Below are 111,198 nucleotides of genomic sequence, written 5' to 3'. Positions count from 1 at the left end.
TCGAAGACGCTGCCCAGGCCCATGGAGCGAGTCTCCTCGGACAACGCGCCGGGACCTGGGGTTTGGCTGCCGCGTTCAGCCTGTTTCCCGGAAAGCCCCTGGGCGCCCTGGGCGACGGCGGCGTCGTTACTACCGATGACGAGGCCCTGGCCGAGTGCATCCGCTCTCTGGGTAGTTACGGTTCGCGTATCAAGTACCAACACGAGCGGCTGGGCGGTAACTCGCGGCTGGATGAGCTGCAGGCGGCCTTCCTGCGCATCAAGCTCGAGCAACTCGCCCAGGACAACAAGGCGCGGGACGCCATTGCCCGCCGCTATTGCACTGAGATCGACAATCCCCTGGTGATCCTGCCGCAGCAACCTCAGGTGGGAGAGATCCATGCGTGGCATCTGTTCGTCGTCCGCTGCCAGCAACGCCAGGCGCTGCAGGACCAGCTGCGCAGGCAGGGCATCGAAACCCATGTCCATTATCCGCGCCCCATTCACCGGCAGAGCGCCTACGCTGAACTTGCCGAGCTGTCGCTGCCGCGGACCGAGGCCCTCAGCGACGAAGTGCTGAGCCTACCGAACTACCCCGGGCTGTCGAGTGCAGCCGTGGATTCGATCATCGCCGCCTGCAATGCCTTCCGGGGCTGAGCGACTACCCAACGCAACCAGGAGTGACGCCATGTCCCTACAGCATTGCCGCATCATCGACCTGCCCAAGATCGAGGATCGCCGGGGTAATCTCACCTTCGTCGAGAGCGGTCAGCATGTCCCTTTCGATTTCAAGCGGATCTACTATCTCTACGACGTTCCTGGCGGCTCCTATCGAGGCGGTCATGCGCACAAGGATCTGCATCAGCTGCTGATCGCCATGTCGGGTAGCTTCGATATCCAGCTCAATGACGGCAAGACGCAATTCAAATACCACCTGAATCGTTCCTACTATGGGCTCTATATCCCGCCCATGATCTGGCGGGAAATAGACAACTTCTCCAGCGGTTCCATCTGCATGGTGCTCGCCTCCGAGCACTTCAGCGAAGAGGACTACTACCGCGACTTCAATGAGTTCGTGTTGGGCGCCCAGAGTCGCGGCTTGATCTGACCCTCCTGCAGCTCGTGCCGCCGTGTCGCGGTGGCATCCGCATTATCCCGAGGCCCTGGTCGGGGTCTCCCCTGTGAGCAACGTCGAATGGCCCTATCCAAGAACAGTCCCCAGGTGTCGGTGCAGCGGGATGCAGGCGATCTGCCGCTGGTCAGCGTTTGTATCAACGCCTACAACCACGAGCGCTATGTCGGCGAAGCCATAGAGTCGGTTTTCGCCCAGACCTATCCGAACATCGAGCTCATCATCGCGGACGATGCCTCGACCGATGGCACCGCTGCCATCATCGAATCCTATGCCCAGCGCTATCCAGAGCGGATGACCACCATTCTCCTGACGGAGAACGAAGGGCCCTGCCGGGCGGGAAATCGTACCTATGCCCGTGCCCGTGGCGAGTTCGTCGCCTACCTGGGATCGGACGACCGCATGTTGCCGGATCGAATCAGCCGGCAGGTCGCCTTTCTACAGGCGCACCCCGACCACGTCGTGGTGTTTTCCCAGGTCGCTATCATCGATGGCAACAGTGACCGAGCGCAGACACCCAACGGATTCGACCAACTGTTCAATCAGCCCATCGTCAATCTGCGCCGGCAACTGCTCACCGGCAACTTCTTCAATGCGCCCTCGGCCCTGTTGCGCCGTGCCGATTTGATCGCCGTGGGTGGCAGCTCACCGCTCCTACGCTATGTGCAGGACTACGACCTTTGGGTCCGGTTGCTGGCGCGCGGTGAAATTGCCAGGCTCGACGAGGTGCTGACCGAGTACCGCGTCCATGGCAGCAATCTGAGCATCGCCGGTGCCAACGGACCCAGTTATGCAGCGCGCTGCGAAACCATGGCGGTCATCGTCAGTCTGGTCGAGCAATGGCCCTTGCAGAGCTTTTTCGACCAACCCCTCCGTTCGCCCGAGGAGCATGTCGCCGCAACCCTGGCCCTGGTCGATATCCTCAAGGGACTCGATCGACAGTTCTTCGGCAAGGCGTCGCTGGGCTCTGCCCTGGCCTATCGCCTGATCTTGGAGGCCAGCCGCCAGGATGCCATTGCTTGCCAGCTGGCCAAGAACGCGCTTGAAACCTTCATGGAGGGCGGCCAGCAGGTCGCGGCCAACGATCTTCAGGTACGCCACCTCCTACCCGAGGGGGGCGTACCACCCGTGGGGGTGGTGATCCATGCCTTCTATCCCGATGTGCTCGAAGAGCTGTTGTCCAGGCTGGATGCCATCGACCATCCGCTCTATCTCTATGTGACCTGCCCGCCCGAGCGGCTGCGCGAAGTCGCGGCCCTGCTGGCCGGTTCAGGTCTGCCTCACCTGCTGTTGACGGTCGAGAACCGCGGTCGCGACGTGCTGCCTTTCCTGCGAATCCTGCCGGCCGTGCAAAGGGACGGCATCCAGGTGGTGCTCAAGCTGCACACCAAGAAGACCTTGCACCTTGAGAGAGGCGGTGACTGGGCGCAGGAAATGTTCAATATGTTGCTCGACCCAGCATTCTTTCAGGCGACGCTGGCGCGTTTTGCTGAGGATCCGAGCCTTACGCTGGTTGGTCCCGAGCGCTATCGTCTACCGATTGCTCAGTATCTGCGCGGTAACAATCGGCAGCACCTGCAGATGCTGGCGCAGCGTGCCGGTATCGCCGAAAACGAGGTCATGGCCAGTGAGTTCTATGCCGGCACCATGTTCTTCGTCCGGGCCGCCGGGCTGATCCCGATCCAGAGCCTGGAACTGAGCGCTGCCGACTTCGAACCCGAGCAGGGTCAGCTAGACGGTACCCTGGCGCATGCCATGGAGCGCTTCTTCCTGCCCCTGGCCCAGGGGCATCGCCCCCCGGACCGAGCGATGCTCTATCGGCAATGGCTCAATAGTCGCCAGCTCGATCATAGCGAGCGCGAGCGGCTGGCGGAGCGCCTGGCCAGTTGGCCGGACCAGCCGAGCATCCTGCTGGTGGTTGACGACGTGGCAGCCGATGCAGCGCTGGTCGGGCGTACCCTGGAGAGTCTGGGTCGACAACTCTATGTGCCGGGTGCCGTAGTGGTGTTTTCCCACCAGGCACCGGAGGGTATCGAGGCCGCGGACAATCTGCTTTGGCTGCCGCGCCGAGCAGGTGCCCTGACGCAGCTCAACGAGCTGTTGGCGCAAATCGAGGTGGATTGGTGCTACCTGTTGCGCAGCGGTGATGTCCTGGATCCACACGCCTTGCTGCTGCTGGCCGAGCGCGTGGCCCAGCAGCCGCAGCTTCTTTGCTGCTACAGCGACGAAGACCTTTGGAGCGAAGCCGGCGGTACCGAGCCGGTCTTCAAGCCGGCGTTCAACCTGGACCTCCTGCGTAGCTATCCCTATGTTGGGCGTGCCCTGGCATTCCAGCGGCGAGCCTTGCTGGACATCGGTGGGTTGCGCGACGAGTTTGCCAGCCTGGCACCCCACGACCTGCTGTTGCGTCTGCTCGAACAGTCAGGCCTGGCTTGCATAGGGCACCTGGCCGAGGTTCTGGTGCATCAGCACGAACATCTCGGCCAGTGGCTGGCGGAGGAGGGGGTTGCGGATCGGGTCGCGCCCCTGATCGCCCAGCATCTGTCGCGCCTGGGCGTCGCTCACCGCCTCGCGGCAGGGTCGTTGCCGATGATCAACCGGGTGACCTACCTGCATGACAGCGAACCTCTGGTGTCCATCATCGTGCCCACCAAGGACGAGTTGCCCATGCTGCTGCGCTGTGTGGAAAGCGTGGTGGAGAAGACGCGCTACCAGAACTACGAGATTTTGATCGTTGACAACGCCAGCGAGACGCCCGAGGCGCGGCAGTGGCTGGGCGGCATGGAGGCGTTAGGCGACGCCAAGGTGCGTATCCTGAGGTATCCGCATCCCTTCAATTATTCGGCGATCAACAATTTCGCCAGCGCTGAGGCTCGCGGCGACTACCTGGTACTGCTCAACAACGATACCGCCATCTTTGATGGCGACTGGCTGACGGCTCTGCTGCATCACGCCCAGCGACCCGAAGTGGGCGCCGTGGGCGCCAAACTCTATTACCCCGATGGACGTATCCAGCACGGTGGCGTGGTCCTGGGCCTGCGTGGCGTGGCGGACCACCCCTTCATCGGCGAGCCCGGTCAGGCACCTGGCTACATGCACCGTCTGCACGTCGACCAGAACTACAGCGTGGTGACGGCCGCCTGCTTGATGGTGCGCAAGGCTACCTATCTCGAGGTAGGGGGGATGGACGACCAAGACCTGAAGGTCTCGTTCAACGACGTGGATTTCTGCCTGAAACTCACCACGGCCGGCTACCTCAACGTCTGGACGCCCTATGCCGCGGTGATGCACGAAGCGAACGTGAGCCAGAACCGGGTCGACACCACCGCCATGGAAGCCAAGGTCAAGCGTTTCCAGGGCGAGCAGGCGGTCATGTATCAGCGCTGGCTACCGCGGATTGCCCGCGATCCGGCCTACAACCTCAACCTGAGCCTGGATGGCAGTGGCTTTGCCCTGGACCACCGCAGCGAGACCGGGTGGCATCCTTTCTCCGTACGCCAACTACCCTACGCGCTGTGCCATCCTGCCGATCCCTATGGGTGCGGACACTATCGGATACGCAAGCCGTTCGAAGCCATGCAAAACGGCGGATTGCTGGAAGGTGGAGTGAGCGAACGGCTCCTGACTCCCGTGGAAAAGGAGCGGCTGGCACCGACCAGCATCGTCTTCCAGCGTCAGATCATGGGTTTGCAGATCGAATCGATCCGGGAGGCCAAGCGCTATTCCCAGGCCTTCAGGATTTACGAACTCGACGACTATATCGTCGATCTGCCGATCAAGAATCGCCACCGGGCCCATATGCCCAAGGATGTTGCCAAGCAGCTTCGGCGGGGCGTTGCCCTGTGCGACCGCTTCGTCGTCTCGACGGCTCCGCTGGCCGAGGCGTTCAAGGATTTGCACCCGGACATTCGCATCGCGGAAAACCTGCTGCCGCTGGATTGGTGGCAAGACGTCAAGGGACAGCGGCGCGATACCCGCAAGCCGCGCGTAGGCTGGGGTGGTGGCATCAGTCACGATGGTGATCTGGAGCTGATCAGGGATGTGGTGAAAGATCTCGCGGATGAGGTGGACTGGGTCTTCTTCGGCATGTGTCCCGACGAGCTCCGGCCCTATATCAAGGAGTTCCACGCTGGCGTCCCCATTGACCGCTACGCTGCCAAGCTGGCGAGCCTGGATCTGGATTTGGCGCTGGCACCGCTGGAAGAAAACCTGTTCAACGACTGCAAGAGCAATCTGCGACTACTCGAATATGGAGCCTGTGGCTTCGCCGTGGTCTGCTCGGACCTGGTCTGCTATCGCGGCGACTTGCCGGTGACGCGGGTGAAAAACCGCTATCGCGATTGGGTGGATGCCATTCGCATGCACCTCGCCGACCGGGATGCGACTCACCGGGCCGGTGAGGTGCTGCGCCAGACCGTGCTGCAAGACTGGATGTTGAGCGGCGCTCGCCTGGAGCGATGGCGGTCGGTCTGGCTACCTGACTGAACCAGCCCCCGTTACCGCAACGAACGGCCAGAGAAATCTGGCCGTTCGCGTTTGCGGAACCATCAAGTTTTTCGCCTCCTGCCCGATAACAAGAGGGAGTGAAGACACATGCCTTCGCTGTCTCGTCCAGAGTCAAGGTTTTTCCAAAAAAACCTAAAGAAATCTCCAGGCAAGACGATAACCATATCGAAGGTTCTCCAGGTCACATCGGGCGGTCCCCTTGGCCGGGAGCTAAAGCAGTATCCTAATCCACGAGGTTCTCCATCATGATGACCGTCAATACCAACATCGCTTCCTTGACTGTTCAGAAGAACCTGAACAACGCTTCGGGCAACCTGACCACCGCCATGACCCGCCTGTCCACCGGCCTGAAGATCAACAGCGCCAAGGACGATGCCGCCGGCCTGCAGATCTCCAACCGTCTGACCAGCCAGGTCAAGGGTCTGGACCAAGCCGTATCCAACGCCAACGATGCCAACGCCATCGCCCAGACCGCCGAAGGCGCCCTGCAGGAATCCACCAACATCCTGCAGCGTATGCGCGTCCTCGCCGTCCAGTCCTCCAGTGGCAGCAACAGCACCGAAGACCGTACCTCGCTGAACCAGGAATTCGAGTCGCTGACCTCGGAACTGACCCGTATCTCCAGCACCACCACCTACGGTGGCGGCAGCAGCGGTATCAACCTGCTCGACGGTACCGCCGGCACCAACGGCACCCTGACCTTCCAGGTCGGCGCCAACGCCAACCAGACTGTCAGCTTCACCCTGAGCAACATGAGCGCCAGCAGCCTGTCCGGCTCCTCTTCGGTAGCGACCGGCGGCCTGGACCTGGCCAGCCTGGGCGTCTCGGCTTCGGGTGGTACCACCAGCTCCAGCGGCACCCTGAGCATCGCCGGCCAGACCGTGACCTATGCGTCCGGCGCCAGCTTCAACGACATCGTCAGCGCCATCAACAACAACATCAGTGGTGTGTCGGCTACCGCCGCCACCTCGGGTAGCTCGACCATCAACCTCAGTTCCGCCAAGCAAATCGACATCGGCGCGGGTACCGGTGGCGCTACCGGTGTATCCAGCGGTTCCTACACCGTGCAAACCACCACTGGCAGCGTGCAGTCGCTGGACATCACCACGGCGGCCAATGCACAGAGCGCCATGCAGGTCATCGACGGTGCCCTGAAGCAGATCGATACCCAGCGTTCCACGCTCGGTGCCGTGCAGAACCGTCTGGACTCCACCATCTCCAACCTGCAGAACATCTCGGAAAACGCCACCGCAGCCCGCAGTACCATCCAGGACGCGGACTTCGCGGCGGAAACCGCCGAGATGACCAAGCAGCAGACCCTGCAGTCGGCAGCGACCTCGGTACTGGCCCAGGCCAACCAGCAGCCCGCCTCCGTACTGAAACTGCTCCAGTAATTCTGATCAGGGAAAGGGGAGGGCGCTGCGGCGCCCTTTCCGCGTTGTTAGGTTTTTTGGGAGGGTGGAAACATGAGCATCAACTTGAACTCGGTCGTCCCGGGAAGTGGGCTGACGACTCCGGTGGCAGGGACGCAATCGGGCACTGTCGCGGGCGCCCCTTCCGCTACGACCAACCCCAGCAATGCCGGAGCGGCGCCGACCGACCAGGCCAAGGCCGCGCCGGTATCGCCCAGTCGGGAAGAGCTCGACAAGGCCGTCAAGGATTTGAGTTCCAGCGCCCAGGACCTGCACCGTAACCTCGAGTTTTCGGTGGATCAGGATTCCGGCGTCACCGTGGTCAAGGTGGTGAATAGCGCCAATGGCGAACTGATCCGGCAGATCCCGTCGGAGGTCGTGGTCAAGCTGGCTGCGGACTTCAAGGAATCCCGTCACCTGCTCAGCGAGAAAGCCTAGTTGGTGCGTCTTTTGCTTCGGTGATGCAAAGCCGCTGGACCGTCAATGTTTTGAGGACAGATCATGACCACTATCTCGTCAACCTCTTCGACTAGTTCGACCACCGCGAGCACCTCGACTAGCTCGACGACGAGCAATTCTGCGTCCAGCGCCTCCGCCACCTCCGGGGCGATCAAATCCTCCACCGGTCTCGGTTCCGGTATCAACATCGGTTCGATCGTCGAGGTCCTGGTCAACGCGCAAACCGCTGGCAAGCAGCAGCAGATCACGACCCTGCAGAATTCAGCGCAGAACCGCCTGACTGCGGTGGGCACCCTGACCTCGGCATTGAACGACTTCCAGTTGGCCGTGGCCAATCTGAATACGACCACCTCCTTCGCCGGGCTGACCGCCACCTCCAGTACGGCAGCGACGGCGACGGCGACAGTGGATTCCACCGCGGTGGCAGGCACCTATGCCCTGGATGTGACTAAGCTGGCGACGGCGTCGAAGGTTGGCTCCCAGTACATTTCGTCTGGCACCACCTTCGGCTCCGGTAGCTTGACGCTGAGCCAGAATGGCAAGAGCTACAACATCAGCGTCAGTGATGGCGCCAGCCTGTCCAACATCCGCGACAGCATCAACAAGCAAAGCTCCACCTCTGGCATCTCGGCCAACGTCGTTACCGACTCCACGGGATCGCGTCTGGTTCTGAGTTCCACCACCACGGGGGCCAACTCGACGATCAGTGTTTCTTCCACTGGCAGCAGCTCCCTGTCGTCTTTAGCTATAGATGGCACGAAAGCCTATTCGACATCCGGCGGCGGCTATCTGGTGCAGGGTGCTGACGCCCAGTACACCCTGGACGGCCTCAGCATGACCAGCGCCAGCAATACCCTGGACACCGCGGTTACTGGCGTGACCTTCACACTAGCCGCGACGGGACAGACCAACGTCACCGTGGGCGCCAATACCACCGGGCTGCAGACCAACATCCAGACGTTCGTCGATGCCTACAATACCCTGGTCAATACGGTGGGCACCCTGACCAAGGTCAGCACCACAACCGGAGAAGATGGGTCGTCCAGCACCACCTCCGGTGCCTTGACCAGTGATGCCATGACTCGCACGCTGATGAGGAGCCTGCAGAGTACTGTGTTCGGCACGTCCACCGGCAGCGGCAACCTGAAGAACCTGACGCAGCTCGGTATTTCCATGACCAACTCTGGAACCCTGACGCTGAATACCTCGGCCTTGTCCACGGCCCTCGCGACCAATGCCGGCGATGTGCAGAACTTCTTCTCCGCCAAGTCCGGCCTGCTGAACAACATGAACAAGCTGGTCAATACCTATACCCAGAGTGGTACAGGCCTGATTGCCCAGGAAAAGTCGACGATCCAGACCAACCTGACGGATCTGAAGACTCAGCAGACGGCGCTCACCGCGCGCCAGGCCAAGCTCACCGATATCCTCACCGCCAAGTACAACGCCATGGACAGCCTGGTAGCCAAGCTGAACAGCACCAGCAGCAGTGTGCTGACCACCCTGAACGTACTGAACAAGAACTCGTCTTCAAGTTGATCCTGGCCGTTGATTACGGCTAAAGATTGCAGGGCGCGCGCCGATAGCTTGGATATCCAACACAGCATCACCTGTTGAATTCAAGGTAGCGAAATCATGTACGCACAATCTGCAGCGCTGCGCCAATATCAGAATATTGGTGTTCAATCCGGGGTCTTCGAAGCGTCGCCGCATCGCCTGATCCAGATGTTGCTGGAGGGTGGCTTGAGCCGCATCGCCCAGGCCAAGGGTGCGATGCAGAATCAGAAATACCTGTTGAAAGGCCAATTGATCGGCAAGGCCCTGGGTATCATCGCCGGACTGCGTGACGCCCTGAACTTCGAGGCGGGCGAACTGGCCTATCGACTCGATGCCCTGTACGGTTACATGGCTACCCGTTTGGCCGAGGCCAACCGGACCAACGATACGGGCATTCTCGACGAGGTCGCTCAGTTGCTGCGTAATATCAAAGAAGGTTGGGATGGCATAACGACTGCCTGACCTGGAGGACGAGAGCCATGGCTACCATCGTTGTTCGTATCAATCAGCTGCGCGGTCAGCTGGAGCAGGCCCTCGTCGAGCAGGACTGGGAGGCCATCGGCCGTCTCGATCTGGATTGCCGCCTGGCGGTCGATGCTGCCATGCAGGAAGCGCCGGGTGGCGAGACCGAGCTGACGTTTGCCTTGCAGAATCTGCTCAAGACCTACAAGACCTTGATCGCAGCCACCACGGCCGAGCGCTCTGCCATCGCGGTCGAGCTGACCCAGGCGCAACGCGCCGACAAGGCCGCCAAGGTCTACCAGCTGTTCGGTTGATCGTCGTCCGCCAGACGGTCGTTCAAAGTTTCTACAATCCACCGCCATAAAATTGACCCCGCGTCGCAATTTGTCTTAACTTGCGCAAGATGCCGACCAGTTGGCACTTGGATGCAGGCGACACCTGCGCGTAGCGAACCGACTAGCCGGATGGGGCAGGGACATGTGGCGTGAAACCAAGATCCTTCTGATCGACGATGAAACCGAGCGGTGCAAGGCCGTTTCCATCATCCTCGATTTTCTCGGCGAAGCTCATCTCGCCTGTAGCAGTACCACCTGGCAAACCTCCCTCGAAGCCCTCGACAGCAGCCGGCAGATCAGCTGCGTGCTGGTCGGGCGCGTCGATACCCGCGGCAACAGCGTCGAGCTGCTCAAGCAGATCGTGGCCTGGGACGAGATGGTGCCCTTGTTGCTGCTGGGCGAGACAGCCCAGCCGGAGTGGCCGGACGACGTGCGTCGTCGCGTGCTGGTCTCCCTCGAATACCCGCTGGCCTATAACAAGTTGCTGGATTCCCTGCATCGGGCCCAGGTCTATCGCGAGATGTACGACCAGGCCCGGGATCGGGGTCGCCAGCGCGAACCTGAGCTGTTCCGCAGCCTGGTAGGTACTAGTCGCGCAATTCAGGGTGTGCGCAAGATGATGCAGCAGGTGGCCGACACCGAGGCCACGGTGCTCATCCTCGGCGAGTCCGGGACCGGCAAGGAAGTGGTGGCGCGTAACCTGCACTTCCACTCCAAGCGGCGCGAGGCGCCCTTCGTACCGGTCAATTGCGGTGCCATCCCGGCGGAGCTGCTGGAAAGCGAGCTGTTCGGTCACGAGAAAGGGGCCTTCACCGGCGCCATCACCAGCCGCGCCGGACGCTTCGAACTGGCCAACACCGGCACCTTGTTCCTCGACGAGATCGGCGACATGCCGCTGCCCATGCAGGTGAAGCTGCTGCGGGTACTGCAGGAGCGGACCTACGAGCGGGTGGGCAGCAACAAGACCCAAAGCGTGGACGTGCGCATCATCGCGGCGACCCACAAGAACCTGGAGCAGATGATCGCCGCGGGCACCTTCCGCGAGGATCTCTACTACCGCCTCAACGTCTTCCCCATCGACATGGCGCCGCTGCGCGAGCGGGGCGAAGACATCCCGCTGCTGATTAACGAATTGATCGCGCGAATGGAGCACGAGAAACGTGGCTCCATCCGCTTCAACTCGGCGGCCATCATGTCGCTCTGTCGGCACGAATGGCCGGGCAACGTGCGGGAGTTGGCCAACCTGGTGGAACGCATGGCGATCATGCATCCCTATGGCGTCATCGGCGTGGCCGAGTTGCCGCTCAAGTTTCGCTACGTGGAGGACGAAGCCGATCCCATGGTGGAATCCCTGCGTGAAGAGCTGCAGGAGCGCGAAGCCATGGCCGGCATCGGTACCGTCGAGGTATCGTCTTCGGCGCTGTTGCCGAGCGAAGGGCTGGACCTCAAGGACTACTTGGCTAACCTGGAAAAGAGCTTCATCCAGCAGGCGCTGGATGATGCCGGTGGCGTCGTGGCGCGCGCCGCCGAGCGTCTGCGCATCCGCCGGACTACCCTGGTCGAGAAGATGCGCAAGTACGGCATGGGCCGCCGCGACGACGAGTTCGACGAAGAGCTCTAGCAGACTCCTTGTAGGTTGGGCCGAGCGCAGCGCAGCCCAACGGTGCCCAGCTCGGCCAGCCCTGTTGGGCTTCGACGATAACGCCGTCTCAACCCAACCTAGGCAGCGATACCAGGGCGCCCCTGATCAAGAGGTAGGGTGGATGACGGCGCAGCCTCATCCACCTTCTTCTTTGTAGCGTGGCACGTGGAAAAGACTGCGCCGTTTTCCACGCTACGGCACTTTGGCGCCAGGGCGGCATGGGTCTTGCTCCACCCCGGACAATGTCAATTGTCCGTCGCGAGCCGAAGCCGATGCCTGCGCAAGCCCTTTCTTCCGCCGCTGTTCCCGCTGAAGCCGTCGTGGAGGCCTCCGCCTCGGCGCAGGCCCGCGAGGCCTTGGGGCAGATGTCGCGCCAGCTGAGCGAATCCTTCCAGTTGCTCGAGGCGCGGATGAATTCCCTGCAAGGAGAGCTGGAATGGGTGTCGGCCCAGCGGCTGCAGGAGCTGGCCGAAAAGGAGCGCCTGGCCAGCCGGCTGCAGAATCTCTTGGACGTGATGCCGGCCGGTATCGTGGTGGTGGACGGCGGCGGTCGCGTGCGCGACGCCAATCCCGTCGCCGCCGCCCTGCTCGGGGAACCGCTGGCGGGTGAGTCGTGGCGCAGCGTGATCGCCCGGGCCTTCGCTCCCCGCCATGACGATGGCCACGAGGTATCCCTGCGCGATGGGCGCCGGGTCTCCATCGCCACCCGCTCGCTCGACGGCGAGCCAGGGCAACTGGTGTTGCTCAACGACCTGACCGAAACCCGGCACCTGCAAGGCGAGCTGGCTCGCCATGAGCGGCTGTCCGCGTTGGGGCGGACCATGGCCTCGCTGGCCCATCAGATCCGCACCCCGCTCACCGCCGCCTTGCTCTATGCCAGTCACCTGGAGGAGGGCGGCCTGGCGGAGGCCCAGCAGCAGCGTTTCGCTGGTCGCCTGAAGGAGCGGCTGTACGAACTGGAAAACCAGGTACGCGACATGCTGGTGTTCGCTCGAGGCGAACTGCCGCTGGCGGACCGGCTGTCGCCTGCGGCACTGTTCGCCGCCTTGCGCGAGGCGGCCGCGCCCCACCTGGGCAGTTGCCAGGTGCGCTGGCAGATCGATGCGAGCAATGGTCTGCTCGTGTGCAACCGCGACATGCTGCTGGGGGCCGCGCTGAACCTGATCCACAATGCCCTCCAGGCGCTGGCGGGTGCCGGCCGGCCCGGGCGGCTCAAGGTGCATCTCTACTGCCGTGGCGCTGAATTGCGCCTGGCTATCAGTGATCGCGGGCCGGGCATCCCACCGGCGGTGCAACAGCGCCTGGGCGAACCCTTCGTCAGCACCAAGACCACCGGCACCGGTCTCGGGCTCCCCGTCGCCCTGGCCATGGCCAAGGCCCACGGCGGCCAGCTGGCGGTGCGTTCGCGATTGGGCCGCGGGACCCTGGTGACCTTCATCCTGCCGTTGCTGGTGACTCCGGAGGCCTCGGCATGACCCTGCCCATCCTGCTGGTGGAAGACGACCGCGCCCTGCGCGAGGCCCTGGCCGATACCCTGGAACTCGGTGGCTATCGCTACCGCGCGGTCGCCAGCGGCGAGGCGGCCCTGCTGGCCTTGGCGGAAGAACCCTTCGGCCTGGTGGTGAGCGACGTCAACATGCCGGGCATCGACGGCCACCAGTTGTTGGCCAGTATCCGCCTGCGCGATCCGGCGCTGCCGGTGTTGCTGATGACCGCCTTCGGCAGCATCGAGCGCGCCGTCGAGGCCATGCGCAGCGGGGCGGCCGACTACCTGGTCAAACCCTTCGAGCCGCGGCTGTTGCTGGAGACGCTGGCACGCTGCTGTCCGCAAGGACGACGGACGACTGGGGAGCGCCAGCCGGTGGCGGTCGACCCCCAGAGCCGCCACCTGCTCGACCTCGCCCGCCGGGTGGCCCAGAGCGACGCCACGGTGCTGATCACCGGCGAGTCGGGCACCGGCAAGGAGGTGCTGGCGCGCTTCATCCATGACCAGTCGACCCGCGCGGAAGGACCCTTCGTGGCGGTCAATTGCGCGGCCATTCCCGATCATCTGCTCGAGGCCATCCTCTTCGGTCACGAGAAGGGCGCCTTTACTGGGGCCATCGCTGCCCAGCCCGGCAAGTTCGAGCTGGCCCAGGGCGGCACCCTGTTGCTCGACGAGATATCCGAACTGCCCCTGGGGCTGCAGGCCAAGCTGCTGCGGGTGTTGCAGGAGCGCGAGGTGGAACGGGTCGGGGCGCGCAAGCCGCTGGCGCTAGACATCCGGGTGGTGGCCACCAGTAACCGCAAGCTGGCGGAGGAGGTGGCCGCCGGCCGCTTCCGAGAGGACCTCTTCTATCGACTGTCGGTCTTCCCCCTGGCCTGGTTGCCCCTGCGCGAACGACCGGCCGACATCGTGCCCCTCGTCGAGCGCTTGCTGGCGGTGCAGGCCGCCCGGATGCAGCGTGCGGTGCCGGTGCTCACCGCGGCCGCGCGCCAGGCCCTGGCCGAGCACGGCTGGCCGGGCAACGTGCGCGAACTGGACAACGCCGTGCAACGCGCGCTGATCCTGCAACCGGGAATGCAGGTGCAGGCCGAGGATTTCGGCCTGCACTGGCTGGCGACCGGCATGCCTCAGGCCTCCGCCGCTGCGCCTGTGGCGGAGCCGGGCACCAGCGACGCCACGAGACCGCTGGATGCCGACCTGCGTGATCGCGAATTCCAGGTCATCCTCGACACGCTGAAGGCCGAACGGGGCCGGCGCAAGGAGACGGCCGAGCGCCTGGGCATCAGTGCCCGTACCCTCAGGTACAAGCTGGCCCAGATGCGCGACGCCGGGCTGGAGGTAGAGCTGTCCCTGGCTGCCGGTTGCTGAATGCGCAAGTCGATAGCCGGCTATCTACTTCTGCGGAACCAACCGTCTAAGGCGCTGTTCTAGAGAAAGATCGCGACTGCGGCGTGGGGTCGCAGAGGACGCTCGCCCCCGCCGTCCCGGACCTGGTCCGGACGCTTTGCTTTCTTCTCTTAGGCGCTGCCTTGGCTGAAAACGGTTTCACGGACGGTGCTTGCCGTTTTCGTCGTGGGTAGTGCCCTGCCAGCACGAGGACGCTTGCCATGGGTTCCACCGCACCTTCCAGCTCCAACGCCGACCAGCTGACCATAAATACCATCCGTACCCTGTCCATGGACGCGGTACAGAAGGCCAACTCGGGCCACCCCGGTACCCCGATGGCCCTGGCCCCGGTCGGGCATACGCTGTGGAGCCGCTTCCTCCGCTATCACCCCGAGCACCCGGACTGGCCCAACCGCGATCGCTTCGTCCTCTCCGTCGGCCATGCCTCCATGCTGCTCTATTCCTTGCTGCACCTGGCCGGGGTCAAGGAGATCGACGAGCATGGCACCGCCACCGGCAAGGAAGCGGTCAGCCTCGAAGACATCAAGCAATTCCGCCAGATGGATTCCAAGACCCCCGGGCACCCGGAATACCGCATGACCACTGGCGTGGAAACCACCACCGGCCCGCTGGGGCAGGGCTGCGGCAACAGCGTCGGCATGGCGCTGGCGCAGAAGTGGCTGGCCGCGCGCTTCAACCAGCCGGGCGCGACCCTCTTCGACTATGACGTCTATGTGCTCTGCGGCGACGGCGACATGATGGAAGGGGTCACCGGCGAGGCGGCTTCGGTAGCCGGTCACCTAGGGCTCGACAACCTCTGCTGGATCTACGACAACAACACCATCAGCATCGAGGGCCACACCGAGCTGGCCTTCAGCGAAGACGTCGCCGAGCGCTTCCGCGGCTATGGCTGGCATACGCTGCACGTCAAGGATGCCAATGACGCCGAGGCACTGGCCGCAGCCCTGCATCGCTTCAAGGGCAACACCGGCAAGCCGACCCTGATCGTGGTCGACAGCCTCATCGGCTATGGCGCGCCCAACAAGCAGAACACCGCTGCCGCCCACGGCGAACCCCTGGGCGCGGACGAGATCAAGCTGGCGAAAAAGGCCTACGGCTGGCCCGAGGATGCCGACTTCCTGGTGCCCGAGGAAGCGCGCCATCACCTGCGCGATGCCTTGCTGGAACGTGCCAGCGGTCTCTACGAAGACTGGAATCGCGCCTTCGACCGCCTGCGCCAGGACAACCCCACCCGCGCCGACGAATTGCAGCGCATGCGTGCCGGCGAGATGCCGGAGGGTTGGGATGCACAACTGCCCAGCTTCGAGCCCGATGCGAAAGGCGTGGCCTCCCGTGAATCCGGCGGCAAGGCGCTCAATGCCTTCGCCCAGCACATCCCCTGGCTGATTGGTGGTGCCGCCGACCTGGCGCCGTCGACCAAGACCAATCTCAAGTTCGACGGCGCCGGCAGCTTCTCGGCCCGGGAGCCATCCGGCCGCAACATGCACTTCGGTATCCGCGAGCACGCCATGGGCTCCATCGCCAACGGCATGGCGCTTTGCTACCTGCGCAGCTTCACCGCCACCTTCCTGGTGTTCAGCGACTACATGAAGCCGCCGATCCGCCTGGCCTCCATCATGGAGTTGCCGGTGGTCTTCGTCTTCACCCACGACTCCATCGGAGTTGGCGAAGATGGCCCCACCCACCAGCCCATCGAACACCTGGCGCAATTGCGCGCCACCCCGGGCCTGCTGACCCTGCGTCCCGGTGATGCCAACGAGGCCGTGCAGGCCTGGAAGATCGCCCTGCAGCAGACCAGCAGACCCTCCTGCATGGTGCTGTCGCGCCAGCCCCTGCCGACCCTGGATCGCGGGAAATACGCCAGCGCCGAGGGCGTTGCCCAGGGTGCCTACGTGGTAGCCGACGCCGAAGGCGGCAAGCCCCAGGTCATCCTCATGGCCACCGGCAGCGAGCTGGGCCTGGCGATGCAGGCCTATGAGCAACTCAAGGGCGAAGGGGTGAAGGCACGCGTCGTCTCCATGCCCTGCTGGGAGCTGTTCGAAGAGCAGGACGAGGCCTACAAGCAGTCCGTGCTGCCCGACGAGGTCCTGGGCCGCGTCGCCATCGAGCAGGCGGGGCCGCTGGGCTGGGAACGCTACATCGGGCGCAAGGGCGCCTCGGTGACCATGAGCACCTTCGGTGCTTCGGCGCCCATCGGCAAGCTGCAGGCCAAATACGGCTACACCGTGGAGAACGTGGTCAAGCTGGCCAAGGAACAGGCGCAACGTCAGGGGAGCGCCACATGAGCAATCCACTCAAACAGCTGACGGAGCAGGGGCAGGCCGTCTGGCTCGACTTCGTCAGCCGCGAGTTCCTCGCCAAGGGGGAGCTGCAGACGCTGATCGAGCGTGACGGCCTGACCGGCGTCACCTCCAATCCGTCGATCTTCGAGAAGGCCATGGGGCACGGCAGCGACTACGATGCCAGCCTCGAGGCTTTCCTGGAAAAGGCCGATGCCGAGCCGGTGGACGTTTATGAACACCTGGCCATCGAGGATATCCAACAGGCCGCCGATATCCTGCGCCCGGTCTATGACCGGCTCGAGGGTCGCGATGGCTATGTGAGCCTGGAAGTCTCGCCCTATCTGGCGCTGGATACCCGCGCCACCCTGGAAGAGGCCCGTCGCCTCTGGCAGGCGGTGGAGCGGCCCAACCTGATGGTCAAGGTGCCTGGCACACCGGAAGGAGCGGTGGCGATCCGCAAGCTGATCGAAGAGGGGATCAACGTCAACGTGACCCTGCTGTTCGATCGCAACGCCTACATGGCGGTGGCCGAGGCCTATATCTCCGGTCTGGAAGCGCGGCTGCACCAGGGCCAGGACATCTCCCGCCTGGCCAGCGTGGCGAGTTTCTTCATCAGTCGGGTAGATGGCGTGCTGGACAAGCGCATAGACGAGCGCAAGGACGGTGACGGCGAGCTGGCGGCGCTGCGTGGCAAGATTGCCATCGCCAATGCCAAGCTGGCCTACCAGGACTACCTGCGGCTGATCGAGTCGCCGCGCTGGAAGGTGCTGGAAGCCAAAGGCGCGCGACCGCAGCGCCTGCTGTGGGCCTCCACCGGCTCCAAGGATCCGGCCTATCCGGATACCCTCTACGTGGATCAACTGATCGGGCCGGACACCGTCAACACCATGCCGCCCAAGACCATGGACGCCTTCCGCGACCATGGCACCGTGGCGCCCATGCTGGGCACCGACATCGAGGCGGCGCAGCAGGTGATAGCGGCGACGGCGCGCTTCGGACTGGATTTGGACGGCGTGGCCAAGCAACTGGTCAAGGACGGCGCCCGCCAGTTCGAGGACGCCGCCGATGCCCTGCTGGGCGCGGTGGGGCAGAAGCGCCTCGATGTGCTTGGCGAGCGCCTCAATGCGGCCAGCTATCGGCTTCCCGATGCCTTGAACGAAGCCGTCGAGGCCCGCCTCGACGAAGCCCGGCGCGAAGGCTGGTCCCGGCGCCTCTGGCAGGGCGATGCCTCGCTGTGGACCGGTCGCGACGAAGACCAATGGGTCGGTTGGCTGGCTGCGGCCCAGGGCCGCCAGGCCGATCCCGCGGCGCTCAAGGCACTGGCCGAGGCCGTGCGCAGCGAGGGCCTGGATACCGTGGTGCTGCTGGGCATGGGCGGTTCCAGCCTGGGCCCCGAGGTGCTGGCCAAGACACTGGGTACCGCCAGCGGCGGCCTCACCCTCAAGGTGCTGGATTCCACCGATCCGGCGCAGATCAGCGCGCTGGAAGACCAGCTGGATCTGAGCAGGACCCTGTTCCTGGTGTCCAGCAAGTCCGGCTCGACCCTGGAGCCGGAGATCCTCCGTGCCTACTTCCAGCAGGCCGCGGAGCGGGCACTGGGCGAAGCCGAGGCGCGTCGGCGTTTCGTCGCTATCACCGATCCGGGATCCAAGCTCGAGGCCAGCGCCACGGCCGACGGCTATCGCGCCATCTTCCATGGCGATCCTCATATCGGCGGGCGCTATTCGGTCCTCTCGGTATTCGGCATGGTCCCCCTGGCCTTGCTCGGGCATTCTGTCGCCGACTTCTTCCAGGTCACCCAGCCCATGGTGCTGGCCTGCAGCCCCAGCTCGCCACCGGCGATCAACCCCGGCATCCGCCTGGGCGTGGTATTGGGCGAGGCGGTGCGCGCCGGGCGCGACAAGGTCACCCTGATCGCCTCTCCCGGGGTGGCCAGCCTCGGGGCCTGGCTGGAACAACTGTTGGCGGAAAGTACCGGCAAGCAGGGCAAGGGCATCATCCCGGTGGACCTGGAGCCCCTCGGTGAGCCGAGCGTCTATGGCTCGGACCGGGTTTTCGTCAGCCTGGTCCTGGCCGGTGAAGAGGATGCCGAGCGTGACGGCCGCCTGCAGGCACTGGCCGCGGCAGGTCATCCGGTGATCGATATCCGCCTCGCTCGCCCGGCGCTGATCGGCCAGGAATTCTTCCGTTGGGAGGTAGCCACCGAGGTGGCTGGCGCGGTGATCGGCATCAATCCCTTCGACCAGCCCGACGTCGAGGCCAGCAAGGTCAAGACCCGGGCCCTTACCGACGGCTACGAACGCGAAGGCCAACTGGCCGGTGACCAACCCTTGCTGGAGGAGGGAGACCTGGCCGTGTTCGCCGATGCCGACTTGCATGGCCAGGACAGCGTCCGCGCCGCGCTAAAGGCGCACTTGGCGCGCCTGCAGCCAGGCGACTACCTGGCCGTGCTCGCCTATCTCGAGCGGAATGAACTGCACGAGGAGGCCTTGAGCGCCATGCGTGATAGCATTCGCGACAGCAAGCGCGTAGCGACCGTCGGCGGCTTCGGCCCTCGTTTTTTGCACTCCACCGGGCAGGCCTACAAGGGCGGTCCCAACTCGGGGGTGTTCATCCAGATTACCGCCGATGCCCAGAACGACCTGGAGATTCCCGGCCGTAGCCTGAGCTTTGGCGTCGTCGAGGCCGCCCAGGCCAAGGGCGACCTCGAGGTACTGGCCGAACGGGGACGGCGCTACCTGCGTGTGCATATCAAGGGCGGCGACATAGACGCTGGCCTGCAACAAATCGTCGAACTGGTCGAGGCGGCGGTCGCCTGACCTCAAGGAGTCATCAGCATGCAATTGGGAATCATCGGACTGGGCCGCATGGGCGGCAACATCGCACGGCGTTTGATGAAGCATGGGCATGAAGTCGCGGTCTACGACCGCAGTGCCGAAACCGTGGCCGGCCTCGGCAAGGAAGGCGCCATCGCCGCCGACGGTCTCGACGGTGTCATCGCGGCTCTGGCGCAGCCCCGCGCCATCTGGGTCATGCTGCCCGCCGGCGAGCCGACCGAGCAGACCATCGCCGAGCTGGCCGACCGCCTGGCTCCCGGCGACGTCATCATCGATGGCGGCAACACCTACTACAAGGACGACATCCGGCGCGCCAAGACCTTGGCCGAGAAGGGCATCGACTATGTCGACGTCGGTACCTCCGGCGGCGTCTGGGGCCTGGAGCGCGGCTACTGCATGATGATCGGTGGCAAGTCCGAGGCCGTCGAGCGCCTGGAGCCCATCTTCGAGGCCCTGTCCCCCGGCTATGGCAGCATCGAGCGCACCCGTGGCCGCAATGCCCCGGACGAGCGCGCCGAGCGTGGCTACATCTTCACCGGTCCGGCCGGCTCCGGTCACTTCGTTAAGATGGTCCACAATGGCATCGAATACGGCCTGATGCAGGCCTATGCCGAGGGCTTCGACATCCTCAAGATGAAGAACAGCGACAAGCTGCCGGAAGACGAGCGCTTCGACCTGGACCTCGCCGACATCGCCGAAGTCTGGCGCCGGGGCAGCGTGGTCTCCTCCTGGCTGCTGGACCTGACCGCCCAGGCCCTGGCCGGTGACGTCGCGCTGGACAAGTTCTCCGGCTCGGTAGCCGACAGCGGCGAAGGTCGCTGGACCATCGAGGCGGCCATCGAGGAAGCGGTGCCGGTCAACGTGCTGTCCGCCGCCCTCTATGCCCGTTTCCGTTCCCGCCAGCAGGCCACCTACGCCGACAAGCTGTTGTCGGCGATGCGCTTCGGCTTCGGCGGCCACGTCGAAATCCCGCAATAAAACCCCGGCCGTTCCCCTGTGGAGCGGCCACGGGCCGCGTCCCGGGGGACGGCACCAGCCGCCCTCGTGGATAAGGCCCTGTCATGACCGATTCTCCTGTCGTCACCCCCGACACCGCTGCCCAGGAGCGGCGTTCCTGCACCAAAGCCCCTGCCGCGCCGCCGGCCACGCTCTTTCTGTTCGGTGCCAACGGCGACCTGGTCAAGCGCTTGCTCATCCCCTCGCTGTACAACCTGCTGCGCGATGGGCTGCTCGACGAGCGTACCCAGATCATCGGCGTCGATCACAACCCCAATACGGATGAAGGTTTCGCCGATCGCCTGGAGGCCTTTATCCGCGACCAGGCCGAAGCCAAGGGCAAGTCCCGCGACGAGGCCCTGGATGCCGAGCTCTGGAAACGGTTGCGTAGCCGCATCCATTACCTGCAGGGCGACTTCCTGGACGACGCAACCTACCAGGCGGTGGGCGAGCGCATCGCCCAGGCCGAGACCGACAACGCCGTCTTTTACCTGGCCACCGCCGCGCGCTTCTTCGGCGACGTGGCCGAGCGCCTGGGCCAGGCCGGCCTGCTGGCAGAGCGCGACGACGCCTATCGCCGCCTGGTGGTGGAAAAACCCTTCGGTGCCGACCTGGCCAGTGCCCAGGCGCTCAACCAGCGCCTGCTGGCCAACATGGACGAAAAGCAGATCTATCGGATCGACCACTACCTGGGCAAGGAGACGGTGCAGAACATCCTGGTCAGCCGCTTTTCTAACGCCTTGTTCGAATCCTTCTGGAACAACCACTACATCGATCACGTGCAGATCACCGCCGCAGAAACCGTGGGCGTGGAGTCGCGGGGGGATTTCTACGAGAAGACCGGGACGCTGAGAGACATGGTGCCCAACCACCTGTTCCAGCTGCTGGCCATGGTCGCCATGGAGCCGCCGGCCTCCTTCAACGCCACCTCGGTGCGTGACGAAAAGGCCAAAGTGGTCGGTGCCATCCGCCCCCAGACCACCGAAGAGGCGCTGGCCAACTCGGTGCGCGGCCAGTACGCCGCCGGGACGATGAATGGCAAGCCGGTGAAGGGCTATCGCGAGGAAGAGCGCGTCGATCCGCAGAGCCAGACTGAGACCTACGTGGCGCTCAAGCTGTTCGTCGACAACTGGCGCTGGGCCGGCGTGCCCTTCTACCTGCGCACCGGCAAGCGCCTGACCGCGCGCGACACCGAGATCGCCATCTGCTTCAAGCACGCGCCCTACGCCCAGTTCCGCGACACCAAGATCGACCGCATGCGGCCGAATTATCTGATCATCCAGATCCAGCCCGACGAAGGCATGTGGTTCGACTTCCACGCCAAGCGCCCGGGCCCGCTGGTGGAGCTGGAGAACATCCGCATGGGCTTCGCCTACAGCGATTTCTTCGAGATGCAGCCCTCCACCGGCTACGAAACGCTGATCTACGATTCGCTGATCGGCGACCAGACGCTGTTCCAGCGCGCCGACAACATCGAGAATGGCTGGCGCGCGGTGCAACCCTTCCTCGACGCCTGGAAACAGGGCGGCGAGGTGGAACCCTATGCGGCGGGCAGTGCCGGCCCCGCCGGAGCCGATGAACTGCTGAAGAAGGACGGCCACTCATGGCATCCGCTGACCTGATCCCCATCGACCTGCTGGTGTCGGATATCGACGGCACCCTGGTCCGCGACGACAAGAGCCTGAGCGAGGCGGTGATCGCTGCCGTCCAGCGGCTGCAGGCGGCCGGCAAGGCCATCACCCTGGTCAGCAGCCGTCCGCCACGGGCGCTGTTGCCGCTGGTGCAGCTCTTGGGTATCCAGCAGCCGGTGGCTGGCTTCAACGGCGGTAACCTGGTGCAGGCGGACGGCAGCCTGATCCGTGCTCACCGATTGGCCGAGGACGTCACCCGCCAGGTGCTGGAGCGCTTGGAAAGCGAGGCCTTCGAGGTCTGGCTGTTCGCCGACGACTTCTGGCTGACGCGTGATCCCGAGGGGCCCTATGTGCCGCGCGAGACCCGGGCACTGGGCTACGGGCCGACGGTGGTGGAGTCCTTCGCGCCCTACCTGGATCGCGTCGACAAGATCGTCGCCGCCGGCAGCGATCATGCCGGCCTCGAAGCCCTGGAGGGGGAGCTGGGCGAACGGCTGGGGGAGGGCGCCACGGTGCTGCGCTCCCAGCTCTATTACCTGGACATCACCCACCCCAAGGCCAACAAGGGCGACGCCCTGATCGAACTAGCCCAGGCGGCTGGCGTACCCGTGGCGCGCACGGCGGCCATTGGCGATGGCAGCAACGACGTCCCCATGTTCCGCCAGGCGGGCCTGGCCATCGCCATGGGCCAGGCCGGGGCGGCGGTGCGGGAAGCCGCGGACCAAGTGACCGCCAGCAACCAGGAGGACGGCGTGGCCGTGGCCATCGACCGTTGGATTCTGGGGAGCTGAGGGGCCCTGCCTGTCGGGCTTCGCTGCGCTCGACCCAACCTACCAGATGCGTAGGTTGGGTTAAGGCGGCGCTAGCGCCGAAGCCCAACAATGTTTAGCCCTCGCACCAGGCGGAAAAGGCTGCGCCGTTTTCCACGCTACGGCCCGGGTGCTGTTGTTGGGCTTCGCTACGCTCAACCCAACCTACCAGATGCGTAGGTTGGGTTGAGACGGCTCCATCGCCGAAGCCCAACAGGTCTGTCCTCGCTCCAGGCGGAAAAGGCTGCGCCGTTTTCCACGCTACGGCCCGGTTGCTGATGTTGGCTTTCGCTGCGCTCAACCCAACCTACAGGGTGTGTAGGTTGGGTTGAGACAGCTCCACCGTCGAAGCCCAACAGGTCTGCCTTCGCTCCAGGCGGAAAAGGCTGCGCCGTTTTCCACGCTGCGTCTGAGCTGAGCGGTGCGCCCCCTCTCCCTCCGGGAGAGGGCCGGGGTGAGGGCAACCCTGAGCCCCTACGCTACCCCTCGTTCGTCTCCCGATACCGCCGCACATGCTCCACCAGCGCCCTCAGCTTGGGTGCCAGATTGTGCCGGCTCGGATAGTAAAGATAGAACCCCGGAAAGGGCGTCAGAAAGTCTTCCAGCACCCGCTCCAGCTCGCCGCGCTCTAGATAGAGCCGGAAGGTGTCTTCCATGCCGAAGGTGATACCGCCGCCGGCCAGCGCCGTGCGGATCATCAGCAGCATGTCGTTGGTGGTGATCCGCGGCGAGACCGCCACGTCGAAGGCGCGGCCTCCCTCGCTGAACTCCCAGCGCCAGGGTGCCACTTCCGGTGCTGGGCGCCAGCCGATGCAGCGGTGGTCGGCCAGCTCCCGTGGATGAGCCGGACGCCCATGCTGGGCGAAGTAGGCCGGGGTCGCCACCGCCACCTCGCGTTGCGCACCGGTCACCGGGATGGCGATCATGTCCTGCTCGATCACCTCGCCCAGCCGCACGCCCGCATCGAAGCCGCGCGCGACGATATCGAATTCCTCGTCGGTGACGGTGATGTCCAGGGTCACCTCCGGATAAGCCTCGACGAATCCCGCCAGCAGCGGCCCGTCGAGAAAATGCTCGGCAATGGAGGTGGCCGCGACCCGCAGCAGCCCTCGGGGCGGTCCGGCGTGGCTGGCCTCGTCCAGGGCGCCGAGCAGGCCAGCCAGGGGGCCAGCGACCTGCCGATGCAGGCGTTCGCCCGCTTCGGTCAGCCGCACGCTGCGGGTGGTGCGCTGCACCAGGGAACTGCCCAATTCGTCTTCCAGCCGGCGCATGGCCTGGCTGACCGCGGAGCGACTGACCCCCAGGCGATCGGCCGCCACGCGGAAGTTCGCGGCCGTGGCCACCACCACGAAGACCTTGAGCAGATTCAGATCGGTTGGCATTGGTAAGTCTGGCTAACCACGTCGGTCAGGGGTAGGGGAGTTATCACGACAATGGGCGATGGCTAAGGTGGTGGCAAGTCTGGAAGGGCGCAGTGCTGAACGGGCATGCAGTCAACGACCCCATCGTCCAGGCAAATCACCCCATCTCGAGAGGAACAGCTCATGGCTATCGACAAGGTCGTACTCATCACCGGCGCCTCCAGCGGCATCGGCGCCGGCATCGCCCGCGAACTGGGCGCCGCTGGCTGCAAACTGCTGCTCGGCGCCCGCCGCAGCGAACGGCTGGAAGCCCTGGCGGCCGAGATCAACGCCGCGGGTGGCGAGGCCGCCTGCCGCCGGCTGGATGTCACCGACGCCGCCGACGTGACCGCCTTCGTCGCCACCGCCCGCGAGCGCTGGGGGCGGGTGGACGTCATCGTCAACAACGCCGGGATCATGCCGCTATCGCCAATGGCCTCACTCAAGACCGAAGAATGGATGCAGATGGTCGACGTCAACATCAAGGGCGTGCTCAACGGCATCGCCGCGGTGCTGCCGGAATTCACCGCCCGTGGCGCGGGCCACGTCATCAACCTGGGTTCCATCGGTGCCCTGTCAGTAGTACCCACGGCGGCGGTCTATTGCGCCACCAAGCACGCGGTACGGGCGATCTCGGAGGGCCTGCGCCAGGAGCGGGACGATCTGCGGGTCACCTGCATCCATCCGGGCGTGGTGGAAAGCGAACTGGCCTCGACCATCAGCGATCCCGCCGCGCGGGCGATGATGGACGACTACCGCGCCATCGCCCTGCAACCCGACGCCATCGGTCGCGCGGTGCGCTACGCCATCGAGCAGCCGGATGACGTGGACGTCAACGAGATCGTCGTCCGTCCGACCCGCAGCCCCAACTAGACGGTCTCGGCCAGGGCTTCGAGAAAGCGCTCCAGCACCAGGTTCGGGCGCCGGCCCTTGCGGGTGACGGCGGCCAGGGTGGTGTCGAAGTGGAAGCGGGCGGGATGGAGGGCGCGCAACTGGCCCTGGACCACCCAGGGCTGGGCGACGTGGTCGGGTAGATAACCGATGTAGCAACCGGTGAGGATGAGAAAGGCCACGCCTTCGCGATCCGAGGCACGCGCCGTGCAGTTCAGTGCGGCATGGCGCTCGTGGCCGTCCTGGTTGAGCAGATGATTGGGGCCGACCGCGTCCTGGGCGGCCAGGAGGGCGTCGTCCAGTTGGTCGTCGGCCACCCGGAACAGCGGATGGGCGCGACTGCAGTAGAGCAGGGCGCGTTCCTCGTAGAGTGGCAGGTATTCCAGGCCGGCCAGGGCATTGATCAGTGGCAGCACGCCCAGGTGCAGATGGCCGTCCAGCACCCCGGTCTCGATCTCGCTGGGCAGGGTCATGCCGATGTTCACCACCACGGCCGGCGCGGCGCGCTTGAGAGCGGCCAGGGCATGGGTGATGCGCATCCGTGGCTGGGTGACCAGGTTGTTGATGATGCCCAGGTTCAGCTCGCCGCGCAGGTGCTGGTGCAGCTGGTTGACCTCGCTGCGAAAGCCTTCTAGGGCGGCGAACAGCGACTGGCTGGCCTTGAGCACCTCGCGGCCTTCGTCGGTCAGGGAAAAACCCGCGCGCCCGCGCTGGCAGAGGCGCATGCCCAGGCGCTTTTCCAGATCGTTCATGTGCAGGCTGATGGCCGAGCGGGTGATGCCCAGCCGGCCTTCGGCGGCGGTGAAGCTGCCGCATTCCACCACCGTCTTGAACAGCCGCAGCAGGCGGATCTCGAAATCGCCGACCTGGGCGAGCAGGGCCTTGCGCGTCGTCTTCATGGCTGCCACCGCAAATGCGCGTCAGCATAAGGCCCCGCCTGGATCGGCGCCAGCGACGACCTCAGGCGCCGATCAGTACCCGGCTGCGCTGGCGGGCAAGCTGCTTGACCACCCAGACCGCAGCGATGCAGCAGAGCAGGGTGATCAGCGTCAGGCACAGGCGGGTACCCAGGTACTGGACGAAATTCTGCTCACCCAACAGGCGACCCAGCACCCGATAGGCACCAGCCAGATAGCCGTGCAGGAAGTAGATGGCGAAGCTGTAGGCGCCGAGCAGGGCCATGCCCTTGGCCAGGCGGCTTTCAGCCCGTCCCGTCGCGCTGACCTGCTGGCTGAAGACAGCGAACAGCAGCAGGCACAGCGCCAGTTTCTGCAGGCCGTAGAAGGCGCTGTCGAGCACCGCCGCGCCGCTGAGCAGCACTAGGGCCGCCAGCAGCCAGTAGCGCGCCTGGGGTCGTTGCAGCCGCTCGCGCTGTTCGCAGGCCAGCATGCCGCACAGGTAGATCGGCAGGAAATGCAGCGCCGCCAGTAGCGGGTCGGCATCGTTGGCCGGACGGTTGGACACCAGGAAATACAGCAGGCCGACCATGGTGGCCGCGGGCAGGAGGCCGCGCTTGACGATCCACTCGAGGGCCGGCGCGAGCAGGAAGATCAGGGTCAGCGCCGGAATGAACCACAACGGGCCGAGGTGGGCGCCGGTCGCCAGCAGCAGGGCGGTCTGGGCGAAGGGCGGCCAGTCGTGGAAGGCGTTCATGTCGATCCACTCGTGGTCCTGCTTGAGTCCGGAGACATAGAGCAGCACGGCGGGGATCGAGATCAGCAGGTAGGGGAGGATGACGTTCTGCAGCTTCTTGCCCAGGTAGACCTGGTAGCTGTACTTGCCGAGGTTGTAGCGGAAGAAGAAGCCCGAAAGGGCGACGAAGATGCAGGTGGTTTCCAGTGACAGCAGGTTCAGGGCGATCTGCTGGTGCTCGGTGGTCTGGTAATTACCCAGGGTCATGTGGTGGAACACGATGAGAACGGCCGCCAGGCCGCGGATCCAGTTGAGCTGAATCAGCATGGAGAGGTTTCCTTGAGGAATAGGCTGGCCACGCGCTACGCCTCGAGAGAGGGGCACGGGCACGAACAGCGGATGGGATGGGCTACGCGGCAGAGACGGCGGACAGGCTACCGCGCCCGACAGGACTACGCGCCGGGAGGAGAGGTGAGGCAGGGGCCTCGGCGCCACGGGACTACAGCGGCGGGCGGCCAGCTTAAAGTGTTTCAGGCAAGTTACTGATTGCTAATCAATTTTATTCTTTTCTAGATGTTTCTTCGGGTAAGGGTTGGCATGGCCGAGCGCCTTTGGCACGGGAGCTGGACGGCGGCTGGTCTCGGCTGACGAGAGGACAGGAATGTCGGCTGGCTGCGGTGAATACCTGGATGACACAGGCAGAAAGGTAAGTTTTTCCATATCCAAGCGTGAGAGAAAAACCCTTTAACTCACGCAAGACTGGGCGCACTCTGCAGCCTCTACGTCCTCGTCCGAGACCCTGTCATGAACCAGCCGCTGACCGTTTCCCCGCCCGTCGCCGCCTCGCTCAACCTGCGCGCCCACTGGATGCCCTTCACCGCCAATCGCGCCTTCCAGAAGGACCCGCGCATCGTGGTGGCCGCCGAAGGCAGCTGGCTGACGGACGACCAGGGCCGGCGTATCTATGACAGCCTCTCCGGCCTCTGGACCTGCGGCGCCGGTCACTCGCGCAAGGAGATCCAGGAGGCCGTGGCGCGTCAGCTGGGCACCCTCGACTACTCGCCGGGCTTCCAGTACGGCCACCCGCTGTCCTTCCAACTGGCCGAGAAGATGACCGAGCTGACCCCGGCCGGTCTCGATCATGTCTTCTTCACCGGCTCGGGTTCCGAGAGCGCCGACACCTCGGTCAAACTGGCCCGCGCCTATTGGCGCATCAAGGGCCAACCGGCCAAGACCAAGCTGATCGGCCGCGCCCGTGGCTACCATGGCGTCAACATCGCCGGCACCAGCCTAGGCGGCATCGGTGGCAACCGGAAGCTGTATGGCTCCTTCATGGACGTCGACCACCTGCCGCACACCTTGCAGCCCGGCATGGCCTTTACCAGGGGCATGGCCGAGACCGGCGGTGTGGAGCTGGCCAACGAACTGCTCAAGCTGATCGAGCTGCACGATGCCTCCAACATCGCCGCGGTCATCGTCGAGCCCATGTCCGGTTCGGCCGGGGTGATCGTGCCGCCGGTGGGCTATCTGCAGCGCCTGCGCGAGATCTGCACCCAGCACGACATCCTGCTGATCTTCGACGAGGTCATCACCGCCTTTGGCCGCATGGGTCGTCACACCGGCGCCGAATTCTTCGGCGTGACGCCGGACCTCATGAACGTGGCCAAGCAGGTCACCAACGGCGCCGTGCCCCTGGGCGCGGTGATCGCCAGTAGCGCCATCTACGACACCTTCATGAACCAGGCTACGCCCGAGCATATGGTGGAATTCCCCCATGGCTACACCTACTCGGCCCATCCGGTGGCCTGCGCCGCCGGCCTGGCCGCGCTGGAGCTGCTGGAGCGGGAGAACCTGGTGCAACAGGCGGCCGAACTGGCGCCCAAGTTCGAAGCCTCGCTGCATGGCCTCAAGGGTACCAAGCACGTGGTGGACATCCGCAACTGCGGCCTGGCCGGCGCTATACAGCTCGCCCCGCGTGACGGAGATGCGGTGATCCGGCCCTTTGAGGCTGGCGTCGCCCTGTGGAAGGCCGGTTTCTATGTCCGTTTCGGTGGCGACACCCTGCAATTCGGGCCCACTTTCAACGCCAGGATCGAGGACCTGGACCGCGTCTTCGCTGCCGTCGGCGACGTCCTCAATCGCCTCGACTGACCCCCTTTCCGGCGCTTCCCATAGGAAGCGCCCACCTCTCGTACAAGGAGTCCCTTCATGAGCCTCAAGCATCTCATCGGCGGCCAGCTGGTCGACGGTGGCAGCCGTCGCGCGCCGGTCTACAACCCCTCCACCGGCGCGGTGATCCGCGAAGTGCCCCTGGCTGATGCCGCCACCCTGCAACAGGCCATCGATGCCGCCCAGGCCGCCTTTCCGGCCTGGCGCAACACCCCGCCGGCCAAGCGTGCCCAGGTGCTGTTCCGCTTCAAGCAACTGCTGGAGAGCAACGAAGAGCGCCTGGTGCAGCTGATCAGCGAAGAGCACGGCAAGACCCTGGAAGACGCCGCCGGTGAGCTGCGCCGTGGTATCGAGAACGTCGAATACGCCACCGCCGCACCCGAGCTGCTCAAGGGCGAATACAACCGCAATGCCGGTCCGAGCATCGACACCTGGTCCGACTTCCAGCCGCTGGGCGTGGTCGCCGGCATCACCCCCTTCAACTTCCCGGCCATGGTGCCGCTGTGGATGTATCCGCTGGCCATCGCCTGTGGCAATACCTTCATCCTCAAGCCCAGCGAGCGCGATCCCAGCTCCACCCTGGCCATCGCCCAGCTGTTCGAGGAAGCCGGCCTGCCCAAGGGTGTGCTCAACGTGGTGCATGGTGACAAGGAAGCCGTGGACGGACTGCTCGACGCCCCCGAGGTCAAGGCACTGAGCTTCGTCGGCTCCACCCCTATCGCCGAATACATCTATGCCCGCGGCACCGCCAAGGGCAAGCGCGTCCAGGCCTTGGGCGGCGCCAAGAACCACGCGGTGGTCATGCCCGATGCCGACCTCGGCAATACCGTCAATGCCCTGATGGGCGCCGCCTACGGCTCCTGCGGCGAACGCTGCATGGCCATCTCGGTGGCGGTCTGCGTTGGTGACCAGGTCGCCGATGCCCTGATCGCCCGCCTGGTGCCGGAGATCGAAAAGCTCAAGGTCGGCCCGGGCACCCAGTGCGGCCTGGACATGGGTCCGCTGGTCACCGGCGCGCACCTGGACAAGGTCACCGGCTACGTCGCCGACGGCGAGGCGGCTGGCGCCAAGCTGGTGGTGGACGGCCGCAGCCTCAAGGTCGCCGATCATGAAGAAGGCTTCTTCCTCGGCGGCTGCCTGTTCGACCAGGTCACCCCTGAGATGCGCATCTACCAGGAAGAGATCTTCGGCCCGGTGCTCTGCGTGGTGCGGGTCAAGAGCCTGGAGGAGGGCATCGCCCTGATCAACGCCCACGAATACGGCAACGGCACCTGCATCTTCACCCGCGACGGTGAAGCGGCGCGCCTGTTCGCCGACCAGATCGAGGTGGGCATGGTCGGCATCAACGTGCCCCTGCCGGTGCCGGTGGCCTACCACAGCTTCGGCGGTTGGAAACGCTCGCTGTTCGGCGACCTCCACGCCTACGGCCCGGATGGCGTGCGCTTCTACACCCGGCGCAAGACCATCACCCAGCGCTGGCCGCAACGCGAGACCCATGAGGCCTCGCAGTTCGCCTTCCCCAGTAACGGCTGACCGCCGAAAAGCCCATTCCTTGGCCTGACGCACAGCAGCCAAGCCAAGGAAGGCCTTACCCTTCGGCTGCCCTCAGTCGCCGAAGTCCCCATGCCTGCCCCTACCTTCACAGCCGTCGCCCGTCTCGGGTGTGTGATTGGCCTCGTTCTCGCCAGCCTGACCGGCTGCACCCGCCACACCGCCCAGGACATCGCCCAGCAATTCGGCAAGACCCGGCCCAGCGAATTCCTGCAGACCAGCTCCGACCGCCTGGCCACCCTCGCCATGCAGGCCAATCTGCAGAGCCTCTATCTGCTGATGAACAAGCTCTACCTGCGCAATCCCGCCGAGTGGAAGAAGACCGGCCTGCCGGACGCCGCCAGCGCCGAGCGCCAGATCCGCACGGCCATCGAACAGCGCCGCAGCCTGCCGGCCCTGGGCGGACGCAAGGACGTGGCGGCCTTGAGCTACGTCCTGGGGGACGATTATCACGGCGACCGGGTCGGCGCCTTCATCTACGCCATCGGCAGTATGATCATCGCCGCCCACGGCAACCGTACCGAGTTCTACATCACCGACGTGGTGGATGCGCGCTTCGTCAACAATGCCGCGCGCAACATCGAGAAGGCCACCTGGCTGCTCAACCAGCGCAAGAACGCCGCCGGCGAGCCGCTGCTGTTCGCCAACGAGATCTCGGAGGAGGGCAGCAACCTCAGCTTCGCCACCGAATTCGGCAAGATCGTCGCCCGTCTGGACCTGCTCGCCCAGTTGCTGGACGAGCGCTACCGGCGCATTGGCGTCAACTATGCCCAGAGCCTGCTATTCATCAACTTCCTGCCGGTGCAGTAGCGGCCGCGACGGGTGGACGGCGGATGGCTCGTCCCCTTAGATTCGACGGACCTCGATAACTACAACAAGGAGCTCGTTCATGGTCGCGGCACTGCGCATCGCCCTCATCGGCGCCGGCAACATGGGGCGTCAGCATCTCCATCATCTACGCCAGGTGCCGACGGCCCAGCTGTGCGCCCTGGCCGATCCCGATCCGGCGGTGAGCGAGCTGGCCAGGCAGTGGGCGGTGCCGTCCTTCGACGACCCCCGACGGCTGCTCGACGAGGTCAGGCCCGAGGCAGTCATCGTCGCCAACCCCAACGCCCTGCATGTCGCCACGGCGCTGGAGTGCCTGGAGCGGGGCATCCCGGTGCTGCTGGAAAAGCCCGTGGGGACCACCCCGGAGGAGGTGGCCAGCCTGTTGGCGGTTCAGGACGCTACCCAGGTGCCCCTGCTGGTGGGTCACCATCGCCGGCACAATCCGCTGATCGCGCGCGCCCACCAGTTGCTGCAGGCAGGCGCCGTCGGCCGATTGGTCACGGTCACCGCCCTCTGGCAACTGCAGAAGCCGGATCCCTATTTCGCCAATGCCTGGCGTCGCGAAGCCGGGGCCGGGATGCTGCTCACCAACCTGATCCATGACCTCGACCTGCTGCGCTACCTGTGCGGCGAGGTACGCCAGGTGCAGGCCTTCACCGACAACGCCCTGCGCGGCTATGCCAATGCCGACAGCGCCGTGATCAACCTGCAGTTCGACAGTGGCGCCCTGGGCAGCCTGACCGCCAGCGATGGCGCGGCGGCGCCCTGGAGCTGGGAACTCACTAGCGGCGAGAATCCGGTCTATCCCCGCCAGCCCGACCAGCCCTGCTATCTGTTCGCCGGTACCGAGGGCGCCCTGAGCGTGCCGCAGTTGCGGCTCTGGCGCTATGCCGAGCAGGGCGCCGGCTGGCATGAGCCCTTGGCGTCGCAGACGCAGGCCACGACCTGGGACGAAGCCTTGCGCCGGCAGCTGGAGCACTTCGTGCGCGTCGCGCGGAGGGAGGAGGCGCCGCTGGTGAGCGCCGCAGATGCCGCCCGTACCCTGGCGCTGGTGGCGGCCGTCGAACGTGCCGCCGCCAGCGGCAGCGCCCAGCGACCGGTCCTGCCCTTGGCGGATTGAGGCGTGGGGCCGCGTTACAGCGGCTTGGTCAGCTCCTTGGCGCGGTCGTAGGCCCTGGAGAAGCCCTTGAGCGACAGGCTTTCACTGGCGGTCTCGCCGTTGGCGACCGGGGTGGTCACCGTCAGGCGGCTGCCACGCTGCAGCTGCTTGAAGGCATCGCCGACGAATTCCACCGGCACCACGCAGCCCTGGGGGATGCAGGTATGGAAGGGACGGCTTTCCGAGCTGCGCTTGTCCACCTGCAGCGAGATCGGCTTGGTCACGGCCACGCCGAAGGGCAGCACCAGGATGCCGTCCACGCCTTCGCGATTGGGGCGCAACTCGGTGACCAGCATCCGCTGGCCCTTGGCGCTGTCCTTCTGCTGGGTGATGGAGCACAGCTGTACGGAGCGTTCCGCGGTACGGGCGATGCGGCAGATCACCTGCCAGTCGCCATACTTTTCCGAGACCGAGGGCTGCGCTTCCTGCTGGGGCGGCGGTGCCGACTGGGCGAAGGCCTGGCCGGCGAGCAGCAGGGGCGCGAGCAGCAGGGCCGGGCGGAGAAACCGTCGAGACATGAAAAATCCTTGGTAAGGCATTGAAGCCCCCAGGGTAGGCCATCGCTCCGCCAGCGAACACCCCGCCACGACGATCAGACCTTCTTGACGAACTCGGATTTGAGCTTCATCGCACCGATGCCGTCGATCTTGCAGTCGATGTCGTGGTCACCCTCGACCAGGCGGATGTTCTTCACCTTGGTGCCCACCTTGACCACCAGGGACGAGCCCTTGACCTTGAGATCCTTGATCACGCTGACCGTATCGCCATCCTGCAGGGTATTGCCGACGGCATCGCGGATCACCTTGGCCGCCTCGGTCGGATTGGCCTCGCCGGGCGTCCATTCATGGGCGCATTCCGGGCAGATCAGCTGGGCGCCGTCCGCATAGGTGTATTCGGACGCGCAGCGGGGGCAGGGGGGTAGAGCGGTCATGGCGAGGCACCTGGTTGGAAAAGCCGCGCATTGTATAGGGTTTTAGCCGGCGGAGGGGTGCCAGGGTGCCGCGCTCAGGCCGCCAGCTCCACCTCGACCACGGTGCCCTGGTCGTTGCGATAGAGCGCCTTGCCGCCCAGCTGCTCGGCCAGGCTGTTGATGATCTTGAAGCCCAGGCGCTGGCTGGTGCGTGGATTGAAGTGCGGCGGCATGCCGCGGCCATTGTCGGCGATGCGCAGTAGCAGGCGCTGGTCCTCCTGGCGCTGCAGGCTGATGTTGATCAGGCCCCGCTGGCTGTCGTCGAAGGCGTGCTTGAGCGAGTTGGTCACCACCTCGGCCACTAGCATCGACAGGGTGGTCAGGCGCGAGAGATCGAAATTCAAGGGCTCGGCGCTGATGGCGCAGGTCACGTGTGGCAGCCCGGCCGTCGCCAGCAGGTCGCTGGTCAGCAGGTGCAGATGGTGCGCCACCGGCTGGTCGGCATCGGCGGGATCGTGCAGTCGCCGGTGGATACGCGAAATGCTCTCCAGCCGTGACCGCGCCTCTTCCAGGGCCTGGGAGGCCTGGCTGTCCCCGGGCAGCTTGAGTTGCTGCAGCATCAGCAACGAGGCGATGAACTGGATATTGTTGGCGACCCGGTGCTGCAACTCCTGGAACATGGTCGTCTGGACGTTGTAAAGGTCGTGGATGACCTGCTGCTCGGCGCGCAGTCGGGTACCGGCCGTGTGCATGTAGTGGATCAGAGCGATATCGACGCTGACGATGACCACGTAGAAGACCAGCGCCAGCACGCCCTGGCCATTGATCACGAATGACCAGTGCGCGGGGATGAAGAAGTACCAGGCGGCCAGGCCGGAAAGCACGGCGCAGAGGCTGCCGGCGCGGGTGCCGCAGAAGAAGGCGGTCAGGATTACCGCCGGAAAGAAGGTCAGGTAGGGAAAGCCCTGCAGCAGGATGTCGTCCAGCGCGAAACGGGCGCCCAGCGCCAGGGCGAACGCCAGCAGGGCCAGCCCATAGGCCAGCGCCGGGCGAGCTCGGATCGTGCTGCTGAGATCGCTGATCCAATGACGGCGAGACGACGGATCCAAGGCTCTGACCTGCGGGTTAGACGGCGGCGGCGCAGCTTAACGCAAAGCCGCCTCGCTCGGGGGAATGACGGTATCAAAGGTGGCTTTGCCTGACCCGGCGGCGATAACCTGTACAGGACTTGGACCAGGTCCGGTCCCGGCGGCCGGCCTGGTCCCTAGCGGCGGGCAAATCTTGTACAGCCGGTCCTTTGGTCGTACAGGGCAGGACGGCAGCGAAACGCAAGGGTCAGACCTTTGCACCTTACCCATCACAGGATCTGCTCATGAGTCGCCAGCGTGTGCTAGTCGCCGAAGATGAGCCTGTCCTGCGCGATCTCCTGCAGGAGCTCTTCGAAGACTGGGGTTACCAGGTCTACGCCTTCGGCAGTGCGGACGCCGCCTGTGCCTTCCTGCAGACCGACCAGCCCCAGCTGGACCTGCTCTTCACCGACGTGCGCATGCCCGGGATCCTAAGTGGCATCGACCTGGCGCTGCAGGCCCGCAGCCGCCAGGCGAGCCTGCCCATCGTCATCACCTCGGGGTACTGCGACGAGAACCCGGCCAGTGCCGCCCATGCCACCTTTCTGCCCAAGCCCTGGGATCTGGATGCCCTGTACCGGAGTTGTCCGGCCGCCAGGGCGCCCTGGTAATGCGCGAGAAGGCGCTGGACGGCTGGATATCGAGGCCAGCCATGGCGCCTGCTGCACTGGGCATCTGGGGCTAGCCGGAGAAACCGCGCCCATACGAAAAAGCCCGTAGCGGTTACCCGCTACGGGCTTTTTCAGATTCTGGCTCCGCGACCTGGACTCGAACCAGGGACCCAATGATTAACAGTCATTTGCTCTACCGACTGAGCTATCGCGGAACAACGGGGCGTATCTTACTGATAGATAACGGGAAGTCAAGCCTCGGCGGCACCCGGGACGAGGGCCGCCGAAGGGGCCGCCTCAGCCCTTCAGGACCGCGGCGATGGCCTGGATGGTCGGCGGCAGATTGCGCTCGTTCAGCGCCGCGACGCAGATGCGTCCGGTGCTGACCGCATAGATGCCGAAATCGCTCTTCAGCCGCTCGACCTGCTCGGCGGTGAGGCCAGAGTAGGAGAACATGCCGCGCTGGGCATTGACGAAGGCGAAGTCGCGAGTAGCACCGGCAGCGGCCAGGCCTTCCACCAGGGCATTGCGCATGGTGCGGATCCGCTGGCGCATCTCGCCCAGTTCGGTTTCCCACAGGGCGCGCAGCTCCGGATTGCTCAGCACCGTAGCGACGATGGTGGCGCCATGGGTCGGCGGGTTGGAATAGTTGGTGCGGATCACTCGCTTGACCTGCGACAGCACCCGGGCGCTTTCCTCGCGGCTCTCGCTGACCAGGGTCAGGGCACCGACCCGCTCGCCGTATAGCGAGAAGGACTTGGAGAAGGAGCTGGAGACCAGGAAGGTCAGGCCGGAATCGGCAAACAGGCGCACGGCCTGGGCGTCTTCCTCGATGCCGTCGCCAAAGCCCTGGTAGGCGATGTCGAGGAAGGGCACCAGGTTGCGCGCCTTGACTACGTCCAGCACGGCCTGCCAGTCGGCCGGCTGCAGGTCCACCCCGGTGGGGTTGTGGCAGCAGGCGTGCAGCACCACCACCGAGCGCTCCGGCAGCGCCTGGAGGTCGGCCAGGAAGCCTTCGCGATTCAGGCCGTTGCTGGCGGCGTCGTAGTAGCGATAGTTCTGCACGGGAAAGCCGGCACCCTCGAACAGGGCGCGATGGTTTTCCCAGCTCGGGTCGCTGATGGCGACCACGGCGTCCGGCAACAGCCGCTTGAGGAAGTCGGCGCCGATCTTCAGCGCACCGGTGCCACCGACGGCCTGTACGGTGATGGCGCGGCCGTCCCGCACCAGGCTCGACTCGGCACCGAACAGCAGGTGCTGCACGGCCTGGTCATAGGCGGCGATGCCTTCGATGGGCAGGTAGCCACGCGGCGCCTGGGCGGCCACGCGCTGCTTCTCGGCCTCGGCCACGGCGCGCAGCAGCGGGATGCGGCCCTGCTCGTCGTAGTAGACCCCCACGCCCAGGTTGACCTTGTGCGGACGGGCGTCGGCGTTATAGGCCTCGTTCAGGCCAAGGATGGGGTCGCGGGGTGCCATTTCGACGGCGGAGAACAAACTCATGGGGCAGGGGCTCGAATGAGGGGTGAAGGGAAGGGCGGAACGCTAGGAACAGGAAGTATAGCCCCCTGCAGGCGCCCTCGCGACCCGACCTCCGTCGAGTGTTCCTGACGTGTGGCGGCGCTGGCGCATTGCAAAAGAGCGCTTGCGACCTTACCTAGGACGTTCCAGCATTTTCCTCGTCCACACCGCCTGACCTTGCGCCAGCGCGGTGGTGTCCGTGCATTTTCGCGCTCTTGAGGCAGCCATGTCCGCATTCCAGCTTTCCACCCGCTACACCCCGGCCGGCGACCAGCCCGAAGCCATTCGCCAGATGGTGGAAGGCCTGGAGGCGGGTCTGTCGCACCAGACCCTGCTCGGCGTGACCGGCTCGGGCAAGACCTTCAGCATCGCCAACGTCATCGCCCAGGTGCAGCGGCCGACCATGGTGCTGGCGCCGAACAAGACCCTGGCCGCCCAGCTCTATGGCGAATTCAAGGCCTTCTTCCCGAACAACTCGGTGGAGTACTTCGTCTCCTACTACGACTACTACCAGCCGGAAGCCTATGTGCCGTCTTCGGACACCTTCATCGAGAAGGATTCGTCCATCAACGACCACATCGAGCAGATGCGCCTGTCCGCCACCAAGGCGCTGCTGGAGCGCAAGGACGCCATCATCGTCGCCTCGGTGTCGTCCATCTATGGCCTGGGCAGTCCCGAGGCCTATCTGAAGATGGTCCTGCACCTGGACCGCGGCGACCGCATCGACCAGCGCACCATCCTGCGCCGGCTGGCGGAGCTGCAATACAGCCGCAACGACATGGAATTCGCCCGCGCCACCTTCCGGGTGCGCGGCGACGTCATCGACATCTTCCCGGCGGAATCCGACCTGGAAGCCGTGCGTGTCGAGTTGTTCGACGACGAGGTGGAGAGCCTCTCGGCCTTCGATCCCCTCACCGGCGAGGTGATCCGCAAGCTGCCGCGCTTCACCTTCTACCCCAAGACCCACTACGCCACCCCGCGCGAGACCCTGCTGGGTGCCATCGAGAACATCAAGCTGGAGCTGGCCGATCGCCTGGAATGGTTGCGCAGCCAGAATCGCCTGCTCGAAGCCCAGCGCCTGGAGCAGCGCACTCGCTTCGACCTGGAGATGATCCTCGAGCTGGGCTACTGCAACGGCATCGAGAACTACAGCCGCTACCTCTCCGGGCGCGGTCCGGGCGAGCCGCCACCCACCCTTTACGACTACCTGCCGAGCAACGCCCTGCTGGTGATCGACGAATCCCACGTCACCGTTCCGCAGATCGGCGCCATGTTCAAGGGCGACCGCTCGCGCAAGGAAACCCTGGTGGAATACGGCTTCCGCCTGCCCTCGGCGCTGGACAACCGGCCACTCAAGTTCGAGGAGTGGGAGGCTGGGGCGCCCCAGACCATCTTCGTCTCGGCCACGCCCGGCCCCTACGAGGAAGAGCATGCCGGGCGCGTGGTCGAGCAGGTGGTGCGGCCCACCGGCCTGGTCGACCCCATCATCGAAATCCGTCCAGCCACCACCCAGGTGGACGACCTGCTGTCCGAGATCCGCCTGCGGGTGGCCAAGGAGGAGCGGGTGCTCTGCACCACCCTGACCAAGCGCATGGCCGAGGACCTCACCGACTACCTGGCCGATCACGACGTGCGGGTGCGCTATCTGCACTCCGACATCGACACCGTGGAGCGGGTGGAGATCATCCGCGACCTGCGGCTGGGGACCTTCGACGTCCTGGTGGGCATCAACCTCCTGCGCGAAGGTCTCGACATGCCCGAGGTCTCCCTGGTCGCCGTGCTCGATGCCGACAAGGAAGGCTTCCTGCGCTCGGAGCGCTCGCTGATCCAGACCATCGGCCGGGCAGCGCGCAACCTCAACGGCAAGGCCATCCTCTACGCCGACAGCATCACCGGTTCCATGCAGCGCGCCATCGACGAGACCGAGCGCCGGCGCAACAAGCAGCTGGCGTTCAACGAAGAGCACGGCATCGTGCCCCAGGGCATCAAGAAGGACATCCGCGACATCATGGAGGGCGCCGCCGCCCCGGGTGCCAAGGGCAAGCGCCGCGCGGCCAAGGCCGCCGAGGACCAGGGCGAGTACGCCAGCGAGCTGCGCTCGCCGAGCGAGATCGGCAAGCGCATCCGGCAGCTCGAAGAGAAGATGCTGCAACTGGCGCGCGACCTGCAATTCGAGTCCGCCGCCCAACTGCGTGACGAGATCCAGGCTTTGCGCGAGCGCCTGGTCCAAGTCTGAGAGCCTGTACACGTTCTGCTGCGCGTCGGCCAAGCTGCGTTGAAAATAGCTTCGGAATGCTCATTTACTACTCGTAAACTCCGCTTCCTCAGCCATTTTCGCCTTGCTTGGCTCTAGCTCGCGAAAACGTGAACAGGCTCTGCGGGGCCGTCAACTGGCAGCGCCGACCCCGGCGCTGCTACCATTCCGCCTTTGCAGCCTCCCGTGTCTTCAGGAAAGCCAATGACCACCGTTCGCACGCGCATCGCGCCGTCGCCCACCGGCGACCCGCATGTCGGCACTGCCTATATCGCCCTGTTCAACCTCTGCTTTGCCCGCCAGCACGGCGGTCAGTTCATCCTGCGTATCGAGGACACCGACCAGGTGCGCTCGACCCGCGAATCCGAACAGCAGATCTACGATGCCCTGCGCTGGCTGGGCATCGAGTGGGACGAGGGTCCGGACGTCGGCGGTCCCCACGGCCCCTATCGGCAGAGCGAGCGCGGCGAGATCTACTGGAAGTACGCCCGGGAGCTGGTGGAGAAGGGCCATGCCTTCTACTGCTTCGCCACGCCGGAAGAACTCGACCAGATGCGTGCCGAACAGCAGGCGCGTGGCGAGACCCCACGCTACGACGGTCGTGGCTTGCGCCTGTCCCAGGAAGAAGTCCAGCAGCGGCTGGACGCCGGCCAGCCCTATGTGATCCGCATGAAGGTGCCGGAGGAGGGCGTCTGCGTCGTGCCCGATCTCCTGCGCGGCGATGTCGAGATCCCCTGGGATCGCATGGACATGCAGGTGCTGATGAAGGCCGACGGCCTGCCCACCTACTTCCTCGCCAACGTGGTCGACGACCACCTGATGGGCATCACCCACGTCCTGCGCGGCGAGGAGTGGCTGCCCTCGGCGCCCAAGCTGATCAAGCTCTACGAATACTTCGGCTGGGAGCAGCCGCAGCTGTGCTACATGCCGCTGTTGCGCAATCCGGACAAGAGCAAGCTCTCCAAGCGCAAGAATCCCACCTCGGTGACCTTCTACCAGCGCATGGGCTATCTGCCCGAGGCCATGCTCAACTACCTCGGCCGCATGGGCTGGTCCATGCCCGACGAGCGCGAGAAATTCACCCTGGCCGAGATGGTCGAGCATTTCGACCTGCAGCGCGTGTCCCTGGGCGGCCCGATCTTCGACGTGGAGAAGCTCTCCTGGCTCAATGGCCAGTGGCTGCGCGAGCTGAGCCCCGAGCGCTTCGCCGCCGAGGTGCAGCAGTGGGCGCTCAATCCCGAGTACCTGCTCAGGATCGCCCCCCTGGTGCAGCAGCGCGTCGAGACCTTCAGCCAGATCGCCCCGCTGGCCGGCTTCTTCTTCAGCGGTGCCCTGAGCCTCGATCCGGCGCTGTTCCAGCACAAGAAGCTGTCCGCGGACCAGGTGCGCCTGGTCATGCAGTTGCTGCTGTGGAAGCTCGAAGCCCTGCGCCAGTGGGACAAGGAGCGCATCACTGCGGTGATCCAGGCAGTCGCTGAGCACCAGCAGCTCAAGCTGCGGGATGTCATGCCGCTGCTGTTCGCCGCCATCACCGGCCAGGCCAGCTCGGTCTCGGTGCTGGATGCCATGGAGATCCTCGGCCCGGACCTCACCCGCTTCCGCCTGCGCCAGGCCGTGGAGCTGCTGGGTGCGCCGTCCAAGAAGGAAACCAAGGAGTGGGAGAAGCTGTTGGCCGAACTCGGCTGACGTTCTCCCGGCCGGCCCCGCTCCGGGGCCGGCGCCTTATCCCATGCCAGGATGGCCGCATGACTTCCGTTCCTCCGCAACGCCACACCCTGCTGGAAGACGTTCAGGCGCTCTTCAGCGCGACGCTGATGATCGCCCTGGCGATCAATCTCTATCGCCATGCCGAATTGCTCACCGGCGGCACGGCCGGCCTCGCGTTCCTCGCCCAGTACGGCACCCGGCTGTCCTTCGGCCAGGCCTTCTTCCTCATCAATCTGCCGTTCTACTGGCTGGCGGTGAAGCGCCTCGGCTGGGCCTTCACCCTGCGTACCCTGGCGGCGGTGACCCTGGTCTCGCTATTCACCGAGCTGACGCCCAGGCTGGTGACCTTCCAGGCCCTGCAACCGCTCTATGCGGCGGTGATCGGCGGGGTGCTGATGGGCGTGGGCCTGCTGATCCTATTTCGCCATCGGGCTAGCCTGGGCGGCATCAACATCGCCGTGCTCTACCTGCAGGATCGCTACGGCTGGCGAGCCGGCAAGATCCAGATGGGCATCGACTGCCTGATCGTCCTCCTGGCGCTGTTCGTCGTGGAGCCGGGGGCGATCCTCACCTCCATTCTCGGCGCCGTCATCCTCAATCTGACCCTGGCGATCAATCATCGCCCCGGTCGCTACAGCGCCATCAGCTAGAGGCTTTCCGTCGCGCCAGCGCAACTTCGATTGGTCCGCGACCCGCCTTGGCTTTAAGATGGCGCCCATTTTCGGCGGCCAAGGTCGTCGTCATTGCAAGTTGAAGAGGTCTCCATGAGCTGCGATTTCCTGGCACAAGCCCTTCCCGGCGTACAGAAACTCTCGCCCTATGTGCCCGGCAAGCCCGTCGATGAACTGGCCCGCGAACTGGGTATCGCGCCCGCCAGCATCGTCAAGCTCGCCAGCAACGAGAACCCGCTCGGGCCCAGCGCCAAGGCGCTCGAGGCCATCCGTGCCGAGCTGGCCGAATTGACCCGCTATCCCGATGGCGGCGGCTTCGACCTCAAGCAGGCCCTGAGCCAAAGGTTCGGCGTGGCCGCCAACGGCATCACCCTGGGCAACGGCTCCAACGACATCCTCGAACTGGTCGCCCGTGCCTACCTGGCGCCCGGCTACAACGCCGTGTTCAGCGAGCATGCCTTCGCCGTCTATCCGCTGGTGACCCTGGCCATCGGCGCCGAGGGGCGCAGCGTCCCGGCCAAGGACTATGGCCACGACCTCGAGGCCATGCTCGCCGCCATCGATACCGAGACCCGGGTGGTCTTCGTCGCCAACCCCAACAACCCCACCGGCACCTGGTTTGACAGCGAGGCCCTGGCGCGCTTCCTGGCCCGCGTTCCCGAGCACGTCCTGGTGGTCTTGGACGAGGCCTACATCGAATACGCCGAGGGCGATGAGCTGCCGGATGGCCTGGCCTTCCTCGCGCAGTACCCGAATCTCGTCGTCTCGCGGACCTTCTCCAAGGCCTACGGCCTGGCCGCCCTGCGGGTGGGCTACGCCTTCTCCTCGCCGACCGTGGCCGATGTCCTCAACCGAGTACGCCAGCCGTTCAACGTCAACAGCCTGGCCCAGGCCGCTGCCTGCGCGGCCCTTGCCGATACCGACTACCTGGCCCGTAGCCGCGCCCTCAACGACGCCGGCATGGCCCAGCTGGAAGCCGGCTTTCGCGAACTCGACCTCAAGTGGATCCCCTCGCGCGGCAACTTCATCGCCGTCGACCTGGGGCGCGATGCCGCGCCGATCAACCAGGGCCTGTTGCAAGAAGGCGTCATCGTGCGCCCCGTGGCGGGCTACGGCATGCCGACCTTCCTGCGCGTCTCCATCGGGACCGAGGCGGAAAACGCCCGTTTCCTGGCGGCACTGACGAAGGTGCTGGGCCGTGGCTGACATGGCCACCCCGCAGATCGAGCGTCTTGTCGTCGTCGGCCTGGGGCTGATCGGCGGCTCCTTCGCCAAGGGTGCTCGCGCCAGTGGCCTGTGTCGGGAAGTGGTCGGGGTCGATCGCGATCCCGAGACGCGTCGCCTGGCCGTCGAGCTGGGGGTCGTCGACCGCTGCGTCGCCGAGCTGGCCGACGCCTGTCCCGGCGCCGACGTCATCCAGCTCGCCGTGCCCATCCTGGCCATGGAACGGGTGCTGGCCGAACTCGCGGCGTTGCCGCTGCAGGGCGCCATCCTCACCGACGTCGGCAGTGCCAAGGGCAACGTGGTGCGGGCGGCGCGCAGCGCCTTCGCCGGCCAGTCGCTGCGCTTCGTGCCGGGTCATCCCATCGCCGGTTCCGAGCGTAGCGGCGTGACGGCGGCCAACGCGGCGCTGTTCAATCGCCACAAGGTCATCCTCACCCCGCTGGAAGAGACCCTCCCGGCCGACCTGGACAAGGTCGATCGGCTCTGGCGCGCCATCGGCGCCGATGTCGAGCACATGACCGTCGAGCACCATGACCAAGTCCTCGCCGCCACCAGCCACCTGCCGCACCTGCTGGCCTTCAACCTGGTGGACTCCCTGGCCAAGCGCAGCGAGAACCGCGAGATTTTCCACTACGCCGCCGGCGGCTTCCGCGACTTCACCCGCATCGCCGGCAGCGATCCGACCATGTGGCACGACATCTTCATCGCCAATCGCGAAGCCGTGTTGCAGGCCCTGGACACCTATCGCACCGATCTCGACGAGCTGCGCGGCGCCATCCAGGCCGGCGATGGTCAGTTCCTCATGGAGGTGCTGACCCATGCGCGCGGTGCGCGCGAGTATTTCGGGCGCATCCTCGCCAGTCGTACCCAGGCCGGCGCCCAGATCGCCGCCACTCATTCCCTTACGGAGGGGCACTCATGAGCAGTACCGCACCCGTCATCACCCTCGACGGTCCCGGTGGTTCGGGGAAGGGCACCCTCGCGGCGCTGGTCGCCCGCCAGCTCGGCTGGAATCTGCTGGATTCCGGTGCGCTCTATCGGTTGCTGGCCTTCGCCGCGCGCAACCACGGGGTCGACTACACCAACGAGGAATCCCTCAAGCTGCTGGCCGCCCACCTGGACGTCCAGTTCCTCGCCGGCCATGAGCACGGCCAGCGCATCATCCTCGAAGGCGAAGACGTCACCGACGTCATCCGCACCGAGGAAGTCGGCGCCGGCGCCTCCCAGGTCGCCACCCTGCCAGCCGTGCGCGATGCCCTGCTGCAACGGCAGCAGGCCTTCCGCGAGGCTCCCGGCCTGGTGGCCGATGGCCGGGACATGGGCACCGTGGTGTTCCCGGATGCCGAGCTGAAGATCTTTCTGACCGCCGGTGCCGAGGAAAGAGCACAGAGACGCTATCTTCAGTTGAAGCAGAAGGGCGAAAATGTTAGCTTGCCTGCCCTCCTGGAAGAGATCCGTGAGCGGGACGCCCGCGATAGTCAGCGTAGCGTCGCTCCGCTCAAGCCCGCCGACGATGCCGTCGAGCTGGATTCCACGCATCTCTCCATACAACAGGTATTGGAACGCATCCTGACCCTGGCCGCCGAGCGCGACCTGGCGGGGTGAAGGCCGAGGCTCATCCGAGTCGTCGGTGAAAGCTGCCGGGAACCAGTCGCATCCCGGTAGCCGGATGGTTACCACTCACCCCGCATGGGCTGGTCATGCGGTAGCCGGATACATCGGGTATCCACACAACAGGTATAAACATGAGCGAAAGCTTCGCAGAACTCTTTGAAGAAAGTCTGAAATCCCTCGACATGCAGCCGGGCGCGATCATCATCGGCACCGTGGTGTCGATCGATGGCGACTGGGTTGTGGTCGACACCGGCCTGAAATCCGAAGGCCTGGTTCCGCTCGAGCAGTTCTACAACGAACAAGGCGAGCTGACCATCAACGTGGGTGACGAAGTCCACGTAGCCCTGGATGCCGTTGAAGACGGTTTCGGCGAAACCAAAGTGTCTCGCGAAAAGGCCAAGCGCGCCGAGTCCTGGCTGGTCCTGGAAGCAGCGTTCAGCGCCGACGAAGTGGTCAAGGGTGTCATCAACGGCAAGGTCAAGGGCGGTTTCACCGTCGACGTCAGCGGCATCCGCGCGTTCCTGCCGGGCTCCCTGGTCGATGTCCGTCCGGTGCGTGACACCACCCACCTGGAAGGCAAGGAACTCGAGTTCAAGGTCATCAAGCTGGACCAGAAGCGCAACAACGTTGTCGTTTCCCGTCGTAGCGTCCTGGAAGCCGAGAACAGTGCCGAGCGCGAAGCCCTGCTGGAATCCCTGCAGGAAGGCCAGCAAGTCAAGGGTATCGTCAAGAACCTCACCGACTACGGTGCGTTCGTCGACCTGGGCGGCGTCGATGGCCTGCTGCACATCACCGACATGGCCTGGAAGCGCATCAAGCATCCGTCGGAAATCGTCAACGTCGGCGACGAGATCGACGTCAAGGTGCTGAAGTTCGACCGCGAGCGCAACCGCGTCTCCCTGGGTCTGAAGCAGCTGGGCGAAGATCCGTGGGTCGCCATCAAGGCCCGTTACCCGGAAGGCACCCGCGTCCAGGCGCGCGTCACCAACCTCACCGACTACGGCTGCTTCGCCGAGCTGGAAGAGGGCGTGGAAGGCCTGGTGCACGTGTCCGAAATGGATTGGACCAACAAGAACATCCACCCGTCCAAGGTCGTTCAGGTCGGTGACGAAGTGGAAGTCATGGTCCTGGATATCGACGAAGAGCGTCGTCGTATCTCCCTCGGCATCAAGCAGTGCCGTGCCAACCCGTGGGAAGAGTTCTCGGGTCAGTTCAACAAGGGCGACCGTATCTCCGGCACCATCAAGTCGATCACCGATTTCGGTATCTTCATTGGTCTGGAAGGCGGCATCGACGGCCTGGTACACCTGTCCGACATCTCCTGGAACGAAACCGGCGAAGAAGCCGTGCGTCGCTTCAAGAAAGGTGACGAGCTGGACACCGTGATCCTGTCGGTCGACCCGGAGCGCGAGCGCATCTCCCTGGGCATCAAGCAGCTGGAAGACGATCCGTTCTCCAACTACGCCTCCCTGAACGAGAAAGGCACCATCGTGCGCGGTACCGTCAAGGAAGTCGATGCCAAGGGCGCCGTCATCACCCTGGCCAACGAGATCGAAGGCGTCCTGAAGGCGTCCGAAATCAGCCGTGATCGCGTTGAAGACGCCCGTAACGTGCTGAAGGAAGGCGACGAAGTCGAAGCCAAGATCATCAGCATCGATCGCAAGAGCCGCGTGATCAGCCTCTCCGTCAAGTCCAAGGACGTCGACGACGAGAAGGAAGCCATGAGCTCCCTGCGTAGCAAGCAAGAGCCTGCTGCTGGCCCCACCACCATCGGCGACCTGATCAAGGCGCAGATGGAAAGCCAGAACTAAGTTCGAGCTTGAATGAAGAAGCGACCCTCCGGGGTCGCTTTTTTTTGGCCGGCATAAAGAAGGTGGTGCGGTCATGGCGGGTAAAAAGTTGCCGGGGCTAAAGCGGCCCGCTTGACTTTTCAAAAATCGGCCAGCGTGCTAAAAGTCCTTGGAGGTGATCTAGCCGCTTGATAACGAAGGAAAAATCCATGACCAAGTCGGAGTTGATCGAGCGCATCGTGTCCTATCAGGGGCAGTTATCGTCCAGGGACGTCGAGCTGGCGATCAAGACCATGCTGGAACAGATGGCCCAGGCCCTCTCCACGGGTGATCGCATCGAGATCCGGGGCTTCGGCAGCTTCTCCCTGCACTATCGGGCGCCGCGGACCGGTCGCAATCCCAAGACCGGGGAGTCGGTATTGCTGGATGGCAAGTTCGTACCCCACTTCAAGCCCGGCAAGGAGCTGAGGGATAGGGTCAATGAGCTTGAGCCATAAAGTTGTCAGTCGGACGTCAGATCTCTTCTGCCTGATCTCAAGGCACTGATTTTTATACGCTTTTAGTGCTGCCTGCAGTCGTCAAAAAAGCGTTATCGCTAGCCTCTTTATCGGTATTTTGACGTTTACAAAAAAAGTCAAGGCTTTTTGATATTTTTGTAGACGAGTTCCGATTTTTGTATGAGACTTCGCTCACATAAGGTCTTGGGTGACCTCGTAGTCCACTCCGAGTGAGGAAGTTGTCATGCGCCATTATCTTTTCATCTGGATCGGTATCGCCGCCTGCTTCACCAGCATGCAACTCGGACACCCCTTCCTGGCGGTAGCCGCCCTGGCAGGTAGCTGGATGGTTGCCCTGTTCCTGCAGCCCGTACAGCGCGTCGAGAACTTCTCGCGCCACTACGTCGCTCAGCAGGCCGCTCGCTTCCAGCCCATCGAAGTACCGGTGTCTGCCAAGACCCTGTAAGTCACTCAGCTTTCCGGCCCGCCGTGCTCATGCCCGGCGGGCTTTTTTATGTCCGCGTTTCCTGTGGCTAGGCCCTTGCCAGGCAATGTCTTACCATAAGCCCCCATTTCTGGCTGACAGGCACGGCGCAATAGCTTGATGGAACGCAAGATTCTGGTGACGGGAGCTACAGGGTTCGTCGGTGCGGCCCTGGTCCGGCACCTGCAAGCCAAGGGACATCCGGTGGTGGCGGCGCAGCGGCAGGCCCCAGCCTGGGAGAGCGCTGCCGGGGTCGCCACGGTGATCCGTGAGTTGGCCGCCGACACTGACTGGACCGCGGCACTGGCGGGAGTGGATACCGTCATCCATCTTGCCGCGCGAGTGCACCAGCTGGGCGAGGAGCCCGGTGCGACCAGTGACAGGCGCTACGACGAGGTGAATCGGGCCGCTACCCTCAAGCTGGCTCGTGATGCCTCCGCGGCCGGTGTTCGCCGTTTCATCTTCGTCAGCAGCATCAAGGTCAATGGCGACTGGACCCTGCCTGGCCAGCCGTTCCGTGCCGAGGATCCCCCTGGGCCGACCGACGCCTATGCGCGCTCGAAGGCGGCTGCCGAACAGCAATTGCGGGCACTCATGACCGAGACCGGTCTGGAAGTGGTGATCGTTCGGCCACCGCTGATCTATGGCCCCGATGTGAAGGCCAACGTGGCGCGCTTGCTGGATGCCCTGGCGCGTGGCATACCGCTGCCCCTGGGAGGCGTCCGAGAGAACCGGCGCAGCCTGCTCGCCTTGGAAAATCTGCTCGACCTGCTGACCTTGTGCATCGCGGCGCCTCAGGCGGCCGGCGCCGTCCTGCTCGCCAGTGACGACGAAGACCTCTCCACCGCCGAGCTGCTCGAGCTGCTCGGCGAAGGCCTGGGTCGCAAGGCCAGGCTGATCGCCATACCGCCCAGATGGCTGGAAGGGGGGGCGCGGCTGCTGGGACGTGCCGAGGTCGCCCAACGGCTCTGCGGCTCGCTGCAGGTCGATATCCGACCCACCAAGACCCTGCTGGGCTGGCAGCCGCCGCTGTCGGCGCGCGTCGCCTTGCGCGCCTTGGGCGCCCGGCGCGCCCGTCGAGGATCGGCCGGATGATGCTGCTCCTGTTGGCTATCGCCGGCTGCTGCAGCTGGCTGGGCACGGCGGGAATCAGGCGCTATGCGCTGTCCGGCGGGTTGCTCGACGAGCCCAACGCCCGTAGTTCTCACCAGGTGGCGACGCCGCGGGGTGGCGGTCTGGCCATTGTGGTCGTGTTCGTGCTCGGCTGTCTGGCCTGGCAGCTGCTGGGATGGCTGGCCGCGTCTTCCTGCGCCGTGTTGGTAGGGGCGGGGCTGCTGGTGGCGGTGCTGGGGTTCATCGACGATCACCGGCACGTCGGCGCCGGCTGGCGATTGCTCGGGCATTTCCTGGCGGCCGCAGGCGCCTTGCTCTGGCTCGGCGGCTACGCGGTCCTGCCCGCTGCCTTGGCCGCGGCGCTGGGGCTGCCGGGCTGGCTGATCGGGGTGGTGGGCGTCCTCTATCTGGTCTGGCTGTTGAATCTCTACAATTTCATGGACGGCATCGACGGGATCGCCGCCGTCGAGGCGTTGAGCGTCTGCCTGGGCATGGCGCTGATCTATGCCCTCGGCGGCCAGGGCGATCTGCTGCCCGCGCCCCTGCTGCTGGCCGCGGCGGTCAGTGGTTTCCTGCTGTGGAATTTTCCCCCGGCACGAATCTTCATGGGCGACGTGGGCAGCGGCTTTCTCGGGCTGGTCCTCGGCATCCTGTCACTGCAGGCGGCGCTGAGCGATCTGGCGCTGTTCTGGGCGTGGCTGATCCTGCTGGGTGTCTTCGTGGTCGACGCGACCTGGACGCTGCTGCGCCGGCTGAGCCGTGGCAAGAAACCCTACGAAGCCCATCGGACCCATGCCTACCAATGGGCCTCCCGCCACCATGGGGCCCACCGGCCAGTGACCCTGGCGGTACTGGCCATCAATGGACTCTGGCTACTGCCTATCGCTTTACTGGTGGGCCTCGGCCGTTTAGGTGCCATACTGGGACTGTTGCTCGCCTACGGGCCCTTGCTTTGCCTGGCCCTTCGATACCACGCTGGGACCGATGAGGTAGCCACGGCTGCGCAGTCCACCGGATTCAGGGATTAGGGACACTGATATGTTGCGTGACCATCTGGTCAAGCTGAACCGGCGTACGAAGCGAATCATCCAGGTTGCCGTCGACCTGCTGCTGATCTGGGCATCCCTGTGGCTGGCGTTCTATCTGCGGCTGGGCTCGGTGCAGATGATCGAGCCGTTCAGCGGTCATGCCTGGCTGTTCCTCACGGCCCCGGCCATCGCCATTCCCCTGTTCATTCGCTTCGGCATGTACCGCGCGGTGATGCGCTATCTGGGCAACGATGCGCTGATCGCCATCGCCAAGGCGGTGACGCTGTCGACGCTGCTGCTGTCGGTGGTGATCTACTGGTACCGCGACCTGCCGGAGATCGTGCCGCGCTCGATGATCTTCAACTACTGGATCGTCAGCCTCATCCTGATCGGGGGCCTGCGCCTGGCGCTGCGTCAGTACTTCCTCGGCGACTGGTATCGCGCCATCACCGTGCCTTTCATCAAGCAGCCGGACGAGTTGCCCCGGGTAGCCATCTACGGCGCCGGCTCGGCGGGCAACCAACTGGTCGCGGCCCTGCGCATGGGGCGCGCCATGCGTCCGGTGGCCTTCATCGACGATGACAAGAGCATTGCCAACCGCATCATCGCCGGACTCAAGGTCTACACCCCCAAGCACATCCAGCAGATGATCGACGAATCCGGGGCCGAGGAAATCCTGCTGGCCATTCCCTCGGCCACCCGGGCGCGCCGCCGCGAGGTGCTTGGCCTGCTGGAACCCTATCCGCTGCACGTCAGGACCGTCCCGCGCATCAGTGATCTGGCCTGCGGCAAGGTCCAGGTGGATGACCTGCAGGAGGTGGACATCGCCGACCTGCTGGGACGCGATCCGGTCACGCCCAGGCCAGAACTGTTCGCCCGCTGCATCACCGGTCAGGTGGTCATGGTGACCGGGGCGGGGGGCTCCATCGGCGCCGAACTGTGCCGACAGATCATCGGCCAGAAGCCGATCACTCTGATCCTGCTCGATCATGCCGAATTCAATCTCTACAGTATCCATCGCGAGTTGGACGCCTACATCCAGCGCGAAGCCCTACCGGTCACCCTGGTGCCGGTGCTAGGTTCCATCCGCAATGCGCCGCTGCTCCTGCAGGTCATGCGCCACTGGAAGGTGGCGACCCTCTACCATGCGGCGGCGTACAAGCACGTGCCCATGGTCGAGCACAACATCGCCGAGGGCTTCGGCAACAATGTGCTGGGGACACTCAACGCCGCCCAGGCGGCCATCCAGGCCGGGGTCACCAGTTTCGTGCTGATCTCCACCGACAAGGCGGTCCGGCCCACCAATATCATGGGCAGTACCAAGCGCCTGGCCGAGATGATCCTGCAAGCCCTCAGTCGCGAGGCGGCGCCCGTGCTGCATGGCCAGGCGGACGGCATTCACCAGGTCAACCGGACCCGCTTCACCATGGTGAGATTCGGCAACGTACTGGGCTCGTCCGGCTCTGTGATCCCGCTGTTCCGCACCCAGATCCGCAAGGGTGGGCCGGTCACCGTCACCCATCCCAAGATCACCCGATTCTTCATGACCATCACCGAGGCGGCGCAACTGGTGATCCAGGCGGGGGCGATGGGCGAGGGTGGTGATGTCTTCGTGCTCGACATGGGTGAACCGGTGCGCATCGTCGAACTGGCCGAGCAGATGATCAAGCTCTCGGGCCTGAGCGTACGCTCGCCGGCCAATCCCCACGGCGACGTCGCCATCGAGTTCACCGGCCTGCGGCCCGGCGAGAAGCTCTATGAGGAATTGCTCATCGGTGACGACGTGAGCCCGACCTCCCATCCCAAGATCATGCGCGCCAGCGAAGACTTTCTCGCCTGGGAAATCTTCCGCAGCGCCCTCGTCGAACTCAGCCGAGCGATAGAGGCGGGTGATTACCTGCGCGTCCGACAGCTGCTGCGCGACACCGTTGCCGGCTATTCGCCAGAGGGCGACATCGTCGACTGGCTGCACGGCAAGAGATCCATCGAGTGATCCCGTCCGCGCTTTCTTTCAGCCTGGATTTGAAGCCGAGCACAGAAGCGGCAGCCACCTGCCACTAGGCTGAACTTTCCTTTCCTGTCACTGTTTAACTCAGGTCTTTGGGTGGATAGCTATGGCTGCCACCTAAGCCAGGGATGGCTGCGCCGTCCTCCGATGTCGCGCCCGCAGCGCTGGGCGCGATGATGTGCAAATCGATATAGGCAGGATTCAGGATGAAGGTACTGGTAACGGGTGGCGCGGGTTTCATTGGTTCCGCCGTGGTACGTTTTCTTATCAACGAAACCCAATGCAAGGTCGCCAACGTCGACAAGCTGACGTATGCCGGTAACGTGGACTCGCTGGCCGAGGTCGCGGACTCCGAGCGCTACGAGTTCCACCAGGTGGACATCTGCGACTTCGCTGCCCTGCAACAGGTGTTCGCGTCCTTCCAGCCCGATGTGGTCATGCACCTGGCTGCCGAGTCCCATGTGGACCGCTCCATCGAAGGCCCTGCCGCCTTCATCCAGACCAACGTGGTCGGCACCGGCGTCATCCTGGAAGTGACCCGTGCCTACTGGAACGCGCTGGCGCCGGACGCCAAGGCCGCCTTCCGCTTCCACCACATTTCCACCGACGAGGTGTACGGCGACCTGCACGGCACCGACGACCTCTTCACCGAAACCACCCCCTATTCGCCGAGTTCGCCCTATTCGGCGAGCAAGGCGGGCAGCGATCACCTGGTGCGCGCCTGGGGCCGCACCTACGGCCTGCCGGTGCTGGTGACCAACTGCTCGAACAACTACGGTCCCTATCACTTCCCCGAGAAGCTGATCCCCCACGTCATCCTCAATGCCATCCATGGCAAGCCGCTGCCGATCTATGGCGATGGCTCCCAGGTGCGTGACTGGCTGTTCGTCGAGGACCATGCCCGTGCCCTCTACACCGTGGTGACCCAGGGCGAGGTCGGCGAGACCTACAACATCGGCGGGCACAACGAGAAGCGTAACCTGCAGGTCGTCGAGACCATCTGCGACCTGCTGGAAGAGCTGGCCCCGGAGAAGCCTGCGGGCGTCGAGCACTATCGCGACCTGATCACCTTCGTCAAGGATCGCCCCGGTCACGACATGAGGTACGCCATCGACGCCAGCAAGATCGGCCGCGAGCTGGGCTGGACGCCGGCGGAGACCTTCGAAACCGGCATGCGCAAGACGGTAACCTGGTACCTGAACAATCGTGAGTGGTGGCAGCGGGTACTGTCCGGTGCCTATCGCCTCGAGCGTCTCGGCGAAGCCGTTTAACGATCCTATCGAGGACGCGCCCCTGGGGCGTGTCCGACCGACAGCAACAGTCAATTTTCAGAGGGACGCTTGCCATGAGCAACTACAAGGGAATCCTGCTGGCCGGTGGATCCGGTACTCGTTTGCACCCCATTACCCTGGGCGTATCCAAGCAATCGCTGCCGATCTACGACAAACCCATGATCTACTATCCGCTGTCCGTGCTGATGCTGGCCGGTATCCGCGAGGTGCTGATCATCTCGACGCCGGCCGATCTGCCTGGCTTCCAGCGCATGCTGGGCGACGGCAGCCAGTTTGGCATCCAGCTGAGCTATGCCGAGCAGCCCAGTCCGGACGGCCTGGCCCAGGCCTTCATCATCGGCCGCGAATTCGTCGGTGATGACAACGTCTGCCTGGTCCTGGGCGACAACATCTTCTACGGCCAGCACTTCAGCGAGACGCTGCTCAAGGCCGCGAGCCTGGAGCAAGGCGCCACCGTCTTCGGCTACTACGTCGCCGATCCCGAGCGCTTCGGCGTGGTCGAGTTCGACGAACAGGGCAAGGCCCTGAGCATCGAGGAGAAGCCCAAGAAGCCGAAGTCCAACTACGCCGTCACCGGTCTGTACTTCTACGACAACGACGTGCTGGACATCGCCGCCAACATCAAGCCGTCGCCCCGCGGCGAGCTGGAAATCACCGACGTCAACAACGAGTACCTGCGCCGCGGCTCGCTGAACGTTTCCCTGCTGGGTCGTGGTTTCGCCTGGCTGGATACCGGTACCCACGATGCATTGCTGGAAGCCGGGCATTTCGTGCAGACCATCGAGAAGCGCCAGGGCCTGAAGGTGGCCTGTCTCGAAGAGATCGCCTTCCAGAAAGGCTGGATCACCTGCGAGCAGATGGCCCTGCAGGCCGAGGCCCTGAGCAAGACCGGCTACGGCCAGTACCTGGCGCGGCTGTGTAAGGAGCAGGACTGATGCAGGTCATCGAAACCGCGATCCCGGACGTCAAGCTGATCGAACCCAAGGTCTTCGGTGACGACCGCGGCTTCTTCCTCGAGTCCTTCCAGGCGGATCGCTACGCCCAGCAGGTGGGAATCACCCTGCCGTTCGTCCAGGACAACCACTCGCGTTCCGCGCGCAACGTGCTGCGCGGGCTGCATTTCCAGCGCAGCAAGCCGCAAGGCAAGCTGGTCCGCGTGGTTCGCGGCGAAGTGCTGGACGTGGCGGTCGACATCCGCCGGGACTCGCCCACCTTCGGCAACGTGGTGGCCGAGATCCTCTCGGAAGACAACAAGCGCCAGCTCTGGATACCGCCAGGCCTGGCCCATGGCTTCGTGGTGCTGTCCGACACCGCTGATTTTGAATACAAGTGCACAGATTATTACGATCCCTCTGATGAAGGGTCCCTGATCTGGAATGATCCGGATCTGAATATCGACTGGCGGGTCAAGGATCCCATCCTGTCCGCCAAAGATGCACAAGGACTTCGATTGGCGGAGCTGTATAGATGAAGATACTGGTTACCGGAGCTAACGGTCAGGTCGGACGCTGTCTGACCGACCGTCTTCAGCGTTCAGAACTGGCATGGGAGGCCCATGGACGTGCCACTCTGGATATCGCTGACGAAGGCTCGGTAACCAGCCATCTCGAGCGGTTCGCACCTGACGTCGTGATCAACGCGGCCGCCTACACGGCGGTCGACAAGGCCGAGCAGGAGCCGGAGATCGCCGCGCGTGGCAATATCGAAGGCCCGGCGGTCCTTGCCCAGGCCTGCGGCGCCGCCGGTATCGCCCTGCTGCACCTGTCCACCGACTATGTGTTCGACGGGACGGCGACGACGCCTTACCGGGTCGAAGACCCGGTCAGTCCTTCCGGTGTGTACGGGATGACCAAGCTCGAAGGGGAGAACCGGGTGCTGGCCGCCTGCCCGCGAGCCGTGGTGCTGAGAACCGCCTGGGTATTCAGCGAGCACTGCAACAACTTCCTCAAGACCATGCTGCGTCTCGCGGCGGATCGCGACGAGTTGCGCGTGGTGAGCGACCAGGTGGGTTGTCCGACCTACGCCGGCCATATCGCCGATGCCTTGCTGCAGATCGCTGCCCAGGCCCAGGCCCAGCCCGCGCAGACGGCCTATGGTCTCTATCATTTCGGCGGCGACAGCGGCCTCAGCTGGTGCGAATTCGCCCGCTATATCATCGATGCCGGCCAGGAGCTGGGCATGCTGGAGCGGGCGCCGCTGATCACCGGAATCGCCACCTCCGAATTCCCCACGCTGGCCAAGCGCCCGGCGTATTCCATGCTGGATTCCAGCGCGCTGGAGCAATGCTTCGGCATAGCGGCGAGCGACTGGCGCCAGGGCGTGCGCCAGACGCTGCTGGCGCTCAGGACCGAGCGCGAACCGGCCGGGTCCCTGGTGAGTTGACAGCCTGATCGGGCGCGATAAGCTGGCCGAATCCAAGGGTGGAACAGGGAGGTTCCGCGATGAGATTCGTCTGGATGTTCGTGCTGCTGGCCGTGCTCAGTCCCTGGGCCAGCGCCTGCGAACCCACCTTGAGCCTGGCCGCCAAATCGGCGGCGAGCGCCGACCAAGCACCGCTGAACATCAACGTCGCCGACGTCACCGCGCTGCAACGGTTGCGGGGCATAGGAGCGGTCAAGGCCCAAGCCATCGTCGACCACCGCCAGACCCATGGCGCCTTCGCGTCGGTGGATGAGTTGCTCGAGGTCAAGGGCATCGGCAAGGCCTTGCTGCAACGCAACCGCGCCCTGCTGACGGTCGACTGAATGTCGCGAAACTTTAGCCTGCCGCCTTCGCGACTTCCTAACCAACTGTTTTAACAGGACTTTCCAGTTCTGGCACAGGCATTGCTCTATCTCTGGCACGAGCGGGTACGGCGTCAATTTCCCGTACCAGAGGAGCAGAGCAAATGGTTCAAGGTGTCGAGTTCAATCGGTTGATGCTGGAAATGCGTTCCATGCAGACCGAAGCCATGGCCCGGTCGAAAGCCGTGGTTGCACCCGCTGCCGGTGCGGAGCAGGTCCAGGGCCCGAGCTTTGCCGACATGCTCAGCAAGGCCGTTGGCTCGGTCAACGAGACCCAGCAGACCGCTGGCGAGATGGCCAAGGCCTTCGAGCTCGGGCAGGGCGGCGTCGACCTCACCCAAGTCATGATCGCTTCCCAGAAGGCCAGCGTCTCCGTGCAGGCCTTGACCCAGGTACGCAACAAGTTCGTGCAGGCGTACCAAGACATCATGCAAATGTCGATTTGAGGACGGTCTAGACCATGGCTGACGCTCTTACCAACGCCCCCGTCCCCACGACCAAACCCGAGGCCGAAGACAAGCCCAAGAAGTCGCTGCTGGGCCTCAGCTTCCTCGACAATCTCTCCGACATGCCGCTGCTGCGTCAGCTGGGCCTGCTGGTCGGCCTGGCGGCCAGTGTCGCCCTGGGTTTCGCCGTGGTGCTCTGGACCCAGCAGCCGGATTATCGCCCGCTGTACACCAGCATGACCGGCCTGGACGCCAACCAGGTGCTGCAGGCCCTGGGCGCGGCGGACATCGGCTACAAGGTCGACCCCAATTCCGGCGCCCTGCTGGTCAAGGCCGACGACCTCGGCCGGGCCCGCATGAAGATGGCGGCTGCCGGCATCACGCCTGCCGACGGCAACGTCGGCTTCGAGTTGCTGGACAAGGAGCAGCCGCTGGGTACCAGCCAGTTCATGGAAGCCGCCAACTATCGGCGCAGCCTGGAAGGCGAGCTGGCCCGTACCATCTCCAGCCTCAACAACATCAAGGGTGCCCGGGTGCACCTGGCGATCCCGAAGAGTTCGGTGTTCGTCCGTGACGAGCGCAAGCCGAGCGCCTCGGTACTGGTCGAGATGTACCCCGGCCGTACCCTGGACGCCGGCCAGGTCATGGCCATCATCAATCTGGTCGCCACCAGCGTGCCGGAGCTGGACAAGTCCCAGGTCACCATCGTCGACCAGAAGGGCCAGCTGCTGTCCGACCAGCAGAACCTGTCCGAGCTGTCCATCGCTGGCAAGCAACTCGACTACACCCGCAAGATGGAAGGCTCCCTGACCCAGCGCGTGCAGAACATCATGCAGCCGGTGGTGGGCAGTGGTCGCTTCAAGGCCGAAGTGGCCGCCGACGTGGACTTCAATGCCGTCGAGTCGACCTCGGAGCAATTCAATCCCGATCAGCCGGCCCTGCGCAGCGAGCAGCAGAACAGCGAGCAGCGCCAGACCTCCGGCGGTGGTGCCCAGGGTGTGCCGGGCGCGCTGTCGAACCAGCCGCCCGGACCGTCCTCGACGCCGGAAAAGGCTGGCGCCCAGGGGGGTGGCAGCAACTACATCGCGCCTGGCCAGCCGCTGCGCGACGCCAACGACCAGTACATCTACGACAGCAAGACCAGTCTGCCGGCGACCCTGCCGTACCCGACCGACAAGCGTGAACAGAACACCCGTAACTATGAGCTGGACCGCAGCATCAGCTATACCCGGCAACAGCAGGGCCGGCTACGTCGACTTTCCGTCGCCGTGGTACTGGACGATCAGGTCAAGGTCGATGCCACCGGCAAGCTGAGCCACCAGCCCTGGACCACCGAAGACCTGGCGCGCTTCACCCGCCTGGTGCAGGATGCAGTGGGCTTCGATGCCAGCCGTGGCGACAGCGTGAGCGTGATCAACGCGCCCTTCGCACCGGTTCAGCCGGAGGAGATCGAGAGCATTCCCTTCTATCAGCAGTCCTGGTTCTGGGGCGTGGTCAAGCAGGCCCTCGGTGTACTCTTCATCCTGGTGCTAGTCTTCGGGGTACTGCGCCCGGTCCTGAAGAACCTGTCGGGCGGCAACAGCAAGGACGCCGCGGCCCTGGCCGCTGCCGGTGGCGCCGGTGCCCTGGGCGCGGGTGGTCTGGATGGGCTGTCGGACGATCTGGCCGACGACAAGGTGAGCCTGGCCGGTCCGGCGCCGCTGTTGCTGCCCAGCCCCAGCGAGGGTTATGACGCTCAACTGACCGCCATCAAGCAGCTGGTCAACGATGATCCGGGCCGTGTCGCCCAGGTAGTGAAGGATTGGATCAATGGCGACGAATGACGCGCAACTTTCCAAGGTCGAGAAGGCCGCGATCTTCCTCCTGTCGCTGGGTGAGGCCGATGCCGCGCAGATCCTGCGCCACATGGGGCCCAAGGAAGTGCAGAAGGTCGGTACCGCCATGGCCCAGATGCGTAACGTCAACCGTGAGCAGGTCGAGCGGGTGCTGGGCGACTTCATCGAAGTGGTGGGCGACCAGACCAGCCTGGGTGTCGGCGCCGATGGCTACATCCGCAAGATGCTGACTCAGGCCCTGGGCGAGGACAAGGCCAGTGGCCTAATCGACCGGATCCTGCTGGGTGGCAATACCAGCGGCCTGGACAGCCTGAAGTGGATGGAACCGCGGGCGGTGGCGGACGTGATCCGCTACGAGCACCCGCAGATCCAGGCCATCGTGGTGGCCTACCTGGATCCGGACCAGGCGGCCGAGGTGCTCGGGCACTTCGATCACAAGGTGCGGCTGGACATTGTTCTGCGCGTCTCCTCGCTGAACACCGTGCAGCCGGCGGCGCTCAAGGAGCTGAACCTGATCCTGGAGAAGCAGTTCTCCGGCAGCGCCAGCACCACCCGTACCGCCCTGGGCGGCGTCAAGCGCGCGGCCGACATCATGAACTACCTGGACAGCTCGGTCGAAGGCCCGCTGATGGATGCGATCCGCGACGCGGACCAGGATTTGTCGGGACAGATCGAGGACCTGATGTTCGTCTTCGACAACCTGGCCGACGTCGACGACCGTGGCATCCAGGCCCTGCTGCGCGAGGTGTCCTCCGATGTGCTGGTGCTGGCGCTCAAGGGCGCCGACGAGGGCATCAAGGAGAAGTTCTTCCGCAACATGTCCAAGCGCGCGGCCGAGCTGCTGCGCGATGACCTGGAAGCCAAGGGCCCGGTCCGGCTGTCGGAAGTCGAGGGCGCGCAGAAAGAGGTGCTGGCCGTGGCCCGGCGCATGGCCGATGCCGGCGAGATCGTGCTCGGCGGCAAGGGCGGCGAGGAAATGGTCTGACGGCTTGCAGGGATTGGCCTGTGCTTTGCTAAGGTCTGGTCAGTAGCGGTTTTCTGACGGACAGGTAATGAGCAAAGAAGCGGCGAGCGAACTGATCAGGGCGCGGGACCTGGAAGCCTTCGATGTCTGGCGACTGCCAGCCTTCGACAGCTTCGACGAGCCCGAAGTGGTGGCTGCGCCCGCCGCTGTCGAGCCCGAGCCCCAGCCGGAACCCCAGATCGAAGAGGTACCGGTCGAAGAGGTCCAGCCGATCACCCTCGAAGAGCTGGAAGCGATCCGCCAGGAGGCCTACAACGAAGGCTTCGTCACCGGCGAGCGCGACGGCTACCACGCCGGCCAGCTCAAGGCGCGCCAGGAGGCCGAGGCGGCCCTGACCGCCCGGCTGGCCAGCCTGGAAACCCTGATGAGCCATCTGCTCGATCCCATCGGCGAACAGGACCAGGCGCTGGAGGCCGGCATGGTGCAACTGGTCCGCCACATCACCCGCGAGGTCATCCAGCGCGAACTGACGCTGGACTCCAGCCAGCTGGGGCAGGTGGTGCGCACCGCGCTGAAGCTGCTGCCCATGGGCGCCGAGAACATCCGGATCCAGGTCAGCCCGCAGGACTTCGAACTGATGAAGGCCCTGCGTGATCGCCACGAGGAAAAGTGGCGTATCCTCGAAGACGAGACACTGATGCCCGGTGGTTGCCGGATCGAGACCGAAAGCAGCGTCATCGACGCCAGCATCGAGACCCGGCTGACCCAGGCCTTGACGCAACTGGCCGAGCAGCAGCGTCACCAGGCGACCCAGCCGCAGGAAGCCGATCTGCACATCGATATCGAGGATGCCCCCCATGCGTCTTGAGCGTCTGAGTTTCGAACGCCGTCTCGGCGGCTACGATGAAGCCATCCGCGTCGAACAGCAGCCGGTGATCGAAGGCCGCCTGCTGCGCATGGTCGGCCTGACCCTGGAGGCTGAAGGGCTGCGGGCGGCGGTGGGCAGTCGTTGCCGGTTGATCAATGGCGGTGGCTACCAGCCGGTGGAAGTCGAAGCCGAGGTGATGGGCTTCAACGGCAACAAGACCTTTCTCATGCCGGTGGGCAGCCTAGCCGGCATCGCGCCCGGCGCTCGCGTCGTCCCCGTGCCGGACACTGGCCGCCTGCCGATGGGCATGTCGATGCTCGGACGGGTGCTGGATGGCCTGGGCAATGCGCTGGACGGCAAGGGCCGCATGCGCGCCGAAGACTGGGTGCCGATGGATGGGCCGACCATCAACCCGCTCAAGCGCGAACCCATCAGCGAGCCGCTGGACGTGGGTATCCGCAGCATCAACGGTTTGTTGACGGTGGGTCGTGGCCAGCGCCTCGGCCTGTTCGCCGGTACCGGCGTGGGCAAGAGCGTGCTGCTCGGCATGATGACCCGCCTGACCAAGGCCGAGATCATCGTCGTCGGGCTGATCGGCGAGCGGGGTCGCGAGGTGAAGGAATTCATCGAGCACATCCTCGGCGAGGAGGGCATCAAGCGGGCCGTGGTGGTGGCTTCGCCGGCGGACGATGCGCCCCTGCTGCGCCTGCGCGCGGCCATGTACTGCACCCGTATCGCCGAATACTTCCGCGACAAGGGCAAGAACGTCCTGTTGCTGATGGATTCCCTGACCCGCTATGCCCAGGCCCAGCGGGAGATCGCCCTGGCCATCGGCGAGCCACCGGCTACCAAGGGCTATCCGCCGTCGGTGTTCGCCAAGCTGCCGCGACTGGTGGAACGGGCCGGCAATGCAGAAAAGGGCGGGGGTTCGATCACCGCGTTCTATACTGTGCTCTCGGAAGGCGACGATCAGCAGGACCCCATCGCCGACTCGGCGCGGGGCGTGCTGGATGGTCACTTCGTGCTGTCGCGGCGTCTGGCCGAGGAAGGCCACTATCCGGCGATCGACATCGAGGCGTCCATCAGCCGCGTGATGCCCCAGGTGGTCAGCCCGGAGCACCTGCGCAACGCCCAGCGCGTCAAGCAGCTCTGGTCGCTCTACCAACAGGCCAAGGACCTGCTCAGCGTCGGCGCCTATGTACCCGGCGGGAACGCCGAAACCGATCTGGCGATCGCCCGCTACGCCCCGATGCAGCAGTTCCTGCGCCAGGGCCTGCGCGAGAGCGAGTCGCTGGAGCAGAGCGCCGCCAATCTCCAAGCCGTATTGGGAGGCTGATAGATCATGAAGGGCAGAGCCGAACGTCTGGGGCCGGTGGTGGAGATGAGCGAGCGCGAGGAGCGCGACGCCGCCCAGCGTCTGGGACAGTGCCAGCAGCAACTGGCCCAGGCCGAATTCAAGCTGGGCGAGCTGCAGCGCTACCGCGAAGACTATCAGCAGCGGCTGGTGACCAACGGCAGCCGCGGCGTCACCGGGCAGTGGCTGATCGGCTACCAGCGCTTTCTCAGCCAGCTCGAAGAAGCCATCGGTCAGCAGGAGCGCAATGCCCAGTGGCACCGGGACGTGGTGACCAAGGCGCGGACGCAGTGGCAGGAGCGCTACGCCCGACTCGAAGGCCTGCGTAAGCTGGTCGAGCGCTACAAGCAGGAGCAGCGCCTGGTCGAGGACAAGCGCGAGCAGAAGCAGATGGACGAGTATGCCCAGCGGGCGCGCTCAGCTTATCTCTAGGTCCTTGGCTGGCGGATGCCACCCTTCGCCCCGTCGTCAGTGAGAGCTTCGATGTTTTCTTCGCATCTCGATCCGGAAACCCTCGCCGCCCTGCGCGACTGCATGGAAGAGGAGTATCCCGGTCTCATCGATACCTTCCTCCTCGACTGCGAGGAGCGACTCGCCGACCTCAAGCGCAGCGTGATCGCCAACGATGCCGAGCAGGTTCGCCAACTGGCACATAGTTTCAAGGGCTCCGCCGGCAACATGGGCGCCATGCCGCTGGCGGAATTGTGCCGGGACGTGGAGGAGGGCGCGCGCCGCCGGGCAGCCACGGCCGAGCTGGCCATGGGCGTGTCCGCCATGGAGCGCGAATTCGCCGTCGTCCGCATTCTGTTCAAGGTGGAGCGCCAGCGGTACGCCTCCTGAATCCTCGTCAAAGCCCTGGCGGTTTCGACTGGCGCGCAACTTGCTAGGTATCGGAAAACCCGTCATTCGGAGCATTCCATGGCCGTCGTGCCCGATTTCCTGTTGAACACCACGACCTCCGCCGTCACCACTGGCCGGGGCACCGTCAAGACACCGTCCGCGCAGGATCGCCCAGCCGCGCAGGAGCGGTTCGCCGACGTCTTCGCCCAGGAGCAGCCCCGGGAGACGGCGCGTAGCGAGAAACCGCGTGAGACCAGCGAGGCCAAGGCGCCGAGCCAGGCGCGCAAGAGCGACTACGCGCGGTCCCGGGACGGCGACGAGCACGTCAAGCGTTCCGCCGATGATGACCGTAACTCGGACACCAAGTCATCGACGGATACGGTGGCAACGAGCGATCAGCCGCCGGCAACCGCTGCCGACGATACCGGCAAGACCTTGCCGGTGGCCGCGGGCGAGGACGCTCAGCAGCCCGCCACCGCGGCATTGGATCCCCTGTTCCTGCTCGGTATGACCGGGCAATTCCCGCCGCCGGCGACACCTGCAACGGCAGCGCCGGCGCCCGCTACCGCGACGACGGCCGGGTCGGTCACCAGCACTGGTACGCCCGCCCTCGACCCGGCCACGCTGCTGGGCACGGCGGTCGCCGGCGGCACCCAGGCCACCGCCGGTGTCGCCACTGGCGTTTCGGCCACCCCGGCCCAGCCCGGTGACCAGGCGGCTCAGGCCGATGGTCTTGCGCAACTGCTCGGCCAGCTACCACCCGGCCAGGGCGAGGCCGGCAAGGCGGGCAACGCCGCCAACAACCTGGCGGCGACCCAGCTGCAAGGCCTGCTGCCGGGCGATGGCGCCCCCGTGCCCGGTGCCGAACAGGCTGCCAGCGCGGCCCTGGTCTCGACCCTGGATGCGGGCGACGCCAAGGACGCCGCCGTGCCGAGCAAGAGCGAGGCCTTCGCCGACAAGCTCACCGCCCTGTCGCAGGCCCTCAGTACTCCGGCGGCAACCGCCCGCCCGGTCACCGCCACGGCGCCTGGCCAGGCCCTCAATCCCCAGGCCGGCAATTTCAGCGAGGCGGTGGTGGACAAGGTCATGTGGATGTCCAGCCAGAACCTCAAGACCGCCGACATCCAGATGGAACCGGCGCAGCTGGGCAAGCTGGAGGTCCGCATCGACATGACCCAGGACCAGACCCAGGTCACCTTCGCCAGTCCCCATGCCGACGTCCGGGAGGCCCTGGACAACGGCAGTCAGCGGTTGCGCGAGCTCTTCGCCCAGCAGGGCATGAACCTGGCCAACGTCAACGTCTCCGACCAGTCGTCCGGCCAGGGCTGGCAGCAGGCGCAGCAGGGCTCCCAGCAGGAGGGCTCGCGGCGGGGACGTGGCGGCGTCGCCGGGGGTAGCGAAGAGGAGCCGGTGGCCAATGTGGCGGAAACCCGTGGCGCCACCAGCTTGGCGGCACGCAGCCTGGTCGACTACTACGCCTGAGGCGCCAAGTCGCCGGGCGCCAGGTGACAGTCCTGGCTGTACCTGCTATATCCCCTTCGTATCAATAGGTTAGCTGCGTCACTCAGCGAGGGTGACGCCTGGCACAGGATTCGGTCGAGCATTTATGGCGAAGAAGCAGGCGCCCGCGGCAGAGGGTGCCGCCGCGGAAGGCAAGGGCAAAGGCAAGCTCAAGCTCATCATCATCATCGTCGTGGCCCTGCTGCTGGTCATCGGCGCCTCGGTGGGCGCGACCTGGTTCCTACTCGGCAAGAAGGGCGCCGACCCGGAACACGCGGCCGCGGCCGCGCCGGCGGCGCCGGTGCACCTGGCGGCGGTCTATCAGGCGCTGGTGCCGGCCTTCGTGGTCAACTACAACGCTGAGGGGCGCCAGCGCTACATGCAGGTGACGGTCACCCTGATGGGCCGCGACCAGGCGCAGATGGATGCGCTCAAGGCGCAACTGCCCCAGGTCCGCAACCAACTGGTCATGCTCTTCTCCGGGCAGGACTTCAATAGCCTGCTCACCCCGGTCGGCAAGGAAATGCTGCGCCAGCAGGCGACCAGCAAGGTTCAGGAGCTGGCGAAGAAACTGACCGGCCAGACGGCCATCGAACAGGTATTGTTCACCAACCTCGTCCTGCAATAGGAAACGCCATGGCCGTGCAAGATCTGCTCTCCCAGGATGAAATCGATGCCCTGCTGCACGGGGTCGACGATGGCATCGTCGAGACCGAGACCGATGCCGAGCCGGGCACCATCAAGGGCTACGACCTCACCAGCCAGGATCGTATCGTCCGCGGGCGCATGCCGACCCTGGAGATGATCAACGAGCGCTTCGCCCGCTATACTCGGGTGAGCATGTTCAACCTGCTGCGGCGCTCGGCGGACGTGTCCGTGGGCGGCGTGCAGGTCACCAAGTTCGGCGAGTACATCCATTCGCTGTACGTGCCCACCAGCCTCAACATGGTCAAGATGAAGCCGTTGCGCGGGACCGCGCTGTTTATCCTCGACGCCCGGCTGGTGTTCAAGCTGGTGGACAACTTCTTCGGTGGCGACGGTCGCCACGCCAAGATCGAAGGCCGCGAATTTACCCCCACCGAGTTGCGCGTGGTGCGCATGGTGCTGGACCAGTGCTTCATCGACCTCAAGGAAGCCTGGGGCGCCATGCTCGACTGCCAGTTCGAGTACATGAACTCCGAGGTCAACCCGGCGCTGGCCAATATCGTCAGCCCCAGCGAAGTGGTGGTAGTGAGCACCTTCAACATCGAATTGGACGGCGGCGGCGGTGAGCTGCACGTGACCATGCCCTATTCGATGATCGAACCGATCCGCGAGATGCTCGACGCCGGTTTCCAGTCGGACGTGGACGACCAGGACGAACGCTGGGTCAAGGCCCTGCGCGAAGACCTGCTCGACGTCCGGGTGCCCCTGGAGGCGACGGTTGTCCGGCGCCAACTCAAACTCCGCGATATCCTCAACATGCAGCCCGGCGATGTGATTCCGGTGGAGATGCCGGAGGAGATGCTGATGAGGGCCAATGGCATGCCGACCTTCAAGGTCAAGATGGGGGCGCGCAAGGGCAACCTGGCCCTGCAGATCCTCGAACCGGTCAGCCGCAGCCGCTGAGCGACCACCGTTTTCCCGCCCGGGCCGAGGCCCGGCGTAGCACGAGACCCAGACGATGGCAGACAACCCCGAAGAACAAGCCCTGGCGGACGAATGGGCCGCGGCCCTGGTCGAGGCCGGCGATGCCAGCCAGGACGACATCGACGCCTTGATGGCGCAGGGCACCCAGATGGAAGCCCCCAAGCCGCCCAAGGCGCCGGTGGAAGAATTTGGTCAGAGCAGTGGGGGGTTAGCGGTGAGCGGCATGGAAGGGCCCAACCTGGATGTGATCCTGGACATCCCGGTGACCATCTCCATGGAGGTGGGCCATACCGACATCTCCATCCGCAACCTGCTGCAACTCAACCAGGGCTCGGTGATCGAGCTCGACCGTCTGGCTGGCGAGCCGCTGGACGTGCTGGTCAATGGTACGCTGATCGCCCACGGTGAGGTGGTGGTGGTGAACGAGAAATTCGGGATCCGGCTGACCGACGTCATCAGTCCTACGGAACGTATCAAGAAGCTGCGGTGATCCATGAAGAGTCTGCTCCTGCCGCTGGGTCTCCTGCCCCTGACCGCGCGCGCTGCCGAAGCCACCAGCCCGGGGCTGGATGTAGGGGCCCAGCTCGGGCAGTTGCTGCTGGGCCTGCTGCTGGTAATCGGCCTGATCCTCGGCCTGGCCTGGCTGGTGCGCCGCGTGCAGCAGCAGGGCCCGCGCGGCCAGCAGGCGATCAAGGTGATCTCGACCCAGCACCTGGGACCGCGCGAGCGCCTGGTGCTGGTCCAGGTCGGCCAGGAGCAGCTGCTGATCGGCGTCGCCGGCGGCCGCATCACGCCGCTGCACACCCTGCGCGAGCCGGTACGGCTGGGCGAGACGGAGACGCCGCCGCCGGAATTCGCCCAGCGGCTGCTGGAACTCATCAGCCGCGACCCCAAGGCGAAGCCATGACCCTTTCGCGTCTACCGGCTGGCCTGGGACGTAACCTGGGCTGGCTGCTGGGGCTGGCCGTGCTGCTGTTCGCGCCCCTGGCGCTGGCGCAGCAGGCCGGGCAGGGCAATCCGCTGTCGGTGCCGGCCATCACCCTGAGCACCAACGCCCAGGGCCAGCAGGAGTATTCGGTCAGCCTGCAGATCCTGCTGATCATGACGGCGCTGAGCTTCATCCCGGCGTTCGTCATGCTGATGACCAGCTTCACCCGAATCGTCATCGTCTTCGCCATCCTGCGCCAGGCGCTGGGCCTGCAGACCACGCCGTCCAACCAGGTGCTGGTGGGCATGGCGCTGTTCCTGTCGCTGTTCATCATGGCGCCGGTGTTCGACCGCATCAACACCACCGCCGTGCAGCCCTACCTGAACGAGCAGCTCAGCGCCCAAGACGCCATCGACCGCGCCCAGGTGCCGATGAAGGACTTCATGCTGGGGCAGACCCGGCAATCGGACCTGGACCTGTTCATGCGGCTGTCCAAGCGCACCGACATCGCCAGTCCCGACCAGGCGCCGCTGTCGATCCTGGTACCGGCCTTCGTCACCTCCGAGCTCAAGACCGCCTTCCAGATCGGCTTCATGATCTTCATTCCCTTCCTGGTCATCGACCTGGTGATCGCCAGCGTGCTGATGGCCATGGGCATGATGATGCTGTCGCCGATGATCATCTCCCTGCCGTTCAAGCTGATGCTATTCGTGCTGGTGGATGGCTGGGCGCTGATCATGGGCACCCTGGCCAGCAGCTTCGGCACCGTCTAGCGGTGCCCCTAAGCGTGGAGAAGCGCAATGACCCCTGAAGTCGCCGTCGATCTGTTCCGCCAGGGTCTCTGGCTCACCGCCCTGCTGGTGGCGGTGCTGGTGGTGCCGAGCCTGATCGTCGGCCTGATCGTGGCGGTGTTCCAGGCCGCGACCCAGATCAACGAGCAGACCCTGAGCTTCCTGCCACGCCTGATCGTCACCCTCTTGACGCTGATTGTCCTGGGGCCCTGGATGGTCAGGCAGCTGATGGAGTTCATCCAGACCTCGGTCGCCAACATCCCGCGGCTGATCGGCTAGCCCATGCTCGCGCTCAGCGACGCCCAGATCGGCGGCTGGGTCGGCAGCTTCCTGTTTCCGCTGTTTCGCATCGCCGCGCTGCTGATGACCATGCCGATCATCGGCACCACCCTGGTCCCGGTGCGGGTGCGGATGTACCTGGCGCTGGCGCTCAGCCTGGTGCTGGTCCCCACGCTGCCGCCCATGCCGCAGGTGGACGCCATCAGCGTCCAGGCCCTGCCGCTGATCGTCGAGCAGATCCTCATCGGCGCGGTGATGGGCTTCAGCCTGCAGCTGTTCTTCCATGTCTTCGTGGTAGCCGGGCAGATCATCTCGACCCAGGCCGGCCTGAGCTTCGCGTCCATGATCGACCCGGTCAACGGTGCTTCGGCGCCGGTGATGGGGCAGTTCTTCACCATGCTGGTGACCCTGCTGTTCCTCGCCATGAACGGTCACCTGGTGGTGTTCGAGATCCTCGCCGAAAGCTTCGTCACCCTGCCGGTGGGCGACACCCTGAGCGTCGAGCACTTCCGCCAGCTGGCGGGGCGCCTGGGCTGGGTCATAGGGGCGGGCATCCTGCTGGTATTGCCGGCGATCACCGCGCTGCTAGTGGTCAACATCGCTTTCGGCATCATGACCCGCGCCGCGCCGCAGCTGAACATCTTTTCCGTCGGCATGCCGCTGATCGTGGTGCTGGGTATGGTCATCGTCTGGCTCGGCACCGCCGACATCCTCTCCCACTATGAAAGTCTCGCCAGCGAGGCGCTGCAGTGGCTGCGCGAACTCGCTCGAGCCCGCTAGGAGGTATGCCGCATGGCTGAATCCGATGGCGAAGACCGGACAGAAGACCCAACTGAGAAACGCAAGCGTGAGTCGCGGGAGGAGGGGCAGCTCCCGCGCTCGCGCGAACTTGGTACCGTGGCGGTCATGCTCGCGGGAGTGGGCGGCCTGCTGATGTATGGCGCCTTCCTCGGCGGCAAGCTGCTGGAAGTGATGCGCGCCAATTTCTCGCTCCGCCGGGAAGAGGCGATGGACGAGCGCTTCATGGGCACCTTCCTGCTGGCCTCGGGCAAGGCGGCGATGCTGGGCATGCTGCCGATGATCGCCCTGGTGGTGATCGCGGCCATCGTCGGCCACATCGCCCTGGGCGGCTTCCTGTTTTCCAGCAAGGTCCTGGCGCCCAAGGCGAGCCGGATGAATCCGCTGTCCGGCATCACCCGGATGTTTTCCAAGAACTCCCTGGTGGAGCTGCTCAAGGCCCTGGGCAAGTTCTTCATCATCCTCGGCGTGTCGGTGCTGGTGCTGATGAGCGAGCGCACGGCCCTGCTGCAGATCGCCAAGCTGCCGGTGGAGCAGGCGCTGCTGCACAGCATCCAGGTGGTCGGCCATGCCACCCTGTTGCTGGCCTTCGGCCTGCTGATCATCGCCGCCATCGACGTTCCCTTCCAGATCTTCAGCAACCGCAAGAAGCTGATGATGACCAAGCAGGAGATCAAGGACGAGTACAAGGACAGCGAGGGCAAGCCGGAGGTCAAGGGCAAGATCCGCCAGATGCAGCGGCAGATGGCCCAGCGGCGGATGATGGCGGAGGTGCCTAACGCCGATGTGGTCATCACCAACCCGACCCACTTCGCCGTGGCGCTGAAATACGATGCGGCCAAGGGCGGCGCGCCGGTGCTGGTGGCCAAGGGCAGCGACTTCACCGCCCTGAAGATTCGCGAGATCGCCCAGGAGCATCAGGTCTCGCTGCTGGAGTCGCCCGGCCTGGCGCGGGCGGTGTACTACTCCACCGACGTGGACCAGGAAATTCCCGCCGGTCTCTATGTGGCGGTGGCCCAGGTCCTCGCCTACGTCTACCAGCTCCGGCAATTCCGCGCCGGACGCGGTCGCAAGCCCAAGCTCGCCGACCTGCCCATCCCGCAGGACCTGCGGCGGGACGAGCAGGGCAAGGCCTCTACTTGATGACGCCGCAGACGATGCGGGCGCCGCCACCGCCCAGGGGCTTGGGCTGGTCGGCGTAGTTGTCGCCGCCGGCGTGGATCATCAGGGCATGGCCCTTGAGTTCTTCGAGGCGCTTCAGCCGCGGCGCCAGCACCGGTTGGGTCGCCTGGCCATCGGCCGTCACGTACAGGGCCGGCAATTCCCCCAGGTGGCCATCGTCCGACCAGGGCGCGCTGTGCTTGCCGGTGTTGCGCGGATCGAGGTGGCCGCCCGCGGCGCCCCCGGCGGTCGCCTTGCCATCCACCTCGGCCGGGCCGCAGTTGGGCTTGGTATGCACATGGAAGCCGTGGATGCCGGGTTCCAGGCCCTTGAGCTCGGGCGTGAACACCAGGCCGTACTTGGAGCGGGTCACCTGGACGCTGCCGACGCTTTCGCCCACGCCGTCGGTCGAGATCTTGTTCATGGGAATGGTCAGGGATTCAGCCGCCTGGGCAGTACCGGCCAGGCAGGTGGCCAACAGCGTCGCGGTCCAGATCTTCATGGTGATGTTCCTCGGATAGGCGCGCTAGCGCGGATCCTAGACAGACCCGCGTCCTTCCCGCGCGGTTCAGCGAACGCTGCGAGCCATCCGTTACCAGTCCTGTAGCGCCCCGTGGAAAACCTCGCTGATTCAAGGTGTTGGGCAGTTGGCCCGGAGCTTGCTCAAGCCCCTGCGAACAGTGCGCTGCGTCAACTTTCCGTGATGACCGCGCCGCCACGCGAGGAATGGGTGTGAAAGTCGACAAATCCCTGATGATGGGCAACATGCGCGGTCTGGCTCGCGGCAACCTGGGCGTGCCGCTGGCCGTCCTGGCGATGCTCGCCATGATGACCCTGCCGATGCCGCCGTTCCTGCTGGACGTGCTGTTCACCTTCAACATCGCCCTGTCGATCGTGGTCCTGCTGGTCAGCGTCTATGCCCTGCGGCCGCTGGATTTCGCCGTCTTCCCGACCATCCTGCTGGTGTCGACCCTGCTGCGCCTGGCGCTCAACGTGGCTTCCAGCCGCGTGGTGCTGCTGCACGGCCAGGACGGCCACGATGCCGCGGGCAAGGTCATCCAGGCCTTCGGTGAGGTGGTAGTCGGCGGCAACTACGTGGTCGGTGCGGTGGTGTTCGCCATCCTCATGATCATCAACTTCGTGGTGGTGACCAAGGGTGCCGGCCGGATCTCCGAGGTCTCGGCCCGTTTCACCCTGGACGCCATGCCCGGCAAGCAGATGGCCATCGACGCCGACCTCAATGCCGGCATCATCGACCAGGCCGAAGCCAAGAAGCGCCGGACCGAAGTGGGCCAGGAGGCCGATTTCTACGGCTCCATGGACGGTGCCAGCAAGTTCGTCCGCGGTGACGCCATCGCCGGCCTCTTGATCCTTTTCATCAACCTCATCGGCGGCATGGCCATCGGCATGGCCCAGCACGGCCTGCCGTTCGGCGACGCCGCGCGCATCTACGCCCTGCTGACCATCGGTGACGGCCTGGTCGCCCAGGTCCCCTCCCTGCTGCTGTCAGTGGCCGCCGCCATCATGGTCACCCGGGTGTCCTCCGCCGAGGACATGGGCCAGCAGGTGAACCGGCAGATGTTCGCCTCGCCCAAGGCGCTGGCGGTGTCCGCCTTCATCATCATCGCCATGGGCCTGGTGCCGGGCATGCCGCACCTGCCGTTCCTCGGCCTGGGTGGCGGCGCTGCCGCTGGCGCCTGGATGATCTACAAGCGTCAGCGCCAGGCCAAGCAGACCGCCGAGGTGGAAGCCAAGAAGCAGCAGGAGCTGGCGCCGGTGCAGCGTCCGGCCGAGGCCAAGGAGCTGGGTTGGGACGACGTGACCCCAGTGGACATGGTCGGTCTGGAAGTCGGCTACCGCCTGATCCCCATGGTCGACCGCAACCAGGGTGGCCAGCTGCTGGCGCGGATCAAGGGTGTCCGCAAGAAGCTGTCCCAGGACCTCGGCTTCCTCATGCCGTCGGTGCATATCCGCGACAACCTGGACCTGCTGCCCAACGCCTATCGCCTGACGCTCATGGGGGTCAGCGTCGCCGAGGCCGAGATCTATCCCGACCGCGAACTGGCCATCAACCCGGGCCAGGTCTATGGCACCCTCAACGGCGTCGCCGCCAAGGATCCGGCATTCGGTCTGGAAGCCGTCTGGATCGACGTCACCCAGCGCGACCAGGCCCAGTCCCTCGGCTACACCGTGGTCGACGCCAGCACCGTGGTCGCCACTCACCTCAACCAGATCCTCTTCAAGCACGCCCACGAGCTGATTGGCCACGAGGAAGTCCAGCAACTGCTGCAGGTGCTGGCCAAGAGTTCGCCCAAGCTGGCCGAGGAGCTGGTACCCGGCATCGTCTCGCTGTCGACCCTGCTCAAGATCCTCCAGCAGCTGCTGCAGGAGCAGGTTCCGGTCCGCGACATCCGCACCATCGCCGAAGCCATCGCCAACGTCGGTCCGCGGAGTCAAGATCCCGCCGCCATCGCCGGTGCCGTGCGGGTCGCGCTGTCCCGCGCAATCGTCCAGAACATCGTTGGAATGGAGCCTGAGCTGCCTGTTATCACCCTTGAGCCAAGGTTGGAACAGATGTTGCTAAGTAGTATGCAGAAGGCCGGTCAAGGCGCCGAGGACGGCATGTTCCTCGAGCCTGGCATGGCTGAAAAACTGCAGCGTTCCCTCGTCGAGGCGGCGCAGCGTCAGGAAATGATGGGTAAGCCAGTGGTGCTGCTGGTGGCCGGTGCGATCCGCGGGATGATGTCCCGCTTCGCGCGGATGGCGGCACCGAACATGAGTGTGCTGGCCTACCAGGAAATTCCGGACAACAAGCAGGTCACCATCGTCGCTACCGTTGGCCAGAATGGCTGAGGTCTAGATCATGCAAGTCAAACGTTTCTTCGCCGCCGATATGCGTCAAGCCATGAAGCTGGTACGCGACGAGCTGGGCCCCGATGCCGCCATCCTCAGCAACCGCCGGGTCGCCGGCGGGGTCGAGTTGACCGCGGCGCTGGACTACCAGGCTCCGGCACCGGCCGCGCCCAACGCGGAGCTGCAGGCGGAGTTGCGCAAGACCCATGCGAAGATCGCCCAGGCCCATGCCGACCTCAGCATCCGCGCGCCGGGTGTCCCCTCGGCCGCGCCCAAGGACAAGCAGCTGCTCGGCGCCATCAGCGCCGCCGACAGCCGTCGCGAGCCGCTGCTCGACGCCCCCCGCGCCGCCCAGCCGGCCGCCGCCACTCCGGCCGCCAGCGCCGCGCCGGAAGACCGTCGCGCCCTGGAAGCCATGCGCAGCGAACTCAGTGGCCTGCGCGAACTGCTGGAAGTCCAGCTCGGCTCCATGGCCTGGACCCAGGTGCAGTCCACCCGTCCGCAGCAGGCCGGCCTCTGGCGTCGTCTGCAGCGCATGGGCCTGCCGGCCGACCTGGCCCGCCACCTGCTCGACAGCGTCGCCAAGATCCAGGATCCGCGCCACGCCTGGCGTATGCTGCTGGCCAACTTCGCCCAGCTGGCGAAGACCACCGACGCCAAGATCCTGGAGGAGGGCGGCATCGTCGCCTTCGTCGGTCCCGCCGGCATGGGCAAGACCACCACCCTGGCCAAGCTCGCCGCCAGCTACGTATTGAAGTACGGTCCCCAGAGCCTGGCGCTGGTCAGCATGGACAGTTTCCGCATCGGTGCCCAGGAGCAGATCAAGACCCTCGGTCGCATCCTCGACGTGCCGGTGACCCTGGTCGACCCGGGCCAATCCCTGGCCCAGGCCCTGGCGCCCCTGGCACGCAAGCGCCTGGTGCTGATCGATACCGCCGGCATGCCCGCCAACGATCCGGCGCTCAAGGCCCAGCTCGAAGCCCTGGCCAACCGCCAGCTGAAGATTCGCAACTACCTGGTACTAGGTGTCACCAGCCAGAGCCAGGTGCTCAAGGCGGCCTACCACAGCTATCGTCGCTGCGGCCTGAGCGGCTGCGTGCTGACCAAGCTGGACGAGGCCGCCAGCCTCGGCGAAGCCCTCGGCCTGGCCATCAGCCAGCGCCTGCCGGTGGCCTACATCGCCGACGGCCCGCGCATCCCGGACGACCTGCATCCGGCCCGTAGCCACCAGCTGGTGAGCCGCGCGGTGAGCCTGCAGGCGCCGGAAGAGCCGAGCGAAGAAACCATGGCCGGGATGTTCGCCGGCCTGTACCAAAGCAATGCCCGCCGCGCCGGTTAGCGCAGACGAACGGTAGTGGTGCATTGCATGCCTGGGCACGCCAAATGCACTTGGTCTAAAGTGTGACGGATTTCAATCAAAGGTATCAGGCAATGGGTAGCATGCATCCCGTCCAAGTCATAGCGGTCACGGGCGGTAAAGGCGGTGTCGGGAAGACCAACGTGTCGGTCAACCTGGCCTTGGCCCTGGCCGATATCGGGCGGCGCGTCATGCTGCTCGACGCCGACCTGGGCCTGGCCAACATCGACGTTCTCCTCGGCCTGTCGCCCAAGCGCACCCTGGCCGACGTCATCTCCGGCGAATGCGATCTGCGCGACGTGCTGCTGCAGGGGCCGGGCGGCATCCGCATCGTCCCGGCGGCCTCGGGGACCCAGGCGATGGTCAATCTGACGCCGGCCCAGCACGCCGGCCTGATCCAGGCCTTCAGCGACATCAGCGAGAACCTCGACGTGCTCATCGTCGACACCGCGGCCGGTATCGGCGATCAGGTGGTCAGCTTCGTTCGCGCCGCCCAGGAAGTCCTGGTGGTGGTCTGCGACGAACCCACCTCCATCACCGACGCCTACGCCCTGATCAAGCTGCTCAACCGCGACCATGGCGTCACCCGTTTCCGGGTCCTGGCGAACATGGCGCTGACCCCCCAGGAAGGCCGCAATCTCTTTGCTAAGCTGACCAAGGTGACCGACAGATTCCTGGATGTCGCCCTGCAGTACGTGGGTGCCATTCCGTTCGATGAAGCGGTGCGCAAAGCCGTGCAGAAACAGCGCCCCGTGTTCGAAGCCTTTCCGCGTGCCAAGGCCTCGCTGGCCTTCCGTGCGGTGGCTCAGAAAGTCGATGGCTGGCCACTGCCGGCCAATCCGCGCGGCCATCTCGAGTTTTTCGTCGAGCGCCTTGTGCAACCAGCCATCGGTACCCACGCATGACAGCATCCAGCGGGCTTCGCATGTACAGCAAAACCTCGGAACGTACCCAGCAGGAGCAGCTCATCAACCGCTATGCGCCGTTGGTGAAACGCATCGCCTACCACCTCCTGGCGCGGCTGCCAGCCAGCGTGCAGGTCGAAGACCTGATGCAGGCCGGCATGATCGGCCTGCTGGAGGCCTCGCGCAAATACGACGCGGGCAAGGGCGCCAGCTTCGAGACCTACGCCGGCATCCGCATCCGCGGCGCCATGCTCGACGAGGTCCGCAAGGGCGATTGGGCACCGCGCTCGGTGCACCGCAACACGCGCATGGTCACCGACGCCATTCGGGCAGTGGAAGCGCGCACCGGTCGCGACGCTAAAGATTCCGAGGTCGCGGCCGAACTTAAATTGAGTCTGGATGAGTACTACGGCATCCTTGGCGACACCATGGGGAGTCGCCTGTTCAGTTTCGACGACCTCATGGAGGGTGGTGAGCATGGGCTCGAGGAGAGCGGTTCGCATGAACTCGAACCCGGTCGCGGTCTGGAAGACGAGCGCTTCCGCAAGGCCCTGGCCGACGCCATCGCCAATCTCCCGGAGCGTGAACGCCTGGTGCTCTCGCTGTATTACGACGAGGAACTCAACCTCAAGGAAATCGGCGAGGTACTGGGAGTGAGCGAATCACGCGTCTGCCAGCTCCACAGTCAATGCGCGGCACGCCTGCGGGCGCGGCTGGCGGAATGGCGTTCGCGTTAACCGGCTGGTACTCAGGCTACTACGATTGCTTAGGCGCGCCTCACGGCGTGTGTGCGGATTAGGACGGAGGTCGACTTGGACAAGAACATGAAAATCCTCATCGTGGACGATTTTTCCACGATGAGACGCATCATCAAGAATTTGCTGCGCGATCTGGGCTTCACCAATACCGCCGAGGCGGACGACGGCAACACCGCGCTGCCGATGCTGCAGAGCGGCAACTTCGACTTTCTCGTCACCGACTGGAACATGCCGGGCATGACCGGTATCGACCTGCTGCGCCAGGTCCGTGCCGACGCGCGGCTGAAGACCCTGCCGGTGCTGATGGTGACCGCCGAAGCCAAGCGCGAGCAGATCATCGAAGCCGCTCAGGCCGGCGTGAATGGCTACGTGGTCAAGCCTTTCACCGCCCAGGTGCTGAAAGAAAAGATCGACAAGATCTTCGAGCGGGTGAACGGCTGAAGAAAGCCGCGGGGACGTTATGGATCAGCTTGGCACCAACAGCTTCAGCGACTTCGAGTCGAATTTAAAACAGCACGCCCAAGAGCTGGTGAAATGCCTGGAGAGCGGCGACTTCGCCCAGGCCGTGCAGGTCATCAATGAACTCAACCAGCTTCGCGACCGGGGTCTCTACCAGGAAGTCGGCAAGCTGACCCGCGAGTTGCACAACGCCATCGTCAACTTCGAGATCGATCCGCGCGGCATGGCCGGCGAAGAGGTCTCCCAGATCAGCGATGCCACCGATCGTCTTTCCTACGTGGTGAAGATGACCGAGAACGCCGCCAACCGGACCATGGATCTGGTGGAGGAGAGCGCGCCGCTGGTGGGCAACTTCGGCGACGAGGCCCGCGCCGTGCACGCCGACTGGAAGAAGTTCATGCGCCGGGAAATGGGCGCGGACGAATTCCGTGAGCTGGCCAAGCGCGTCGACGCCTTCCTCAGCCACAGCGAGAGCAGCGCCGGACAGCTGTCGGCCAAGCTCAACGACATCCTGTTGGCACAGGACTACCAGGACCTCACCGGTCAGGTCATCAAGCGGGTGGTCAACCTCGTCGGGCAGATCGAGAAAGACCTCGTCAAGCTGGTGATGATGGCCAGCCAGGTCGACCGCTATACCGGCTTCAGTCACGATCACACCGCGCTGATCGAACAGAATCGAAAAGAAAAGACGATGAAGGGTGAAGGTCCGCAGATTCATGCCGATAAGCGTGAAGACGTTGTGGCTGCTCAGGTCGACGTCGACGATCTTCTATCCAGTCTGGGCTTCTGACCCAGACCCTTTTGGGGAGTGCAGGAATGAGCTTCGACGCCGATGAAGAAATCCTCCAGGATTTCCTGGTAGAGGCCGGCGAGATTCTCGAACAGTTGTCGGAACAATTGGTCGAGCTGGAAAGCCGCCCGGATGACATGGATCTGCTGAACGCCATTTTCCGGGGCTTCCATACCGTCAAGGGCGGTGCCGGGTTCCTGCAGCTCCATACCCTGGTCGAGTGCTGCCACATCGCGGAAAACGTGTTCGACATCCTGCGCAAGGGCGAACGCCGCGTGGATGCCGAATTGATGGACGTGGTGCTGCAGGCCCTCGACTCCGTCAACGAAATGTTCAGCCAGGTGCGGGAGCGTCAGGAACCGACTCCGGCGACGCCCGAATTGCTGGCGGCCCTGGCCCGGCTGGCCGAACCGGCCGGCAGCGAACCGGCTCCGGCTCCGGCCCCATTCGCCTCCGCGCCTGCTGCGCCGGTGGTGGCCGCGCCGCCGCCGGCCCCGGTCGCCGCCGAAGCGGCCACCCCGGAGCTGAGCGACGCCGATTTTCAGAATCTGCTCGATGCCCTGGGCTCCGAGCCGAGCGCCGCAGCTGAAACCGCCGCCAGCGCCGGTGGTGACGACATCACCGATGACGAGTTCGAAGCCCTGCTCGATCAGTTGCACGGCAAGGGCAAGTTCAACGACGCTCCGGCTGCCACGCCGAGCGCCCCCGCGGTAGCGGCTGCTCCGGCAGCCGGCGCGGCGAGCGGCGATGACATCACCGACGACGAATTCGAAGCCCTGCTCGATGAGCTGCACGGCAAGGGCAAGTTCGCGGCCAGCGAGACCGCGGCACCTGTGGCAGCCGCGCCAGCTGCCGCAGCGCCGCCAGCCGCCGGTGGTGACGAGATCACCGACGACGAATTCGAATCCCTGCTCGACGAATTGCATGGCAAGGGCAAGTTCAGTGGTCCCGCCACCTCTTCCGAAGCGGTCGCTGCACCTGTCGCTTCGGCACCGGTAGCTGCCGCGCAGCCGGCACCGGCACCCGCGCCGAAAGCGGCTCCGGTGGCCGAGACCGCCGCGCCCAAGCCGGCGGCGGCACCTCCTGCCGAGCGTCCCACCAGCGAAGCGGAGACCACCGTCCGGGTCGATACCGCGCGGCTGGACGAGATCATGAACATGGTCGGCGAGCTGGTGCTGGTGCGTAACCGCCTGGTGCGCCTCGGCCTGAACAGCGGCGACGAGGCCATGGCCAAGGCCGTGTCCAACCTCGACGTGGTCACCGCCGATCTGCAGACCTCGGTCATGAAGACGCGGATGCAGCCGATCAAGAAGGTCTTCGGGCGCTTCCCGCGCCTGGTCCGCGACCTGGCACGCAGCCTGAAGAAAGAGATCAACCTGGAACTGGTCGGGGAAGAAACCGACCTGGACAAGAACCTGGTCGAGGCCCTGGCCGATCCGCTGGTGCACCTGGTGCGCAACGCGGTCGACCACGGTATCGAGGGTCCGGCCGAACGCGAAGGCAACGGCAAGTCCCGCGCCGGGCGCGTGGTGCTCTCCGCCGAACAGGAAGGCGACCACATCCTGCTGTCGATCTCCGACGACGGCAAGGGCATGGACGCCGATCTGCTGCGCAACAAGGCGGTGGAGAAGGGCCTGCTGGACCGCGATGCGGCCGAGCGCCTGACCGAGACCGAGTGCTTCAACCTGATCTTCGCCCCGGGTTTCTCCACCAAGTCCGAGATCTCCGACATCTCCGGTCGTGGCGTGGGCATGGATGTGGTCAAGACCAAGATCAGCCAGCTCAATGGTACCCTGAACGTCTTCTCGACCAAGGGCCAGGGCTCCAAGATCGTCATCAAGGTACCCCTGACCCTGGCGATCATGCCGACGCTGATGGTGATGCTGGGCAACCAGGCCTTCGCCTTCCCGCTGGTCAACGTCAACGAGATCTTCCACCTCGACCTGTCCCGCACCAACGTGGTGGACGGCCAGGAAGTGGTGGTGGTGCGCGACAAGGCGCTGCCGCTGTTCTACCTCAAGCGCTGGCTGGTGCCCAATGCGGCACACGTCGAGCAGGGCGAGGGCCACGTGGTGATTCTCTCGGTGGGCACCCAGCGCATCGGCTTCGTGGTCGATCAACTGGTGGGCCAGGAAGAGGTGGTCATCAAGCCGCTCGGCAAGATGCTGCAGGGCACCCCCGGCATGTCCGGCGCCACCATCACCGGCGATGGCCGCATCGCGCTCATCCTCGATGTGCCCAGCATGCTCAAGCGCTACGCCCGTCGCGGGCTCTGAGCCGGCCGAGTACGAGCGGCGTCGGGCCCGTGCCCGGCGCCATCGGGTGGCCTGCGCCGCCCCAGGTTAGGAGTTTCAACGTATGCCGGTAAAAGTACTGGTGGTGGACGATTCCGGCTTCTTCCGGCGTCGGCTCAAGGAAATCCTGGCGGCCGATCCCAACATCTCGGTGGTGGGCACGGCCAGCAACGGGCGCGAAGGGGTCGACCAGGCCCTGGCGCTGCGGCCCGATGTCATCACCATGGACTACGAGATGCCGATGATGGACGGCATCACCGCCGTTCGCCACATCATGCAGCAGTGTCCGACCCCGGTGCTGATGTTCTCCTCGCTCACCCATGAAGGCGCCCGGGTCACCCTGGATGCCCTGGATGCCGGCGCGGTCGACTACCTGCCGAAGAATTTCGAGGACATCTCGCGCAATCCGGCCAGCGTGCAGAAGCTGCTGTGCGAGAAGATCCATCACATCGCCCGTTCCAACCGGCGTTTCGCCGTGGCGCCCAGCGTCACCGCTGCGCCGCCCGCCGGGGCGCCCGCCGCGTCGGCCAGTGCCCGCCCGGCCGCGCGTCCGGCGCCGAGCGCGAGTGCCCATGCCCAGGCGTCGCACGCCCCTGCCGCGCCCACCTCGCCGCCGCCCAAGCGCAAGCACTACCGCCTGGTGGCCATCGGCACCTCCACCGGTGGGCCGGTGGCCCTGCAGCGGGTCCTGACCCAGCTGCCGGCCAATTTCCCGGCGCCGCTGGTACTGATCCAGCACATGCCCGCCGCCTTCACCAAGGCCTTCGCCGAGCGCCTCGACAAGCTCTGCCGCATCAGCGTCAAGGAAGCCGAGGACGGCGACCAGCTGCGCCCGGGACTGGCCCTGCTGGCACCCGGCGGCAAGCAGATGATGGTGGACGGTCGTGGCACGGTGAAGATCCTGCCCGGTGACGAGCGCCTCAACTACAAGCCCTGCGTCGACGTGACCTTCGGCTCCGCGGCCAAGGCCTATGCCGACAAGGTCCTGGCGGTGGTCCTCACCGGCATGGGCGCCGACGGCCGCGAAGGCGCACGGATGCTCAAACAGGTGGGCAGCCAGGTCTGGGCCCAGGATGAGGCCAGCTGCGTCATCTACGGCATGCCCATGGCCATCGCCAAGGCCAATCTGGCCGATGCCATCTATGGCCTGGACGATATCGGCCGGCACCTTACCGAGGCCTGTTCGTGACGGCAGGCGTATCCCCGCGAGCAGGTGGTTGAGCGTGGACGTCCTCAGTCTCATCGGCATCCTGCTGGCCTTCACCGCCATCATGGGGGGCAATCTGCTCGAGGGCGGCTCCTTCGCCGCCCTGGCCAACGCCCCGGCGGCGCTGATCGTGATTGGCGGCACCCTGGGCGCCGTCCTGCTGCAGACCCGCTTGCCGGTGCTGCGGCGCGCCCTGACCATGCTGGCCTGGGTGTTCGTGCCGCCGCGCCTGGACCTTACCGGCGGCATCCGCAAGGTGGTCAACTGGAGCAACGTGGCGCGCAAGGAAGGCCTGCTCGGCCTCGAGCCGCTGGTCGCTCGGGAGGCCGATCCCTATGCCGCCAAGGGCTTGCAGCTGCTGGTGGACGGCACCGAGCCCGAGGCCCTGCGCAGCATCTTGGAAGTGGATCTCTATGGCCAGGAAGACCGTGACCTCGCCGCCGCCAAGGTCTACGAGGCCATGGGCGGCTATGCGCCCACGGTCGGCATCATCGGCGCCGTGATGGGGCTGATCCACGTCATGCAGAATCTCGCTGATCCTTCGCAACTGGGCAGCGGCATCGCCGTGGCCTTCGTCGCCACCATCTACGGCGTCGGCTTCGCCAACCTCTTGCTGCTGCCGGTCGGCAACAAGCTCAAGGCACTGACCCAGCAGCAGTCCCGCTACCGGGAAATGCTGCTGGAAGGGTTGATGTCCATCGGCGAGGGCGAGAATCCCCGCTCGATCGAAATGAAGCTGCAAGGTTTCCTGGACTAGGAGAGCCCCGCATGCCTCGTCGTCGCCGCCGTCCCGAAGAGCATGAGAACCACGAACGGTGGCTGGTCTCCTACGCGGACTTCATCACTTTGCTGTTCGCCTTCTTCGTGGTCATGTATTCCATCTCCTCGCTGAACGAGAGCAAGTATCGGGTGCTCTCGGACAGCCTCTCGGGCATCTTCAGCCAGCCGGATCGCTCGCTCAAGCCGATTCCCATCGGCGATCAGCGGCCGACGGGTGTGACGCCGGCGGTGATGGAAGCCAACGCCGGCCAGCCAGCGAAGAGCGCCGCCGCCGATCCGCTGCAGCAGATCGCCGACAGCGTGCGGGCCACCTTCGGCGATCTCATCGCGGGCGACCAGCTGAACATCCGTGCCAGCGAGATGTGGCTGGAAATCGAGCTCAGCTCCAATCTGCTGTTCGCCAGCGGCGATGCCCTGCCGAGCAATCCGGCCTTCGGCCTGCTGGAAAAGGTGGCCAAGATCCTGGCGCCCTTCGGTAATCCGGTCCAGGTGCAGGGCTATACCGATGACCGTCCCATCAGTACGGCGCTCTATCCCACCAACTGGGAGCTGTCGGCGGCGCGCGCCGCCAGTATCGTGCGGCTGCTGGTCGGCAATGGCATCGCGCCGCAACGCCTGGCGGTAGTGGGCTACGGGGCCTATCAGCCGGTCACCGACAACACCAGCGAGGCCGGCCGGGCGCGCAACCGGCGGGTGGTACTGCTGATCTCGCGTAATCTCAACCTGTTCCGGCCGCAGAGCAGCTTGCAAAATTCGTCGACTGGCACACAATCTGCAGCATCCCCTGGAGAACCGGCGCCCAAGGCGGCGCCCGTCAAATCTTCGTCGCCGGCTGCCACGCCGGCCCCTTGACCCGGCCGGTCGTGTCGTCGGGAGGAAGTCTGCACATGAGAGTCTGGGCTGTCGCCAATCAGAAGGGTGGGGTGGGCAAGACCACCACCACCGTTGCCCTCGCCGGTCTGCTCGGCGATGAGGGCAAGCGCGTCTTGCTGGTGGACCTCGATCCCCATGGCTCTCTGACCAGCTATTTCGGTCAGGACCCGGACAGCCTCGAGCACAGCGTGTTCGACCTGTTCCAGCATGGCGGCCAGGTTCCGGACGGGCTGCCGAAGCGCTTGCTGCTGCCCACCAGTCACCCGCAACTGTCCATGCTGCCCTCCAGCACCGCCCTGGCCACCCTGGAGCGCCAATCGCCCGGGCAGAGCGGCCTCGGACTGGTCATTTCCAAGAGCCTGGCGCAGCTGTGGAACGATTTCGACCACGTGCTGATCGACAGCCCGCCGCTGCTCGGGGTACTGATGGTCAATGCCCTGGCGGCCAGCCAGCACCTGGTGATTCCGACCCAGACCGAATTCCTCGCGCTCAAGGGCCTGGAACGCATGGTCAACACCCTGACCATGATCAACCGCTCGCGCAAGCAGGCGCTGCCCTACACCATAGTGCCGACCCTGTTCGACCGCCGCACCCAGGCCTCCATCGGCACGCTCAAGGTGCTGCGCCACACCTATCCGGCGCAACTCTGGCAGGCGTTCATTCCCATCGATACCCGGCTGCGCGATGCCAGCCGCTCCGGCCAGGTCCCGTCGCGCTACGAGGCCAACAGCCGGGGGGTGATCGCCTACCGGGCGCTGCTGCGGCACCTGCTCGAGGGTGCACCCAGTAGCCAGGTCGCCTGATTCAAGTTTTCCACCCCGCCGGCCGATAGGCTGGACAACTCACTCACGTAGATCGCCATGAGCCAACCGACGACCCTCGACAATCGCCCTCAGCGGGTCCTGCAAGGCTATCTCGATGCCCTGTTGCTGGACGCGTTCCTAGAGCTGCCGACCGCCGACGTCGCCCCTGTCGTGGCGCCGGTGGTCGCTGCGCCCGAGCCGATCGCCAGCGTGAGCGAAGACGAATTCGCCGCGGCCGTGCGCGAGGAGCTGGAGCGGGATGCCGCGCGCCCGCCCCGCGTGGTGCCGTTGGCCGCCCGCCGGGCCGGAGTGGCCCTGGCCGAGCGCACCCTGCCCGAGGTACTGGCCCCTGCGCCCCAGCCCCTGGTCCTGCCGGAAAGCGACATCGAGCTGGATTGGCGCGTCCCCGAGCTGGCGCCCGTCGCCGAGCCGGCCCGTCCGGCGGTGGCCGGTATCGCCCTTGGCAGCGAGGCGCCGCAGCCTTCGCTCGCCGGTGGCCTGCCACCCGGTGCGGTACGCCTCGAAGGCCGGCCCGAATGGGGCGAGGAGCCTTTCGAGTGCCTGCTGTTCGACGTGGCGGGCCTCACCCTGGCCGCGCCCCTGGTGTGCCTGGGCTCCATCTATCCGCTCGCCGACGAAGAGTTGACGCCGCTGTTCGGTCAGCCAGACTGGTTCCTGGGCCTGCTACCCTGCCAGGCGGGCAATCTGCGGGTACTCGACGCGGCGCGCTGGGTGATGCCCGAACGTTACCGTGACGACTATCGGGAAGGGCTGAAATTCGTGATTTCGCTGCAGGGCCTGGATTGGGGCCTGGCAGTGCATGGGGTCAGCCACTCGGTACGTCTGGATCCCGCCGAGGTCAAATGGCGGAACCAGCGGACTACCCGTCCATGGCTGGCCGGGACGGTGATCGATCAGATGTGTGCGCTGCTGGATGTGGCGGCGCTCGCTGAACAGGTGGTGGGTGGCCGTCGCTAGGGCCGCCCGCCGCAACTAACCAGCGGGTTCGCCCGCTTCGCCGCACGTGCGGTATTTGACGAGGCTAGGGAACATGAAAAAAACGTCCGCACAGGGTTCCGAAGATCCGGTCCTGCAATGGGTCACCTTCCGCCTGGATAACGAGACCTACGGCATCAACGTGATGCAGGTCCAGGAAGTCCTGCGCTACACCGAAATCGCTCCGGTCCCGGGTGCGCCGAGCTACGTGCTGGGCATCATCAACCTGCGCGGCAACGTGGTCACGGTGATCGACACTCGCCAGCGCTTCGGCCTGCTGCCCACCGAGGTCACCGACAACACCCGTATCGTCATCATCGAGGCCGACAAGCAGGTCGTCGGCATCCTGGTGGACAGTGTCGCCGAGGTGGTCTATCTGCGCCAATCCGAGATCGAGACCGCACCGAACGTCGGCAACGACGAATCGGCCAAGTTCATCCAGGGCGTGTGCAACAAGAATGGCGAGCTGCTCATCCTGGTCGAGCTGGACAAGCTGATGACCGAAGAAGAGTGGTCGGAGCTGGAAAGCATCTGATGCTCGTCGGGCTGATCCTGCTCAGCGTGGCGCTGGGGCTGGCGTGCGCCGGCCTCGGCGGTTGCTGCTGGCTGCTCTGGCAACGCCAGCGCCAGCAGGCGGCCAAGCTGGCCGAGCGGGAGGCCCTCGTCGACAAGCGCATGCAGATCCTGCTCAAGCGCCTGGAAACCTACCAGGCCGGCCAGGTGCGCATGGGTGAGCAGGTGCAGGGCCTGGCCCAGGTGGTAGCGCCCTTGCCCGATCGCCTGACCCAGATCGAGCAGAGCGACCCCACCAGTCTGTCGTTCTCCCAGGCCGCGCGTCTGGTGGGCCTTGGCGCCAGCGCCGACGATCTCACCCAGGCCTGCGGGCTGTCCCAGGCCGAAGCGGAGCTGGTGGCCCGGCTGCATCGACAGCGCCAGCAGCGCTCCGGCTAGGCGCCTTCGCCGCTGCCTGCGCAGGATCGCCGCCCTAGCTGACGATCCAGTGGTACAACGCGATCACCACCAGCACGGCGAGCACTGGCTTGGCGATGCGATAGGCCTTGGGGTGACGCCGCTTGAATTTCTTCACACCGCCACCGATGCGGTCGCCGAATCTCTTGCTGAAGGCATAGGCCTGGTTGATCCCGCCCACGCGTTCGCCTTCGACGTTCTGCGGCGCCGTGGCGCTGCCGAGGAAGCGGCTGACCGCCTGGTTGAGGCGGGTCAGCAGGCGATTGCGCAGCGGCCGCTCGACATCGCAGAACAGGATCACGCGGGTCTGGTCGGTCTCGTTCTTCACCCAGTGCACATAGGTTTCGTCGAACATCACGTCTTCGCCATCGCGCCAGGCGTAGGGCTGGCCGTCGACGTAGATGCGGCAGGCATCCGAGTTCGGCGTGGCCAGGCCCAGGTGATAGCGCAGCGAACCGCCGAAGGGGTCGCGGTGCGGATTCAGGTGGCTGCCGCCGGGCAGCAGGGCGAACATGGCGCCCTTGACGTTGGGGATCTGCCGCACCAGTTCCACCGTACGCGGGCAGAGGGTCTGGGCGGAGGGCAGCGGCTCGCCGTACCAGGTCAGGTAGAAGCGCTTCCAGCCCTTCTTGAAGAAGGAGCCGAAGCCGGCGTCGTTGTCCTTCTCCGCGGCGCGGATATAGCCCTCGTCGAACAGCCGCAGGGCCTCGACGCGAATCTCCTGCCAGTTGTCCTTGAGCACGTCCAGCTCCGGAAAGCGGCTGCGATCCAGGTAGGGCTTGGACGGTACGCTGGAGAACAGGTACATCAGGGCGTTGTAGGGGGCGAAGACCGCCGAGTGGTTGACCAACTGGCGCAGGAAGGGCAGGCGCGCTTGTCCGCGAAGGTGGACGAAGAGCACGCTGGCGACGAAGAGCAGGACGATCGCGAGAGTAATCATGGGCGAATTTTGATCGGCAGCGCCCTAACCAGGGGCGGGATAGGTAATGGTCGCATTATTTCACCCCCGCGAAAGGCTTGCACTCGGTTCGTCGGCTGCGCAGGATGGACACCCTGGCGCGCGGCCGCTCCCGAGCTGCGCCCTCTTGGATGATCTAGACGAGTCGTATCGATGAGCATGTCCCTACGCGACCAGCTGCTGAAAGCCGGATTGGTCAACGAAAAGCAGGCCAAGCAGGCCGTCAAGCAGAAGCAGAAGCAGAACCGCATGGAGCATCGCGGGCAGGCGGAAAAGGATCGCTCCCAGGAGCTGGCCGTCCAGCAGGCCCAGGCGGACAAACTGGCCAAGGACCAGGAACTCAATCGGGCCCAGGAAGAGAAGAAGAAGCGCAAGGCCGAGCAGGCGCAGATCAAGCAGCTGATCGAGACCAGCCGCCTGCCCAAGCTGAGCACCGAGGATTACTACAACTTCGTCGACGACAAGAAGGTCAAGCGTCTCTCCGTCAACGTCATGATGAGAGACAAGCTCAGCAAGGGCAGCCTGGCCATCGTGCGCTACGAAGGCCGCTACGAGGTGGTGCCGCGGGCCACCGCCGAACGCATCCAGGAGCGCGACCCGAAGCGGGTGGTGCTGCTCAACGTGCAGAGCGGGGAGCCGGATCCGGACGATCCCTACGCGGCCTACCAGGTGCCGGACGACCTGATGTGGTGAGCCGCCTGGTCAGGCGTTCTGCCTGACCAGCATGTAGATGCGATAGACGGCGATGCTGGGGATCAGCTGCAGGAAGCCCGAGAGGGTCTGCAGGGCGATCTCCAGGGCCGCGGCATCGGCGAATTGCCGGGTGATCCAGCCATCCAGCAGCCAGGCCGGCAGGACCGTGGCCAGGATGCAGGCCAGCAGGGTGAAGAAATGCCCGCGGGTCAGGCGCAGGCTGCCGCGCAGGGCATCCAGTGGCGCCCGGCCTTCCAGGACCAGCAGGTTCTCGGCGAAGGCCAGCTTGGCCATGATCAGAAAACCCGGGACGATCAGCAGCGAGAAGCCCAGCATCACCAGCCCCGAGGTGATCGCCGCGAGCAGGGCGAAGCGTGGCCAGAGCAGCAGCGCGGCGCCCCAGGCTCCGCTCAGTCGCGGGGTGGTGCCCTGGGTGCGCGCCTCGAGGAAGATCAGCAGCCCGGCGGTGTAGAGCGGATAGCAGAGCAGGCTGACCAGCATGTCCCAGAGTCCGCCGTTCACACCGAAGCGTTCCAGCACCTGATAGCGCAGCAGGGCTTCGAGCAGCAGCCAGGGCAGGGTGAGGACGGCCAGGGGACGCAGGTTGCGGACGAAGAACGAGAGCGAGTCGCGCAGGATATCGACGGGGGTCATGCAGCTATTCCAGACGGGCAAGCGGCCAGTCTAGCAGGCCGACCCGCCCGCTCGCAGGCGTTCGCGCAAGGCCGCGCTGGAGCTGACGGTCGCGTATTCACCCTGCAGGTTGGCCATGGCCATCGCATGGACCTCCTCGGCACTGCGCGGGCGCCCGGCGAAGTCAGTCTTGGCGAAGGTATAGCAGGCGTCCTCGGCCACCCAGGTGCGAAAGCCGAGGTTGCCGGCGCTGCGCGCCGTGGCTTCCACGGAATTCTCGCTGGCCACGCCGCAGATCAGCACTTCCTCGATGCCGCGCTGCAGCAGCCAGCGCTCCAGACCGCTGTGGGTGAAGGCATCCGGTACCTGCTTGTCGAACACCGCCTCGCCGGGCAGCGGGGCGAGGTCTGGCTGGAAGTGCACCCCGGGCTGGCCCGGCCAGAACACCGAGTGCGGATCGCGCGAGAGATGGCGGACGTGCACCAGCGGTGCCCGGGCCTGGCGCCAGGCGGAGAGCAATTCGGCGATGCGCAACTCGGCGTCGGGATGGTTGCGGGGACCCAGGTGCGGCGCCCGGATGCCCTGTTGCTGGTCGATGAGGATGAGCGCTGGCGCCATGGGTGGGCCTCGGAGGAGGGGGGAAGTCAGATTCCCGCAGCGCCGGCCGGTTGTCCAGTCGCGGCGGCCCGCCCGGAACTCCCCGCTATAGCGTCCCTTCAGATGGACAGGGTCTTTCGCCGCGGCAGCGCGGCTGGCTGAATCCAGGCTGAACGTAGCGCTCGTCCGTCTTGAAAAGCCGAGGTTTCGCCATTATCTGGCTTAGCAGCGCGCAATCTTGCGCCTTTCGACATCCAGGCCGTTCCCAGGGGAACGCCGTCAGTAGACCGTCTGCGGGAGGGTCATCATGCAACGCGAAGAAAGCCAGCTGATCGAGGGTCTGTTCGACCGTCTCAAGACCACGGAGTCGCAGACCGCGCCCCGTGACCGGGAAGCCGAGGCATTGATCCAGCAGCGCCTGCGCGAGCAGCCCGCGGCGCCCTATTACATGGCCCAGGCGATGTTGATCCAGGAGGCTGCCATCAAGCGGCTGGACCAGCGCGTCAAGGAGCTGGAAAGCCAGATGGCCCAGCTGCAGCAGAACCGCCCAAGCAGTGGTGGCTTCCTGTCCAGCCTGTTCGGTGGCGGTCAGTCTTCCGCGGGTCAGCCGTCCGCCGGGCAGGCCCCGGGCAGCGCTGCGCCGGCGCGTGGCTGGAACGAGCCCGGTCCGGCGGCCGCGCGTCCCAACTACGGCCAGCCGGCGCCGGGCTATGGGCAACCCGCACCGGGTTATGGCGCGCCCCAGGCCGCTGCGCCCTCGCGCATGGGCGGCTTCATGGGAGGGGCCTTGCAGACCGCGGCCGGGGTCGCCGGTGGCGTGCTGGCCGCCCAGGCGATTTCGGGGTTGTTCCATCACTCGCAACCCGAAGAGATCGTCAACGTCATCAACGAAACCCCGGCGGCCGACCAGGGGTTGGCCGATAGCGGCAACCAGGACGGCTGGACCGATAACGCCAGCTACGACAATGGCGGCGGATTCCAGGATGCCGGTGGCTATCAGGATAACGGCGGCTTCCAGGACGCCGCCGACTATGGCGATACCGGCGGCGGTGGCGGCTTCTTCGACGACAGTGGCGACGACGACTCCTTCATCTGACAGAACATCGCGCTCCGTCAGCCCTGGTGCCGCGAGGCGCCGGGGCTTTTTTGTGCACGCCGTCAGCCGGGCAGGAGCGGCAGGGGGCGCTCGAAGGGAGTCGAGAGCACGACTACGGTACGGCTCATGCCGAAGGTGGTCAGGGTATCGATGAGGGTTTCCAGTTCGGTCATGTCACGCACCGCCGCGCGCAGCATGAGGCAGTCTTCACCGGTCACCCGGTGGCAGGCGAGCAACTGGGGCAGGGCTTCCAGCTTCTTCAGCAGCGGGCCCTGGGCGGTACTGTGCAGGCGCAGGGAGATCAGGCATTCGGTGCCATAGCCCAGAGCGCGGCGGTCGATGCGGGCCCCATAGCCAGTGATGATCCCGGCGTCCTCGAGTTTGGCGATGCGCTCGGCGATGGCCGGCGCGGACAGGCCCAGGCGCCGCCCCAATTCGGCGTAGCTGGCCCGGCCCTCTACCAGCAGCAGGTCGATAAGGCGTCGATCCAGGTGATCCAAGAGCTGCTCCTCGCGCCTTCGAATCGAAGGCAAATAGCCTGAAATACCGCCGAATCCACGGTTGGTCGGCCTCGTTCTGCCGCGACTCTATCTTAGTCGGCCGCCTGTCCGCTTCTACAATGTCAGCCTGACACCCTTGGAAGCCCTCTCGCGCATGGATACCTCCGTTTCGCCCTGCACCGCGCCGCGCCTGCCCAATTGGCTGCCCCTGGTAGCCGCCTTCTTCGCCCTCTATGTGGTCTGGGGCTCCACCTACCTGGTGATCCGCCTCGGGGTGGGCCATTGGCCGCCGCTGCTGATGGCGGGTTTGAGATTCCTCATCGCCGGAACCCTGCTGCTGGGCTGGCTGCGCTGGCGCGGCGTGCCCGGGCCGACGCTGCGCCAGACCCTGGCCGCCGGGGTGATCGGCATCCTGCTGCTGGGCGTCGGCAATGGCGGAGTGACCCTGGCCGAGCACTGGGGCGTGACCTCGGGAATCGCCGCCCTGTCGATCGCCACGGTACCGCTGTTCACGCTCCTGTTCGGCCTTCTCTGGGGGCAGCGCAATTCCCTCCTGGAGTGGGCGGGTATCGCCATGGGACTGGTCGGGATCGCCTTGCTCAACCTGGGCAGCACCCTGAGCGCGACGCCGCTGGGCGCGGCAGTGATCCTGCTGGCCGCCGCGGCCTGGGCTTTCGGCTCGATCTGGAGTCGCTACCTGCCACTGCCGCAAGGCGCCATGGCCAGTGCGGTCGAGATGCTGGTGGCCGGCGCGGTCCTGCTCGGCGCCAGCTATTGGAGTGGCGAACGGTTGCAACACTGGCCCGGCCTGGGCGGCTGGCTGGCGCTGGGCTACCTGGTGGTATTCGGTTCCCTGATCGCCTTCAGCGCCTATCTCTATCTGCTGGGGCGGGTACGGCCGGCCGCGGCCACCAGCTACGCCTACGTCAATCCGGTGGTGGCGGTGCTGCTCGGCACCCTGTTCGTCGGCGAGCGCATCGGCCCGGCGGAAATGCTGGCGATGCTGGTCATCGTCGGTGCCGTGGTGCTGATCGGGCTGCCGCAGTGGCGACGGCGTTGAGCGCCTAGTCAACGTCTGCTGCGCGTCGGCGCGAACCGCGCTGGAAAGGGCCTGAACGGCCAGCCCCACCTGGGGCGGCCCCGTCGGCAAGCTCAGTTACCACTCGTAAAACCGTACGCGAGCCCGGTCGTGCCCGAGTCCGATCCGCTTCCTCAGCTATTCTCGCGGGGCCGCCTAGGCCCTGTCTGGCGCTCGCTCGCGAGACGTTGAACCGGCCCTGAGGTCAGGCTAGGCTGGCGCGTCATCCTTGCGGAGTCCGCCATGAGTCCAGAAGCCACCCCCGCCTTCGCCGAAGCGCCACTGGAGGCCGCCGAGCTTCGCGTCCTCGGCAGCCTGATCGAAAAGCAGCTGACTACCCCGGAAACCTATCCGCTGACCCTCAATGCCCTGGTGCTGGCCTGCAACCAGAAAACCAGTCGCGAACCGGTGCTGAATCTCACCCCGGGCGAGGTGGGGCAGGGGCTGCGGCGGCTGGAGGAGCGCGGCCTGGCCCGCCTGGTCATGGGCAGCCGGGCGGATCGCTGGGAACAGCGCCTGGACAAGGCGCTGGAGTTGCCGCCACCGCAGTGGGTGCTCTGCGCGCTGCTGTTTCTGCGCGGTCCCCAGACCCTGGGCGAACTGCTCAGCCGCAGCAGTCGCCTGCACGCCTTCGACGACACCGAGCAGGTTCGCCATCACCTGGAGCGGTTGATCGCGCGCGGCCTGGCCATCGGCCTCGGTCGGCAGCCTGGCCAGCGCGAGGAGCGCTATCTGCATCTGTTCGGCAGCGCCGCCGAGCGAGAGGCCCAGGTCGCCCAGCTGGGCAGCACGGCGGACGGCGGCGGATCCGTCAGCGGTCGCGAAGGCCGCCTGGAAGCGCTGGAGGCCCGGATCGTGGCGCTCGAAGAGCGCCTGGCGCGCCTGGAAGAGGCCGCTCAGCGCGGATAGAGCGGCGGCAGGGTGTCGTGCACCGCCGCTGGCGTCAGCGGCGGCAGAGCATTGATCGCCTGCCACAGGGTCTCGCCCTGCCAGCGCTGACCCGCCTCGCTGTACAGCGCGCCGTTGAGATCGTCGAGGGCGGCGGCCAGCGGTTCGAAGCGGGCGCCCATGGCCGCCAGGGTCTCCGGTTGCTGGCGGGCCCAGGCATCCAGGGCGTGGCGGGTGACATGGGGATCGTTGCTCTGGCAGGCGCGGCGCAACTCTTCGCGCTGCAGGCGGCTGTCGATGTCGGGCACGCTCGGCAGCACCGCCGGCTGGCGTCGGGCCCGCCACCAGAGGCCGAAGCCGAGCAGGGTGGTCAGCGCCAGGATCGCGGTCGCCAGTTGCCAGCGCCACAGACCTCGGTCACTGCCGGCCCTCTTCGTGGCCGGCGTCACGAGGGGCTGCAGCGTCGGATCCTCGGCGACCACCAGGGTCTGGGCGGGGAGGGTCGCCCGTTCCAGGGTATCGGTCTCGGTGTTCCACCAGACCACTTCAACCGGTGGCAGCTGCTTGTCGCCGGTGGTGGCGGGAATCAGGGCGATGCGTTCTTCGCGTTGCCCCACCAGCCCCCGCGCCTGGGTCTGCATCGATAGTCGGGGCTGCTCGGCGTAGCGCTTCACGCCCTCGACGTCGGGCAGTACCAGCGGCGGCAGCTGGCCAGGCGCCAGGCCTTCGGCCCGCACCTGCAGGGTCCGGGTCAGGGCGCTGCCTTCGCGGGCGTCTTCCGGGGCGGGATTCCACTGTTGCGTCAGGCTCAGGCTGCGTGCTGGTAGCCAGGGCGTCTGTGGCGGATAGCTGGCAGGCTGCGGCTGCACCTCCAGGGTCAGGGCCGGCGTATGCAGCTGGATCGGCTGGCCGGCGCGCGAGCTATCCTCGATGCCGCCCGCGAGGGTGGCGCTGAAGGTCTGGGGCGGCAGTACCAGGGTGCCGCTTTGCAGCGGATGAATGGCGTAGCGCCATTCGATCACCCCGTGACGCACGCCTTCGACGTCGCGCTCATACACCTGGGGCGTACCCAGCAGGTCCACGCGCGCCTCCTTGGGGGCGGGCGGGGTGAGCACGTGATCGTCGTAGAGCGCCACGGCATGGTAGAGGCGGATGGTGAGGATGGTTTCCGCCTGCACATAGAGCCGGGGGCGATCCACCGAAGCTTCCAGATAGACCGGCTCACGGGTCTGGCGCTTGGCGGCGGTCGCCGCCACGGTGACGGTCAAGGGTTCACTGCGCGCGCCGTCGAGGGTCAGGGCGGGAATGGTCAGGGCGCCGCTGGCCTTGGGTTGCAGGGTGACGTTCCAGCGGGTGGTCACCCGTTCGCCGGGCGGCAGGCTGTTCTGCCGCACCCCGAGCACCTTGAAGTCCTGCGTCAGCGGATCCAGGTCGGGCTTGCCGAACTGGGCGGGGTCGGTGGTCTCGAGAATGAGTTCGAGGGTCTCGTTCTCGCTGACCTGGCTACGCTCCACCCGGGCACTGAGATCGGCCGCCTGGGCAAGCGGCGCCAGCAGCGCGAGGGGCAGGAGCAACGGATAGGACTTCATTGCAGCGCGTTCTCCTCGCGTTGTTGCTGCTGGTACCAGAATTTGCGGCGCAGCAGCTCCGCCGGATTGTCCGGGATCTCCCGCAGCCACTGTTCGGCGGCCTGGCGTTGTTCCTCGGCCAGCGGGTCGTCGGCGAACGAGGGGCTGACGAGCCAGTCCGCGCCGGCCTGGGCCTGCCGCTGCGGGCTGGCCGTGGCGGTCGTCTCCGGGGTGGCGGTGCTGGTGCTGGCCGGTTCGTCCGCCTGGGCGCTGGCCTGGCTGGCGGCCTGGGCCTTGCGCTGGCGAGCAGCGGCTTCGGCCTGGGCCGCGGCGCGCTGGGCGAGCAGGCGCTCGAGGCGGTTGCGATTGCGCAGGGCGGCGGCGAGGTCCGGACGCAAGACCAGGGCGGCCCGATAGGCCGTCAGGGCCTCTTCGAGACGGCCGGCCAGGGCCAGGGCGTTGCCGCGGTTGTAGTGGCCATCCGCGGAAGGATCCCGGGCGAAGGCGGCGGCCGCGCCGCCGTAGTCGCCGGCGCGGTAGAGCGCGACGCCGCGCCAGCGCTCGTCGCTGAAGAGGTCGGCGGCCGCGGCGGGCTGTTCGTCGGCGAGCAGCTGCATACCCTGCTGGTCGCGCCGCAGCCAGAGATCGTCCCAGCTGCCGGCCTGGGCTGGCGGCGGTGTCAGCAGCAGGCAGAAGGGCAGGCACAGCAGCCAGCCGCGGCGGGCACCGCAGGCCACCAGCACCAGCAGGGGCAAGAGCAGCAGGTAGCCCTGGTCGCGCCAGCCGGAGGGGCCCTGGCCATCGCTAGCGCGGACGTCGTCGGGCCGCTGCAGCAGGCCGAGCTGGCGTAGGTCGCCATCGTCGCGCTGCAGGCGCTCGTAGCGACCGCCCAGGGCCCGGGCGAAGTCTCGCAGGCGGCCCTCGTTCAGGCGTGCGATGCGGATGCCGCCTGCGGCATCACTGAGATAGTTGCCGCTTTCGGCGGCCACGGGAGCCCCCTGGGGCGTACCCGGCCCGAGGATCGCCAGCTGGCGCAGGCGGCCCTGCAGCTGCTGATCGATACCCAGGCGCTCCCGGTCGTCCAGGTCGCTGGCGATCAGCAGCAGGCGGGCACTGGGGCTGGGCGCCGGGCCGAGCAACTCCAGCGCCTGGGCGATGCCCAGGTCGGCGCGCTGGCCGGGCACCGGCATGATCGACGGACGCAGGGCCGCGAGCAGGTTGTCCATGGTCGCCCGGTCGTCCGTCAGTGGTACCAGGGTATGGGCGCTGCCGGCATAGACGACGATGGCGGTCTCCCCGTCCTGGCGCGCCCTGAGCAGGTCCTGCAGCTTGCGCTGCACGGCCAGCAGCCGGTTGGGGGTGACGTCGGTGGCGAGCAATTCCGGGGTCAGGGCCAGCAGCACCACCAGCGGATCGTTGCGGCGGAAGTTCTGCTGTTCGCCCTGCTGCCAGCTGGGGCCGGCCAGGGCCAGGCAGGCCAGCAGCCCGGCGCTGCCCAGCAGCACCAGCCCGAGTGGCGAGCGCTGGCGTTCGCTGTCGCTGAGCAACCAGGCGTGCAGGGCCGGGGGCAGGAGCGCCTGCCAGCGACCATGGCGATGCCGGCGTTGGCGCAAGGACCAGAGCACCAGGCCGACCGGCAGGATCGCCAGCAGCCAGGCCGGGCGCAGGAACAGCGGCAGCCAGTCGCTCATGGCGCCTTGCCTCCACGCCGCCAGTGCCCCGGCCAGGGCAGGCGACCGAGCGCCAGCGCCAGGCCGAGCAGCAGCGCCAGGGCCAGCGGCCAGGCATAGAGCTCCCGGGTGGGGCGCGCCTGGTCGGGCTGCTGGCGGATGGGTTCGAGGCGGTCCAGCTGGCGGGACACCGCCGTCAGCTCGGAACTGGATCTCACCCGGAAGTAGGCGCCGTTGGTGACTTCGGCGAGGTGGCGCAGCATGGGTTCGTCGAGGTCGCTGAGTGTCGCGCCGGCGCCCAGGGCGTCCGGTTCGGCGCCGATACCCAGGGTATAGACGCGGACCCGCTCGCTGGCCGCCAGCGTCGCCGCCACCGCGGGTGTCACCACGCCACCGTTGCTGGCGCCGTCGGTGACCAGGATCAGCGTCCGGCTGTTGTCCGGGCGCTTGCGCAGGTGCTTGACCGCCAGGCCCACGGCGTCGCCCACCGCGGTGTTGCGCCCGGCCAGGCCGATCTGGGCTTCCTCCAGCAGCGCCTGGACTGTACGCCGGTCGGCGGTCAGCGGCGCCTGGAGATAGGCCTGGGAGCCGAACAGGATCAGCCCGACGCGGTCACCCCGGCGGCTGTCGATGAAGCGACCGAGCAACTGCTTGACCAGGGTCAGACGGCTGACGTTCTCGTCGCCCAGCTGCATGTCCGGGGTATCCATCGAGCCGGAGATATCCACCGCCAACAGCAGGTCGCGTCCGCTGACGTCCAGCGGCTGGGGTGGCCCCACCCACTGGGGACGGGCCGCCGCCGCCAGGATCAGCAGCCAGCCCAGCAGATAGGGCAGCAGCCGACGCGCGCCAGCGAGCCCCCCGGTGCGGCTGACGCGGCCGCCCAGGTGTTCGAGTTCGCCGAGGAAGTCGACGCGCAGGGCCGCCTGGCCGCTGTCCGCTGCCGGCAGCAGGGCGCGCAGCAGCCAGGGCAGCGGCGCCAGCAGCCAGAGCCAGGGCCAGGCGAATTCAAACATGCTTGCGGATCCAGGTGGCGACGGCGTCCTGCAGGCCGTCGATGATCCGGTCTTCGAGCCGGAGATCCGGGCGATAGCCGCCGTCCACCAGGATCATGTAGCGCGTCAGCCCGGCCGCCGGGCAGCGCGAATCGAGAAAGGCCAGCCAGTCGCGGCCGCTGAGGGTCTGGCTGATCTGGTCCGGATAGCTGGCGCGGCAGAGGCGCTTGAGCAGGGCATTCAGGGCCTGCAGCCAGGGACCGGCCGGGGCGCCATAGGGGCGGGGCAGGCGCTCCAGTTCGGCCAGCGCGGTGGTGCGCAGGTCCTCTTCCGGGCTCTGCTCGGCGACGGTCGCGCTCAGCAGCGGGCGCCGGCCGTGGCGATGACGCAGGAAGAAGGCCAGCGCCACCACGACCAGCACCAGCAGCCACCAGCCCGGGGCTGGCGGCCAGAAAGGCGCCTCCGGCGGCAGCCGGAGCGGATCCAGGTTGGGCATGCCGGGAGTCACGAGGTATACCCCGGCCGGTGCTGGCGCAGCAGATGGCGCAACTGCTCGACCAGATCGTCCGCCGTGGACAGCGGCAACAGCGGAATGCCCAGGCGCAGGCTGAGCTGCGTCCAGCGTTCGCGGCGTTGCGCCGCCTGTTCGGCGTACCCCTGGCGCACGTCGGCGCGGTCGGTGTCCAGCTCGACCTCGGCCTGGCCGCTGGTGAAGCGCAGCAGGCCAGCCTGCGGCAATTCATGGTCGAGGGGGTCGGAGAGTGGCAGCAGTACCAGGTCGCTGTGCCGGGAGAGCAGGGTGAGATGCTGTTCGGTCGCCACATCCAGGCTGCGCTCGTCGCAGATCACCAGGGCCAGGCTGCCGGGGCGCAGTACCTCGCGGGCACGCCGCAGGACCTGGTTGAAACTGATGCGCGGCACCTGGGCCAGGGCCGGATCCTGCAGCGCCCGGTTGGCGTTGAGCAGATGGTCGAAGAAGCGCAGCAGATTCTGCTTGCTGCGCCTTGGCCGTACCTCGTGCAGGCGCTCGCCGCCGAAGATCATGCCGCCGATGCGGTCGTTGTGCTCCAGCACCGCCCAGCCGATCAGGGCGGCGAGGCGGCCGGCCAGGACCGACTTGAATTGCTGGCGGGTGCCGAAGAAGGTGCGCGGGCTCTGCTCCAGCAGCAGATAGACCGGGCGCTCGCGTTCTTCGTGGAACAGCTTGGTATGGGGCTCGCGGGTGCGGGCGGTGACCCGCCAGTCGATGGCCCGCACGTCGTCGCCCGGCTGATAGGCGCGGACCTGGTCGAAGTCCACGCCGCGACCGCGCAGGCGCGAGTGGTGCAGGCCGATCAGCGGGCTGCGTCGGCCGGCGGCGGAAAACAGCTGCACCTCGACCACCCGGTGGCGCATCTCGATGAGCTCGGCCAGGCCCAGGGTCACACCGTTGCGCTCGGCCATCTCAGGCCACGGCCACCAGATCGAGGATGCGTTGCACCACCCGGTCATGGTCGATGCCGGCGGCTTCCGCCTCGAAGGACAGGATGATGCGATGGCGGAGCACGTCGAAAACCACCGCCTGGATGTCCTCCGGACTGACGAAATCCCGCCCGGCCAGCCAGGCGTGGGCCCGGGCGCAGCGATCCAGGGCGATGGAGCCGCGCGGACTGGCGCCGTAGGTGATCCAGTGCGCCAGGTCCTGGTCGAAGCGGCCCGGGGTGCGGGTCGCCATGATCAGCTGGATCAGGTACTCCTCCACGGCGTCGGCCATGTACAGCCCGAGGACCTCGCGCCGCGCCGCGTTGATGGCGGCCTGGGTGACGCGCTGGGTCGGCAGGGTTTCACCGTCCAGGGCCTCGCCCCGGGCCTGGGCCAGGATGCGGCGCTCCACCGCGGCGTCCGGGTAGCCGATCTTGACGTGCATCAGGAAGCGATCGAGCTGAGCCTCGGGAAGGGGATAGGTGCCTTCCTGCTCGATGGGATTCTGGGTGGCCATCACCAGGAAGAGGTCGGGCAGGGCGTAGGAGGTACGGCCGATGCTCACCTGGCGCTCGGCCATGGCCTCCAGCAGCGCGGACTGGACCTTGGCCGGCGCCCGGTTGATCTCGTCGGCCAGCACCAGGTTGTGGAAGATCGGTCCCTGCTGGAAGGAGAAGCTCGCGGTGTCGGGCCGATAGATCTCGGTGCCGGTGATGTCGGCCGGCAGCAGGTCGGGGGTGAACTGGATGCGATGGAAATCCGCCTCCAGGCCTTCCGCCAGGTCCTTGATGGCCTTGGTCTTGGCTAGCCCCGGGGCACCCTCCACCAGCAGGTGACCATCCGCCAGCACCGCGATGAGCAGGCGCTCCACCAGGGTTTCCTGGCCGAGGATCTGGCTGGTCAGGTAGGTGCGAAGCACCTGCAGAGCGTCACGGTGAGCCATGGGGCATCCTGAATACGGCGCTGGAGCGGTGGAGGGGCGGCAATTTTACTGCAAGCGGCGGCTGCCGCCCATGCCTGCGCCGAGGTCGCCGGCAGAGCAGCGTTTGACGAATTTTTGACGATCCCTGGCGCAGGCTGGGCGACCGCCGGCGCGGCGGAGGTCTCGCTTCGGCCATTCACCGGCTTGCCAGGCTGGCGCGACGCCGTTGGACGGTTAAACTCCACCGCCTGCCAATGCGCTCGGGCCTCTGGCTCGCCGATCCCGAGCGGCCTCGCCACCGCTGCGAATCCTCGCTCCCTTTGACAAGGTGTTTTCATGTCGCCAACGGAAGTCCCGCAATCCCCACGCGCCGCAGGCGTCCGGCCCCTGCCGACGCTGGGCAGCCACCTGAGTTTCGTCCTGGGCTGCGGCCTGGCGCTGATGGTCATGTTCTCCCTGCTGCGCCTGGCGCTGCTGGGCTACAACACCGATCTGATCGGCGCCTCGCCATTCGCCACCTTCGCCGAAGCCTTTTTCAACGGCGCGCGCTTCGATCTGCGCCTGGTGGTCTATCTCTGTGTGCCCTCGCTGCTTTGTCTGGTCAGCGTCCGGGCCATGGCCGCGCGGCGGCTCCAGGCTGGCTGGTTCACCCTGGCGGCGAGCCTCTGCCTGCTGCTGGGCGTGGCCGAACTGAACTTCTATCGGGAATTCCACCAGCGACTGAACAGCCTGGTGTTCCAATACCTGCAGGAAGACCTGCACACCGTTACCAGCATGATCTGGAACGGCTTCCCGGTGGTGCGCCTGCTGCTGGCCTGGGCCGTGGCGACCCTGCTGCTGGGCCTGGTGTTCTTCGGTATCGAGCGGGCCACCCGCCGCCATGTGCCGGCGCGGCCGGCGCCCTGGTATCGCCGCGGCGCGGTGTTCCTGCTGTGCCTGGTGGTGGCGGTGATCGCCGCCCGCGGCACCCTGAGATCCGGTCCGCCGCTGCGCTGGGGCGATGCCTACACCACGGATTCGATGTTCGCCAACCACCTCGGCCTGAACGGCACCCTGACCCTGATCAATGCCGCCGAGAACAGCTTCTCCGATCACCGCGACAACAGCTGGAAGGCGACCATGCCGGCCGCCGAGGCCCTGGCCGTCACCCGGCAGACGCTACTGACCCCGCGCGATGAGCTGATCGATGCCGACAAGGCCGCCATCCGCCGGGTCTACACCCCGCCCGCCGAAGGCAAGTTGCCCCAGGTGCGCAACGTGGTGGTGATCCTCATGGAAAGCATGGCCGGGCGCTACATCGGCGCCCTTGGCAATCAGGACGGCATCACGCCGAACTTCGATGCCCTGGCCAAGCAGGGCACCCTGTTTACCCGCTTCTTTTCCAACGGCACCCATACACACCAGGGCATGTTCGCCACCATGGCCTGCTTCCCCAACCTGCCGGCCTTCGAGTACCTGATGCGCACGCCCGAGGGTGCCCACCAGTTCTCCGGCCTGCCGCAGCTGCTCAGCACCCGCGGCTTCGACGACGTCTACGTCTACAACGGCAATTTCCAGTGGGACAACCAGTCCGGCTTCTTCAGCAACCAGGGCATGACCAGTTTCGTCGGACGTGAGGACTTCGTGAATCCGGTGTTCATGGACCCGACCTGGGGCGTTTCCGACCAGGACATGTTCGATCGCTCGGTGCAGGAGCTGGACAAGCTGGCCAAGGCGCCGGACGGCAAGCCCTTCTATGCGCTGCTGCAGACCCTGTCCAACCACACGCCCTATGCGCTGCCCAAGGACCTGCCGGTCACCCCGGTCACCGGGCACGGTTCCCTCGACGAGCACCTCACCGCCATGCGCTACGCCGACTGGTCGCTGGGGCAATTCTTCGCCAAGGTGAAGAAAGAGCCCTGGTACCAGAACACCCTGTTCGTCATCCTCGGCGACCACGGTTTCGGCAACAACGAGCAGATCACCGAGATGGACCTGTCGCGCTTCAACGTGCCCTTGCTGCTGATCGGTCCGGGCGTGCAGGAAACCTTCGGGCCCCGTCGCGACACCGTGGGCAGCCAGATCGACGTGGTACCCACCGTCCTGGCCCGCTTTGGCCAGCCGACCCAGCACCAATGCTGGGGCCGCGACCTGCTCGGCCTGCCCCAGGGCGACCAGGGCGTCGCCGTGATCAAGCCCTCGGGCAGCGACCAGACCGTCGCCCTGGTGACCGGTGACCGCATCCTGGTCAAGCCACGCGACCGCGATGCCGTGCTCTATCGCTACCACCTAGGTACCGAGGCCGGCGGCGAGGTGGTCAAGGGTGATGCCAGCGTGCCCGAGCTGCAGAAGCGCCTGGAGGCCTTCATCCAGACCGCTACCGCCAGCCTGCTCGGCAACACCACCGGCATGACCGACAGCAAGGCCGCCGCGGCCCAGCGTCAGTAACTGCCGCCCGAGGACTCTCGTCCCAAAACAAAGGCCGCCCGAGGGCGGCCTTTGTTTTTGCCGGCAGGATCAGGCCGCGATGACCACGTCTTCGGCCTGCAGACCCTTGTCGCGCTGGATCACCGAGAACTCCACGCGCTGGCCTTCCATCAGCACCCGATGGCCTTCGCCACGGATCGCGCGGAAGTGCACGAAGATATCGTCGCCGGTGTCGCGGGAGATGAAGCCGAAGCCCTTGGAGGTGTTGAACCACTTCACCGTGCCGCGCTCGCGGTCGTCGGCCAGCGGCCGTGCCGGGGCGGCGACGGTCGCGGCGGGGCGAGCCACCGGGCGCGGGCGATTCTCCACCTCGGCAGCCGTCGCGGTGCCGGCCGGAGCACGAAACTTTTCCGGCAGGCTGGCCAGGGCGGCGACCAGGGTCAGTCCCAGGGGCAGCAGTTCGGCGGGCAGGCCACCGATGTGGGAGAGCGGGGCGAGCAGGATGAAGGTCTGCATCACGACGGCGATCACCAGCAGGGCGCTGGCGAGCTTCTGCACGCCGCTGCTGCGGCTGCGGGAGAAGGGCGTGAAGAGGAGGGTGGCGAGACCCAGCAGGGCCAGATGGATGGACTCGGGTTGATCGAAGGACGAGGTGTCGGACTGCAGTCCGGGAATAGCCGATAACAGGAGCGCGGCTGCGCCCACCACGACATGGACAGTAGATAACGTGTTCAATGTGAAATCACCTTGGGGTCAAGAACACGGGTCTGCCGAAACTGCCGGGATGAAGACCGACAGCGGAATGACCCGGCGCGGAACGCGCGTTCTTATTAAACCCAAAAGGTGAGGGGCACTCAATCGTGGCGCCGTCGCGGCACGTGGTCCGCGACGGCGCGGCGACTCAGGCGGCGAGCAGGCTGCGCAGCATCCAGGCGGTCTTCTCGTGGGTCTGCATGCGCTGGGTCAGCAGGTCGGCGGTGGGTTCGTCGTTGACCTTGTCCAGCAGCGGGAAGATGCCCCGCGCGGTGCGCACCACGGCTTCCTGGCCCTGCACCAGCAGGCGGATCATCTCCTGGGCGTCCGGTACCCCTTCCTCTTCCTTGATGCTCGACAGGCGTGCGTAGGCGGCATAGGTGCCCGGCGCCGGGAAGCCCAGGGCGCGAATGCGCTCGGCGATGTCGTCCACCGCCACGGCCAGCTCGGTGTACTGGGTCTCGAACATCAGGTGCAGGGTGTTGAACATCGGCCCGGTGACGTTCCAGTGGAAGTTGTGGGTCTTCAGATACAGGGTGTAGGTGTCGGCCAGGAGGCGCGACAGGCCCTCGGCGATCTCGGCGCGATCCTGTTCGGCGATTCCGATGTTGATTTCCATGCTGACGGCTCCTTGTGCGTCGGTTGCGAAGGGGGTCGAGGCTATCACAGAACCGCTGGCCGTTTAGCCAGTGGTTGTGTCGTAAGTGGCACTGTGATGTTCGGTACAATGATACGGAATGATATAGAATCTCCCGTTCAGTCGAGCGCCCGGTCTTGCCGGCCCGGCGCCTCCACGCATTCAGCCTGTTCTAGAGAAGCGAAAACACCATCATGATGCGCAGCCACTATTGCGGCCAGTTGAACGAGAGCCTGGACGGCCAGGAAATCACCCTCTGCGGTTGGGTCCACCGCCGCCGTGACCACGGCGGGGTCATCTTCCTCGACATCCGCGATCGCGAAGGCCTGGCCCAGGTGGTGTTCGATCCGGATCGCGCCGCGACCTTCGCCAAGGCCGACCGGGTGCGCAGCGAGTACGTGGTCAAGATCACCGGCAAGGTGCGCCTGCGTCCCGAAGGCGCGCGCAACGCCAACATGGCGTCCGGCGCCATCGAGGTGCTGGGCTACGAGCTGGACGTGCTCAACGAGGCGGAAACCCCGCCGTTCCCGCTCAATGAATACACCGACGTCGGCGAGGAAACCCGCCTGCGCTACCGCTTCATCGACCTGCGTCGCCCGGAGATGGCCGAGAAGCTCAAGCTGCGCTCGCGCATCACCTCCAGCATCCGCCGCTACCTGGACGAGAGCGGCTTCCTCGATGTCGAGACGCCGATCCTGACCCGTGCCACCCCCGAGGGCGCCCGCGACTACCTGGTGCCCAGCCGCACCCATCCCGGCAGCTTCTTCGCCCTGCCGCAGTCGCCCCAGCTGTTCAAGCAGCTGCTGATGGTCGCCGGCTTCGACCGCTACTACCAGATCGCCAAGTGCTTCCGCGACGAGGACCTGCGCGCCGACCGCCAGCCGGAATTCACCCAGATCGATATCGAGACCAGCTTCCTCGATGAACAAGACATCATGGACATCACCGAGACCATGGTGCGCAACCTGTTCAAGGAAGTGCTGGACGTCGAGTTCGGCGAACTGCCGCACATGACCCTGGCCGAGGCCATGCGTCGCTTCGGCTCGGACAAGCCGGACCTGCGCATCCCACTGGAACTGGTGGACGTGGAAGACCAGCTCAAGGACGTCGACTTCAAGGTCTTCGCCGGTCCGGCCAACGATCCCAAGTGCCGCGTCGCCGCCCTGCGCGTACCGGGCGGGGCGAGCATGCCGCGCAAGCAGATCGACGACTACACCAAGTTCGTCGGCATCTACGGCGCCAAGGGCCTGGCCTACATCAAGGTCAACGAGCGCGCCGCCGGCGTCGAAGGCCTGCAGTCGCCGATCGTCAAGAACATCCCGCTGGACAACATCAACGTCATCCTCGACCGCGTCGGTGCGGTCGACGGCGATATCGTCTTCTTCGGTGCGGACAAGACCAAGATCGTCTCCGAGGCCCTGGGCGCGCTGCGCATCAAGCTCGGCCACGACCTGAAGCTGCTGACCTGCGAGTGGGCGCCGCTGTGGGTGGTCGACTTCCCGATGTTCGAGGAAAACGACGACGGCAGCCTGACCGCCATGCACCACCCCTTCACCTCGCCCAAGTGCAGCCCGGACGAGCTCAAGGCCAACCCCGGTGCCGCGCTGTCGCGCGCCTACGACATGGTGCTCAACGGCACCGAGCTGGGCGGCGGTTCCATCCGTATCCACGACAAGAAGATGCAGCAGGCCGTCTTCGAGGTGCTGGGGATCAGCGAAGCGGAACAGGAAGAGAAGTTCGGCTTCCTGCTGGACGCCCTCAAGTTCGGCGCCCCGCCCCATGGTGGCCTGGCCTTCGGCCTGGATCGCCTGGTCATGCTGATGACCGGTGCCTCGTCCATTCGCGAAGTCATCGCCTTCCCGAAGACCCAGAGCGCCGCCGACGTCATGACCCAGGCGCCCGGCGCGGTCGACGCCAAGGCCCTGCGCGAGTTGCACATCCGCCTGCGCGAGCAGCCCAAGGCGGAATAAGCCTTACCGGAGGAGGGCGGCCCGGGTGGGTGCCTTCCGTTTCCTTCGTTTCACTGCGCCGCGGCCCTCGTCGTCGGGCGCAGTCTTCGTCAAGACAGTGGAGTAGCTCATGGCCGGTCATTCCAAATGGGCCAACATCAAGCACCGCAAAGAGCGCCAGGACGCCAAGAAAGGCAAGATCTTCACCAAGATTATCCGTGAACTGACCGTGGCCGCGCGCCAGGGCGGCGGCGTGCCGGCGGACAACCCCCGCCTGCGTCTGGCGGTGGACAAGGCGCTCACCGCCAACATGACCCGCGACACCATCGACCGGGCCATCGCCCGTGGCGTGGGCGCTGGCGAAGGCGAGAACGTCGAGGAACTGACCTACGAAGGCTATGCCCCGAGCGGCGTCGCCATCATCGTCGAGGCCATGACCGACAACCGCAACCGCACCGCGGCCGAAGTCCGCCACGCCTTCAACAAGTGCGGTGGCAACCTGGGCACCGACGGCTCCGTCGCCTACCTGTTCGAGCGCAAGGGCCAGATCAGCTATGCGCCCGGCCTGGACGAGGACGCCCTGATCGAAGCGGCCCTGGAAGCCGGTGCCGACGACGTGGTGGCCAACGACGATGGCTCCATCGACGTCTTCACCAGCTTCGCCGACTTCATCGCCGTCAACGAAGCCCTGACCGCCGCTGGCTACAAGGCCGACGAGGCCGAGGTGACCATGATCCCTTCGACCTCCGCGACCCTGGATCTGGAAACGGCGCAGAAGGTGCTCAAGCTGATCGACATGCTCGAAGACCTGGACGACGTGCAGAACGTCTATTCCAACGCCGACATCCCCGACGACGTCATGGCGCAGCTGGGCTGATGTCCCTCTACGAGCGCCTGCCGCCGGATGCCGCCGGTACACTGGTCCTGGGGATCGACCCCGGTTCCCGGCTGACCGGCTTCGGCGTGGTGCGCGATACCGGGCGCGGCTGCGAATACGTCGCCTCCGGTTGCATCCGCACCGGCAATGGCCCGCTGCCGGAACGGCTGCAGATCGTCTATCGCGGCGTGCGCGACGTCATCGCCCAGTACGGGCCGGTGACCATGGGCATCGAGCAGGTGTTCATGGCGCGCAACGCCGACTCGGCGCTCAAGCTGGGCCAGGCCCGCGGCGCGGCCATCGTCGCCGGTACCGAGGGTGGACTGGAGATCTGCGAATACACCGCCAGCCAGGTCAAGCAGGCGGTGGTCGGCAACGGCGGAGCGGACAAGCAGCAGGTGATGCTGATGGTCATGCACCTGCTCCGGCTGACCGAGAAGCCGCAGATCGACGCCTCCGATGCCCTGGCCATCGCCCTTTGCCATGCCCACACCCGGCAGAGCCTGGTGCCCCATGGCCTGCTGGCGACCCGGCGGCGCGGTGGTCGCCTGCGTCTCTAGTCTGCTCCGCTCAAACATCTCGCTCCAAGGTTTAGGAAGGTATCCCTGTGATCGGTCGTCTACGTGGCACCCTGGCGGAAAAACAGCCGCCCCATCTCCTGCTCGACGTGGGTGGAGTCGGCTACGAGGTCGAAGTGCCCATGACGACCCTTTATCGGCTGCCCGCCCAGGGCGAGGTCGTCACATTGCATACCCACCTCGTGGTACGGGAAGATGCGCACCTGCTGTACGGGTTCGGGGAAAAACGCGAGCGTGAGCTGTTTCGCGAGCTGATCCGGCTCAACGGTGTCGGCCCCAAGCTGGCCCTGGCGTTGATGTCCAGTCTCGAGGTGGATGAATTGGTTCGCTGTGTGCAAGCCCAGGACACCTCCGTCCTGGTCAAGGTACCCGGGGTCGGCAAGAAGACCGCCGAGCGCCTGCTGGTCGAGCTCAAGGACAGATTCAAGGCCTGGGAAAACCTGCCCGCCATCGCCCCCCTGGTATTACCGAACCAGGCGCCCACTGCCGTCAGCGCCGAAGCCGACGCCGTCAGCGCCCTGGTGGCCCTGGGCTTCAAGCCCCAGGAGGCCAGTCGCGCCGTCGCCGCCGTGGAAGGGGAAGACCTTTCCAGCGAGGAACTCATCCGTCGCGCCCTGAAGGGCATGGTCTGACCCATGATAGAAACCGATCGTCTCATCTCGGCCGGTGGCCGCGACCGCGAGGAATTCCAGGACCGCGCCATCCGCCCGGTGCGCCTGGCGGACTACATCGGCCAGCCGGTGGTGCGCGACCAGATGGGGCTGTTCATCCAGGCCGCCAAGGGCAGGGGAGAGGCCCTCGACCATACCCTGATCTTCGGCCCGCCCGGTCTGGGCAAGACCACCCTGGCCAACATCATCGCCCAGGAAATGGGGGTGTCCCTGAAGAGCACCTCCGGCCCCGTGCTGGAACGGCCGGGTGATCTCGCCGCGCTGCTGACCAACCTGGAAGCGGGCGATGTGCTGTTCATCGACGAGATCCATCGGCTCTCGCCCATCGTCGAGGAGGTGCTCTATCCGGCGATGGAGGACTACCAGCTCGACATCATGATCGGCGAAGGCCCGGCGGCGCGTTCCATCAAGCTGGATCTGCCGCCCTTCACCCTGGTCGGGGCCACCACCCGCGCCGGCATGCTGACCAATCCGCTGCGTGACCGCTTCGGGATCGTCCAGCGGCTGGAGTTCTACGGCACGGCGGATCTCGCCACCATCGTCACCCGTTCGGCCGGCATCCTCGGTCTCGCCATCGAAGCCGAAGGCGCCCTGGAGATCGCCCGCCGGGCGCGGGGCACGCCGCGGATCGCCAACCGCCTGCTGCGCCGGGTGCGCGACTTCGCCGAGGTACGCGGGAAGGGCCATATCAGTCACGACATCGCCAGTCGCGCCCTGGATCTGCTGGACGTCGATGCCCAGGGCTTCGACCACCAGGATCGGCGCCTGCTGCTGACCATGATCGACAAGTTCGACGGCGGCCCGGTCGGGGTGGACAGCCTCGCCGCCGCCATCAGCGAAGAGCGTCACACCATCGAGGACGTGCTGGAACCCTATCTGATCCAGCAAGGCTATATCATGCGCACGCCGCGCGGACGGGTGGTCACCCGGCATGCCTATCTGCACTTCGGGCTCAACCTGCCCACTCGTCTGGCCCAGGGCGGTACGCCCGATCTGTTCGAGGTCAATGGTAACTGAATGCAGTTGCGAATATTTCTGATTGGCAACGGCGAGGCTAGGTTCTAGAGTATGCACGCGCAACCGCGGAGCCCGTCGCCGCCCGTCCTCAGGTGTCGTGTCTACTACGAAGATACCGATGCCGGCGGCATCGTCTATTACGTCAATTACCTCAAGTTCATGGAGCGCGCCCGCACCGAGCGATTGCGCGGGCTGGGCTATGCCCAGTCCGAACTCGCTCGGGACAATCTGCTCTTCGTCGTCCACAGCAGCGAAGCGCGCTACCATGCGCCCGCGCGCCTGGATGACGAACTGCTGATCGGTGCCGAGGTGGTCGAAGCGAAGCGCGCCAGCCTCAGGTTTCACCAAGAGGTTCGACGCGCGAAGGATGATGTCCTGCTCTGCGAAGGGTGGGTGACGGTCGCCTGTGTGCGTGCCGATAGCTTCAGGCCCAGGGCGATGCCCGAAACCATGCGAACGGTTCTTGCCGGAAATCCGGCTTCTATTCAATCAGGAGATTAAGCGTGCAACCCAACGTCGACCATACGTCCATGTGGAGCCTCATCGCCAACGCCAGTCTGGTGGTGCAACTGGTGATGCTCATCCTGGTCGCAGCCTCCGTCACGTCCTGGATCATGATCATCCAGCGTGGCAATGCCATGCGCGCCGCCAAGCGGTCCCTGGATGCCTTCGAGGAAAAGTTCTGGTCGGGCATCGACCTGTCCAAGCTGTATCGCCAGGCCGGTAGCAATCCCGACCCGGATTCCGGCGTGGAGCAGATCTTCCGCGCCGGTTTCAAGGAGTTCTCCCGTCTGCGCCAGCAGCCCGGGGTCGATCCCGATGCGGTCATGGAGGGCGTCGCCCGGGCCATGCGCGTGGCCATCTCCCGTGAGGAAGAGAAGCTCGAGCAGGCCCTGCCGTTCCTGGCCACCGTCGGTTCCACCAGCCCCTACGTGGGTCTGTTCGGTACCGTCTGGGGCATCATGAACTCCTTCCGCGGGCTGTCCACCGCCCAGCAGGCGACCCTGGCCACCGTGGCGCCCGGCATCGCCGAAGCCCTGATCGCTACCGCCATCGGTCTGTTCGCCGCCATTCCCGCCGTCGTGGCCTATAACCGCTTCGCCGCCCGCTCGGAAATGCTGATCAACCGCTACTACACCTTTGCGGACGAATTCCAGGCCATCCTGCACCGCAAAGTCCACACCAGCGACGAATAAAGAGGTATCCCATGGTCCCTCGCCGCCAGAAACGCAAGCCCGTCGCCGAGATGAACGTGGTGCCCTACATCGACGTGATGTTGGTGCTCCTCGTCATCTTCATGGTGACGGCGCCCATGCTCAACCAGGGCGTCAAGGTCGACCTGCCCAAGGTCGACAGCCAGGCCCTGCCGCAGGACAACGACAAGCAGATCCTCACCGTATCGGTGAAGGCCGACGGTACCTACTACTGGAACGTCGGTTCCGAGGTGGATACCGACCAGAAGGCCAAGTCCGAGACCGCGGTGTCCTTGCCACAACTGAGTCAGCAGGTCGGCGCCATCATGCGCCAGCGGGCCGACACCCAGGTGTTCATCCGCGGTGACAAGGCCGCCAACTATGGAGTCGTCGCCGGCGCCATGGGGGCCTTGCAGCAGGCCGGCGTGCCCAACGTCGGGTTGATTACCGAGGCACCCTGATGCGACACCGCGAGCGTTCGTCGTCCGAAAGTTATTTCTGGCCGGTCATCTGGGCAGTCGCCCTGCATGTGCTGATCTTCGGCCTGCTGTTCGTCAGCTTCGCCTTCACCCCTGAGTTGCCCCAGTCCCGCCCGGTGGTCCAGGCGACCCTGGTCCAGCTCAAATCCAAGAGCTCGGCGCAGGTCCAGACCGAGCAGAAGCTGGCCGGGGAGGCGAAGAAGACCGCGGCCAAACAGTACGAGCAGGAACAGCTGGAGCAACGCCGCCAGCAACAGGAAGCCCAGCGTGAAGCGGCGGCGGCCAAGGCGGCTCAGCAACAGAAGGAAGCCCAGCAGCAGGCCGCGGAACAAAAGAAAGCCGACGACGCTCGAAAGGCGCAGCAAGCGGAAGCGGCGGCGAAAGCCGCCGAAGCCAAGGCTGAAGCCGAGAAACAGGCGGAGGCCGCCAAGGCGACCGCGGAAGCCAAGCAAGCCGCCGAGCAGAAGAAACAGGCGGACATCGCCAAGAAGAAAGCCGACGAAGCGGCCAAGCAGAAGGCGGCTGACGAAGCGGCGAAGAAAGCCGCGGCAGAGGCGGCCAAGCAGAAGTCCGCGGAAGAAGCCAAGCAGAAGGCTGCGGCCGAGGCTGCCAAGAAAGAGGCAGCGGCGGAAGCGGCGAAGAAGAAGGCCGCTGACGACGCCAAGAAGAAAGCCGCCCAGGCGGCCGCTCGCAAGGCGGCGGAAGACAAGAAGGCGCAGGCCCTGGCCGAGCTGTTGTCCGATGATACCCAGCGGCAGCAGGCGCTGGCCGATGAGCAGGGCGACGAGGTGGCTTCGAGTTTCGATGACCTGATCGTGCGTCTGGTCAGCGAGCAGTGGACGCGTCCGCAATCGGCCCGCAACGGCATGAGCGTCGAGGTGCAGATCAACATGTTGCCGGATGGCACCATCACCGGCGCGACCGTGACCCGTTCCAGTGGCAACAAGGAATTCGATAATTCAGCGGTGTCGGCCGTGCGTAACGTCGGTCGTATCCGTGAGCTGCAGCAGCTGGATCGCAAGAGCTTCGATCAGCTGTACCGTCAGCGCCGCATGATCTTCAAACCGGAGGACCTGAGTCTGTGAACACCCTGATCCGTTACATCCTGCTGGGCCTGGTCCTGGTGGTGGGCTCCGCCCAGGCGGCCGATCCGCTGGTGATCTCCAGCGGTAGTGATCGCGCCATCCCGATCGCCGTCGTGCCCTTCGGCTGGCAGGGTGGTCAGCCGCTGCCGGAAGACCTGGCGAATATCGTCAGCGACGACATGCGCAACTCCGGGGTGTTCTCGCCGATTCCGCGGCAGAACATGCTCAGCCAGCCGAGCCAGGCCAGCGAAGTCATCTTCCGTGACTGGAAGGCGCTGGGCGCCAACTACGTGCTGGTCGGCAGCGTCGTGCCCAATGGCGGTCGCCTGCAGATCCAGTACGCCCTGTTCAACGTCTCCACTGAGCAGCAGGTGCTGACCGGCAACGTCGGCGGCAGCACCGATCAGCTGCGCGACATGGCGCACTTCATCTCCGACCAGGCCTATGAAAAGCTCACCGGAGTGAAGGGTGCCTTCTCGACGCGCATCCTCTATGTGACCGCCGAGCGCTTCTCCGCGACCAATACTCGCTACACCCTGCAGCGTGCCGACTACGATGGCGCCCGTGCGGTCACCCTGCTGCAGTCCCGCGAGCCGATCCTGTCGCCGCGCTTCGCCCCGGACGGCAAACGCATCGCCTATGTCTCCTTCGAGCAGCAGCGTCCGCGCATCTTCATGCAGTACATCGACACCGGCCGCCGCGAGCAGCTGACCAACTTCGAAGGCCTGAATGGCGCCCCGGCGTTCTCGCCCGACGGCAATCGCCTGGCGTTCGTGCTGTCCAAGGACGGCAATCCCGAGATCTATGTGATGGATCTCGGCTCCCGTGCCATTCGTCGAGTGACGAATGACTCGGCCATCGATACCGAGCCCTTCTGGGGCAAGGATGGCCAGACCATCTACTTCACTTCCGACCGTTCCGGCAAGCCGCAGATTTACAAGACCAGCGTCAGTGGCGGTGGTGCTGAGCGCGTGACTTTCGTCGGTAACTACAACGCCAACCCGAAACTTTCGGCGGATGAAAAGACCCTCGTCATGGTGCATCGCCAGGAAGGTTTCACCAACTTCCAGATCGCGGCGCAAGACCTCCAGCGCGGCTCTGTACGGGTACTTTCCAACACCAGCCTGAACGACTCGCCCACTGTTGCGCCCAATGGCACCATGCTAATCTACGCCACCCGCCAGCAGGACCGAGGCGTACTGATGCTTGTCTCCATCAATGGTCGCGTCCGGATTCCTATTCCCACCGCCCAGGGCGATGTGCGCGAGCCTTCCTGGTCTCCTTACCTGAACTGACGGCTAATTAGAAAAGTCCTTAGATACACCAACATTGCGGTTCTTTTAGGAGTTACATGATGGAAATGCTGAAATTCGGCAAGTTCGCCGCGCTGGCTCTGGCCATGGCTGTGGCCGTGGGCTGTTCCTCCAAGGGCGGCGACGCCTCCGGTGAAGGCGCTGGCGCTGGCGCTGGCGCCGGTGCCGTTGATCCGAACGCTGGCTACGGTGCCAACTCCGGTGCCGTCGACGGCAGCATGGGCGACGAAGCCGCTCTGCGCGCCATCACCACCTTCTACTTCGAGTACGACAGCTCCGACCTGAAGCCGGAAGCCATGCGCGCTCTGGACGTTCACGCTCGTGACCTGAAGGCCAGCGGCCAGCGCGTCGTCCTGGAAGGCAACACCGACGAACGCGGCACCCGCGAGTACAACCTGGCTCTGGGCGAGCGTCGTGCCAAGGCCGTTCAGCGCTACCTGGTGCTGCAGGGCGTTTCCCCGGCTCAGCTGGAACTGGTTTCCTATGGCAAAGAGCGTCCGGTCGCCGTCGGTCACGACGAAGCTTCCTGGGCTCAGAACCGTCGCGTCGAGCTGAAGAAGTAATAATCGATGTCTAAGCGCCTGCAATTCTTGATCGCCCTGACCCTCGGTGTACCGGTTGTCGCCGGGGCTCAGGTTCCCGTCCAGGATGGTAGTTATGGCACCACCCAGTCCGCTGGGCAGGGCTATGGCAACTCAGGCGCGGCCAGTGCCGGAAACGGGGCTCCCGTTTCCGGCATGGGTCAACTGTTCATGCAGTTGCAGCAGATGCAGGACGACATCGCTCGCCTGCGTGGCCAGGTCGAGGTTCAGGAAAACGAGATCCGCCAGCTCAAGCAGGAAGGGTTGGATCGTTACCAGGATCTGGATGGCCGTATCTCCCAGCTTTCTTCCGCTCCGGCCGGTGCCGGTGCTGGAGCGGCTGCAGGTGCTGCCCAAGGGGGCGCCATCGCGGCCAACAATACGCCGACTCCGCCCGCTGCTGCCGGAGCGCCGGCAGCCAGTAGCGAACCGGGTGATCCGGCGAAGGAAAAGCTGTACTACGACGCTGCCTTCGATCTGATCAAAGCCAAGGATTTCGACAAGGCCAGCCAGGCGTTCAACGCCTTCCTGCGCAAGTATCCCAACAGCCAGTACGCCGGCAATGCCCAGTACTGGTTGGGTGAGGTGAATCTGGCCAAGGGCGACCTGCAAGCCGCCGGCCAGGCGTTCGCCAAGGTCAGCCAAGCCTATCCCACCAGCAACAAAGTGCCGGATTCGCTGTACAAATTGGGTGGGGTCGAGCAGAAGCTCGGTCGCACCGATCGGGCCAAGGGCATGTACCAGCAGGTCATCAGCCAGTATCCCGGAACCTCCGCTGCGCAGCTGGCGCAGCGGGATCTGAAAAGCCTGCCCTAGCGCAGGCTTTTTTCTTCTATCTACCGCAACGGAGGCGGATGGCCTGTTTAGCCGTCACGCCCGTGGCTTCTATGCAAAAAGATACCCTACGTCTTACCGAAATCTTCTATTCGCTCCAGGGCGAAGCCCGCACCACCGGTCTCGCCACCGTCTTC

At 65.6% G+C, this 111,198-nt stretch carries 106 protein-coding genes, 1 tRNA gene and 2 pseudogenes (2 of these 109 running past the window's edge); 87 read left to right on the top strand and 22 right to left on the bottom strand.

Annotation, left to right across the window (positions count from 1 at the left end):
• The 16 genes from ACYJP6_RS18800 to ACYJP6_RS18725 form a co-directional block, all read left to right on the top strand.
• Positions 1-635, top strand: the 3' portion of a protein-coding gene (locus ACYJP6_RS18800; RefSeq protein ID WP_459476703.1) for a DegT/DnrJ/EryC1/StrS family aminotransferase. It extends 574 nt beyond the left edge of the window; only the last 635 of its 1,209 coding nucleotides appear in the window; its start codon lies off the left edge, out of view; the stop codon is at positions 633-635.
• 31 nt (positions 636-666) lie between these two features.
• Entirely contained in the window at positions 667-1,086 is a 420-nt protein-coding gene (locus ACYJP6_RS18795) for a sugar 3,4-ketoisomerase (RefSeq protein WP_459476701.1), read from the top strand.
• A gap of 87 nt (positions 1,087-1,173) precedes the next feature.
• On the top strand, positions 1,174-5,595 hold the full coding sequence (locus ACYJP6_RS18790) for a glycosyltransferase (protein ID WP_459476698.1): 4,422 nt from the start codon (positions 1,174-1,176) through the stop codon (positions 5,593-5,595).
• Positions 5,596-5,858: 263 nt separating this feature from the next.
• Positions 5,859-7,010 (top strand): flagellin N-terminal helical domain-containing protein, encoded by a 1,152-nt coding sequence (locus ACYJP6_RS18785; RefSeq protein ID WP_459476882.1) that lies wholly within the window; start codon positions 5,859-5,861, stop codon positions 7,008-7,010.
• 72 nt (positions 7,011-7,082) lie between these two features.
• Positions 7,083-7,466, top strand: a complete 384-nt coding sequence (locus tag ACYJP6_RS18780; protein WP_459476696.1) for a flagellar protein FlaG — start codon at positions 7,083-7,085, stop codon at positions 7,464-7,466.
• Between the two features lie 63 nt (positions 7,467-7,529).
• Positions 7,530-9,026: a flagellar filament capping protein FliD gene (gene fliD / locus ACYJP6_RS18775; protein WP_459476694.1), complete on the top strand. Its 1,497-nt coding sequence runs from the start codon at positions 7,530-7,532 to the stop codon at positions 9,024-9,026.
• A gap of 96 nt (positions 9,027-9,122) precedes the next feature.
• The gene (gene fliS, locus ACYJP6_RS18770) at positions 9,123-9,506 is read left to right on the top strand and encodes a flagellar export chaperone FliS (RefSeq protein WP_459476692.1); all 384 of its coding nucleotides are present in this window, start codon (positions 9,123-9,125) and stop codon (positions 9,504-9,506) included.
• 17 nt (positions 9,507-9,523) lie between these two features.
• Entirely contained in the window at positions 9,524-9,820 is a 297-nt protein-coding gene (locus ACYJP6_RS18765; protein WP_145008930.1) for a flagellar protein FliT, read from the top strand.
• Positions 9,821-9,983: 163 nt separating this feature from the next.
• Positions 9,984-11,462 carry a sigma-54 dependent transcriptional regulator gene (locus ACYJP6_RS18760; RefSeq protein WP_459476690.1) on the top strand — a complete coding sequence of 493 codons (1,479 nt, stop codon included), beginning with the start codon at positions 9,984-9,986 and terminating at the stop codon, positions 11,460-11,462.
• A 293-nt stretch (positions 11,463-11,755) separates the two neighbouring features.
• The gene (locus ACYJP6_RS18755; protein WP_459476688.1) at positions 11,756-12,958 is read left to right on the top strand and encodes a sensor histidine kinase; all 1,203 of its coding nucleotides are present in this window, start codon (positions 11,756-11,758) and stop codon (positions 12,956-12,958) included.
• Positions 12,955-14,337 carry a sigma-54-dependent transcriptional regulator gene (locus ACYJP6_RS18750; protein ID WP_459476686.1) on the top strand — a complete coding sequence of 461 codons (1,383 nt, stop codon included), beginning with the start codon at positions 12,955-12,957 and terminating at the stop codon, positions 14,335-14,337. The genes ACYJP6_RS18755 and ACYJP6_RS18750 overlap by 4 nt, the downstream gene beginning before the upstream one ends.
• Positions 14,338-14,576: 239 nt before the next feature.
• Positions 14,577-16,661 (top strand): transketolase, encoded by a 2,085-nt coding sequence (tkt, locus tag ACYJP6_RS18745; RefSeq protein ID WP_459476684.1) that lies wholly within the window; start codon positions 14,577-14,579, stop codon positions 16,659-16,661.
• Positions 16,658-19,477 (top strand): bifunctional transaldolase/phosoglucose isomerase, encoded by a 2,820-nt coding sequence (locus ACYJP6_RS18740; RefSeq protein WP_459476683.1) that lies wholly within the window; start codon positions 16,658-16,660, stop codon positions 19,475-19,477. Before tkt ends, ACYJP6_RS18740 begins: the two co-directional genes overlap by 4 nt.
• Positions 19,478-19,495: 18 nt before the next feature.
• The gene (gene gnd / locus ACYJP6_RS18735; RefSeq protein ID WP_459476681.1) at positions 19,496-20,473 is read left to right on the top strand and encodes a phosphogluconate dehydrogenase (NAD(+)-dependent, decarboxylating); all 978 of its coding nucleotides are present in this window, start codon (positions 19,496-19,498) and stop codon (positions 20,471-20,473) included.
• A gap of 83 nt (positions 20,474-20,556) precedes the next feature.
• Positions 20,557-22,113, top strand: coding sequence for a glucose-6-phosphate dehydrogenase (gene zwf / locus ACYJP6_RS18730; RefSeq protein ID WP_459476679.1), 1,557 nt, complete (start codon positions 20,557-20,559; stop codon positions 22,111-22,113).
• On the top strand, positions 22,095-22,913 hold the full coding sequence (locus tag ACYJP6_RS18725; RefSeq protein ID WP_459476677.1) for an HAD family hydrolase: 819 nt from the start codon (positions 22,095-22,097) through the stop codon (positions 22,911-22,913). The genes zwf and ACYJP6_RS18725 overlap by 19 nt, the downstream gene beginning before the upstream one ends.
• Positions 22,914-23,410: 497 nt before the next feature.
• On the opposite strand, the gene ACYJP6_RS18720 is transcribed toward ACYJP6_RS18725, so the two are convergent.
• Positions 23,411-24,313, bottom strand: coding sequence for a LysR family transcriptional regulator (locus ACYJP6_RS18720; protein WP_459476675.1), 903 nt, complete (start codon positions 24,311-24,313; stop codon positions 23,411-23,413).
• Positions 24,314-24,475: 162 nt separating this feature from the next.
• Between ACYJP6_RS18720 and ACYJP6_RS18715 the strand changes: the two genes are divergently transcribed.
• A complete protein-coding gene (locus ACYJP6_RS18715) occupies positions 24,476-25,204 on the top strand; it encodes an SDR family oxidoreductase (RefSeq protein WP_459476674.1) in 729 nt (242 codons plus the stop codon).
• Here ACYJP6_RS18715 and ACYJP6_RS18710 read toward each other — a convergent pair.
• Together ACYJP6_RS18710 and ACYJP6_RS18705 are read right to left on the bottom strand one after the other, a co-directional pair.
• On the bottom strand, positions 25,201-26,121 hold the full coding sequence (locus ACYJP6_RS18710; protein WP_459476672.1) for a LysR family transcriptional regulator: 921 nt from the start codon (positions 26,119-26,121) through the stop codon (positions 25,201-25,203). The two genes, ACYJP6_RS18715 and ACYJP6_RS18710, sit on opposite strands and share 4 nt — an antisense overlap.
• Before the next feature lie 61 nt (positions 26,122-26,182).
• Positions 26,183-27,181 carry an acyltransferase family protein gene (locus ACYJP6_RS18705; RefSeq protein ID WP_459476670.1) on the bottom strand — a complete coding sequence of 333 codons (999 nt, stop codon included), beginning with the start codon at positions 27,179-27,181 and terminating at the stop codon, positions 26,183-26,185.
• A 477-nt stretch (positions 27,182-27,658) separates the two neighbouring features.
• On the opposite strand from ACYJP6_RS18705, the gene aptA reads away from it, so the two are divergent.
• From aptA to ACYJP6_RS18685, 4 genes are all read left to right on the top strand, one after another.
• Positions 27,659-29,005, top strand: coding sequence for an omega-aminotransferase AptA (gene aptA / locus ACYJP6_RS18700; protein ID WP_459476668.1), 1,347 nt, complete (start codon positions 27,659-27,661; stop codon positions 29,003-29,005).
• Positions 29,006-29,062: 57 nt separating this feature from the next.
• Complete coding sequence (locus ACYJP6_RS18695; protein WP_459476666.1) at positions 29,063-30,556, top strand: CoA-acylating methylmalonate-semialdehyde dehydrogenase; 1,494 nt, start codon at positions 29,063-29,065, stop codon at positions 30,554-30,556.
• Positions 30,557-30,646: 90 nt separating this feature from the next.
• Positions 30,647-31,384, top strand: a complete 738-nt coding sequence (locus tag ACYJP6_RS18690) for a hypothetical protein (RefSeq protein ID WP_459476664.1) — start codon at positions 30,647-30,649, stop codon at positions 31,382-31,384.
• A 79-nt stretch (positions 31,385-31,463) separates the two neighbouring features.
• Positions 31,464-32,522, top strand: a complete 1,059-nt coding sequence (locus ACYJP6_RS18685; RefSeq protein WP_459476663.1) for a Gfo/Idh/MocA family protein — start codon at positions 31,464-31,466, stop codon at positions 32,520-32,522.
• A 14-nt stretch (positions 32,523-32,536) separates the two neighbouring features.
• Here the strand turns inward: ACYJP6_RS18685 and ACYJP6_RS18680 are convergent, their stop codons facing one another.
• From ACYJP6_RS18680 to ACYJP6_RS18670, 3 genes are all read right to left on the bottom strand, one after another.
• Positions 32,537-33,079, bottom strand: coding sequence for an invasion associated locus B family protein (locus ACYJP6_RS18680; protein ID WP_459476661.1), 543 nt, complete (start codon positions 33,077-33,079; stop codon positions 32,537-32,539).
• Between the two features lie 74 nt (positions 33,080-33,153).
• The gene (locus tag ACYJP6_RS18675; RefSeq protein WP_459476659.1) at positions 33,154-33,492 is read right to left on the bottom strand and encodes a zinc ribbon domain-containing protein YjdM; all 339 of its coding nucleotides are present in this window, start codon (positions 33,490-33,492) and stop codon (positions 33,154-33,156) included.
• Positions 33,493-33,566: 74 nt separating this feature from the next.
• Entirely contained in the window at positions 33,567-34,580 is a 1,014-nt protein-coding gene (locus tag ACYJP6_RS18670; RefSeq protein ID WP_459476657.1) for a sensor histidine kinase, read from the bottom strand.
• Positions 34,581-34,843: 263 nt separating this feature from the next.
• Between ACYJP6_RS18670 and ACYJP6_RS18665 the strand changes: the two genes are divergently transcribed.
• Positions 34,844-35,209 carry a response regulator gene (locus tag ACYJP6_RS18665; RefSeq protein WP_459476655.1) on the top strand — a complete coding sequence of 122 codons (366 nt, stop codon included), beginning with the start codon at positions 34,844-34,846 and terminating at the stop codon, positions 35,207-35,209.
• A gap of 139 nt (positions 35,210-35,348) precedes the next feature.
• On the opposite strand, the gene ACYJP6_RS18660 is transcribed toward ACYJP6_RS18665, so the two are convergent.
• Together ACYJP6_RS18660 and ACYJP6_RS18655 are read right to left on the bottom strand one after the other, a co-directional pair.
• A tRNA-Asn gene (locus ACYJP6_RS18660) sits at positions 35,349-35,424 on the bottom strand.
• 82 nt (positions 35,425-35,506) lie between these two features.
• The gene (locus ACYJP6_RS18655; RefSeq protein WP_459476652.1) at positions 35,507-36,709 is read right to left on the bottom strand and encodes an amino acid aminotransferase; all 1,203 of its coding nucleotides are present in this window, start codon (positions 36,707-36,709) and stop codon (positions 35,507-35,509) included.
• Positions 36,710-36,953: 244 nt separating this feature from the next.
• On the opposite strand from ACYJP6_RS18655, the gene uvrB reads away from it, so the two are divergent.
• The 33 genes and pseudogenes from uvrB (at position 36,954) to flhB (ending at position 68,567) form a co-directional block, all read left to right on the top strand.
• Complete coding sequence (gene uvrB, locus ACYJP6_RS18650) at positions 36,954-38,963, top strand: excinuclease ABC subunit UvrB (RefSeq protein ID WP_459476650.1); 2,010 nt, start codon at positions 36,954-36,956, stop codon at positions 38,961-38,963.
• A gap of 222 nt (positions 38,964-39,185) precedes the next feature.
• Positions 39,186-40,667, top strand: coding sequence for a glutamate--tRNA ligase (gene gltX, locus ACYJP6_RS18645; RefSeq protein ID WP_459476648.1), 1,482 nt, complete (start codon positions 39,186-39,188; stop codon positions 40,665-40,667).
• A gap of 59 nt (positions 40,668-40,726) precedes the next feature.
• A complete protein-coding gene (locus ACYJP6_RS18640; protein ID WP_459476646.1) occupies positions 40,727-41,338 on the top strand; it encodes a YitT family protein in 612 nt (203 codons plus the stop codon).
• A gap of 114 nt (positions 41,339-41,452) precedes the next feature.
• On the top strand, positions 41,453-42,565 hold the full coding sequence (gene hisC / locus ACYJP6_RS18635) for a histidinol-phosphate transaminase (RefSeq protein ID WP_459476644.1): 1,113 nt from the start codon (positions 41,453-41,455) through the stop codon (positions 42,563-42,565).
• Between the two features lies 1 nt (position 42,566).
• Positions 42,567-43,463 (top strand): annotated as a pseudogene (locus tag ACYJP6_RS18630) (prephenate dehydrogenase/arogenate dehydrogenase family protein); the annotation flags it as partial.
• Positions 43,464-43,501: 38 nt separating this feature from the next.
• Positions 43,502-44,188: a (d)CMP kinase gene (cmk, locus tag ACYJP6_RS18625; RefSeq protein ID WP_007160398.1), complete on the top strand. Its 687-nt coding sequence runs from the start codon at positions 43,502-43,504 to the stop codon at positions 44,186-44,188.
• Between the two features lie 140 nt (positions 44,189-44,328).
• Positions 44,329-46,008 (top strand): 30S ribosomal protein S1, encoded by a 1,680-nt coding sequence (rpsA, locus tag ACYJP6_RS18620; protein WP_145010195.1) that lies wholly within the window; start codon positions 44,329-44,331, stop codon positions 46,006-46,008.
• Positions 46,009-46,196: 188 nt separating this feature from the next.
• Positions 46,197-46,484 carry an integration host factor subunit beta gene (gene ihfB / locus ACYJP6_RS18615; RefSeq protein ID WP_007160396.1) on the top strand — a complete coding sequence of 96 codons (288 nt, stop codon included), beginning with the start codon at positions 46,197-46,199 and terminating at the stop codon, positions 46,482-46,484.
• Between the two features lie 244 nt (positions 46,485-46,728).
• Entirely contained in the window at positions 46,729-46,950 is a 222-nt protein-coding gene (locus ACYJP6_RS18610) for a hypothetical protein (RefSeq protein ID WP_459476640.1), read from the top strand.
• A gap of 138 nt (positions 46,951-47,088) precedes the next feature.
• Entirely contained in the window at positions 47,089-48,063 is a 975-nt protein-coding gene (locus ACYJP6_RS18605) for an NAD-dependent epimerase/dehydratase family protein (RefSeq protein WP_459476638.1), read from the top strand.
• A complete protein-coding gene (locus ACYJP6_RS18600; protein WP_459476880.1) occupies positions 48,063-49,109 on the top strand; it encodes an MraY family glycosyltransferase in 1,047 nt (348 codons plus the stop codon). The genes ACYJP6_RS18605 and ACYJP6_RS18600 overlap by 1 nt, the downstream gene beginning before the upstream one ends.
• A gap of 10 nt (positions 49,110-49,119) precedes the next feature.
• Complete coding sequence (locus ACYJP6_RS18595) at positions 49,120-51,102, top strand: polysaccharide biosynthesis protein (protein WP_459476636.1); 1,983 nt, start codon at positions 49,120-49,122, stop codon at positions 51,100-51,102.
• 221 nt (positions 51,103-51,323) lie between these two features.
• Positions 51,324-52,388: a dTDP-glucose 4,6-dehydratase gene (rfbB, locus tag ACYJP6_RS18590; protein ID WP_459476634.1), complete on the top strand. Its 1,065-nt coding sequence runs from the start codon at positions 51,324-51,326 to the stop codon at positions 52,386-52,388.
• Between the two features lie 74 nt (positions 52,389-52,462).
• Positions 52,463-53,344 carry a glucose-1-phosphate thymidylyltransferase RfbA gene (gene rfbA, locus ACYJP6_RS18585; RefSeq protein WP_459476632.1) on the top strand — a complete coding sequence of 294 codons (882 nt, stop codon included), beginning with the start codon at positions 52,463-52,465 and terminating at the stop codon, positions 53,342-53,344.
• A complete protein-coding gene (gene rfbC / locus ACYJP6_RS18580; RefSeq protein ID WP_459476631.1) occupies positions 53,344-53,880 on the top strand; it encodes a dTDP-4-dehydrorhamnose 3,5-epimerase in 537 nt (178 codons plus the stop codon). The genes rfbA and rfbC overlap by 1 nt, the downstream gene beginning before the upstream one ends.
• The gene (gene rfbD / locus ACYJP6_RS18575) at positions 53,877-54,791 is read left to right on the top strand and encodes a dTDP-4-dehydrorhamnose reductase (RefSeq protein ID WP_459476629.1); all 915 of its coding nucleotides are present in this window, start codon (positions 53,877-53,879) and stop codon (positions 54,789-54,791) included. The genes rfbC and rfbD overlap by 4 nt, the downstream gene beginning before the upstream one ends.
• Positions 54,792-54,850: 59 nt before the next feature.
• Complete coding sequence (locus ACYJP6_RS18570) at positions 54,851-55,153, top strand: ComEA family DNA-binding protein (protein ID WP_459476627.1); 303 nt, start codon at positions 54,851-54,853, stop codon at positions 55,151-55,153.
• 143 nt (positions 55,154-55,296) lie between these two features.
• Entirely contained in the window at positions 55,297-55,638 is a 342-nt protein-coding gene (fliE, locus tag ACYJP6_RS18565) for a flagellar hook-basal body complex protein FliE (protein WP_132832054.1), read from the top strand.
• A gap of 14 nt (positions 55,639-55,652) precedes the next feature.
• On the top strand, positions 55,653-57,461 hold the full coding sequence (gene fliF, locus ACYJP6_RS18560; protein WP_459476625.1) for a flagellar basal-body MS-ring/collar protein FliF: 1,809 nt from the start codon (positions 55,653-55,655) through the stop codon (positions 57,459-57,461).
• The gene (gene fliG, locus ACYJP6_RS18555; RefSeq protein WP_459476623.1) at positions 57,448-58,458 is read left to right on the top strand and encodes a flagellar motor switch protein FliG; all 1,011 of its coding nucleotides are present in this window, start codon (positions 57,448-57,450) and stop codon (positions 58,456-58,458) included. The genes fliF and fliG overlap by 14 nt, the downstream gene beginning before the upstream one ends.
• Before the next feature lie 67 nt (positions 58,459-58,525).
• Positions 58,526-59,305: a flagellar assembly protein FliH gene (gene fliH, locus ACYJP6_RS18550; RefSeq protein WP_459476621.1), complete on the top strand. Its 780-nt coding sequence runs from the start codon at positions 58,526-58,528 to the stop codon at positions 59,303-59,305.
• Entirely contained in the window at positions 59,295-60,641 is a 1,347-nt protein-coding gene (gene fliI, locus ACYJP6_RS18545; RefSeq protein WP_059315552.1) for a flagellar protein export ATPase FliI, read from the top strand. The genes fliH and fliI overlap by 11 nt, the downstream gene beginning before the upstream one ends.
• Before the next feature lie 6 nt (positions 60,642-60,647).
• Positions 60,648-61,091, top strand: coding sequence for a flagellar export protein FliJ (fliJ, locus tag ACYJP6_RS18540; RefSeq protein WP_459476619.1), 444 nt, complete (start codon positions 60,648-60,650; stop codon positions 61,089-61,091).
• Between the two features lie 51 nt (positions 61,092-61,142).
• Positions 61,143-61,499 (top strand): Hpt domain-containing protein, encoded by a 357-nt coding sequence (locus ACYJP6_RS18535; protein WP_459476617.1) that lies wholly within the window; start codon positions 61,143-61,145, stop codon positions 61,497-61,499.
• 78 nt (positions 61,500-61,577) lie between these two features.
• Entirely contained in the window at positions 61,578-62,981 is a 1,404-nt protein-coding gene (locus ACYJP6_RS18530; RefSeq protein WP_459476615.1) for a flagellar hook-length control protein FliK, read from the top strand.
• A 124-nt stretch (positions 62,982-63,105) separates the two neighbouring features.
• The gene (gene fliL / locus ACYJP6_RS18525; RefSeq protein ID WP_459476613.1) at positions 63,106-63,627 is read left to right on the top strand and encodes a flagellar basal body-associated protein FliL; all 522 of its coding nucleotides are present in this window, start codon (positions 63,106-63,108) and stop codon (positions 63,625-63,627) included.
• Between the two features lie 8 nt (positions 63,628-63,635).
• Positions 63,636-64,607, top strand: coding sequence for a flagellar motor switch protein FliM (gene fliM / locus ACYJP6_RS18520; RefSeq protein ID WP_145010143.1), 972 nt, complete (start codon positions 63,636-63,638; stop codon positions 64,605-64,607).
• 55 nt (positions 64,608-64,662) lie between these two features.
• Complete coding sequence (gene fliN, locus ACYJP6_RS18515) at positions 64,663-65,118, top strand: flagellar motor switch protein FliN (protein ID WP_459476611.1); 456 nt, start codon at positions 64,663-64,665, stop codon at positions 65,116-65,118.
• 3 nt (positions 65,119-65,121) lie between these two features.
• Entirely contained in the window at positions 65,122-65,535 is a 414-nt protein-coding gene (gene fliO / locus ACYJP6_RS18510; RefSeq protein ID WP_459476609.1) for a flagellar biosynthetic protein FliO, read from the top strand.
• Complete coding sequence (fliP, locus tag ACYJP6_RS18505; RefSeq protein WP_459476607.1) at positions 65,532-66,329, top strand: flagellar type III secretion system pore protein FliP; 798 nt, start codon at positions 65,532-65,534, stop codon at positions 66,327-66,329. The genes fliO and fliP overlap by 4 nt, the downstream gene beginning before the upstream one ends.
• Positions 66,330-66,356: 27 nt before the next feature.
• Positions 66,357-66,626 carry a flagellar biosynthesis protein FliQ gene (gene fliQ, locus ACYJP6_RS18500; protein ID WP_027597972.1) on the top strand — a complete coding sequence of 90 codons (270 nt, stop codon included), beginning with the start codon at positions 66,357-66,359 and terminating at the stop codon, positions 66,624-66,626.
• 3 nt (positions 66,627-66,629) lie between these two features.
• Positions 66,630-67,406, top strand: a complete 777-nt coding sequence (gene fliR / locus ACYJP6_RS18495; protein ID WP_145010131.1) for a flagellar biosynthetic protein FliR — start codon at positions 66,630-66,632, stop codon at positions 67,404-67,406.
• A 12-nt stretch (positions 67,407-67,418) separates the two neighbouring features.
• A complete protein-coding gene (gene flhB, locus ACYJP6_RS18490) occupies positions 67,419-68,567 on the top strand; it encodes a flagellar biosynthesis protein FlhB (RefSeq protein ID WP_459476604.1) in 1,149 nt (382 codons plus the stop codon).
• On the opposite strand, the gene sodC is transcribed toward flhB, so the two are convergent.
• Positions 68,560-69,087, bottom strand: coding sequence for a superoxide dismutase [Cu-Zn] SodC (gene sodC / locus ACYJP6_RS18485; RefSeq protein ID WP_459476602.1), 528 nt, complete (start codon positions 69,085-69,087; stop codon positions 68,560-68,562). The genes flhB and sodC overlap by 8 nt on opposite strands.
• 251 nt (positions 69,088-69,338) lie before the next feature.
• On the opposite strand from sodC, the gene flhA reads away from it, so the two are divergent.
• The 14 genes from flhA to ACYJP6_RS18415 all read left to right on the top strand — a co-directional run bounded on the left by flhA (position 69,339) and on the right by ACYJP6_RS18415 (position 83,611).
• Positions 69,339-71,438 (top strand): flagellar biosynthesis protein FlhA, encoded by a 2,100-nt coding sequence (flhA, locus tag ACYJP6_RS18480; protein ID WP_260856124.1) that lies wholly within the window; start codon positions 69,339-69,341, stop codon positions 71,436-71,438.
• A 10-nt stretch (positions 71,439-71,448) separates the two neighbouring features.
• Positions 71,449-72,777 (top strand): flagellar biosynthesis protein FlhF, encoded by a 1,329-nt coding sequence (gene flhF / locus ACYJP6_RS18475; protein WP_459476599.1) that lies wholly within the window; start codon positions 71,449-71,451, stop codon positions 72,775-72,777.
• Between the two features lie 92 nt (positions 72,778-72,869).
• The gene (gene fleN, locus ACYJP6_RS18470) at positions 72,870-73,700 is read left to right on the top strand and encodes a flagellar synthesis regulator FleN (RefSeq protein ID WP_145010115.1); all 831 of its coding nucleotides are present in this window, start codon (positions 72,870-72,872) and stop codon (positions 73,698-73,700) included.
• Positions 73,697-74,437 carry an RNA polymerase sigma factor FliA gene (fliA, locus tag ACYJP6_RS18465; protein ID WP_027597968.1) on the top strand — a complete coding sequence of 247 codons (741 nt, stop codon included), beginning with the start codon at positions 73,697-73,699 and terminating at the stop codon, positions 74,435-74,437. Before fleN ends, fliA begins: the two co-directional genes overlap by 4 nt.
• Before the next feature lie 87 nt (positions 74,438-74,524).
• The gene (locus ACYJP6_RS18460; RefSeq protein WP_169853335.1) at positions 74,525-74,899 is read left to right on the top strand and encodes a chemotaxis response regulator CheY; all 375 of its coding nucleotides are present in this window, start codon (positions 74,525-74,527) and stop codon (positions 74,897-74,899) included.
• Between the two features lie 19 nt (positions 74,900-74,918).
• Positions 74,919-75,707: a protein phosphatase CheZ gene (locus ACYJP6_RS18455; RefSeq protein ID WP_459476595.1), complete on the top strand. Its 789-nt coding sequence runs from the start codon at positions 74,919-74,921 to the stop codon at positions 75,705-75,707.
• A gap of 26 nt (positions 75,708-75,733) precedes the next feature.
• Positions 75,734-77,983, top strand: a complete 2,250-nt coding sequence (locus ACYJP6_RS18450) for a chemotaxis protein CheA (RefSeq protein ID WP_459476592.1) — start codon at positions 75,734-75,736, stop codon at positions 77,981-77,983.
• An 82-nt stretch (positions 77,984-78,065) separates the two neighbouring features.
• Positions 78,066-79,190, top strand: coding sequence for a protein-glutamate methylesterase/protein-glutamine glutaminase (locus tag ACYJP6_RS18445; RefSeq protein WP_459476590.1), 1,125 nt, complete (start codon positions 78,066-78,068; stop codon positions 79,188-79,190).
• Between the two features lie 34 nt (positions 79,191-79,224).
• Positions 79,225-79,965 carry a flagellar motor protein gene (locus ACYJP6_RS18440; RefSeq protein WP_459476588.1) on the top strand — a complete coding sequence of 247 codons (741 nt, stop codon included), beginning with the start codon at positions 79,225-79,227 and terminating at the stop codon, positions 79,963-79,965.
• A gap of 11 nt (positions 79,966-79,976) precedes the next feature.
• On the top strand, positions 79,977-80,840 hold the full coding sequence (motD, locus tag ACYJP6_RS18435) for a flagellar motor protein MotD (protein WP_459476586.1): 864 nt from the start codon (positions 79,977-79,979) through the stop codon (positions 80,838-80,840).
• Positions 80,841-80,875: 35 nt separating this feature from the next.
• Positions 80,876-81,664, top strand: a complete 789-nt coding sequence (locus tag ACYJP6_RS18430) for a ParA family protein (RefSeq protein ID WP_459476584.1) — start codon at positions 80,876-80,878, stop codon at positions 81,662-81,664.
• A gap of 57 nt (positions 81,665-81,721) precedes the next feature.
• Positions 81,722-82,642 (top strand): chemotaxis protein CheW, encoded by a 921-nt coding sequence (locus tag ACYJP6_RS18425; RefSeq protein ID WP_459476582.1) that lies wholly within the window; start codon positions 81,722-81,724, stop codon positions 82,640-82,642.
• A 73-nt stretch (positions 82,643-82,715) separates the two neighbouring features.
• Positions 82,716-83,195, top strand: a complete 480-nt coding sequence (locus tag ACYJP6_RS18420) for a chemotaxis protein CheW (protein WP_007160357.1) — start codon at positions 82,716-82,718, stop codon at positions 83,193-83,195.
• The gene (locus ACYJP6_RS18415) at positions 83,195-83,611 is read left to right on the top strand and encodes a DUF2802 domain-containing protein (RefSeq protein WP_459476580.1); all 417 of its coding nucleotides are present in this window, start codon (positions 83,195-83,197) and stop codon (positions 83,609-83,611) included. The genes ACYJP6_RS18420 and ACYJP6_RS18415 overlap by 1 nt, the downstream gene beginning before the upstream one ends.
• A gap of 34 nt (positions 83,612-83,645) precedes the next feature.
• Here ACYJP6_RS18415 and ACYJP6_RS18410 read toward each other — a convergent pair whose 3' ends face one another.
• The gene (locus ACYJP6_RS18410; RefSeq protein ID WP_145010087.1) at positions 83,646-84,569 is read right to left on the bottom strand and encodes an aspartyl/asparaginyl beta-hydroxylase domain-containing protein; all 924 of its coding nucleotides are present in this window, start codon (positions 84,567-84,569) and stop codon (positions 83,646-83,648) included.
• 171 nt (positions 84,570-84,740) lie between these two features.
• Between ACYJP6_RS18410 and ACYJP6_RS18405 the strand changes: the two genes are divergently transcribed.
• Entirely contained in the window at positions 84,741-85,280 is a 540-nt protein-coding gene (locus ACYJP6_RS18405; RefSeq protein WP_459476578.1) for a DUF2058 domain-containing protein, read from the top strand.
• A gap of 9 nt (positions 85,281-85,289) precedes the next feature.
• On the opposite strand, the gene ACYJP6_RS18400 is transcribed toward ACYJP6_RS18405, so the two are convergent.
• Both ACYJP6_RS18400 and ACYJP6_RS18395 read right to left on the bottom strand, forming a co-directional pair.
• Positions 85,290-85,934: a YciC family protein gene (locus tag ACYJP6_RS18400; RefSeq protein WP_459476576.1), complete on the bottom strand. Its 645-nt coding sequence runs from the start codon at positions 85,932-85,934 to the stop codon at positions 85,290-85,292.
• A 30-nt stretch (positions 85,935-85,964) separates the two neighbouring features.
• Positions 85,965-86,531, bottom strand: coding sequence for a cysteine hydrolase family protein (locus tag ACYJP6_RS18395; RefSeq protein ID WP_459476575.1), 567 nt, complete (start codon positions 86,529-86,531; stop codon positions 85,965-85,967).
• A 286-nt stretch (positions 86,532-86,817) separates the two neighbouring features.
• Between ACYJP6_RS18395 and ACYJP6_RS18390 the strand changes: the two genes are divergently transcribed.
• On the top strand, positions 86,818-87,606 hold the full coding sequence (locus ACYJP6_RS18390) for a DUF2076 domain-containing protein (protein ID WP_459476573.1): 789 nt from the start codon (positions 86,818-86,820) through the stop codon (positions 87,604-87,606).
• 62 nt (positions 87,607-87,668) lie between these two features.
• Here the strand turns inward: ACYJP6_RS18390 and ACYJP6_RS18385 are convergent, their stop codons facing one another.
• Complete coding sequence (locus ACYJP6_RS18385) at positions 87,669-88,106, bottom strand: Lrp/AsnC family transcriptional regulator (RefSeq protein ID WP_459476571.1); 438 nt, start codon at positions 88,104-88,106, stop codon at positions 87,669-87,671.
• 154 nt (positions 88,107-88,260) lie between these two features.
• Here ACYJP6_RS18385 and yedA point away from each other — a divergent pair, with 154 nt between their 5' ends.
• Together yedA and ACYJP6_RS18375 are read left to right on the top strand one after the other, a co-directional pair.
• Complete coding sequence (gene yedA, locus ACYJP6_RS18380) at positions 88,261-89,166, top strand: drug/metabolite exporter YedA (RefSeq protein WP_459476569.1); 906 nt, start codon at positions 88,261-88,263, stop codon at positions 89,164-89,166.
• A gap of 261 nt (positions 89,167-89,427) precedes the next feature.
• On the top strand, positions 89,428-90,093 hold the full coding sequence (locus ACYJP6_RS18375; RefSeq protein ID WP_459476567.1) for a YceH family protein: 666 nt from the start codon (positions 89,428-89,430) through the stop codon (positions 90,091-90,093).
• On the opposite strand, the gene ACYJP6_RS18370 is transcribed toward ACYJP6_RS18375, so the two are convergent.
• Genes ACYJP6_RS18370 through ACYJP6_RS18345 form a run of 6 tightly spaced genes read right to left on the bottom strand, consistent with a single transcriptional unit; the run spans position 90,081 to position 96,709 of the window.
• Positions 90,081-91,661, bottom strand: a complete 1,581-nt coding sequence (locus ACYJP6_RS18370; protein WP_459476565.1) for a BatD family protein — start codon at positions 91,659-91,661, stop codon at positions 90,081-90,083. The two genes, ACYJP6_RS18375 and ACYJP6_RS18370, sit on opposite strands and share 13 nt — an antisense overlap.
• Positions 91,658-93,331: a tetratricopeptide repeat protein gene (locus ACYJP6_RS18365; protein WP_459476563.1), complete on the bottom strand. Its 1,674-nt coding sequence runs from the start codon at positions 93,329-93,331 to the stop codon at positions 91,658-91,660. Before ACYJP6_RS18365 ends, ACYJP6_RS18370 begins: the two co-directional genes overlap by 4 nt.
• Positions 93,328-94,326 carry a VWA domain-containing protein gene (locus ACYJP6_RS18360; protein WP_459476561.1) on the bottom strand — a complete coding sequence of 333 codons (999 nt, stop codon included), beginning with the start codon at positions 94,324-94,326 and terminating at the stop codon, positions 93,328-93,330. Before ACYJP6_RS18360 ends, ACYJP6_RS18365 begins: the two co-directional genes overlap by 4 nt.
• Entirely contained in the window at positions 94,319-94,801 is a 483-nt protein-coding gene (locus tag ACYJP6_RS18355; RefSeq protein ID WP_459476559.1) for a DUF4381 domain-containing protein, read from the bottom strand. Before ACYJP6_RS18355 ends, ACYJP6_RS18360 begins: the two co-directional genes overlap by 8 nt.
• A gap of 8 nt (positions 94,802-94,809) precedes the next feature.
• Positions 94,810-95,748 carry a DUF58 domain-containing protein gene (locus ACYJP6_RS18350; RefSeq protein WP_459476557.1) on the bottom strand — a complete coding sequence of 313 codons (939 nt, stop codon included), beginning with the start codon at positions 95,746-95,748 and terminating at the stop codon, positions 94,810-94,812.
• A gap of 1 nt (position 95,749) precedes the next feature.
• Positions 95,750-96,709 (bottom strand): AAA family ATPase, encoded by a 960-nt coding sequence (locus ACYJP6_RS18345; protein ID WP_145010049.1) that lies wholly within the window; start codon positions 96,707-96,709, stop codon positions 95,750-95,752.
• A gap of 315 nt (positions 96,710-97,024) precedes the next feature.
• Between ACYJP6_RS18345 and ACYJP6_RS18340 the strand changes: the two genes are divergently transcribed.
• Complete coding sequence (locus tag ACYJP6_RS18340; RefSeq protein ID WP_459476555.1) at positions 97,025-99,115, top strand: LTA synthase family protein; 2,091 nt, start codon at positions 97,025-97,027, stop codon at positions 99,113-99,115.
• Between the two features lie 69 nt (positions 99,116-99,184).
• Here ACYJP6_RS18340 and ACYJP6_RS18335 read toward each other — a convergent pair whose 3' ends face one another.
• From ACYJP6_RS18335 to ACYJP6_RS18325, 3 genes and pseudogenes are all read right to left on the bottom strand, one after another.
• Entirely contained in the window at positions 99,185-99,400 is a 216-nt protein-coding gene (locus tag ACYJP6_RS18335; protein WP_160923550.1) for a cold shock domain-containing protein, read from the bottom strand.
• A gap of 120 nt (positions 99,401-99,520) precedes the next feature.
• A pseudogene (locus tag ACYJP6_RS18330) lies at positions 99,521-99,829 on the bottom strand (cold shock domain-containing protein membrane protein); the annotation flags it as partial.
• 166 nt (positions 99,830-99,995) lie between these two features.
• On the bottom strand, positions 99,996-100,466 hold the full coding sequence (locus ACYJP6_RS18325; protein WP_459476553.1) for a Dps family protein: 471 nt from the start codon (positions 100,464-100,466) through the stop codon (positions 99,996-99,998).
• A gap of 212 nt (positions 100,467-100,678) precedes the next feature.
• On the opposite strand from ACYJP6_RS18325, the gene aspS reads away from it, so the two are divergent.
• The 13 genes from aspS to queE all read left to right on the top strand — a co-directional run.
• Complete coding sequence (gene aspS / locus ACYJP6_RS18320) at positions 100,679-102,454, top strand: aspartate--tRNA ligase (RefSeq protein WP_459476551.1); 1,776 nt, start codon at positions 100,679-100,681, stop codon at positions 102,452-102,454.
• Between the two features lie 109 nt (positions 102,455-102,563).
• Positions 102,564-103,310, top strand: coding sequence for a YebC/PmpR family DNA-binding transcriptional regulator (locus ACYJP6_RS18315; RefSeq protein ID WP_459476549.1), 747 nt, complete (start codon positions 102,564-102,566; stop codon positions 103,308-103,310).
• Complete coding sequence (gene ruvC, locus ACYJP6_RS18310) at positions 103,310-103,870, top strand: crossover junction endodeoxyribonuclease RuvC (RefSeq protein WP_459476547.1); 561 nt, start codon at positions 103,310-103,312, stop codon at positions 103,868-103,870. The genes ACYJP6_RS18315 and ruvC overlap by 1 nt, the downstream gene beginning before the upstream one ends.
• A gap of 47 nt (positions 103,871-103,917) precedes the next feature.
• The gene (ruvA, locus tag ACYJP6_RS18305) at positions 103,918-104,520 is read left to right on the top strand and encodes a Holliday junction branch migration protein RuvA (RefSeq protein WP_459476545.1); all 603 of its coding nucleotides are present in this window, start codon (positions 103,918-103,920) and stop codon (positions 104,518-104,520) included.
• A gap of 3 nt (positions 104,521-104,523) precedes the next feature.
• On the top strand, positions 104,524-105,576 hold the full coding sequence (ruvB, locus tag ACYJP6_RS18300; protein WP_459476543.1) for a Holliday junction branch migration DNA helicase RuvB: 1,053 nt from the start codon (positions 104,524-104,526) through the stop codon (positions 105,574-105,576).
• 51 nt (positions 105,577-105,627) lie between these two features.
• The gene (gene ybgC / locus ACYJP6_RS18295; RefSeq protein WP_459476541.1) at positions 105,628-106,077 is read left to right on the top strand and encodes a tol-pal system-associated acyl-CoA thioesterase; all 450 of its coding nucleotides are present in this window, start codon (positions 105,628-105,630) and stop codon (positions 106,075-106,077) included.
• Positions 106,078-106,079: 2 nt separating this feature from the next.
• Positions 106,080-106,772 (top strand): protein TolQ, encoded by a 693-nt coding sequence (tolQ, locus tag ACYJP6_RS18290; protein WP_132832092.1) that lies wholly within the window; start codon positions 106,080-106,082, stop codon positions 106,770-106,772.
• Positions 106,773-106,783: 11 nt separating this feature from the next.
• Complete coding sequence (gene tolR / locus ACYJP6_RS18285; protein ID WP_145010022.1) at positions 106,784-107,230, top strand: protein TolR; 447 nt, start codon at positions 106,784-106,786, stop codon at positions 107,228-107,230.
• Entirely contained in the window at positions 107,230-108,333 is a 1,104-nt protein-coding gene (gene tolA, locus ACYJP6_RS18280; RefSeq protein WP_459476538.1) for a cell envelope integrity protein TolA, read from the top strand. Before tolR ends, tolA begins: the two co-directional genes overlap by 1 nt.
• A complete protein-coding gene (tolB, locus tag ACYJP6_RS18275) occupies positions 108,330-109,628 on the top strand; it encodes a Tol-Pal system beta propeller repeat protein TolB (RefSeq protein ID WP_459476536.1) in 1,299 nt (432 codons plus the stop codon). The genes tolA and tolB overlap by 4 nt, the downstream gene beginning before the upstream one ends.
• A 59-nt stretch (positions 109,629-109,687) precedes the next feature.
• On the top strand, positions 109,688-110,209 hold the full coding sequence (gene pal / locus ACYJP6_RS18270; RefSeq protein ID WP_007160328.1) for a peptidoglycan-associated lipoprotein Pal: 522 nt from the start codon (positions 109,688-109,690) through the stop codon (positions 110,207-110,209).
• Between the two features lie 6 nt (positions 110,210-110,215).
• Complete coding sequence (gene ybgF / locus ACYJP6_RS18265; RefSeq protein ID WP_459476533.1) at positions 110,216-111,043, top strand: tol-pal system protein YbgF; 828 nt, start codon at positions 110,216-110,218, stop codon at positions 111,041-111,043.
• Positions 111,044-111,114: 71 nt separating this feature from the next.
• Positions 111,115-111,198, top strand: the beginning of a protein-coding gene (gene queE / locus ACYJP6_RS18260) for a 7-carboxy-7-deazaguanine synthase QueE (protein ID WP_459476530.1). It continues 567 nt past the right edge of the window; 84 of the gene's 651 nt are visible here — the first part of the coding sequence; the start codon lies at positions 111,115-111,117; its stop codon lies beyond the right edge, outside the window.

The organism is Pseudomonas sp. No.117 (genome assembly GCF_054558395.1).
This window is presented reverse-complemented; position numbering and strand designations above follow the sequence as displayed.

What these genes read in the sequence shown, in the direction of transcription:
- ACYJP6_RS18795 (WP_459476701.1), top strand. Translation starts at nt 667, where the DNA reads ATGTCCCTACAGCATTGCCGCATCATCGACCTGCCCAAGATCGAGGAT.
- ACYJP6_RS18790 (WP_459476698.1), top strand. Translation starts at nt 1,174, where the DNA reads ATGGCCCTATCCAAGAACAGTCCCCAGGTGTCGGTGCAGCGGGATGCA.
- ACYJP6_RS18780 (WP_459476696.1), top strand. Translation starts at nt 7,083, where the DNA reads ATGAGCATCAACTTGAACTCGGTCGTCCCGGGAAGTGGGCTGACGACT.
- fliD (WP_459476694.1), top strand. Translation starts at nt 7,530, where the DNA reads ATGACCACTATCTCGTCAACCTCTTCGACTAGTTCGACCACCGCGAGC.
- fliS (WP_459476692.1), top strand. Translation starts at nt 9,123, where the DNA reads ATGTACGCACAATCTGCAGCGCTGCGCCAATATCAGAATATTGGTGTT.
- ACYJP6_RS18765 (WP_145008930.1), top strand. Translation starts at nt 9,524, where the DNA reads ATGGCTACCATCGTTGTTCGTATCAATCAGCTGCGCGGTCAGCTGGAG.
- ACYJP6_RS18760 (WP_459476690.1), top strand. Translation starts at nt 9,984, where the DNA reads ATGTGGCGTGAAACCAAGATCCTTCTGATCGACGATGAAACCGAGCGG.
- ACYJP6_RS18755 (WP_459476688.1), top strand. Translation starts at nt 11,756, where the DNA reads ATGCCTGCGCAAGCCCTTTCTTCCGCCGCTGTTCCCGCTGAAGCCGTC.
- ACYJP6_RS18750 (WP_459476686.1), top strand. Translation starts at nt 12,955, where the DNA reads ATGACCCTGCCCATCCTGCTGGTGGAAGACGACCGCGCCCTGCGCGAG.
- tkt (WP_459476684.1), top strand. Translation starts at nt 14,577, where the DNA reads ATGGGTTCCACCGCACCTTCCAGCTCCAACGCCGACCAGCTGACCATA.
- ACYJP6_RS18740 (WP_459476683.1), top strand. Translation starts at nt 16,658, where the DNA reads ATGAGCAATCCACTCAAACAGCTGACGGAGCAGGGGCAGGCCGTCTGG.
- gnd (WP_459476681.1), top strand. Translation starts at nt 19,496, where the DNA reads ATGCAATTGGGAATCATCGGACTGGGCCGCATGGGCGGCAACATCGCA.
- zwf (WP_459476679.1), top strand. Translation starts at nt 20,557, where the DNA reads ATGACCGATTCTCCTGTCGTCACCCCCGACACCGCTGCCCAGGAGCGG.
- ACYJP6_RS18725 (WP_459476677.1), top strand. Translation starts at nt 22,095, where the DNA reads ATGGCATCCGCTGACCTGATCCCCATCGACCTGCTGGTGTCGGATATC.
- ACYJP6_RS18720 (WP_459476675.1), bottom strand. Translation starts at nt 24,313, where the DNA reads ATGCCAACCGATCTGAATCTGCTCAAGGTCTTCGTGGTGGTGGCCACG.
- ACYJP6_RS18715 (WP_459476674.1), top strand. Translation starts at nt 24,476, where the DNA reads ATGGCTATCGACAAGGTCGTACTCATCACCGGCGCCTCCAGCGGCATC.
- ACYJP6_RS18710 (WP_459476672.1), bottom strand. Translation starts at nt 26,121, where the DNA reads ATGAAGACGACGCGCAAGGCCCTGCTCGCCCAGGTCGGCGATTTCGAG.
- ACYJP6_RS18705 (WP_459476670.1), bottom strand. Translation starts at nt 27,181, where the DNA reads ATGCTGATTCAGCTCAACTGGATCCGCGGCCTGGCGGCCGTTCTCATC.
- aptA (WP_459476668.1), top strand. Translation starts at nt 27,659, where the DNA reads ATGAACCAGCCGCTGACCGTTTCCCCGCCCGTCGCCGCCTCGCTCAAC.
- ACYJP6_RS18695 (WP_459476666.1), top strand. Translation starts at nt 29,063, where the DNA reads ATGAGCCTCAAGCATCTCATCGGCGGCCAGCTGGTCGACGGTGGCAGC.
- ACYJP6_RS18690 (WP_459476664.1), top strand. Translation starts at nt 30,647, where the DNA reads ATGCCTGCCCCTACCTTCACAGCCGTCGCCCGTCTCGGGTGTGTGATT.
- ACYJP6_RS18685 (WP_459476663.1), top strand. Translation starts at nt 31,464, where the DNA reads ATGGTCGCGGCACTGCGCATCGCCCTCATCGGCGCCGGCAACATGGGG.
- ACYJP6_RS18680 (WP_459476661.1), bottom strand. Translation starts at nt 33,079, where the DNA reads ATGTCTCGACGGTTTCTCCGCCCGGCCCTGCTGCTCGCGCCCCTGCTG.
- ACYJP6_RS18675 (WP_459476659.1), bottom strand. Translation starts at nt 33,492, where the DNA reads ATGACCGCTCTACCCCCCTGCCCCCGCTGCGCGTCCGAATACACCTAT.
- ACYJP6_RS18665 (WP_459476655.1), top strand. Translation starts at nt 34,844, where the DNA reads ATGAGTCGCCAGCGTGTGCTAGTCGCCGAAGATGAGCCTGTCCTGCGC.
- ACYJP6_RS18655 (WP_459476652.1), bottom strand. Translation starts at nt 36,709, where the DNA reads ATGAGTTTGTTCTCCGCCGTCGAAATGGCACCCCGCGACCCCATCCTT.
- uvrB (WP_459476650.1), top strand. Translation starts at nt 36,954, where the DNA reads ATGTCCGCATTCCAGCTTTCCACCCGCTACACCCCGGCCGGCGACCAG.
- gltX (WP_459476648.1), top strand. Translation starts at nt 39,186, where the DNA reads ATGACCACCGTTCGCACGCGCATCGCGCCGTCGCCCACCGGCGACCCG.
- ACYJP6_RS18640 (WP_459476646.1), top strand. Translation starts at nt 40,727, where the DNA reads ATGACTTCCGTTCCTCCGCAACGCCACACCCTGCTGGAAGACGTTCAG.
- hisC (WP_459476644.1), top strand. Translation starts at nt 41,453, where the DNA reads ATGAGCTGCGATTTCCTGGCACAAGCCCTTCCCGGCGTACAGAAACTC.
- cmk (WP_007160398.1), top strand. Translation starts at nt 43,502, where the DNA reads ATGAGCAGTACCGCACCCGTCATCACCCTCGACGGTCCCGGTGGTTCG.
- rpsA (WP_145010195.1), top strand. Translation starts at nt 44,329, where the DNA reads ATGAGCGAAAGCTTCGCAGAACTCTTTGAAGAAAGTCTGAAATCCCTC.
- ihfB (WP_007160396.1), top strand. Translation starts at nt 46,197, where the DNA reads ATGACCAAGTCGGAGTTGATCGAGCGCATCGTGTCCTATCAGGGGCAG.
- ACYJP6_RS18610 (WP_459476640.1), top strand. Translation starts at nt 46,729, where the DNA reads ATGCGCCATTATCTTTTCATCTGGATCGGTATCGCCGCCTGCTTCACC.
- ACYJP6_RS18605 (WP_459476638.1), top strand. Translation starts at nt 47,089, where the DNA reads ATGGAACGCAAGATTCTGGTGACGGGAGCTACAGGGTTCGTCGGTGCG.
- ACYJP6_RS18600 (WP_459476880.1), top strand. Translation starts at nt 48,063, where the DNA reads ATGCTGCTCCTGTTGGCTATCGCCGGCTGCTGCAGCTGGCTGGGCACG.
- ACYJP6_RS18595 (WP_459476636.1), top strand. Translation starts at nt 49,120, where the DNA reads ATGTTGCGTGACCATCTGGTCAAGCTGAACCGGCGTACGAAGCGAATC.
- rfbB (WP_459476634.1), top strand. Translation starts at nt 51,324, where the DNA reads ATGAAGGTACTGGTAACGGGTGGCGCGGGTTTCATTGGTTCCGCCGTG.
- rfbA (WP_459476632.1), top strand. Translation starts at nt 52,463, where the DNA reads ATGAGCAACTACAAGGGAATCCTGCTGGCCGGTGGATCCGGTACTCGT.
- rfbC (WP_459476631.1), top strand. Translation starts at nt 53,344, where the DNA reads ATGCAGGTCATCGAAACCGCGATCCCGGACGTCAAGCTGATCGAACCC.
- rfbD (WP_459476629.1), top strand. Translation starts at nt 53,877, where the DNA reads ATGAAGATACTGGTTACCGGAGCTAACGGTCAGGTCGGACGCTGTCTG.
- ACYJP6_RS18570 (WP_459476627.1), top strand. Translation starts at nt 54,851, where the DNA reads ATGAGATTCGTCTGGATGTTCGTGCTGCTGGCCGTGCTCAGTCCCTGG.
- fliE (WP_132832054.1), top strand. Translation starts at nt 55,297, where the DNA reads ATGGTTCAAGGTGTCGAGTTCAATCGGTTGATGCTGGAAATGCGTTCC.
- fliF (WP_459476625.1), top strand. Translation starts at nt 55,653, where the DNA reads ATGGCTGACGCTCTTACCAACGCCCCCGTCCCCACGACCAAACCCGAG.
- fliG (WP_459476623.1), top strand. Translation starts at nt 57,448, where the DNA reads ATGGCGACGAATGACGCGCAACTTTCCAAGGTCGAGAAGGCCGCGATC.
- fliH (WP_459476621.1), top strand. Translation starts at nt 58,526, where the DNA reads ATGAGCAAAGAAGCGGCGAGCGAACTGATCAGGGCGCGGGACCTGGAA.
- fliI (WP_059315552.1), top strand. Translation starts at nt 59,295, where the DNA reads ATGCGTCTTGAGCGTCTGAGTTTCGAACGCCGTCTCGGCGGCTACGAT.
- fliJ (WP_459476619.1), top strand. Translation starts at nt 60,648, where the DNA reads ATGAAGGGCAGAGCCGAACGTCTGGGGCCGGTGGTGGAGATGAGCGAG.
- ACYJP6_RS18535 (WP_459476617.1), top strand. Translation starts at nt 61,143, where the DNA reads ATGTTTTCTTCGCATCTCGATCCGGAAACCCTCGCCGCCCTGCGCGAC.
- ACYJP6_RS18530 (WP_459476615.1), top strand. Translation starts at nt 61,578, where the DNA reads ATGGCCGTCGTGCCCGATTTCCTGTTGAACACCACGACCTCCGCCGTC.
- fliL (WP_459476613.1), top strand. Translation starts at nt 63,106, where the DNA reads ATGGCGAAGAAGCAGGCGCCCGCGGCAGAGGGTGCCGCCGCGGAAGGC.
- fliM (WP_145010143.1), top strand. Translation starts at nt 63,636, where the DNA reads ATGGCCGTGCAAGATCTGCTCTCCCAGGATGAAATCGATGCCCTGCTG.
- fliN (WP_459476611.1), top strand. Translation starts at nt 64,663, where the DNA reads ATGGCAGACAACCCCGAAGAACAAGCCCTGGCGGACGAATGGGCCGCG.
- fliO (WP_459476609.1), top strand. Translation starts at nt 65,122, where the DNA reads ATGAAGAGTCTGCTCCTGCCGCTGGGTCTCCTGCCCCTGACCGCGCGC.
- fliP (WP_459476607.1), top strand. Translation starts at nt 65,532, where the DNA reads ATGACCCTTTCGCGTCTACCGGCTGGCCTGGGACGTAACCTGGGCTGG.
- fliQ (WP_027597972.1), top strand. Translation starts at nt 66,357, where the DNA reads ATGACCCCTGAAGTCGCCGTCGATCTGTTCCGCCAGGGTCTCTGGCTC.
- fliR (WP_145010131.1), top strand. Translation starts at nt 66,630, where the DNA reads ATGCTCGCGCTCAGCGACGCCCAGATCGGCGGCTGGGTCGGCAGCTTC.
- flhB (WP_459476604.1), top strand. Translation starts at nt 67,419, where the DNA reads ATGGCTGAATCCGATGGCGAAGACCGGACAGAAGACCCAACTGAGAAA.
- sodC (WP_459476602.1), bottom strand. Translation starts at nt 69,087, where the DNA reads ATGAAGATCTGGACCGCGACGCTGTTGGCCACCTGCCTGGCCGGTACT.
- flhA (WP_260856124.1), top strand. Translation starts at nt 69,339, where the DNA reads ATGATGGGCAACATGCGCGGTCTGGCTCGCGGCAACCTGGGCGTGCCG.
- flhF (WP_459476599.1), top strand. Translation starts at nt 71,449, where the DNA reads ATGCAAGTCAAACGTTTCTTCGCCGCCGATATGCGTCAAGCCATGAAG.
- fleN (WP_145010115.1), top strand. Translation starts at nt 72,870, where the DNA reads ATGGGTAGCATGCATCCCGTCCAAGTCATAGCGGTCACGGGCGGTAAA.
- fliA (WP_027597968.1), top strand. Translation starts at nt 73,697, where the DNA reads ATGACAGCATCCAGCGGGCTTCGCATGTACAGCAAAACCTCGGAACGT.
- ACYJP6_RS18460 (WP_169853335.1), top strand. Translation starts at nt 74,525, where the DNA reads ATGAAAATCCTCATCGTGGACGATTTTTCCACGATGAGACGCATCATC.
- ACYJP6_RS18455 (WP_459476595.1), top strand. Translation starts at nt 74,919, where the DNA reads ATGGATCAGCTTGGCACCAACAGCTTCAGCGACTTCGAGTCGAATTTA.
- ACYJP6_RS18450 (WP_459476592.1), top strand. Translation starts at nt 75,734, where the DNA reads ATGAGCTTCGACGCCGATGAAGAAATCCTCCAGGATTTCCTGGTAGAG.
- ACYJP6_RS18445 (WP_459476590.1), top strand. Translation starts at nt 78,066, where the DNA reads ATGCCGGTAAAAGTACTGGTGGTGGACGATTCCGGCTTCTTCCGGCGT.
- motD (WP_459476586.1), top strand. Translation starts at nt 79,977, where the DNA reads ATGCCTCGTCGTCGCCGCCGTCCCGAAGAGCATGAGAACCACGAACGG.
- ACYJP6_RS18430 (WP_459476584.1), top strand. Translation starts at nt 80,876, where the DNA reads ATGAGAGTCTGGGCTGTCGCCAATCAGAAGGGTGGGGTGGGCAAGACC.
- ACYJP6_RS18425 (WP_459476582.1), top strand. Translation starts at nt 81,722, where the DNA reads ATGAGCCAACCGACGACCCTCGACAATCGCCCTCAGCGGGTCCTGCAA.
- ACYJP6_RS18420 (WP_007160357.1), top strand. Translation starts at nt 82,716, where the DNA reads ATGAAAAAAACGTCCGCACAGGGTTCCGAAGATCCGGTCCTGCAATGG.
- ACYJP6_RS18415 (WP_459476580.1), top strand. Translation starts at nt 83,195, where the DNA reads ATGCTCGTCGGGCTGATCCTGCTCAGCGTGGCGCTGGGGCTGGCGTGC.
- ACYJP6_RS18410 (WP_145010087.1), bottom strand. Translation starts at nt 84,569, where the DNA reads ATGATTACTCTCGCGATCGTCCTGCTCTTCGTCGCCAGCGTGCTCTTC.
- ACYJP6_RS18405 (WP_459476578.1), top strand. Translation starts at nt 84,741, where the DNA reads ATGAGCATGTCCCTACGCGACCAGCTGCTGAAAGCCGGATTGGTCAAC.
- ACYJP6_RS18400 (WP_459476576.1), bottom strand. Translation starts at nt 85,934, where the DNA reads ATGACCCCCGTCGATATCCTGCGCGACTCGCTCTCGTTCTTCGTCCGC.
- ACYJP6_RS18395 (WP_459476575.1), bottom strand. Translation starts at nt 86,531, where the DNA reads ATGGCGCCAGCGCTCATCCTCATCGACCAGCAACAGGGCATCCGGGCG.
- ACYJP6_RS18390 (WP_459476573.1), top strand. Translation starts at nt 86,818, where the DNA reads ATGCAACGCGAAGAAAGCCAGCTGATCGAGGGTCTGTTCGACCGTCTC.
- yedA (WP_459476569.1), top strand. Translation starts at nt 88,261, where the DNA reads ATGGATACCTCCGTTTCGCCCTGCACCGCGCCGCGCCTGCCCAATTGG.
- ACYJP6_RS18375 (WP_459476567.1), top strand. Translation starts at nt 89,428, where the DNA reads ATGAGTCCAGAAGCCACCCCCGCCTTCGCCGAAGCGCCACTGGAGGCC.
- ACYJP6_RS18370 (WP_459476565.1), bottom strand. Translation starts at nt 91,661, where the DNA reads ATGAAGTCCTATCCGTTGCTCCTGCCCCTCGCGCTGCTGGCGCCGCTT.
- ACYJP6_RS18365 (WP_459476563.1), bottom strand. Translation starts at nt 93,331, where the DNA reads ATGAGCGACTGGCTGCCGCTGTTCCTGCGCCCGGCCTGGCTGCTGGCG.
- ACYJP6_RS18360 (WP_459476561.1), bottom strand. Translation starts at nt 94,326, where the DNA reads ATGTTTGAATTCGCCTGGCCCTGGCTCTGGCTGCTGGCGCCGCTGCCC.
- ACYJP6_RS18355 (WP_459476559.1), bottom strand. Translation starts at nt 94,801, where the DNA reads ATGCCCAACCTGGATCCGCTCCGGCTGCCGCCGGAGGCGCCTTTCTGG.
- ACYJP6_RS18350 (WP_459476557.1), bottom strand. Translation starts at nt 95,748, where the DNA reads ATGGCCGAGCGCAACGGTGTGACCCTGGGCCTGGCCGAGCTCATCGAG.
- ACYJP6_RS18345 (WP_145010049.1), bottom strand. Translation starts at nt 96,709, where the DNA reads ATGGCTCACCGTGACGCTCTGCAGGTGCTTCGCACCTACCTGACCAGC.
- ACYJP6_RS18340 (WP_459476555.1), top strand. Translation starts at nt 97,025, where the DNA reads ATGTCGCCAACGGAAGTCCCGCAATCCCCACGCGCCGCAGGCGTCCGG.
- ACYJP6_RS18325 (WP_459476553.1), bottom strand. Translation starts at nt 100,466, where the DNA reads ATGGAAATCAACATCGGAATCGCCGAACAGGATCGCGCCGAGATCGCC.
- aspS (WP_459476551.1), top strand. Translation starts at nt 100,679, where the DNA reads ATGATGCGCAGCCACTATTGCGGCCAGTTGAACGAGAGCCTGGACGGC.
- ACYJP6_RS18315 (WP_459476549.1), top strand. Translation starts at nt 102,564, where the DNA reads ATGGCCGGTCATTCCAAATGGGCCAACATCAAGCACCGCAAAGAGCGC.
- ruvC (WP_459476547.1), top strand. Translation starts at nt 103,310, where the DNA reads ATGTCCCTCTACGAGCGCCTGCCGCCGGATGCCGCCGGTACACTGGTC.
- ruvB (WP_459476543.1), top strand. Translation starts at nt 104,524, where the DNA reads ATGATAGAAACCGATCGTCTCATCTCGGCCGGTGGCCGCGACCGCGAG.
- ybgC (WP_459476541.1), top strand. Translation starts at nt 105,628, where the DNA reads ATGCACGCGCAACCGCGGAGCCCGTCGCCGCCCGTCCTCAGGTGTCGT.
- tolR (WP_145010022.1), top strand. Translation starts at nt 106,784, where the DNA reads ATGGTCCCTCGCCGCCAGAAACGCAAGCCCGTCGCCGAGATGAACGTG.
- tolA (WP_459476538.1), top strand. Translation starts at nt 107,230, where the DNA reads ATGCGACACCGCGAGCGTTCGTCGTCCGAAAGTTATTTCTGGCCGGTC.
- pal (WP_007160328.1), top strand. Translation starts at nt 109,688, where the DNA reads ATGGAAATGCTGAAATTCGGCAAGTTCGCCGCGCTGGCTCTGGCCATG.
- ybgF (WP_459476533.1), top strand. Translation starts at nt 110,216, where the DNA reads ATGTCTAAGCGCCTGCAATTCTTGATCGCCCTGACCCTCGGTGTACCG.